102 protein-coding genes, 4 tRNA genes and 1 pseudogene (2 of these 107 cut by a window edge) are annotated in these 114,535 nt (G+C 67.4%); 43 read left to right on the top strand and 64 right to left on the bottom strand.

The window, feature by feature from the left end; genetic code table 11:
- Positions 1-528, bottom strand: the start of a protein-coding gene (locus O4H32_RS04925) for an ABC transporter substrate-binding protein (protein ID WP_269357249.1). It extends 642 nt beyond the left edge of the window; only the first 528 of its 1,170 coding nucleotides appear in the window; the start codon lies at positions 526-528; its stop codon lies off the left edge, out of view.
- Positions 529-760: 232 nt separating this feature from the next.
- Here O4H32_RS04925 and msrB point away from each other — a divergent pair, with 232 nt between their 5' ends.
- From msrB to O4H32_RS04945, 4 genes are read left to right on the top strand one after another with little or no spacing between them, the layout of a single operon-like run.
- On the top strand, positions 761-1,156 hold the full coding sequence (gene msrB, locus O4H32_RS04930) for a peptide-methionine (R)-S-oxide reductase MsrB (RefSeq protein WP_269357250.1): 396 nt from the start codon (positions 761-763) through the stop codon (positions 1,154-1,156).
- Positions 1,157-1,172: 16 nt separating this feature from the next.
- Positions 1,173-1,757, top strand: coding sequence for a septation protein A (locus O4H32_RS04935; protein WP_269357251.1), 585 nt, complete (start codon positions 1,173-1,175; stop codon positions 1,755-1,757).
- Positions 1,754-2,041: a BolA family protein gene (locus tag O4H32_RS04940; protein ID WP_269357252.1), complete on the top strand. Its 288-nt coding sequence runs from the start codon at positions 1,754-1,756 to the stop codon at positions 2,039-2,041. Before O4H32_RS04935 ends, O4H32_RS04940 begins: the two co-directional genes overlap by 4 nt.
- A complete protein-coding gene (locus tag O4H32_RS04945) occupies positions 2,038-2,829 on the top strand; it encodes a peptidylprolyl isomerase (protein WP_269357253.1) in 792 nt (263 codons plus the stop codon). Before O4H32_RS04940 ends, O4H32_RS04945 begins: the two co-directional genes overlap by 4 nt.
- Before the next feature lie 84 nt (positions 2,830-2,913).
- On the opposite strand, the gene ligA is transcribed toward O4H32_RS04945, so the two are convergent.
- From ligA to smc, 3 genes are read right to left on the bottom strand one after another with little or no spacing between them, the layout of a single operon-like run.
- Positions 2,914-5,115: an NAD-dependent DNA ligase LigA gene (ligA, locus tag O4H32_RS04950; protein WP_269357254.1), complete on the bottom strand. Its 2,202-nt coding sequence runs from the start codon at positions 5,113-5,115 to the stop codon at positions 2,914-2,916.
- Positions 5,112-6,101, bottom strand: a complete 990-nt coding sequence (locus O4H32_RS04955; protein WP_269357255.1) for a cell division protein ZipA C-terminal FtsZ-binding domain-containing protein — start codon at positions 6,099-6,101, stop codon at positions 5,112-5,114. Before O4H32_RS04955 ends, ligA begins: the two co-directional genes overlap by 4 nt.
- A 34-nt stretch (positions 6,102-6,135) precedes the next feature.
- The gene (gene smc, locus O4H32_RS04960; protein WP_269357256.1) at positions 6,136-9,669 is read right to left on the bottom strand and encodes a chromosome segregation protein SMC; all 3,534 of its coding nucleotides are present in this window, start codon (positions 9,667-9,669) and stop codon (positions 6,136-6,138) included.
- Positions 9,670-9,849: 180 nt separating this feature from the next.
- Here smc and lplT point away from each other — a divergent pair, with 180 nt between their 5' ends.
- The gene (gene lplT, locus O4H32_RS04965; protein ID WP_269357257.1) at positions 9,850-11,154 is read left to right on the top strand and encodes a lysophospholipid transporter LplT; all 1,305 of its coding nucleotides are present in this window, start codon (positions 9,850-9,852) and stop codon (positions 11,152-11,154) included.
- Here the strand turns inward: lplT and O4H32_RS04970 are convergent.
- Positions 11,151-11,981, bottom strand: a complete 831-nt coding sequence (locus O4H32_RS04970) for a uracil-DNA glycosylase (protein ID WP_269357258.1) — start codon at positions 11,979-11,981, stop codon at positions 11,151-11,153. The two genes, lplT and O4H32_RS04970, sit on opposite strands and share 4 nt — an antisense overlap.
- Complete coding sequence (tsaB, locus tag O4H32_RS04975; RefSeq protein WP_269357259.1) at positions 11,978-13,246, bottom strand: tRNA (adenosine(37)-N6)-threonylcarbamoyltransferase complex dimerization subunit type 1 TsaB; 1,269 nt, start codon at positions 13,244-13,246, stop codon at positions 11,978-11,980. The genes O4H32_RS04970 and tsaB overlap by 4 nt, the downstream gene beginning before the upstream one ends.
- Positions 13,247-13,373: 127 nt before the next feature.
- Between tsaB and ompR the strand changes: the two genes are divergently transcribed.
- From ompR to O4H32_RS04990, 3 genes are all read left to right on the top strand, one after another.
- Positions 13,374-14,108 (top strand): osmolarity response regulator transcription factor OmpR, encoded by a 735-nt coding sequence (ompR, locus tag O4H32_RS04980; RefSeq protein WP_269357260.1) that lies wholly within the window; start codon positions 13,374-13,376, stop codon positions 14,106-14,108.
- A 37-nt stretch (positions 14,109-14,145) separates the two neighbouring features.
- On the top strand, positions 14,146-15,525 hold the full coding sequence (locus O4H32_RS04985; RefSeq protein ID WP_269357262.1) for an ATP-binding protein: 1,380 nt from the start codon (positions 14,146-14,148) through the stop codon (positions 15,523-15,525).
- A 101-nt stretch (positions 15,526-15,626) separates the two neighbouring features.
- On the top strand, positions 15,627-16,175 hold the full coding sequence (locus tag O4H32_RS04990; RefSeq protein WP_269357263.1) for a peroxiredoxin: 549 nt from the start codon (positions 15,627-15,629) through the stop codon (positions 16,173-16,175).
- A gap of 21 nt (positions 16,176-16,196) precedes the next feature.
- Here the strand turns inward: O4H32_RS04990 and ispF are convergent, their stop codons facing one another.
- Both ispF and O4H32_RS05000 read right to left on the bottom strand, forming a co-directional pair.
- Entirely contained in the window at positions 16,197-16,688 is a 492-nt protein-coding gene (gene ispF / locus O4H32_RS04995; protein ID WP_269357265.1) for a 2-C-methyl-D-erythritol 2,4-cyclodiphosphate synthase, read from the bottom strand.
- 27 nt (positions 16,689-16,715) lie between these two features.
- Positions 16,716-17,444: an IspD/TarI family cytidylyltransferase gene (locus tag O4H32_RS05000; RefSeq protein WP_269357267.1), complete on the bottom strand. Its 729-nt coding sequence runs from the start codon at positions 17,442-17,444 to the stop codon at positions 16,716-16,718.
- Positions 17,445-17,599: 155 nt separating this feature from the next.
- Between O4H32_RS05000 and eda the strand changes: the two genes are divergently transcribed.
- A complete protein-coding gene (gene eda, locus O4H32_RS05005; protein ID WP_269357269.1) occupies positions 17,600-18,226 on the top strand; it encodes a bifunctional 4-hydroxy-2-oxoglutarate aldolase/2-dehydro-3-deoxy-phosphogluconate aldolase in 627 nt (208 codons plus the stop codon).
- Positions 18,227-18,229: 3 nt separating this feature from the next.
- Here the strand turns inward: eda and O4H32_RS05010 are convergent, their stop codons facing one another.
- The 9 genes from O4H32_RS05010 to edd all read right to left on the bottom strand — a co-directional run bounded on the left by O4H32_RS05010 (position 18,230) and on the right by edd (position 27,040).
- A complete protein-coding gene (locus O4H32_RS05010) occupies positions 18,230-19,195 on the bottom strand; it encodes a 2-hydroxyacid dehydrogenase (RefSeq protein WP_269357271.1) in 966 nt (321 codons plus the stop codon).
- A gap of 86 nt (positions 19,196-19,281) precedes the next feature.
- On the bottom strand, positions 19,282-20,232 hold the full coding sequence (locus O4H32_RS05015) for a sugar kinase (protein WP_269357273.1): 951 nt from the start codon (positions 20,230-20,232) through the stop codon (positions 19,282-19,284).
- Positions 20,219-21,016 (bottom strand): sugar phosphate isomerase/epimerase family protein, encoded by a 798-nt coding sequence (locus O4H32_RS05020; protein WP_269357275.1) that lies wholly within the window; start codon positions 21,014-21,016, stop codon positions 20,219-20,221. The genes O4H32_RS05015 and O4H32_RS05020 overlap by 14 nt, the downstream gene beginning before the upstream one ends.
- Before the next feature lie 10 nt (positions 21,017-21,026).
- Positions 21,027-21,797 (bottom strand): amino acid ABC transporter ATP-binding protein, encoded by a 771-nt coding sequence (locus O4H32_RS05025; RefSeq protein ID WP_269357277.1) that lies wholly within the window; start codon positions 21,795-21,797, stop codon positions 21,027-21,029.
- Positions 21,798-21,817: 20 nt separating this feature from the next.
- Positions 21,818-22,627, bottom strand: a complete 810-nt coding sequence (locus O4H32_RS05030; protein WP_407932615.1) for a transporter substrate-binding domain-containing protein — start codon at positions 22,625-22,627, stop codon at positions 21,818-21,820.
- A gap of 58 nt (positions 22,628-22,685) precedes the next feature.
- Positions 22,686-23,342 (bottom strand): amino acid ABC transporter permease, encoded by a 657-nt coding sequence (locus tag O4H32_RS05035; protein WP_269357279.1) that lies wholly within the window; start codon positions 23,340-23,342, stop codon positions 22,686-22,688.
- On the bottom strand, positions 23,339-24,013 hold the full coding sequence (locus O4H32_RS05040; protein WP_269357281.1) for an amino acid ABC transporter permease: 675 nt from the start codon (positions 24,011-24,013) through the stop codon (positions 23,339-23,341). The genes O4H32_RS05035 and O4H32_RS05040 overlap by 4 nt, the downstream gene beginning before the upstream one ends.
- A 109-nt stretch (positions 24,014-24,122) precedes the next feature.
- On the bottom strand, positions 24,123-25,148 hold the full coding sequence (locus O4H32_RS05045; protein ID WP_269357283.1) for a LacI family DNA-binding transcriptional regulator: 1,026 nt from the start codon (positions 25,146-25,148) through the stop codon (positions 24,123-24,125).
- A 59-nt stretch (positions 25,149-25,207) separates the two neighbouring features.
- Positions 25,208-27,040, bottom strand: coding sequence for a phosphogluconate dehydratase (edd, locus tag O4H32_RS05050; RefSeq protein ID WP_269357285.1), 1,833 nt, complete (start codon positions 27,038-27,040; stop codon positions 25,208-25,210).
- A gap of 274 nt (positions 27,041-27,314) precedes the next feature.
- On the opposite strand from edd, the gene O4H32_RS05055 reads away from it, so the two are divergent.
- The 4 genes from O4H32_RS05055 (at position 27,315) to O4H32_RS05070 (ending at position 34,905) form a co-directional block, all read left to right on the top strand.
- Positions 27,315-28,160 (top strand): SIS domain-containing protein, encoded by an 846-nt coding sequence (locus O4H32_RS05055; RefSeq protein WP_269357287.1) that lies wholly within the window; start codon positions 27,315-27,317, stop codon positions 28,158-28,160.
- A 14-nt stretch (positions 28,161-28,174) separates the two neighbouring features.
- A complete protein-coding gene (mfd, locus tag O4H32_RS05060; RefSeq protein ID WP_269357288.1) occupies positions 28,175-31,693 on the top strand; it encodes a transcription-repair coupling factor in 3,519 nt (1,172 codons plus the stop codon).
- 244 nt (positions 31,694-31,937) lie between these two features.
- Entirely contained in the window at positions 31,938-34,202 is a 2,265-nt protein-coding gene (locus O4H32_RS05065) for a TonB-dependent receptor (RefSeq protein ID WP_269357290.1), read from the top strand.
- A 22-nt stretch (positions 34,203-34,224) separates the two neighbouring features.
- Entirely contained in the window at positions 34,225-34,905 is a 681-nt protein-coding gene (locus tag O4H32_RS05070; protein ID WP_269357292.1) for a Fe2+-dependent dioxygenase, read from the top strand.
- 45 nt (positions 34,906-34,950) lie between these two features.
- On the opposite strand, the gene serB is transcribed toward O4H32_RS05070, so the two are convergent.
- Positions 34,951-35,802: a phosphoserine phosphatase SerB gene (gene serB, locus O4H32_RS05075; RefSeq protein ID WP_269357294.1), complete on the bottom strand. Its 852-nt coding sequence runs from the start codon at positions 35,800-35,802 to the stop codon at positions 34,951-34,953.
- Between the two features lie 111 nt (positions 35,803-35,913).
- Here serB and O4H32_RS05080 point away from each other — a divergent pair, with 111 nt between their 5' ends.
- On the top strand, positions 35,914-36,993 hold the full coding sequence (locus O4H32_RS05080) for an alpha-hydroxy acid oxidase (RefSeq protein WP_269357296.1): 1,080 nt from the start codon (positions 35,914-35,916) through the stop codon (positions 36,991-36,993).
- A 13-nt stretch (positions 36,994-37,006) separates the two neighbouring features.
- On the opposite strand, the gene O4H32_RS05085 is transcribed toward O4H32_RS05080, so the two are convergent.
- The 17 genes from O4H32_RS05085 to O4H32_RS05165 all read right to left on the bottom strand — a co-directional run bounded on the left by O4H32_RS05085 (position 37,007) and on the right by O4H32_RS05165 (position 54,124).
- Positions 37,007-37,531: a DUF2818 family protein gene (locus tag O4H32_RS05085; protein WP_269357298.1), complete on the bottom strand. Its 525-nt coding sequence runs from the start codon at positions 37,529-37,531 to the stop codon at positions 37,007-37,009.
- Positions 37,532-37,547: 16 nt separating this feature from the next.
- A complete protein-coding gene (gene nuoN / locus O4H32_RS05090) occupies positions 37,548-39,032 on the bottom strand; it encodes an NADH-quinone oxidoreductase subunit NuoN (protein ID WP_269357300.1) in 1,485 nt (494 codons plus the stop codon).
- A gap of 12 nt (positions 39,033-39,044) precedes the next feature.
- Positions 39,045-40,547 (bottom strand): NADH-quinone oxidoreductase subunit M, encoded by a 1,503-nt coding sequence (locus O4H32_RS05095; RefSeq protein WP_269357559.1) that lies wholly within the window; start codon positions 40,545-40,547, stop codon positions 39,045-39,047.
- Positions 40,544-42,622 (bottom strand): NADH-quinone oxidoreductase subunit L, encoded by a 2,079-nt coding sequence (gene nuoL / locus O4H32_RS05100; RefSeq protein WP_269357302.1) that lies wholly within the window; start codon positions 42,620-42,622, stop codon positions 40,544-40,546. The genes O4H32_RS05095 and nuoL overlap by 4 nt, the downstream gene beginning before the upstream one ends.
- Before the next feature lie 7 nt (positions 42,623-42,629).
- A complete protein-coding gene (gene nuoK, locus O4H32_RS05105) occupies positions 42,630-42,938 on the bottom strand; it encodes an NADH-quinone oxidoreductase subunit NuoK (protein ID WP_269357303.1) in 309 nt (102 codons plus the stop codon).
- Positions 42,935-43,561: an NADH-quinone oxidoreductase subunit J gene (locus O4H32_RS05110; protein WP_269357305.1), complete on the bottom strand. Its 627-nt coding sequence runs from the start codon at positions 43,559-43,561 to the stop codon at positions 42,935-42,937. Before O4H32_RS05110 ends, nuoK begins: the two co-directional genes overlap by 4 nt.
- A gap of 16 nt (positions 43,562-43,577) precedes the next feature.
- Positions 43,578-44,066: an NADH-quinone oxidoreductase subunit NuoI gene (nuoI, locus tag O4H32_RS05115; RefSeq protein ID WP_269357307.1), complete on the bottom strand. Its 489-nt coding sequence runs from the start codon at positions 44,064-44,066 to the stop codon at positions 43,578-43,580.
- Between the two features lie 10 nt (positions 44,067-44,076).
- On the bottom strand, positions 44,077-45,150 hold the full coding sequence (gene nuoH / locus O4H32_RS05120) for an NADH-quinone oxidoreductase subunit NuoH (protein WP_269357309.1): 1,074 nt from the start codon (positions 45,148-45,150) through the stop codon (positions 44,077-44,079).
- Positions 45,150-47,480, bottom strand: coding sequence for an NADH-quinone oxidoreductase subunit NuoG (gene nuoG, locus O4H32_RS05125; RefSeq protein WP_269357311.1), 2,331 nt, complete (start codon positions 47,478-47,480; stop codon positions 45,150-45,152). Before nuoG ends, nuoH begins: the two co-directional genes overlap by 1 nt.
- 14 nt (positions 47,481-47,494) lie before the next feature.
- Positions 47,495-48,784 carry an NADH-quinone oxidoreductase subunit NuoF gene (gene nuoF / locus O4H32_RS05130; protein ID WP_407932620.1) on the bottom strand — a complete coding sequence of 430 codons (1,290 nt, stop codon included), beginning with the start codon at positions 48,782-48,784 and terminating at the stop codon, positions 47,495-47,497.
- 74 nt (positions 48,785-48,858) lie between these two features.
- Entirely contained in the window at positions 48,859-49,344 is a 486-nt protein-coding gene (gene nuoE / locus O4H32_RS05135) for an NADH-quinone oxidoreductase subunit NuoE (protein WP_269357315.1), read from the bottom strand.
- A gap of 28 nt (positions 49,345-49,372) precedes the next feature.
- Positions 49,373-50,626 (bottom strand): NADH-quinone oxidoreductase subunit D, encoded by a 1,254-nt coding sequence (locus O4H32_RS05140; protein WP_269357317.1) that lies wholly within the window; start codon positions 50,624-50,626, stop codon positions 49,373-49,375.
- A gap of 1 nt (position 50,627) precedes the next feature.
- On the bottom strand, positions 50,628-51,239 hold the full coding sequence (locus O4H32_RS05145) for an NADH-quinone oxidoreductase subunit C (RefSeq protein WP_269357319.1): 612 nt from the start codon (positions 51,237-51,239) through the stop codon (positions 50,628-50,630).
- Positions 51,240-51,267: 28 nt separating this feature from the next.
- The gene (locus tag O4H32_RS05150; RefSeq protein ID WP_043680684.1) at positions 51,268-51,744 is read right to left on the bottom strand and encodes a NuoB/complex I 20 kDa subunit family protein; all 477 of its coding nucleotides are present in this window, start codon (positions 51,742-51,744) and stop codon (positions 51,268-51,270) included.
- 14 nt (positions 51,745-51,758) lie between these two features.
- Positions 51,759-52,118, bottom strand: a complete 360-nt coding sequence (locus tag O4H32_RS05155) for an NADH-quinone oxidoreductase subunit A (protein WP_269357322.1) — start codon at positions 52,116-52,118, stop codon at positions 51,759-51,761.
- 244 nt (positions 52,119-52,362) lie between these two features.
- Positions 52,363-52,677, bottom strand: a complete 315-nt coding sequence (locus tag O4H32_RS05160) for a DUF4148 domain-containing protein (protein WP_269357324.1) — start codon at positions 52,675-52,677, stop codon at positions 52,363-52,365.
- A gap of 307 nt (positions 52,678-52,984) precedes the next feature.
- Complete coding sequence (locus O4H32_RS05165) at positions 52,985-54,124, bottom strand: porin (protein WP_269357326.1); 1,140 nt, start codon at positions 54,122-54,124, stop codon at positions 52,985-52,987.
- 303 nt (positions 54,125-54,427) lie between these two features.
- Between O4H32_RS05165 and O4H32_RS05170 the strand changes: the two genes are divergently transcribed.
- Together O4H32_RS05170 and O4H32_RS05175 are read left to right on the top strand one after the other, a co-directional pair.
- Complete coding sequence (locus O4H32_RS05170) at positions 54,428-55,588, top strand: alpha-hydroxy acid oxidase (protein WP_269357328.1); 1,161 nt, start codon at positions 54,428-54,430, stop codon at positions 55,586-55,588.
- Positions 55,582-56,811, top strand: coding sequence for a nucleoside recognition domain-containing protein (locus O4H32_RS05175; protein WP_269357329.1), 1,230 nt, complete (start codon positions 55,582-55,584; stop codon positions 56,809-56,811). The genes O4H32_RS05170 and O4H32_RS05175 overlap by 7 nt, the downstream gene beginning before the upstream one ends.
- Before the next feature lie 13 nt (positions 56,812-56,824).
- On the opposite strand, the gene O4H32_RS05180 is transcribed toward O4H32_RS05175, so the two are convergent.
- Complete coding sequence (locus O4H32_RS05180) at positions 56,825-57,739, bottom strand: ATP adenylyltransferase family protein (RefSeq protein ID WP_269357331.1); 915 nt, start codon at positions 57,737-57,739, stop codon at positions 56,825-56,827.
- A gap of 134 nt (positions 57,740-57,873) precedes the next feature.
- On the opposite strand from O4H32_RS05180, the gene O4H32_RS05185 reads away from it, so the two are divergent.
- The gene (locus O4H32_RS05185) at positions 57,874-58,404 is read left to right on the top strand and encodes a hypothetical protein (RefSeq protein WP_269357332.1); all 531 of its coding nucleotides are present in this window, start codon (positions 57,874-57,876) and stop codon (positions 58,402-58,404) included.
- 90 nt (positions 58,405-58,494) lie between these two features.
- The gene (locus O4H32_RS05190) at positions 58,495-59,445 is read left to right on the top strand and encodes a hypothetical protein (RefSeq protein WP_269357334.1); all 951 of its coding nucleotides are present in this window, start codon (positions 58,495-58,497) and stop codon (positions 59,443-59,445) included.
- A 79-nt stretch (positions 59,446-59,524) separates the two neighbouring features.
- Here O4H32_RS05190 and O4H32_RS05195 read toward each other — a convergent pair.
- From O4H32_RS05195 to cysS, 6 genes are all read right to left on the bottom strand, one after another.
- Positions 59,525-59,617 (bottom strand) — tRNA-Ser (locus O4H32_RS05195).
- A 70-nt stretch (positions 59,618-59,687) separates the two neighbouring features.
- On the bottom strand, positions 59,688-60,956 hold the full coding sequence (locus O4H32_RS05200) for an aspartate kinase (RefSeq protein WP_269357561.1): 1,269 nt from the start codon (positions 60,954-60,956) through the stop codon (positions 59,688-59,690).
- A gap of 95 nt (positions 60,957-61,051) precedes the next feature.
- Entirely contained in the window at positions 61,052-62,116 is a 1,065-nt protein-coding gene (gene tilS, locus O4H32_RS05205) for a tRNA lysidine(34) synthetase TilS (RefSeq protein WP_269357336.1), read from the bottom strand.
- Positions 62,091-63,053, bottom strand: a complete 963-nt coding sequence (locus O4H32_RS05210; protein ID WP_269357338.1) for an acetyl-CoA carboxylase carboxyltransferase subunit alpha — start codon at positions 63,051-63,053, stop codon at positions 62,091-62,093. Before O4H32_RS05210 ends, tilS begins: the two co-directional genes overlap by 26 nt.
- A gap of 37 nt (positions 63,054-63,090) precedes the next feature.
- The gene (locus O4H32_RS05215) at positions 63,091-63,744 is read right to left on the bottom strand and encodes a DNA-3-methyladenine glycosylase family protein (protein ID WP_407932616.1); all 654 of its coding nucleotides are present in this window, start codon (positions 63,742-63,744) and stop codon (positions 63,091-63,093) included.
- Between the two features lie 2 nt (positions 63,745-63,746).
- Positions 63,747-65,189: a cysteine--tRNA ligase gene (cysS, locus tag O4H32_RS05220; protein WP_269357340.1), complete on the bottom strand. Its 1,443-nt coding sequence runs from the start codon at positions 65,187-65,189 to the stop codon at positions 63,747-63,749.
- 131 nt (positions 65,190-65,320) lie between these two features.
- Here cysS and O4H32_RS05225 point away from each other — a divergent pair, with 131 nt between their 5' ends.
- The 3 genes from O4H32_RS05225 to O4H32_RS05235 all read left to right on the top strand — a co-directional run bounded on the left by O4H32_RS05225 (position 65,321) and on the right by O4H32_RS05235 (position 67,446).
- Positions 65,321-66,010 carry a tetratricopeptide repeat protein gene (locus O4H32_RS05225; protein ID WP_269357342.1) on the top strand — a complete coding sequence of 230 codons (690 nt, stop codon included), beginning with the start codon at positions 65,321-65,323 and terminating at the stop codon, positions 66,008-66,010.
- 154 nt (positions 66,011-66,164) lie between these two features.
- Positions 66,165-66,674, top strand: coding sequence for a peptidylprolyl isomerase (locus O4H32_RS05230; RefSeq protein WP_269357565.1), 510 nt, complete (start codon positions 66,165-66,167; stop codon positions 66,672-66,674).
- Positions 66,667-67,446, top strand: a complete 780-nt coding sequence (locus tag O4H32_RS05235; RefSeq protein WP_269357344.1) for a UDP-2,3-diacylglucosamine diphosphatase — start codon at positions 66,667-66,669, stop codon at positions 67,444-67,446. The genes O4H32_RS05230 and O4H32_RS05235 overlap by 8 nt, the downstream gene beginning before the upstream one ends.
- A gap of 53 nt (positions 67,447-67,499) precedes the next feature.
- Here the strand turns inward: O4H32_RS05235 and O4H32_RS05240 are convergent, their stop codons facing one another.
- Both O4H32_RS05240 and O4H32_RS05245 read right to left on the bottom strand, forming a co-directional pair.
- Entirely contained in the window at positions 67,500-69,074 is a 1,575-nt protein-coding gene (locus tag O4H32_RS05240) for a TerC family protein (RefSeq protein WP_269357567.1), read from the bottom strand.
- Positions 69,075-69,086: 12 nt separating this feature from the next.
- Positions 69,087-69,869 carry an inositol monophosphatase family protein gene (locus tag O4H32_RS05245; RefSeq protein WP_269357346.1) on the bottom strand — a complete coding sequence of 261 codons (783 nt, stop codon included), beginning with the start codon at positions 69,867-69,869 and terminating at the stop codon, positions 69,087-69,089.
- Between the two features lie 39 nt (positions 69,870-69,908).
- On the opposite strand from O4H32_RS05245, the gene O4H32_RS05250 reads away from it, so the two are divergent.
- Both O4H32_RS05250 and cysE read left to right on the top strand, forming a co-directional pair.
- On the top strand, positions 69,909-70,793 hold the full coding sequence (locus O4H32_RS05250; protein ID WP_269357348.1) for an RNA methyltransferase: 885 nt from the start codon (positions 69,909-69,911) through the stop codon (positions 70,791-70,793).
- A complete protein-coding gene (gene cysE / locus O4H32_RS05255; protein ID WP_269357350.1) occupies positions 70,786-71,730 on the top strand; it encodes a serine O-acetyltransferase in 945 nt (314 codons plus the stop codon). The genes O4H32_RS05250 and cysE overlap by 8 nt, the downstream gene beginning before the upstream one ends.
- 35 nt (positions 71,731-71,765) lie before the next feature.
- Here the strand turns inward: cysE and O4H32_RS05260 are convergent, their stop codons facing one another.
- The gene (locus tag O4H32_RS05260; protein WP_269357352.1) at positions 71,766-72,614 is read right to left on the bottom strand and encodes a mechanosensitive ion channel family protein; all 849 of its coding nucleotides are present in this window, start codon (positions 72,612-72,614) and stop codon (positions 71,766-71,768) included.
- A gap of 721 nt (positions 72,615-73,335) precedes the next feature.
- Here O4H32_RS05260 and O4H32_RS15050 point away from each other — a divergent pair.
- Together O4H32_RS15050 and O4H32_RS05265 are read left to right on the top strand one after the other, a co-directional pair.
- Positions 73,336-73,467 (top strand): annotated as a pseudogene (locus tag O4H32_RS15050) (HAMP domain-containing protein); the annotation flags it as partial.
- Positions 73,468-73,515: 48 nt separating this feature from the next.
- Positions 73,516-74,292, top strand: coding sequence for a methyl-accepting chemotaxis protein (locus tag O4H32_RS05265; protein ID WP_475572014.1), 777 nt, complete (start codon positions 73,516-73,518; stop codon positions 74,290-74,292).
- A 161-nt stretch (positions 74,293-74,453) separates the two neighbouring features.
- Here O4H32_RS05265 and gnd read toward each other — a convergent pair whose 3' ends face one another.
- Complete coding sequence (gnd, locus tag O4H32_RS05270; protein ID WP_269357356.1) at positions 74,454-75,485, bottom strand: phosphogluconate dehydrogenase (NAD(+)-dependent, decarboxylating); 1,032 nt, start codon at positions 75,483-75,485, stop codon at positions 74,454-74,456.
- A gap of 142 nt (positions 75,486-75,627) precedes the next feature.
- The gene (locus tag O4H32_RS05275) at positions 75,628-77,658 is read right to left on the bottom strand and encodes an OPT family oligopeptide transporter (protein ID WP_269357358.1); all 2,031 of its coding nucleotides are present in this window, start codon (positions 77,656-77,658) and stop codon (positions 75,628-75,630) included.
- A gap of 110 nt (positions 77,659-77,768) precedes the next feature.
- On the opposite strand from O4H32_RS05275, the gene mutS reads away from it, so the two are divergent.
- From mutS to cysG, 5 genes are all read left to right on the top strand, one after another.
- Entirely contained in the window at positions 77,769-80,366 is a 2,598-nt protein-coding gene (mutS, locus tag O4H32_RS05280; RefSeq protein ID WP_269357360.1) for a DNA mismatch repair protein MutS, read from the top strand.
- A 76-nt stretch (positions 80,367-80,442) separates the two neighbouring features.
- Complete coding sequence (locus O4H32_RS05285; protein ID WP_269357362.1) at positions 80,443-81,639, top strand: cupin domain-containing protein; 1,197 nt, start codon at positions 80,443-80,445, stop codon at positions 81,637-81,639.
- A 146-nt stretch (positions 81,640-81,785) separates the two neighbouring features.
- Positions 81,786-83,591: an assimilatory sulfite reductase (NADPH) flavoprotein subunit gene (locus tag O4H32_RS05290; RefSeq protein WP_269357364.1), complete on the top strand. Its 1,806-nt coding sequence runs from the start codon at positions 81,786-81,788 to the stop codon at positions 83,589-83,591.
- Positions 83,592-83,651: 60 nt separating this feature from the next.
- Positions 83,652-85,370 carry an assimilatory sulfite reductase (NADPH) hemoprotein subunit gene (gene cysI / locus O4H32_RS05295; RefSeq protein WP_269357366.1) on the top strand — a complete coding sequence of 573 codons (1,719 nt, stop codon included), beginning with the start codon at positions 83,652-83,654 and terminating at the stop codon, positions 85,368-85,370.
- Positions 85,367-86,794, top strand: coding sequence for a siroheme synthase CysG (cysG, locus tag O4H32_RS05300; protein ID WP_269357368.1), 1,428 nt, complete (start codon positions 85,367-85,369; stop codon positions 86,792-86,794). Before cysI ends, cysG begins: the two co-directional genes overlap by 4 nt.
- 74 nt (positions 86,795-86,868) lie before the next feature.
- Here the strand turns inward: cysG and bamC are convergent, their stop codons facing one another.
- The 4 genes from bamC to O4H32_RS05320 form a co-directional block, all read right to left on the bottom strand.
- Positions 86,869-87,993 (bottom strand): outer membrane protein assembly factor BamC, encoded by a 1,125-nt coding sequence (bamC, locus tag O4H32_RS05305; protein ID WP_269357568.1) that lies wholly within the window; start codon positions 87,991-87,993, stop codon positions 86,869-86,871.
- A gap of 2 nt (positions 87,994-87,995) precedes the next feature.
- Positions 87,996-88,898 carry a 4-hydroxy-tetrahydrodipicolinate synthase gene (gene dapA, locus O4H32_RS05310; protein WP_269357369.1) on the bottom strand — a complete coding sequence of 301 codons (903 nt, stop codon included), beginning with the start codon at positions 88,896-88,898 and terminating at the stop codon, positions 87,996-87,998.
- An 82-nt stretch (positions 88,899-88,980) separates the two neighbouring features.
- Entirely contained in the window at positions 88,981-89,634 is a 654-nt protein-coding gene (locus tag O4H32_RS05315; protein ID WP_269357371.1) for a site-2 protease family protein, read from the bottom strand.
- Between the two features lie 67 nt (positions 89,635-89,701).
- Positions 89,702-90,328 (bottom strand): L-threonylcarbamoyladenylate synthase, encoded by a 627-nt coding sequence (locus tag O4H32_RS05320; protein WP_269357373.1) that lies wholly within the window; start codon positions 90,326-90,328, stop codon positions 89,702-89,704.
- Positions 90,329-90,443: 115 nt separating this feature from the next.
- Here O4H32_RS05320 and O4H32_RS05325 point away from each other — a divergent pair.
- The 5 genes from O4H32_RS05325 (at position 90,444) to O4H32_RS05345 (ending at position 94,044) form a co-directional block, all read left to right on the top strand.
- Positions 90,444-90,519 (top strand) — tRNA-His (locus tag O4H32_RS05325).
- Between the two features lie 92 nt (positions 90,520-90,611).
- On the top strand, positions 90,612-91,040 hold the full coding sequence (locus O4H32_RS05330) for a multidrug/biocide efflux PACE transporter (RefSeq protein ID WP_269357375.1): 429 nt from the start codon (positions 90,612-90,614) through the stop codon (positions 91,038-91,040).
- Positions 91,041-91,079: 39 nt separating this feature from the next.
- The gene (locus O4H32_RS05335; protein WP_269357376.1) at positions 91,080-91,313 is read left to right on the top strand and encodes a hypothetical protein; all 234 of its coding nucleotides are present in this window, start codon (positions 91,080-91,082) and stop codon (positions 91,311-91,313) included.
- Positions 91,310-92,764: a cardiolipin synthase gene (gene cls / locus O4H32_RS05340; protein WP_269357377.1), complete on the top strand. Its 1,455-nt coding sequence runs from the start codon at positions 91,310-91,312 to the stop codon at positions 92,762-92,764. Before O4H32_RS05335 ends, cls begins: the two co-directional genes overlap by 4 nt.
- A 77-nt stretch (positions 92,765-92,841) precedes the next feature.
- Positions 92,842-94,044: a trans-sulfuration enzyme family protein gene (locus tag O4H32_RS05345; protein ID WP_269357379.1), complete on the top strand. Its 1,203-nt coding sequence runs from the start codon at positions 92,842-92,844 to the stop codon at positions 94,042-94,044.
- Here O4H32_RS05345 and O4H32_RS05350 read toward each other — a convergent pair.
- From O4H32_RS05350 to O4H32_RS05360, 3 genes are all read right to left on the bottom strand, one after another.
- The gene (locus O4H32_RS05350) at positions 94,041-94,520 is read right to left on the bottom strand and encodes a carboxymuconolactone decarboxylase family protein (protein ID WP_269357380.1); all 480 of its coding nucleotides are present in this window, start codon (positions 94,518-94,520) and stop codon (positions 94,041-94,043) included. The genes O4H32_RS05345 and O4H32_RS05350 overlap by 4 nt on opposite strands.
- Before the next feature lie 144 nt (positions 94,521-94,664).
- A complete protein-coding gene (locus O4H32_RS05355) occupies positions 94,665-96,383 on the bottom strand; it encodes a cation acetate symporter (RefSeq protein ID WP_269357381.1) in 1,719 nt (572 codons plus the stop codon).
- On the bottom strand, positions 96,380-96,688 hold the full coding sequence (locus tag O4H32_RS05360) for a DUF485 domain-containing protein (protein WP_269357383.1): 309 nt from the start codon (positions 96,686-96,688) through the stop codon (positions 96,380-96,382). The genes O4H32_RS05355 and O4H32_RS05360 overlap by 4 nt, the downstream gene beginning before the upstream one ends.
- A gap of 194 nt (positions 96,689-96,882) precedes the next feature.
- Here O4H32_RS05360 and O4H32_RS05365 point away from each other — a divergent pair.
- The 6 genes from O4H32_RS05365 to O4H32_RS05390 all read left to right on the top strand — a co-directional run bounded on the left by O4H32_RS05365 (position 96,883) and on the right by O4H32_RS05390 (position 101,664).
- Positions 96,883-96,959 (top strand) — tRNA-Arg (locus tag O4H32_RS05365).
- Positions 96,960-97,026: 67 nt separating this feature from the next.
- Positions 97,027-97,797, top strand: a complete 771-nt coding sequence (tam, locus tag O4H32_RS05370) for a trans-aconitate 2-methyltransferase (protein ID WP_269357384.1) — start codon at positions 97,027-97,029, stop codon at positions 97,795-97,797.
- 122 nt (positions 97,798-97,919) lie between these two features.
- A complete protein-coding gene (locus O4H32_RS05375) occupies positions 97,920-99,191 on the top strand; it encodes a phospholipase A (protein WP_269357386.1) in 1,272 nt (423 codons plus the stop codon).
- Between the two features lie 12 nt (positions 99,192-99,203).
- Entirely contained in the window at positions 99,204-101,096 is a 1,893-nt protein-coding gene (locus tag O4H32_RS05380) for an LTA synthase family protein (RefSeq protein WP_269357388.1), read from the top strand.
- Positions 101,097-101,155: 59 nt separating this feature from the next.
- A tRNA-Pro gene (locus O4H32_RS05385) sits at positions 101,156-101,232 on the top strand.
- 21 nt (positions 101,233-101,253) lie between these two features.
- On the top strand, positions 101,254-101,664 hold the full coding sequence (locus O4H32_RS05390) for a DoxX family protein (RefSeq protein ID WP_269357390.1): 411 nt from the start codon (positions 101,254-101,256) through the stop codon (positions 101,662-101,664).
- 16 nt (positions 101,665-101,680) lie between these two features.
- Here the strand turns inward: O4H32_RS05390 and O4H32_RS05395 are convergent, their stop codons facing one another.
- From O4H32_RS05395 to O4H32_RS05405, 3 genes are read right to left on the bottom strand one after another with little or no spacing between them, the layout of a single operon-like run.
- The gene (locus O4H32_RS05395; RefSeq protein ID WP_269357392.1) at positions 101,681-103,045 is read right to left on the bottom strand and encodes an ATP-binding protein; all 1,365 of its coding nucleotides are present in this window, start codon (positions 103,043-103,045) and stop codon (positions 101,681-101,683) included.
- Positions 103,042-103,707: a response regulator transcription factor gene (locus tag O4H32_RS05400; RefSeq protein ID WP_269357394.1), complete on the bottom strand. Its 666-nt coding sequence runs from the start codon at positions 103,705-103,707 to the stop codon at positions 103,042-103,044. The genes O4H32_RS05395 and O4H32_RS05400 overlap by 4 nt, the downstream gene beginning before the upstream one ends.
- Positions 103,704-104,060: a PepSY domain-containing protein gene (locus tag O4H32_RS05405; protein ID WP_269357396.1), complete on the bottom strand. Its 357-nt coding sequence runs from the start codon at positions 104,058-104,060 to the stop codon at positions 103,704-103,706. The genes O4H32_RS05400 and O4H32_RS05405 overlap by 4 nt, the downstream gene beginning before the upstream one ends.
- Before the next feature lie 159 nt (positions 104,061-104,219).
- Here O4H32_RS05405 and O4H32_RS05410 point away from each other — a divergent pair, with 159 nt between their 5' ends.
- The gene (locus tag O4H32_RS05410) at positions 104,220-105,842 is read left to right on the top strand and encodes an acyl-CoA synthetase (protein WP_269357398.1); all 1,623 of its coding nucleotides are present in this window, start codon (positions 104,220-104,222) and stop codon (positions 105,840-105,842) included.
- Between the two features lie 29 nt (positions 105,843-105,871).
- On the opposite strand, the gene pstB is transcribed toward O4H32_RS05410, so the two are convergent.
- From pstB to ppk1, 5 genes are all read right to left on the bottom strand, one after another.
- Positions 105,872-106,660, bottom strand: a complete 789-nt coding sequence (gene pstB / locus O4H32_RS05415) for a phosphate ABC transporter ATP-binding protein PstB (RefSeq protein ID WP_269357400.1) — start codon at positions 106,658-106,660, stop codon at positions 105,872-105,874.
- A gap of 13 nt (positions 106,661-106,673) precedes the next feature.
- The gene (pstA, locus tag O4H32_RS05420) at positions 106,674-107,534 is read right to left on the bottom strand and encodes a phosphate ABC transporter permease PstA (RefSeq protein WP_269357402.1); all 861 of its coding nucleotides are present in this window, start codon (positions 107,532-107,534) and stop codon (positions 106,674-106,676) included.
- Positions 107,534-108,475: a phosphate ABC transporter permease subunit PstC gene (pstC, locus tag O4H32_RS05425; RefSeq protein WP_269357404.1), complete on the bottom strand. Its 942-nt coding sequence runs from the start codon at positions 108,473-108,475 to the stop codon at positions 107,534-107,536. The genes pstA and pstC overlap by 1 nt, the downstream gene beginning before the upstream one ends.
- A 129-nt stretch (positions 108,476-108,604) precedes the next feature.
- Complete coding sequence (gene pstS / locus O4H32_RS05430) at positions 108,605-109,651, bottom strand: phosphate ABC transporter substrate-binding protein PstS (protein ID WP_269357406.1); 1,047 nt, start codon at positions 109,649-109,651, stop codon at positions 108,605-108,607.
- Between the two features lie 275 nt (positions 109,652-109,926).
- Positions 109,927-111,996, bottom strand: a complete 2,070-nt coding sequence (gene ppk1 / locus O4H32_RS05435; RefSeq protein ID WP_269357408.1) for a polyphosphate kinase 1 — start codon at positions 111,994-111,996, stop codon at positions 109,927-109,929.
- Positions 111,997-112,076: 80 nt separating this feature from the next.
- Here ppk1 and O4H32_RS05440 point away from each other — a divergent pair, with 80 nt between their 5' ends.
- Positions 112,077-113,561: a Ppx/GppA phosphatase family protein gene (locus tag O4H32_RS05440; protein ID WP_269357409.1), complete on the top strand. Its 1,485-nt coding sequence runs from the start codon at positions 112,077-112,079 to the stop codon at positions 113,559-113,561.
- 42 nt (positions 113,562-113,603) lie between these two features.
- On the opposite strand, the gene O4H32_RS05445 is transcribed toward O4H32_RS05440, so the two are convergent.
- The gene (locus O4H32_RS05445) at positions 113,604-114,389 is read right to left on the bottom strand and encodes a GNAT family N-acetyltransferase (RefSeq protein WP_269357410.1); all 786 of its coding nucleotides are present in this window, start codon (positions 114,387-114,389) and stop codon (positions 113,604-113,606) included.
- Between the two features lie 72 nt (positions 114,390-114,461).
- Positions 114,462-114,535, bottom strand: the 3' end of a protein-coding gene (gene glmM / locus O4H32_RS05450) for a phosphoglucosamine mutase (protein ID WP_269357412.1). 1,267 nt of this gene lie beyond the right edge of the window; only the last 74 of its 1,341 coding nucleotides appear in the window; the start codon falls outside the window, past its right edge — the gene reads right to left on this strand; the stop codon is at positions 114,462-114,464.

The raw sequence follows: 114,535 nt of genomic DNA on the forward strand, positions 1-114,535 counted from the left end.
AAGCCAGCCGTCGCCGTAGGCGTCGCTGAAGCCGATGAAACCCAGCGTCTTGACGTGCTGCTTGACCATCGCGTCCGCCAGGGCGGCGGCCATCAGCGCGTCATTCTGCGGCGTCTTGTAGACCCACTTGCGGGGACCGTCCACCGGCTCGACGAGCTTGGCGTTGGCGGCCACGCTGATCATGGGCGTGCCGGTTTCGGCGGCCACGTCCGACATGGCCAGCGAAGCCGGCGTCACGGAAGTGCCCAGCACCACGTCGACATGGTCGTCGGCCGTGAGCTTGCGGATGTTCTTCACCGCCTGAGTGGTGTCGGTGGCGTCATCCAGCACGATGTACTGCACGGTCTGACCACCGATCTCTTTCGGCAGCAGGGCCACGGTGTCGCGCTCGGGGATGCCCAGCGAAGCGGCCGGCCCGGTGGACGACACCGTCACGCCGACCTTGATCTGTGCCGTGGCGGCCAGGGGCAATGCGGCCAGCAGCGCGGCCGCACCCAGGGTGAGCCGCAGGGAAACCGGAAATGTCATGTTTGTCTCCGAATGTTTTTTGACGGACCGTGCAATTCATGGCCGAGAACCCGGCGGGTCGAGGCATAAACACGTGAACGGGCGTCATATTATCGCAGGCTGGCGCAATTTGCTGTCGCGCAATGGCGAATCGCCTCGCAGGCGCGCCGATCTCACCCCGGATATCCCTCCGCCGCCGGTGTCAAAGTCGATTAAGATGGAGGATTGAAGTGAAATTCTGGACAGGTTCCTCGTGGACAAGATCGAGCGCACGGACGCCGAATGGCGCGCGCAGCTTTCCCCCGACGAATTCGCGGTCACGCGGCTGAAGCACACCGAACGCCCCTTCACGGGACGCTACTGGGACACCACCCGGGCCGGCACCTACCTCTGCGTCTGCTGCGGCACTCCGCTGTTCGCCTCGGATACGAAATTCGACGCGGGCTGCGGCTGGCCCAGCTATTTCGAGCCCGTCGCCCCCGACCGCGTGCGCGAACTGCGCGACACCAGCCACGGCATGATCCGCACTGAAATCCTGTGCGCCGTCTGCGATGCCCACCTGGGCCATGTATTCCCCGACGGCCCGCCCCCCACCGGGCTGCGCTACTGCATCAACTCCCTGTCCCTGAAATTCGTCCCGGCCGAATGACCGCCCCCATGCCCGCATGAAAAAATTCCTGTTCGACCTCTTCCCGCTGATCCTGTTCTTCCTGGCCTTCCGCTTCGCCGACATCTATGTCGCCACCGGAACGGCCATGGCGGCGGTCGTGCTGCAGATCCTGTGGCTGCGGCTGACCGGCCGCCCGATCGAACCCATGCACTGGATCAACCTGACGGTGATCGTCGTGTTCGGCGGCGCGACCCTGCTGTTCCACGACGATACCTTCATCAAGTGGAAGCCCACGGTCCTGTACTGGCTGTTCGCCGCCATCCTGACGGGCGCACGCCTGTTCACCGGCCGCAACCTGATGCGACGCCTGATGGGCGACAAGATCGACCTGCCCGACCGCGCCTGGAACCGGCTGAACGACAGCTGGGCCGGCTTCTTCGTCGCCTCGGGCGCCCTGAACCTGTACGTGGCTTTTTCCGGCCGCTTCACCGAGGCGCAGTGGGTGAATTTCAAGGTCTTCGGCCTGATGATCCTGCTGCTGCTGTTCGTGGTGGCGCAATCCCTGTGGCTGGGCCGGCACATCCAGGCCGAGCCCGCCGCGCACCGCACCGAAGGCCCCGACGGCGAGCCGCGCGCATGAGTGCCGACGACACCGACCTGCGGGCCGTGCTGGCCGGGCGCCTGGCCGCCCTCGAACCCGCGCGGCTGGACCTCATCGACGAATCCCATCTGCATGCCGGCCATGTCGGCGCGCAGGGTGGCGCGAGGCACTTTCGCGTCCGTATCGTGTCCAACCGGTTCCAGGGGCTCGGCACCCTCGCCCGCCATCGTCTTGTGTATGATTGCGTGCGTGATCTGATGCCCCATCCGATTCACGCCCTGGCCATCGAGGCCGGCACCCCTCCCATCGAAGGATTTTCATGAAACGTATCGCCGCTTTCGCCCTGGCCTGCTCCCTGACGCTGCCGGTCTGGGCCAAGGACATCGCCACCGTCAACGGCCAGGGCATCTCCCAGGCCAAATTCGACCAGTTCGTCGGCATGCTGGTCAGCCAGGGCGCCCAGGACACGCCGCAACTGCGCGACCAGGTCAAGCAGGAAATGATCAACCGCCTGGTGGCGGTCCAGGCCGCCGAGAAGGCCGGCCTGCAGAAGGATCCCGCCGTCCAGCAGGAAACCGAGCTGGCCACGCAAAGCATCCTGGTGCGCGCCCTGATGGCCAAGTACCTGAAGGACCACCCCGTCAGCGAAGCCGACCTGCAAAAGGAATACGACACCCTCAAGGCCCAACAGGCCTCGCGCCAGGAATACAAGCTGCGTCACATCCTGGTCAAGGACGAGGCCAAGGCCAAGGACCTGATCAAGGCGATCAAGGCGAAGAAGACCACGTTCGAGGCGGCCGCGAAGAAAGACTCGATCGACACCGGCAGCGGCAAGAACGGCGGCGAGCTGGGCTGGGGTCCGACCAGCAACTACGTGCCCGAATTCGCCCAGGCCGTGGAAAGCATGAAAAAGGGCGATCTCAGCGCCCAGCCCGTGCAGACGCAATTCGGCTGGCACGTGATCCAGGTCGAGGACGTGCGCCCGATCGCCTTCCCGTCCTTCGACGAAGCCAAGCCCCAGCTCGAGGAAATGATGCGTCAGCAGGCCCTGGCCACCTACCAGAAGGGCTTGATGAAGGACGCCAAGATCGTGGACAAGGCGGAAAAGTAAAAGCCTCCCACGCAGCGCAGCCAAGGGCTGCGTGCTTCGGCAACGGCCTTCCTTCGGGGAGGCCGTTGCTTATTGGGCCGACGGTCAGGCGCCGAGCAGCGCCTTCAGCCCGGCCTCGTCGATCACGGCCACGCCCAGTTCGGCGGCCTTGGCGAGCTTGCTGCCGGCCTCATCGCCGGCCACCACCCAGGCGGTCTTGCGGGACACCGAGCCGCTGACCTTGCCACCGGCCGCGAGGATCAGGCGCGTGGCCTCGTCGCGGCTCAGGCTCGGCAGGGTGCCTGTCAGCACCAGGGTCTTGCCCGCCAGGGGTTTCTCGCCGGCCGGCGCCTCGTCGGCCCGGGGTTCGACCCCGACGGCCCGCAGCGCGTCGATGACCTCGCGGTTGTGCGCCTCGGCGAAAAAACGCCGGATCGAGGCCGCCACCACCGGGCCGACATCCGGCACCTGCAGCAGGGCGTCTTCGGAGGCATGCATGATGGCATCGATGGAGCCGAAATGCCGCGCCACGTCGCGCGCCGTGGTCTCGCCCACGTGGCGGATGCCCAGGGCATACAGCAGGCGTGACAAGGGCGGGTGACGGCGCTGGTTGATGGCCTCGACCAGATTGCGTGCCGACTTCGCCCCCATGCGCGGATAGGTGGACAGTTCCAGTTCCCCCCCGCCGGACGGGTCCGCCAGGGCGTACAGATCCGCCAGGGTGCGGACCTTGCCGTTGTCCACCAGTTGCTCGATCAGCTTGTCGCCCAGGCCATCGATATCCAGGGCCTTGCGGCTGGCGGCATGCCACAAGGTCTGCTTGCGCTGCGCGGGACAGAACAGTCCGCCGGTACACCGCGTGACCGCCTCGCCCTCCGGGCGCTCGACCGCCGAACCGCATTCCGGACACACCGGGCACGCGGCCAGCAAGTCGAAAACCGGCGCGCCGGCCGGACGCAATGCCAGCACCGGCCCGACGACCTCGGGAATGACATCGCCCGCGCGCCGCACCACCACGGTGTCGCCGATGCGCACGTCCTTGCGGTGGATCTCGTCCTCGTTGTGGAGCGTGGCGTTGGTGACGGTCACCCCGCCGACGAAGACCGGCTGCAGCCGCGCCACCGGCGTCAGCGCCCCGGTGCGCCCCACCTGGACATCGATGCCGAGCAGCCGGGTGGTTTCCTCCTGGGCGGGGAATTTGTGCGCAATGGCGAAGCGCGGCGCGCGCGCGACGAAGCCCAGGACGTCCTGGGCGCGCAGGTCGTCGACCTTGTAGACCACCCCGTCGATCTCGTAGGGAAGGTTCGCGCGGGACGCCCCCACGGTCTCATAGAAACGCAGCAGGGCCGAAGCCCCATGGCACAGCATCCGTCCGGGGCTGACGGCGAAACCGAAACCCGCCAGCCATTCCAGCATGCCGGAATGGGTCGCGCGCGGCCGCAGTTCGGCGCCTGCGGCGTCCAGGATCTGGCCCCAGCCGTAGGCATAGAAACGCAGCGGCCGCGTCGCCGTCACGCGCGGGTCCAATTGACGCAGGCTGCCGGCCGCCGCGTTGCGAGGATTGACGAAGGGTTTGTCGCCCCGGGCGGTCTGGGCCTCGTTCAGCCGCGCAAAATCCGCCCGCGTCATCAGCACCTCGCCTCGCACCTCCAGCACGGCGGGGGCATCGCCCCGCAGCCGCAGGGGCACCGAGCGCAGCGTGCGGATGTTGGCGGTGATGTCCTCTCCCTGGGCGCCATCGCCCCGGGTCGCCGCCTGGACCAGGCGGCCCTTTTCGTAACGCAGGCTGACCGCCAGGCCATCGAACTTGTATTCCGCGGCATAGGCCACGCCGGGGTTCGGCGGCCCGCGATGCGGCGCGGCCTCATCGGCGGCCGCAAGCGGTCCGGATCCGTCAGGCGCGGCCCCGTCCGCTGGGACCGCCCCACGGCCGGCCTCGCCAAGCAGACCGGCATCGATCAAGATGGCCGCGACCCGCTCGTCGAAGGCGACGACATCCTCCGCTTCGAAGGCATTGCTCAGCGACAGCATGCGTACGGCATGACGCACGGTGGCGAAATGATCCAGCGGCGTCGCGCCGACCCGCTGGGTGGGGGAATCGGGCGTCACCCAGTCGGGGTGATCGTGTTCGATGGCCTGGAGTTCGGCCATCAGGCGGTCGTACTCCGCATCCGAGACGGACGGCGCGTCTTCGACGTAATAGCGGCGGTTGTGGGCCTCGATGTCGGCGCGCAGGCTCTCCAGGCGCCGACGGTCGGCCGTCTCGCGGTCCTGCCCGGCGGCGCCCGCTTCGGGGCGCGAGGTCATGAGAACACCCGCGCCGAGCGGTCCGTGCCGGCCAGGAAGCCCGCCTGGTCGAGCTGGTCGTACAGGGCGCTGATCTGCCGGTCGATGGCGGGCGCGGAATCGTCCTGAAAGGTGCGGCCCTGGTCATCCAGCACATGGGCCTCCAGGCGCACGGCCAGATCGCGGCCCACGGTCACCATGCGGCTGAAGGCCTGATCGTCGGGCAAACTGTTGGGCACGTCCAGGACCAGATCGACACGATGAGTGGATTCGCCCTCCTGGGTCTCGACCTGCAGGGCGAAGCGCGGCAGGCCGTTTTCCGCCATCCAGGCCCATTGCCCGCGCGACTGGACGAAGCCCGACTCGGCGGCCGCCTGGATGATCGCCGCCACGGGACGCGGCTGGGCCAATTGAAGAATCAGTCCGACCTGGGCGTCCATGGCGGCGCAGCGCGCGTCGAGATCCGCCGCCTGGCGCAGCACCTCGTCCTGGTCCGGCGCCTCGATCAGGCCCTCGAAACGCTCGGCCAGATTCTGGGCCAGGGTCCAGAGATTGGACCATTCGATGGCCGTCAGCGGGCCGCTGCGGTTGGCCAGGACCACCGCCAATTGCAGCGACACATAGGATTCGCCCGGCAGCGCCTCGGCCCGATGACCGCCGCCTTCGCGTTCCGCGAACACGCGCACGGGCTTTTTGCCGACGCGGCCGATGGCCCGCAGGGCGTCGGCCAGGGATTCGCCCGCCACGGGATGGGCCAGGGCGATGTCGATGACCGCCTCGCAGGCGGGGTCCGGCTCAGGACTCTCGTCGGCCGCGGGCCGGCCGGCTTGCCACATGATCGGTTCGCGCCGGGGCGCCATGTCGCGCATCAGCACGTCGTGCCCCGCCTCCGGCAACGACTGGCGCATGCTGCGCCGCGCCCGCCAGTCCTGCCATGCGTTGTACAGCAGGACGACGACGATCAGCGCCACCCCGATCGAAATCAGCAAGATCTGCAAGTCGCTCATAGAGTCCTCTCATCCGGGCCTGTTCATACAGGCCCTAAGCCGCCTCGGCCGCCCATTGCAGGGCCGAGTCCATGTCCACGGCCACGATCCGCGACACGCCCTGTTCCTGCATGGTCACGCCGACCAGTTGCCGGGCCATCTGCATGGCGATTTTATTGTGTGAAATGAACAGAAACTGCGTCTGGTCGCTCATGCCGCGCACCAGGTTCGCATACCGTTCGGTATTGGCATCGTCCAGCGGCGCATCGACCTCGTCGAGCAGGCAGAACGGCGCCGGATTGAGTTTGAACAGGGCAAACACCAGGGCCGTCGCGGTCAGGGCTTTTTCACCGCCCGACAGCAGGTGGATGGTGCTGTTGCGCTTGCCCGGCGGCTGGGCCATGACTTGCACCCCGGCGTCCAGGATTTCCTCGCCGGTCATGGTCAGGCGGGCTTCGCCGCCGCCGAAAAGGCGTGGAAACAGCTCGCCGAAATGGCCGTTGACGGTCTCGAAAGTCTGCGACAGCAGTTCCCGGGTCTCGCGATCGATGCGGCGGATCGCGTTTTCCAGGGTTTCGATGGCCGCCAGCAGGTCGGCATGCTGGGCGTCCAGAAAGCCTTTGCGATCACGCGCCGCCGTCAGCTCGTCGAGCGCCGCCAGATTCACGGCGCCCAGCGATTCGATGTTCCGGGTGATGCGCTGGACCTCGGACTGCAGCCATTCCAGGCGCCGCCACTGGGGCGGCTGCTCTTCCAGGTGGCGGCGCAAGGCGTCGCGGTCCACCTGGCGGGCGTCGAGTTGCTCGGCGAACTGCTCGACCGACAGGCGCGAAGCCTGTTCCTTCAGTTGCAATTCGGTGATGCGCGCCCGCAGTGGGTCCAGGCCGCGCTCCAGCGTCAGCCGTTCTTCGTCCGCCTCGCGCAGGACGGCGGCCGCCCGATCCTGCTCCAGCCGCGCCTCGCGCAGGGACTCTTCGCACGCGGCACGGGCCTCGAGCGCGTCTTGCAGGCCGGCCTGCGCCATGGATTCGTCCAGTTCGAAAAGCTCGCCCTGCAGGGATTCGAGTTCGGCGCCCGCACGACGGGCCTGGTCTTCGGCCAGTTGCAGGGTACGGCGCGATTCGTCCAGCCGGTGGCGCAGGGTGCGCACGGCGTATTCGGCCTCCTGGGCGGCTCGCTCCTGGTCGCGACCCAACTGACGTGACCGCTCGGCCTGACGGGACAGGTCTTCCGCCTGCAGGTCGAGTTCCGCCAGACGTTCCTGCTGTTCGGCCAGGACTTGGTCCAGGGACTCGAAGCGGGCCTCGGATTCGGCCCGCCGCGCGTCCAGGTCCGCCTGCTGCTCGGCGAGTTCCTTCAGGTCGCGGTCCAGGCGGCGGGACTGCTCGTCGGACTGAGCCGCCTGCTGGCTGAGTTGCTGGTGGCGGATCTGGGCATCATGCTGCGCCCGCATGCGTTCGGCGATCTGCTGGCGCGCGGGCTGCAGCGCCTGGGCCAGGTTGCGGCACGCGGCATCGGCCTGGGCGTGGGCGTCCAGGGCCTGGTCGGCGATCAACTGCGCGGCGCGGATTTCCAGGGCCAGGTTGTCGATCTGCTGGCGGCGCGCCAGTTGCCCGGCCTGCTCCGAATCGGCCGCGTAGAAGCGCACGCCGCAGGCGTCGACCCGATGGCCGTCGCGCAGTACCCAGACGCCGCCGGGCGGCAGTTCACCGCGCCGGGCAATGGCGGCGCCCAGATCGTCGGCCACATGCACGCCGCGCAGCCACACAGCCAGCAGAGACTGCACGGCGGCATCGCGCGCATGGACGAAATCCAGCAGACGCGGCGCGTCCGTCCCCGAAGCCGGGAACGGGCCGGCATCGGCGGGCGTCTGGTAGAAAGCCAGGCGCGCGGGCGGCGGGTCCTGGGCGAAGGCGCGCACATGATCCAGCGTGCGCAGGCCCAGGGCGTTCATGCGTTCGTGCAGCACGGCTTCCAGGGCGGTTTCCCAGCCCGCCTCCACCCGCAGTTGCTGCCACAGGCGCGTCAGGCCGCCCAGTTCCTGGCGCTGCAGCCATGGTTCCAGCGCGTCTTCGGACTGGATCTTTTCCTGCAGCGCGATCAATGCCTGCCGGCGCGCATCGAGTTTTTCGAGATCCAGCCGCGCGGCCTGACTGGCCTGCAACGCGTCGGTCCTGGCGGTTTCCAGGTCCGGCATGCGGGATTCGAGCTCAAGCAGACGCGCCTGGGCTTCTTCGAGACGTTCCTGGGCGACGGCGCATTCCCCCGCCCAGCGCTGCAGTTCGGCCGGATCCGGCGCCCCCAGGGCGGCGCGTTCGTCTTCGAGCCGCGCACGGCGGTCTTCCAGGGCGCGCCACTGGCCATCGGCGTCCCGCTGGGACTGCGCCGCCAGCGCCAGATCCTGTTCGGTGCGCGCCAGCGTGCGACGCCATTCGTCGCGCCGGGCCGCCAGGTCGCGCAGCCGGGCATCAAGTTCGGGCAGACCGTCCTGGGCGCTCTGCGCCTGTTCGGCCAGTTGTTCCGCGCGGGCGGAGGCTTCCTCGATCTGGGCCTGGATGTCCTCGATCGATGCCTGGCTGTGGGCACGCTGGTCGCCCCATTCCTGTTGCTGGGCCTGCAATTGCGCGCGCCGGACCTGGAGGCGGTTGCGCGAATCGACCACGTGGCGGATCTCGGCCTCCAGGCGGCTGACCTGGGCACCGGCCTCAAACAGACTGCCCTGTGCCCGGTGAGCCCGCTCGCTGGCCTCGAAATGTGCGGCGCGGCGGGTTTCCAGGTCGGACTCCAGGGCGCGCAGCCCGGCCACGGCCGATTCAAGTTCGGCCTGGGCCCGCTCAGTCTCCACCGCCAGGGACTGGCGGCTTTCGCGCGCGGCCTGCTCCCGCAGCAGCCAGAGGGCGTGCTGCTTGAGTTCGCCCTCGGCCTGCAACGCCCGATAATCGGCCGCCACGCGGGCCTGGGATTCCAGTTTTTCGAGCTGGCTGGCGAGTTCGCGCAGGATGTCCTCCAGGCGGGTCAGGTTCTCGCGCGTGTCGCCCAGGCGGTTTTCGGTCTCGCGGCGGCGTTCCTTGTAGCGCGACACCCCGGCGGCTTCCTCGAGATAGACGCGCAGTTCCTCGGGGCGGGCCTCGATCAACCGGTTGATCATGCCCTGGCCGATGATGGCGTAGCCGCGCGCGCCCAGCCCCGTCCCGAGAAAGATGTCATGGATGTCGCGGCGGCGCACCGGCTGGTTGTTGATGAAATAGCTGCTGGCGCCGTCGCGGGTCAGCACCCGGCGGACGGCGATTTCCGCGAAGGCGGACCATTGCCCCGCCGCCCGGCCCTGGCTGTTGTCGAACACCAGCTCGACCGAGGCGCGCGCGGCCGGCTTGCGTTGGCCCGAGCCGTTGAAGATCACGTCCTGCATCGAGGCCCCGCGCAATTCGGAGGCCTTGGTCTCGCCCAGCACCCAACGCACGGCGTCGATGATGTTGGATTTGCCACAGCCGTTGGGGCCCACCACGCCGACCAGCTCGCTGGGCGTGGGAATCACGGTCGGATCCACGAAGGACTTGAATCCGGCTAATTTGATCTGCGTGAGGCGCACGGTGCTGGGGCGAACGAAAAATCGAGGCGCGTGAGTGACAGCGTATGATAACGCACCGGGTCCGGGAGACCGGCCTCCCCGACGGGGCCGCCCCGGCGGCAACCCGCTATACTGCAACTCTTTTTTACGGGCGCGCCTCCCGGCGGTCGCTCCCTTCGTCAACCACCTCGGGGTCCGCGATTGAACAAGGGCTTTTACATGGTCATGGCCGCCCAGGCGCTATCGTCCGTCGCGGACAATGCCCTGCTCATCGCCGCCATCGGGCTGATCGCCGACCTCAGCGGCCCGGACTGGATGGCCCCCATGATGAAGTGGTGGTTCGCGCTGGCCTACGTGATCCTGGCGGCCTTCGTCGGCGCCTTCGCCGACGCCTTCCCCAAGGGCCGGGTCATGTTCGCCACCAACGCGCTCAAGACCTGCGGCTGCCTGCTGATGTTCAGCTACGGCGCGTTCGGACTGACCCACGGGCACCAGCTGGTCCTGATCTTCGTGGCCTACACCATCGTCGGCATCGGCGCCGCCGCCTATTCGCCGGCCAAATACGGCATCGTCACCGAAATGCTGCCGCCCGAACAACTGGTCAAGGGCAATAGCTGGATCGAGGGCCTGACCGTGCTGTCGGTCATCATCGGCACCGTGCTGGGCGGGCTGCTCATCAGCCCGACGGTCTCGGCCTGGCTGATGTCATTCGGCTGGGTGGACCGCCTGGTCGACAACGCCGCTCAAAGCGCCATCCTGATGATCGGCCTGGTGTACATTGCCGCCGCCCTGTGCAATCTGCTGATTCCCGACACCCACGCCTTCTACCCCCGCCAGCAGACGCATCCGGCGGCGCTGATCCGCAATTTCACCCGCTACGTCCGCATCCTATGGTCCGACAAGCTCGGCCAGATTTCGCTGGCGGTCACCACGCTGTTCTGGGGCGCGGGCGCGACCCTGCAGTTCATCGTCATCGAATGGGGCGCCCAGCACCTGGGCTACCGCCTCGACCAGGCATCCGTGCTGATGGGGGTGGCCGCCTTCGGCACCGTGATCGGGGCGGTCTGCGCGGGCCGGGTGCCGCTGCGCCGCGCGCTGGCTGTCCTGCCGGTGGGCGTGGTCATGGGCCTGGTGGTCCTGCTGATGCCGGCGGTCTACACGACCTGGGCGGTGTACTGCCTGCTGCTGCTGATCGGCGGTCTGTCGGGCTTCTTCGTGGTCCCCATGAACGCCCTGCTGCAGCATCGCGGCCATGTCCTGCTGTCGGCCGGCCATTCGATCGCCGTGCAGAACTTCAATGAACAATTGAACATCCTGCTGATGCTGGCAATGTACAGCCTGATGCTGTGGCTGGGCCTGTCCATCAATCTGATCATCGCCCTGTTCGGCATCCTGGTGGCCTGCCTGATGCTGGTCTTCATCCACTGGAACCGTCTCAACCACCGCGCAAACCCGGAACTGAGCCGGATGATCGGGCAAACCGGTCACGGTACGGCTCTGCGCTAAGGGATCTCCCGACCCGTCCGCGCGGCCGCCGCCAGGCCCGCCAGATCGCGCCAGGCCTCCGCCTTCCAGGCGGAGCGCACCAGCAGCGACGAGGGCTGGTGCGTGACCCAGACCGGAATCGGCTCGCCCTGCTCGGGCACGTGCCGGTGCGGACCGCCGCGCAGTTCATCCAGATCCCCGTCCACCCCGATCACCGCCTGCGCGGCCACCCGGCCCAGCGCCAGGATCCAGTGCGGCCGCAGCAGGGCGATCTGCCGGCGCAGCCAGGGCGCACAGGCAGCGACCTCCTGGGCGGAAGGCTCACGCCCACCCACGGCGCGACATTTGACAACGTAGGTCAGATAGGTCGATTCGCCCTGCGGCAGGCGCGCGGCCGCCAGCATGGCCGCCAGCAGGCGGCCCGAATCGCCCTGGAACGGCCGCCCCGCGGCATCGTCCTCGAGGCCGGGCTGCTCGCCGACAACCAGGTAATGCGGCCGGACGGCCTGGCCCGTCCCGGGCACCGCCCGGACACGCTGGGCATGCCGCGCGCACCGGACGCAGGCCGCCACCGCCGCATCCAGCGCGGACAGGTCCGGGCAATCCGTCGGCGCATCGATACCGGGTGCCGGTGTGTGCGGCGCACCGAGCGCGTCCGGCGCGCGGACGCGCTTCAGGCCGGTGGCCACGGCAGGGATTTCCGCCACTGGAGACCGTTCCGGTCCCGTCGCGGGATCCGGCTTCGAGGCCGGTATGGACACCGGTCGCGCCGCCAGCCAATGGGTGTCGAGCCCGATCTCGGCCAGCCAGGCCATCTGGCCGGGACGCAATAGCGCGCGCGGCCTCACGAGCCCCCCCGGGATCCGGTGTTTTCTGGATCGACGTCCGCCGCCAGGTTCAGCGTCATGATCCAGGCATCCTCGCGGCCCTGGACCGCCGGATAATAATCCCGCCGCATCCCGACCTGGGCGAAACCGTGGCGCCGATAGAAAGCAATGGCGCCCTCGTTGCCGTGACGGACTTCCAGGGTGAGGGCCGGCAGGCCGGCCTGCCGGCAATGCTCAACGCAACGGCGCAGCAGCCGCTCGCCCACCCCCTGCCGCTGGGCGTCCGGACGCACCCCGATGACCAGCAGGTGCGCCATGTCCGGCGCGTCCATCACCAGGGCGAAACCGAGCATCGCCCCCATCCGGCGCACCACCCAGCCGCGATAGCCGGCGGCCAGGCCGTCGGCGAAATTTTTCCGGGTCCAGGGGAAGGACTGCACCCGGCCCTCGATGGCGGCGACCTCGTCGAGGTCGGCGGGCATCATGTCGTGCAGGGTCAGGGTCGCCGCGCCGACCAGCGGGTTGCCCCCCTGCCCGCCGGCGCGTTCGACCGTGGTGTAGGCGACCTTGTCGCGCACGTACGCGGGCGACGCCAGGGCGGCATCCAGTCCCCGGCCCTCCCGCCAGGCCCGTTCGGCCAGCCGGGCAATGGTGCCGGCCTGGGCATGCGCGCCTTCCGGCGTCCGGAGTCCGGAACGCGCACCCAAAGCCACGAGCTCATGGTCCAGGCCGGGAAAGACATCGAGCGCGTCGCCATGCGCCATCCAGCCGCCCCCCGCCCGCATGCCCCACCCGGCCGACTCGCGGGTGGCCCAGTCCGCCACGTCGGCGCGGGCCAGCAGGGCCGGCGCCTGCAGCGTGATCCAGTCCGCGCCGCCCGCCCGATAGACTGCAGCGTAGACCTCGTTCATGCGCGCGTCCTGGAGGACCACATGGACCCCGGCCGGATCCTCGCCCGCCCCCTGCAGCGCCACCGCGCACAGGGAATCCACCGGCAGCACAGGCACATCCAGCGCCACGGCCAGGCCCTGGGCGACACCGCAGGCCACACGCAGCCCCGTGAATCCGCCCGGCCCCTGGCCGAAAGCGATCGCCGACAAGCCGCTGCGGCCCAGACCGGCCTGGTCCAGCAGTTCCCGCGCCATGGGCAGAATGCGTTCGGCATGCGCGCCCCTGCCCTCGTGCCGGGCCGTGCACAGCCGCTCCCGGCCAGCCGTCCGCGACAACAGCGCGACGCTGCACAAAGTGCTTGATGTTTCAAACGCGAGAATGTGAAAATCGTCCATGGCCCGGACATTTTAAAGGAGTGGCCCGGGGGCGCCGCTTATTTCCAAAACAAAGACCAAACGCTTATTGTGTAATTTGTTGTGATAAGCGCTGGAACCCCTTTCCCGACCCTGTTACATTTTCCGCATGAACACGCAAACCCAGACCCTCATCCGCAAGATCCTCATCGTCGACGATGATCCCAGGCTGCGCGATCTGCTGCGCCGTTACCTGTCCGAGCAGGGCTTCAACGTCTACGTCGCCGAGGACGCCAAGGAAATGGCCAAGCTCTGGCAACGGGAGCATTTCGATCTCCTGGTGCTGGACCTGATGCTGCCCGGAGAAGACGGCCTGTCCATCTGCCGCCGGCTGCGTGGAAGCCACGACAACACGCCCATCATCATGCTGACCGCCAAGGCCGAGGAAATCGACCGAATCGTCGGCCTGGAAATGGGCGCCGACGACTATCTCACCAAACCCTTCAACCCGCGCGAACTGCTGGCCCGGGTCAACGCCATCCTGCGCCGCCGCGGCACCGAGGAACATCCCGGCGCGCCCAGCCAGGAAAACGAATCCGTCGAATTCGGCCCGTATGTGCTGAACCTGTCCACCCGCACCCTGACGCGCAACGGCGAAGCCGTGCCCATCACCACCGGCGAGTTTTCCGTGCTCAAGGTCTTCGCGCGCCACCCCAAGGTTCCGCTGTCGCGCGACAAACTCATGGAGCTGGCCCGGGGCCGCGAATACGAAGCCTTCGATCGCAGCCTGGACGTCCAGATCTCACGGTTGCGCAAACTGATCGAACCCAACCCCTCCAAGCCGGTCTTCATCCAGACGGTCTGGGGCCTGGGCTACGTCTTCGTGCCCGACGGCGGCCAGTAACCCGGTTCCGGCCCGCGGGCCGCGCGCGCACTGTCCCATGACTTTCCTGAAGCGGCTCCGGCACGGCATCAGGCCCCGGCTGCGGCTGGGGCTGTTCAGCCGTTCCTTCCTGCTGATCGCCTGCTTGATGCTGGTCAGCCTGGGGGCATGGCTGCAGATCGTCTTCAACATCGAGGAAGGTCCTCGCGCCGCCCAGCTGGCTCAGCGGATCGCCACCACGGTCCGCATCACCCGCTCGGCCCTGGTGTACGCGCCGCCGCCCGTGCGTCCCTCGCTGCTGCTGGACCTGGCCACCCAGGAAAGCCTGCGCGTCCAGCCCCGCGAACACTCCGACGTGCTCGAACCCCTGCCCCACACCGACTATTGGACCAATGTGTCCGGCGAGATCCGCAACCGCCTGGGCAGCCAGACGGCCATCATGTGGTCCGTCAATCAGGTCCCGGGCATCTGGATCAGCTTCAACATCAACGAGCATCTGTATTGGCTGGTCTTCGACCGCGACCAGTTGCGCTTGACCACCGGTCGCGAATGGCTGGGCTGGGTGGCGGCGTCCCTGATGCTGGCGCTGCTGGGGGCGGCCATCAGCGTGCGCTTCATCAACCAGCCCCTGGCCCAGTTGGCCAAGGTCGCCCAGCAACTGGCGCGCGGCGAAACGCCCACGCCCCTGCCCGAAAAGGGGCCGGTCGAAATCCGCGACATGAACATCGCCTTCAACCGCATGGCGCGCGACTTGCGGCAGAACGAGGCCGACCGGGAGATCATGCTGGCCGGGATTTCCCACGACCTGCGCACGCCCCTGGCACGCATCCGCCTGGAAATCGAGATGAGCCACATGACCGACGAGGCGCGACAGGCCATCGACGACGATCTGGCCCAGATCAACCACAGCATCGGCCAGTTGATGGAATACGCCCGGCCGGCCGGACAGGTGCCCGAGGCCGGCATCGACGTGTCCCGCGTACTGCTTGAGCTGTTCGAGCGCGAACGCAGCCATACCGAATCCCTGGGCGGCGAACTGGATGCCTCCATCCAGCCCGGTCTGCAGGCGCGAATCAGCGCCAACGACCTCAAGCGCATCGTCAGCAACCTGATCGAGAACGCCCGTCGCTACGGCCGCAGCGCCAGCGATGGACGCGCCCGCATCCGCCTGATCGCCTATCAGAGCGGCAATCAACTGACCATCGAGGTCCGCGATCAGGGCGCCGGCATCCCCCAGACGGACATTCAGCGGCTGCTGCGGCCCTTCGCGCGCGGGGAGTCCGCCCGCACCGGCGTCAGCGGCGCCGGCCTGGGCCTGTCCATCGTCGAACGCCTGCTGGGCCAGGTGGGCGGGAAATTCACCCTGGCGCCCAACGCGCCCAGGGGCTTGCTGGCGCGCATCGAGATCCCCAAGGCCAAGGCGCAGGGCAAGGCCTGACGCCGCGCGCCCGCGCCGGCCCGGCCGGAACGCGACGGAACGGTCCATGGCGTAGAATGAGGCGACGGCCCCGATGGCCGTCCATCATCTCAGGAGCCCCGATGAAAACCATAGGCGACAAGCTCGAGGCCTTCCGCGTCACCGGCGTCAAGCCCGGATTCAACCAGCACGAGGAAAACGGCGTCTCGGCCTTCGAGGACATCACGGAATCGTCCTTTCCCGGCAAATGGAAGGTGATCTACTTCTACCCCAAGGACTTCACCCAGGTCTGCCCCACAGAGATCGTCGGCTTCAACGCCCTGGCCGACGAATTCGAGGAACGCGGCGCCGTCCTCATGGGCGGCTCGACCGACAACGAATATGTCAAGCTCGCCTGGCGGCGCGCCAGCCCCGAACTGGGCAAGCTCAATCACTATCAGTTCAGCGACACGGCGGGCGCGCTGGTCGATCCGCTGGGCATCCGCGACAAATCCGAAGGCGTCGCCTTTCGCGCAACCTTCATCGTCGATCCGGACAACATCATCCAGCACGTATCGGTCAACAATTTCAACGTGGGCCGCAGCCCCGAGGAAACCCTGCGCGTCCTGGACGCACTGCTGACCGAAGACCTGTGCGCCTGCAACCGGCCGATCGGGGGCGGCACCCTGTAGGCGCCGCCGGACTTCCCGCCCCTAGGCTCGCGCCAGCAGCGCCACGGCGCTGGCGGCGATGCCCTCGCCCCGGCCCAGGTAGCCCAGGCCCTCGTTGGTCTTGGCCTTGACGTTGATCACCGCCTGATCGACCCCCAGGTCTCCGGCGATGCAGGCGGACATGGCGGACGCGTGCGGCGCGATCTTCGGCGCCTGGGCGTGCACCGTGGCGTCCACGTTGACCACGATCCAGCCCGCTTCGCGGGCCAGGCGCGCGGCCTCGCGCAGGAACAGACGGCTGTCGGCCCCGGCCCAGCGCGGATCGCGATCGGAGAAATGGCGGCCGATGTCCCCCAGGCCAGCCGCCCCCAGCACGGCGTCGGTCACCGCGTGCAACAGCACGTCGGCGTCCGAATGGCCGACCAGTCCCCGCTCGTAGGGAATGCGCACACCGCCGATGACGAGCGGCCGGCCCTCGGCCAGGACGTGGAGGTCATGGCCCTGGCCGATGCGGAAAGGAAAGGGAGTCGTCATGATGGAATCGTTCCAGTGGAATGCCGTTCAGCCGCCCGGCGGCGTGCGACGCCCCGCCAGCCGGTCCTCGAACCAGTCGAAATCTTCCGGCCAGGTCAGCTTGTCGTTGGCCCGGGCGCCACGCACCAGCAGCGGGGCCCGGCCGGGGTCGCAGGCCAGCTCCACCGCCGAGGCCTCGTCGGTCACCCGGGGATCGCCGGCGCACGCGTCCAGCGCCGCCCGCAGTTCTCCGGCGCGAAACATCTGCGGCGTCTGCGCCAGCCACAGGCCTTCGCGCTGCAGGGTCCGCGCCACCCGGACGCCATCGTCCCGCGCGTCCCCGGCCTGTTTGACCGTGTCGGCCACCGGCAAGGCCAGCAAACCGCTCCGGTCACGCGACCGGCAGGTATCGATCAGGCGTCCCAGCGCATCGGCGGGCAGGCCCGGCCGGGCTGCGTCATGCACCAGCGTCCAGGTCGCGTCCGCCAGGTCCGCATCCATCAGGGCGGCGCGCACGGTCTCGGCCCGCGTGGGTCCGCCGCAGGGACGCCAGACCGTGCGCGGCAGACCGGCGAGGGCCCCGGCCACCCAGGCATCGCCGGGCGCCACCGCCACCCGGACCTGGGTGATGCGCGGGTCGGCCAGCAGGGCGCGCACCGTATGGCGCAGCATGGGTTCGCCGCCCAGGTCGCGGTACTGCTTCGGCCGGCCGTCGCGGCTGCCGGCGCGCGCGCCGACACCGGCCGCCGGCACCAGAGCGATGAGGGGTTCATTCATGAGGGGCGATTTTAGCGCACGGCCAGCCGCCGGCCGCGGGATGCAGCGGCCCCTGGAAGTAGCTGAAAGATCAAAATGAACAGAACGTCGATTCAATTACGGTTCACATGTAGAATGACTACATCCCTCTTTCCGACGCCCGATCCCCGACATCCATGAACGCCCTCGAACTGATCGAACTCAGCCCCGTCATGCCGGTCATCGTGGTCCGCGACCCCGGCACGGCCGTGGATCTGGCCCGCGCGCTGGTCGCGGGCGGCATCCGCACGCTGGAAATCACGCTGCGCTCGGCGGCCGCGCTGGACGCGATCGCCGCCATCCAGGCCCAGGTGCCCGACGCCGTGGTCGGCGTGGGCACGGTGCGCACCCCCCAGCAACTGGATGCCGCCCTGCGCGCGGGCGCCCGCTTCGGGATCAGCCCGGGCCTGACCGAGAATCTGGCCCGGGCGGCACGCGATTCGGGCATCCCTTTCCTGCCGGGCGTCTCCACGGCCTCCGAGGCCATGCGCGCCGCAGAACTGGGTTTCCTGGTGCAAAAACTGTTCCCGGCCGAGGCCGTGGGGGGCGAGGCGTTGTTGAAGGCTTGGCACGGTCCGCTGCCCGATCTGATCTTCTGCCCCACGGGGGGCATCCACGCGGGCAACGCCGCCCGGTATCTGGCCCTGCCGAATGTCGGCTGCGTCGGCGGTTCCTGGCTGACGCCCGCCGCCGCCCTCGAAGCCCGCCAGTGGGAAACCGTCACGGCGCTGGCCCGCGAGGCCTGCGCGCTCGCGGCGGACTAGAATCTACAGAGGGTAGGCTGCGGGCGGGGTCTCCCCTCGCAGCGCACTCAACAGGTTGTCGACCGCCAGGGCCGCCATGGCCGTGCGCGTCTCGTGCGTGGCCGAGCCGATGTGCGGCAGCGCCAGGATGCGCGGATGGCCGCGCAACGGCGAATCCAGCGGCAGCGGCTCGACGTCGAACACATCCAGTCCGGCGCCGCGCAGGCGACCGCCCTCCAGAGCGTCCAGCAGGGCGTGTTCCTGGATGATGGGACCGCGCGCGCCGTTGATCAGGATCGCGCCGGGCTTCATGCGGGCGAACGCCTGCGGCCCGATCAGACCGCGCGTGTCTTCAGTCAGCGGCAAGACCAGTACCACGAAATCGGCCGTCTCCAGCAGCGCTTCCAGCCCGACGGCCCGCGCCTTGCCGGGCGGCAGGCCGCTGTCGGCCGGGCGCCGCGCATGGTAGATCACCGGCATGTCGAAACCCAGGGCGGCCCGGCGGGCCAGCGCCCGGCCGATGCGGCCATAACCGACGATGCCCAGGGTCTTGCCATGCACGTCCCAGCCGTATTCCCCGGGACCGACGTTGCGCGTCCAGCGGCCCTCCCGGACCAGATCCGCCATCTCGCACAGCCGGCGGCTGGTGGCCAGCACCATGCCGAACAACAGGTCCGCCACCGACTCCGTGAGCACGTCCGGTGTATGGCACAGCACGATGCCGCGCTCGCGCAGCGCATCCAGCGGATAGGCGTCCACGCCGACCGAGATGCTGGACACCACCCGCAGGGCCGGCGCCCGATCCAGCAGGGCCGCGTCCAGACGGAAACTGGAGCCGATCATGCCCTGGGCCCTGCCCAGCGCCTGGAAGAACGCCTCGCGCTGATCCTCGCGCCGGGGATCGGCCCGGATGACGGTGTGCTCCGCCAGGATCCGCGCCAGTTGCGGCTCGGGCAGGTCACGGTAGACGAGGACGGTTTGTCGCGACATGAAAAAGACCCCAGTCAAAAACGGGCCGGTCGCCGCGCAGCCCGGCGGGCGGCAGGATACGGCGGACCGGCGGCGAACGGTCGGGCCTACAGCCCGGCCAGCCGCAACACGGCCAATGTAGGCAGGCCTTCGGTATCGCCCGGCACCTGCACGGCACGGGCGCCGATCCAGGCGCCGCGCGCCACGGCGCGCTCCAGCGGCAGGCCCTCGAGCAGGCCGCTGATCACCCCCACGGCAAAGCCATCGCCCGCGCCCACGGTATCCACGACCCGCTCCACGGGCGCGGCCGGCACACGGCCGCTGCGCGTGCCGTCATCGTAATACGCGCCGTCCGGGCCGAGCTTGACGACCACCAGCCGCGCCCCCCGATCGAGATAAAAGCGCGCGATCGCCTCGGGTTGGTGTTCGCCGGTCAACAGACGGCCCTCTTCCAGACCCGGCAGCACCCAGTCCGCCAGGCTCGCCAGTTCGTTGATGCCGGCACGCATCGCCTCGGTGGAGACCCATAGGGAAGGACGCAGGTTCGTATCGAACGAGACGGTCCGGCCGGCCTCGCGCATCAGGCGCATGGTGTGCCGCGACACCTCGAAGCTGTCGGCCGACACCGCCGCGAACACACCGGTCGCGTGCAGATGGCGGGCGGACAGCAGCCAATCCCGGTCCACATCGGCCAGGCACATGCGGCTGGCGGCCGAACCCGCGCGGTGGTATTCGACCAGGGGATCGCCCCCATCCATGACCCGGTCCTTGAACAGCATGCCGGTGCGCTCGCCCGGCGCCAGGATCACGCGCGAGCAATCCACGCCTTCGCCGCGCAGGCTGTCGAGCAGATAGCGGCCCATGGAATCCTGCCCCAGGCGGCTGCCCCAGCCGACCCGCAGGCCCAGGCGGGCCAGCCCGATGGCCACATTGGTCTCGGCGCCCGCCGTGCGCTTGTGAAAAATCTCCACCTGCTCCAGCGGACCGGGCTGGCCGGCCACCAGCATCACCATCGCCTCGCCCAGCGTGACGACGTCGAGCGGTTCACTCGTTGTCATGAGAAACAGACTCCATTCGGCGCAGCGCATCCAGCGCCTGGCCGGTGATCCGGGCGAGGTCCGCGCCGGTCAGGGGATATTCGATCGCCCGGGGTGCGGCGGCGGGCAGCGCCCGCAGCACCGCGCGCCAGGGCGCGGCGGACGATTCCAGCGGCACGGCCACCCATCGGTCGGGGCGCCGCAGCACCCCCTTGCAATGCACGTAGCGGACCCGGGACGCGAACGCATCGGCCGCCCGCAACGGGCATTCGCCCACCCAGTGCCAGTTGCCCATGTCGAAGGTCATGCCCAGCGACACCCCGGCCTCGTCCGCCATGCGGAAAAAGGCCGCCAGGGCCGGGACGGTGCCCGCCGATTCCGTCTGATCGTTTTCCACCAGCAGTTCGACCGGGTGGCCGGCCAGCAGAGTCCGCAAGGCCGCCAGCTCCGACGGCGCGCGCGACGCGAAGCCGCCGATCGACATTTTCAGCCAACCGGCGCCCAGCCGGTCGGCGCGTTCCAGGCCTTCGCGAACCGCCGCTTCGTCGAAACGGCCGGCCGCATCCCACATCCCCGTCGGGCTGGAATAGACACGGACCAGGCCCGCCTCGGCGGCCTGCGCCGCCAGCGCGTCGAGCTCGCCCGCCGCGTCCCTGCCCAGCAGCTCGCCGCGCACCTCGACGCCATCGGCGCCCGCCGCACGGGCCAGGCGCGCGAACCAGGACTGGCCGTGGCGCCGGACCTCGTCCGCCCCGAACGCCGTCAGGGAAACCAGCGCGCCGCGCGCCGGGATCTTTGCATGCATGACCGGATCCTCAGTGGTTCAGGATCTGGCCGAGGAAGCCGCGCGTCTTTTCATGGGACGGGGCCTCGAAGAACCGGTCCGGCGGCGCCTGCTCGATGATCCGGCCGTCGGCCATGAAGATCACCCGGTCTGCCACGCTGCGCGCGAAACCCATTTCATGGGTCACGCACAGCATCGTCATGCCGTCGCGGGCCAGACCGATCATGGTGTCCAGGACCTCCTTGACCATTTCCGGGTCCAGGGCGGAAGTGGGCTCGTCGAACAGCATGACCTTGGGCGTCATGCACAGGGCGCGGGCGATGGCCACGCGCTGCTGCTGCCCCCCGGACAGCTGGCTGGGGTATTTGTGCGCCTGTTCGGCGATCCGCACGCGGGACAGGTATTCCATCGCGAGGGCCTCGGCCTGGTCGGCCTTCAGCCCGCGAGAACGCATCGGCGCCAGCATGCAGTTGCGCAGCACCGTCATGTGCGGAAACAGGTTGAACTGCTGGAACACCATGCCGACTTCCTGCCGCACGGCGTCGATCCCGCGCCCATCGGCGCCCAGGGCGATGCCGTCCACCACGATGCGCCCGTCCCGGATCGACTCCAGGCCGTTGATGCAGCGGATCAAGGTGGACTTGCCCGAGCCCGAAGGCCCGCAGATCACGATGCGCTCGCCCGCCGCCACCGTCAGATCGATGTCGGTCAGGGCATGGAACTGCCCATACCATTTGTTGAGCTTCTCGATCTGGATGATCAGCGCGCCGGAGGGCGCAGGGCGGGTCGGTGTCTCGGTCATGGCGGCGGGGCGGGAGTCGATCAGGATTGCTTCAGTTCCGGCAGCGGCGTGCCCAGCCATTTCTGGTAGAGCTTGCTGAATTCGCCGTTCTTGATGTTGCGGTCGATCAGCCCGTTGATGGTCTTGAGCGTTTCAGGCTGGCCCTGGCGCATGGCCACCGCCATTTCCTGCTGCAGCAGCACGAACTTGTTGTCGAAACGGTCCGGCGCCCGCTTGGCGATGCCGGCGGCCACCGTGGTGGAGCAGCCGATCGCGTCGACCTGGCCGGACAGCAACGCCTGCATGGCCGAGGCGTCGTCGTCGAAGCGGCGGATGTCGGCGTCCTTCGGAGCGATCTTGCTGACCGCGATGTCCTGGGTGCTGGCGCGCGCCACACCGATCTTCTTGCCCGACAGGCCTTCCGGGCCGGAGATCTTCAGATCCTTGCCGCCGAACACCACGATCTGCGCGGCCGAATACGGATGCGAAAACTGCACCTGCTTGGCGCGCTCCGGCGTGATGGCCAGGGAGGCGACCAGCACGTCGACCTTGTCGGTCAGCAGATAGGGAATGCGGTTGGGGCCCGTCACGGGCACGATCTTCACCTTCACGCCCAGGTCCTTGGCCAGGAGTTTGGCCACGTCGGCATCGTAGCCGTCGGGCTGGTTCTCGGTGTTCATGATGCCGTAGGGCGGGAAATCGACCAGCATGCCGACCGTGAGCTCGCCCTTCTGTTTGACCTGGTCGATGGTTTCGGCCGAAGCCGCGGGAGCCATCCCCACGGCGAGCGTGGCGCAGGCGGTCAGCAGGGCGCCGCCCAGCATGCCGCGCAAAGTATGGTTCTTGAACATAGTACGTCTCCGTGAAATGATAGGCCTGAGGCCTGTTGGTACTGAAATTCAGGATTCGTCAGGCGCGCGCCTGGGCGAGCGAAAGGCGCTTCTCCATCCGCCCCGCCAGCAGCGACAGGGGCCAGCACAACAGAAAATACAGGGCCGCCACGATGGAGAACACCACCATGGGCTCGAACGTGGCGTTGTTCACGATCTGGCCCGCGCGGGTCAGTTCGGTGAAGCCAATGATGGCTGCCAGCGACGTGCCCTTGATGACCTGGACCAGGTAGCCGACCGTGGGCGGCACGGCGATCTTCAGCGCCTGCGGCAGGATCACGTCGCGCAGACGGTCGCGATAGTTCAGCCCCAGGGCCGCGGCGGCCTCCCACTGGCCGCGCGGCACGGCCTCGATGCAGCCGCGCCAGATCTCGCCCAGGAAAGACCCCGCGTTCAGTGTCAGCGCGACGGCGGCGGCGGTCCACGGATCGACCTCGAAACCAATCACCGGGGCGCCGAAGAACACCAGGAACAACTGCAGCAGCAGCGGCGTACCCTGGAATATCTTGATGAACCCCGTGGCCAGCAGCCGGGCGGCGCGATGCGTGCCGGTGCGCGCCAGGGCCACCGCCAGCCCGACCAGGCCGCCGCCGATGAAGGCGATGATCGACAGCAGCACGGTCCACTGGGCGGCCTGCAGGATGTACCAGAAATCGGAGGATCCGAAGGTTCTCATGAGCGGCCGTCCGGATAGTGGAGGTACCGGTCGTGGATCCGGCGGAAGACGTAGGAAAAGCACAGCGTCAGCGCCAGATAGATCAGCGTGATGACGATGTAGATCTCGAAGCTGCGGAACGTTTCCGACTGCAGGGTGGCGGCCACCGAAGTCAGATCGTCGGCCGAGATCACCGAGACCACGCTGGAAGCCAGCATGAGCAGGATGAACTGACTGGTGAGCGCCGGATAGATGGCGCGCAGCGCGGGTTTCAGCACAACGAAGCGGAAGATCTCGACCCGGGTCAGATTCAATGCCAGGCCGGCTTCAATCTGGCCCCTGGGGATGGCCTCGATCCCGGCACGGACGATTTCCGTGGCATAGGCGCCCAGATTGACCGTCATGGCCACCAGCGCCGCCGTATAGGGCGACCAGCGCACCCCGACGGCCGGCAGGGCGAAGAAGAAAAAGAACAGCTGGACCAGGAACGGCGTGTTGCGGATGAGTTCGATGTAGACCTGGATCAGGGCCCGCAGCGGCGCCGGCCCGGACGTTTTGCCCCAGGCGCACAGTACTGCCACCGCCAGACCGAACAGCATCGCCAGGCCGGAGAGCTGGATCGTCATCCAGGTGCCGTGCAACAGCAGCGGCCAGGCCTGGAACACGGGACCGAACTGAAAGGTGTAATTCATGGGATTGCCAGGAAATCCGCTTCGATGAAACCGGTTTCATTATACTGAAACACAGCACGGGCGAAAATCGGTGCTAACCCTGGCGCCGCGGCCCCGGACCCGGCCGCCCCTACGGCCCCGGACGCGTCGAGCCCCGCGCCATCAGCGTTCCGGGCAGCCGGATCGCGCGGGCGGGGACGGCCAGCCCGCCGATGCGCTCGATCAGGCAGCGCGCCGCCAGGCTGCCCAGGGCATCCGTCGGTTGCGCCACCGCACTGATGCCCGGCCCGACATACGGCGCCCAGGGCGTGTCGTCAATGCCGATCAGACCGATGTCCGGGCCCAGGCGCCAGCCCAGCTTCGCCACGTCGGCCACGATACGCATGGTCACGACCGCATTGCCCGCGATCACCGCGGGCGGCCGGGCGGCGCCCGCCCGCAGTTCCCGCAAGGCACGCGCCAGACCGTCGGGATCATCGGCGCGCGCTTCGATCCACCGGCCCGAGGCCGGCTGCGCCAGGGCCGCGAGCCGGGCCTCGTAGGCGCGAATCCGTTCGATGCGGGAACTGACCGCCCCCAGCGGCTCGGTGACGAACAAGAAGTCCCGATAGCCGGCCGCCATCAGATGATCCAGGCAGGCGTCGACGGCCTGGACGTTGTCCAGCGACACGAAATCGACTTCCAGCCCCTGGTGCAGGCGGTCGACCAGCACCACCGGCCTGCCCCGCAGGGCCGGCGTCAGCACCGAGCCCTGCTCCAGGCCCATGGTGTTCAGGATGAAGCCCTCGACCTGGTAGGTCGACAGCACCTGCAGCCCCACGCTCTCGCGCTCGCGCTCGTTGCCCAGGTTGAACAGCATCATGAGATAGCCCGCCTGGCGGCAGGCCTGTTCCGCGCCGCTGAGGACGGCGACGGAATAGGGATTGGTGATGTCGGCCACCACCAGGCCGATCAGCCGCGAGCGGCCGCGCTTGAGCGCCCGGGCCATCGGACTGGGCGTGTAGGCCAGCGCCTCGATGGCGGCCTCGACGCGCTGGGCGATTTCCGGCGACAGCAGGGTATCGCGGTGATTGAGGAACCGCGACACCGTGGCCTTGGAAACTCCGGCGTGACGGGCCACGTCGGCGATCGTGCTGCGCGGCGGATGATTGCTCATGGTGGGGAGAGGTCCGGGCAAGGAATTCGGCGCCCCATTGTATCCACCCGACAAACCGTTCAGCGTCCCGCCCACTGCGGCCATTGGAAGAAGCTCGCACCTTGCTCGGCCCCGTCCGCGTGGGCGCGCGCCACGCCGAACAGGTCCCGGCCGATCCCCTGCGCGGACGCCTCGGGGTCGAAACCGGCCGGTTCGCGGGTCTGCCAGCCGACGTCCCCCAGCACGTCCAGCGTGCCGGCGACGGCGTCCAGCCGCACGCGGTCTCCATCGCGCAGCCGCGCCAGCGGCCCGCCCGCGCAGGCCTCGGGCGTGACATGGATCGCGGCGGGCACCTTGCCCGAAGCGCCCGACATCCGTCCGTCGGTGACCAGGGCCACCCGGTGGCCTCGGCCCTGCAGCACGGACAGCGCGGGCGTCAGCTGGTGCAGTTCGGGCATGCCGTTGGCGCGCGGTCCCTGAAAGCGCAGCACCGCCACCATGTCGTGCTCCAGTTCTCCGCGCCCGAAGGCATCGAGCAGCGCCTCCTGGGTCTCGAAGATGCGTGCGGGAGCCTCGACCACACGGTGTCCGGGCGCGACGGCGGACACTTTGATCACCGCGCGCCCCAGGTTGCCGCGCAGCAGTTTCAACCCGCCGTCCGGGCTGAAGGGCGCGTCCGCCCCGCGCAACACGGACGGATCCGCCGATGCGGCGGGCCCGTCTTCCCAGACCAGGGCGCCGTCGCGCAGCGCCGGGCGGCGCGTGTAGGCCTCCAGCCCCCTGCCCATGACGGTGGTCACCTCGTCATGCAGCAGCCCGGCCTCGCGCAGGCCGCGGATCAGGAACGCCATGCCGCCCGCCGCCTGGAACTGGTTCACGTCGGCTCCGCCGTTCGGATAGACGCGCGCCAGCAGCGGCACCACGGCAGACAGTGCGGAGAAATCGTCCCAGTCGATGGCGATCCCCGCCGCGCGGGCGATGGCCACCAGATGCATCGTGTGATTCGTCGAACCGCCGGTGGCCAGCAGGCCGACGATGCCATTGACCAGGGCGCGCTCGTCGACGACTTCGGCCACCGGCGTGAAACGCCCGCCCCCGGCGGCCAGCCCCAGCGCATGGCGGGCGGCTTCGCGCGTCAGGGCCTCGCGCAGGGCGCTGCCCGGCGGCACGAAGGACGCGCCCGGCAGATGCAGGCCCATGATCTCCATCAGCATCTGGTTGGAGTTGGCCGTGCCGTAGAAGGTGCAGGTACCGGGCGCGTGATAGGCGCCCATTTCCGAGGTCAGCAGGGCGTCACGGCCCACTTCGCCCTGGGCGTGCCGCTGCCGCACGCGCGCCTTCTCCTCGTTGGAAATCCCCGAAGGCATCGGCCCGGCCGGCACGAAGACCACCGGCAGATGGCCGAAGCCGAGGGCGCCGATCAGCATTCCCGGGACGATCTTGTCGCATACTCCGAGACAGAGCGCCGCGTCGAACATCTGGTGGCTGAGCGCGATCGCCGTGGACATGGCGATCACATCGCGGGAAAACAGGCTCAGCTCCATGCCAGCCTGCCCCTGGGTGATGCCGTCGCACATGGCGGGCACCCCGCCCGCGAACTGGGCGCTGCCGCCGGCGGCGAACGCGGCCTGCTTGATCCAGGCCGGATAGCGTCCCAGCGGCTGATGAGCCGAAAGCATGTCGTTGTAGGCCGACACGATCGCCAGATTGGGCCGACCGGTGCCGGCCAGGCGCGCCTTTCCGGCGTCCGATTCGGCCGCCAGGGCATGGGCCAGATTGGCGCAGGCCAGCCCGGCGCGCTGCGTCTTTTCCCCATAGGCCGCGCGGCTGCGCGCCAGGTAGCGTTCGCGCGTGGCGCGGCTGCGGGCGATGATGCGCCCGGTCACGGACTGGACGATGGGATGAAGGGTCACGGCGGCCTCCGGATGATGAAACATACGAGGCCTCAGTATAGGACTGTTTTTTAGTTAAACTACATTTTTATATCTATTTTCGGATATTTTTATATTTTATGTAGTAAAGCTACTTATCTGAACTGTGGCCTCTCCCACCTCCCGGCCTGCAGGCCGGTCGGATTCGCCTCTCCCCACCTCCCGGCCTGCAGGCCGGTCGGATTCGATCGGCATGGAAGGGTCCGCAGGGACCCTTCCATGTCCGATCTCATCCCGCCTTTATACTGATGCCCTCATGAACACATCCATCCTGCCCGAGCTGCGCGCCCGCCTGCCTGGCCTGAGCCGCGCCGCCGCGCGCGTCGCGCGCCTGGCCATCGCCCATCCGGGCGACGTCGCGCGCATGACCATCGGCGAGATCGCCCGGGCGGCCGAGGTCAGCGAACCCACGGTCATCCGCTTCTGCCGCGCGCTGGGCCTCGCGGGCTGGCCCGACCTCAAGGTGCGGCTGGCCGCCAGCCTGATGTCCGGGGTGCCCTACGTGCACTCCGCGCTGCGGCCCGACGAAAGCGTGGCCGGACTCACCGGAAAAGTCTTCGACAACGCCGTCTCGGCGTTGGTGCGCGTGCGCGACGCACTCGACCCCGCCGCCGTCGAATCGGCCATCGGCCTGCTGGCGCGGGCCCGGCGCATCGAGTTCTACGGCGTGGGCAATTCCGGCATCGTCGCCGCCGACGCGCAGCACAAGTTCTTCCGCTTCGACCTGGCGGTCGCCGCCTATTCCGACAGCCACGTCCAGGCCATGGCGGCCGCGCTGCTGGGCCCCGCCGACGCGCTGGTGGCCATCTCCCATTCCGGCCGTTCGCGCGAACTGCTCGAAGCCGTCGGCCTGGCACGGGCCAACGGTTGCCCGGTCATCGCCATCACCGCCTCCGGCACCCCCCTGGCCGAACTGGCGGCGCCGCATCTGCGCGCCGACATCCAGGAAGACACCGCGCTTTACAGCCCCATGATCTCGCGGCTGGCGCACCTGGCGATCATCGACGTGCTGGCCCTGGGCGTAGCCCTGCGGCGCGGCGACCAGGCCAGCCGGGTACTGGAAAAAACCAAGAAAAGCCTGATCGGCAAACGCCGGCCGTAACGTCCGAACACCGCATGGATTCCACGAACACTTTCTTGCCCCTGCCCTCGATCGGCTCCTCACTGGCCGCCTTGCGGCCCGGCCAGCGCTACGCCCAGCCCCGCCCACCGGGTTCAGGCGACGCCCTGCTGCTCGCCGCCCTGGCCCGCGAGGCCCGGCATCCCCTGGCCGCGTTCTGCGCCGACCCGCTGGCCGCCCGGCGTCTGGCCGACGAAATCGCCCTGTTCGATCCGGACCTTCGCGTCCGATTCCTGCCCGATTGGGAAACCCTGCCCTACGACAGCTTTTCCCCACACCAGGACCTGATCTCCGAACGCCTGCGCACCCTGCACGCGCTGGGCCAGGGCGCCGTGGACATCCTCGTGGTGCCGGTCACCACCGCGCTGGTCCGTCTGGCCCCGCCGTCCTTCCTGGCGGCCTACACCTTCCACTTCCGCCAGGGCGACGCCCTGGACGAAGAGCGCCTGCGCACCCAGCTGACCCTGGCCAACTACAGCCACGTCACCCAGGTCGGCGCGCCCGGCGAGTTCTGCATCCGCGGCGGCCTGATCGACCTGTTTCCCATGGGCTCGGCCCTGCCCTATCGCCTCGACTTGTTCGACCGCGAGATCGAATCCATCCGCAGCTTCGACAGCGACACCCAGCGCAGCCTGTATCCGGTGCGCGAGATCGAACTGTTGCCGGGCCGGGAATTCCCCATGGACGAAGCCGCGCGCAACCGCTTCCGCGCGCGCTTCCGCGAGGTCTTCGAAGGCGACCCGTCGCGCGCCCTGCCCTACAAGGACATCGGCAATGGCATCGCTTTCGCCGGCATCGAATACTACCTGCCCTTGTTCTTCGAGCAGACCGCCACGCTGTTCGATTACCTGCCCGACGACACCATCGCCGTCACGCTGGGCGACGCGCCGGCGGCCATCGCGCGGTTCTCCCAGGACGCCCGCAACCGTTGGCAGTTCCTGAAGTCCGACCCGGAACGGCCGGTGCTGCCGCCCGACGCCCTGTTCCTGGACGACGAGGCTTTCCACGCCCGTCTGCGCGGCCTGGCCCGCCTGGCGCTGACCGACGAAGGCGCGCACCCGGACTTCGCGGCCTGTCCGCCCGCCGCCGTCAACCGCCGCGCCGACGACCCCCTGGCCGACCTGCGCCGCCACCTGGACACGACGCCGCTGCACACGGCCTTGTGCGTGGATTCGGCGGGGCGGCGCGAAACCATCGCCGAACTGCTGGCCGACTACCACCTGAAGCCGGACGCCATCTTCGATACGTGGCAAGACTGGCTGCACAGCGTAGCGCTCTTGCCCTCGCCGGACCGCCCCACGGCGGACGGCAAGCCCGGGGGCCATCATTTCGCCCTGGTCGTCGCTCCGCTGTCCGGCGGCTTCCAGGCGCCGCCCGCCGGCCTGGCGGTGCTGACGGAAAACGACCTCTACCCCGCCCAGGCCGGCCGCCCCCCCCGCGCGCGCCGCCGCCACGAACAGAGCAGCAACATCGACGCCATGGTGCGCGACCTGGCCGAACTGCACGTGGGCGACCCGGTGGTTCACGTGCAACACGGCATCGGCCGCTACCACGGACTGGTCAGCATGGACCTGGGCGAAGGCCCTATCGAACTGCTGCATCTGGAATACGCCCGCGACGCCACCCTGTACGTGCCGGTCTCCCAATTGCACCTGATCGCCCGCTACAGCGGCGCCGACCCGGACCAGGCGCCGTTGCATCCGCTGGGATCGGGCCAGTGGGAAAAGGCCCGCCGCAAGGCTGCCCGCCAGGCCCGCGACACGGCCGCCGAACTGCTCGCGCTGTACGCCCGGCGCGCCGCGCGCGAAGGGCTGCACTTCAAGTTCCCCGCGCGCGACTACCAGGCCTTCGCCGAAGGCTTCGGCTTCGAGGAAACCCCGGACCAGGCCGCCGCCATCGAAGCGGTCATCAAAGACATGACGTCAGGCCGGCCCATGGACCGCCTGGTCTGCGGCGACGTGGGCTTCGGCAAGACCGAAGTCGCCCTGCGCGCCGCCTTCCTGGCCGTCATGAACGGCCGCCAGGTCGCGCTGCTGTGCCCCACCACCCTGCTGGCCGAACAGCACGCCCAGAACTTCGCCACGCGTTTCGCGGACTGGCCGGTGCGCATCGCCGAACTGTCGCGCTTCCGCACCGGCAAGGAAACCGCCAAGGCCATCGACGGCCTGGCCGAGGGCGTCGTGGACATCGTCATCGGCACGCACAAGCTGCTGTCCAAGGACGTCCGCTACAAACAACTGGGCCTGGTCATCATCGACGAGGAACACCGCTTCGGCGTGCGTCAGAAAGAAGCCCTGAAGGCCCTGCGCGCCGAAGTCGACGTCCTGACGCTCACCGCCACACCGATTCCCCGCACCCTGGGCATGTCCCTGGAAGGCATCCGCGATTTTTCCGTGATCGCCACCGCGCCACAGAAGCGCCTGGCGATCAAGACTTTCGTGCGCCGCGAGGACGGCAGCACCATCCGTGAAGCCATCCTGCGCGAACTCAAGCGCGGCGGCCAGGTCTATTTTCTGCACAACGAGGTCGAGACCATCCACAACCGCCGCGCGCGGCTGGAGGAGCTCGTGCCCGAGGCCCGCATCGCCGTCGCCCATGGCCAGATGGCGGAACGCGAACTGGAAGAGGTCATGAAGGGCTTCTACCAGCAGCGCTTCAACGTGCTGCTGTGCACCACCATCATCGAGACCGGCATCGATGTGCCTTCGGCCAACACCATCCTCATCCACCGCGCCGACAAGCTCGGCCTGGCCCAGTTGCACCAATTGCGGGGCCGGGTCGGCCGCTCCCACCATCAGGCCTACGCCTACCTGCTGACTCCTGGCGAGGACGCCATCACGTCCAACGCCAAGAAGCGCCTGGAGGCCATCCAGTCGATGGAGGAACTGGGTGCGGGCTTCTTCCTGGCCATGCACGACCTGGAAATCCGCGGCAGCGGCGAAGTCCTGGGCGAATCGCAGTCCGGCAACATCCAGGAAATCGGCTACAGCCTGTACAACGACATGCTGGCCGCCGCCGTGCGCGCCCTGAAGTCCGGCGAGGAGCCCGACCTGGAATCGCCCTTCGGCAGCCAGTGCGAGGTCAACCTGCACGCCCCGGCGCTGCTGCCCTCGGACTACTGCGCCGACGTGCAGGCCCGCCTGGGGCTGTACAAGCGTCTGGCGCATGCCGCCGACGCCGATGCGCTCACCCTGCTGCAGGAAGAACTGATCGACCGCTACGGCAAACTGCCCGAGGCCGCCCAGACCCTGCTGTCGCTGCACCGCCTGCGGCTGCTGGCCGAACCGCTCGGGGTGACCAAGATCGAGGCCGGCGAGACCCAGGCCTCGATCCAGTTCGCCGCCCAGCCCAATGTGGATCCGATCCGCATCATCGAACTGGTGCAGCAGGACCGTCAGGTCCGCCTGAACGGTCCCGACCGCCTGAAGATCGCCTTCGGCGGTGCCGTGGACGTGCCCGGCCGCGTGCAGAAGCTGCGCGGTTTGCTGCAAAGGCTGGAGGGCGTGGCGGCGTAATGGCGGCGGCACGACGATCCGGACTGCGCGGGCCGGACCAGAATCTGGACCTGTAGCCCCTCCCTGCATCTCACCTGGGGCTGTTCATCCACTGCGGGCGCGCAGCCCTCGAACTTTCTGCCGTGCAGGGCGAGCACGGCAGGATTTCCATCCACTCTTCATGATTCCTTCACATTTCCATCTGTTTGAAATAGAATGCGACTCGTTCTTATTTAGATTCTTATAAAATTTAATGGAGAAACTCTTGCCATCGCACCCTTCCGCCTCCCGGACCCTGTTAGGCTCGTCCCTCGCCCTGGCGCTCGCCGCGCCGGGGTCCTTCCTGCCGACAGGCGCTCAGGCCCAGACCGCGGGCAAGCCCGCCACCCTGAGCCCCGTGACGGTTCAAGGCGACCAGGGCGACGACTACAAGACCGACGAAGCTTCGCAGGCCAAGTTCACGGCGCCGCTGCTGGACACACCGAAATCCGTCCAGGTCATTCCCCAGGCCATCATCCGGGACACCAACGCCACTTCGCTGGAAGACGTGCTGCGCAACTCGCCGGGCATCACTTTCGGCGCCGGCGAAGGCGGCCAGCCCCTGGCCGACCGCCCCTTCATCCGCGGCGCCTCCTCGGCCAGCAACATCTACGTGGACGGAATCCGCGACGCGGGCGGCCAGACGCGTGAAGTCTTCGACCTGGAAAGCGTGGAAATCATCCGCGGCGCGGATTCCGCCCTGGGTGGGCGCGGCACGGGCGGCGGCAGCATCAATCTGACGAGCAAGCACGCCCACCTGGGCGACGCCGCCAGCGCCAGCCTGGGCATCGGCACCGACAAGTATTTCCGCGCCACCGCCGACGGCAACTGGCAGTTCAGCGACACCTCGGCGTTCCGCCTGAACGTGCTGGGCGCCTCGGGCGACATGCCCGGCCGCAGCGCCGTAGACTACAAGAACTGGGGCGTGGCGCCGACGATCTCGTTCGGCCTGGGCACGCCGACGCGCGTATCGCTCAGTTATTACCACTATCAGACGGACGGCATGCCGGACTACGGAGTGCCAGTCATCCGCCAGACAGGCACCCGCAACTTCCCCTACATGACCGGCAACGGCATCCTGGACGTGGATCGCGATACCTTCTACGGCGTCTATGACCGGGACTATCGCAAGACGCAGGCGGACATCGGCACCCTCGAGATCGAACACGACATCACGGACCGCCTGACGCTGCGCAACGCCACGCGCTACGGCGAAACGCTGAACGATTATGTCCTGACCAATCCGGGCGACGGGCAGGTGAAATACGATGCGGGCACCGGCCAGTACTGGCTGCTGCGCGGCCTGAAATCACGCTGGCAGAAAAGCACCACGCTGGCCAATGTGACGGAATTGACCGGCAAGTTCGAGACAGGCAGCCTGAAGCACCGCTTCAACGCCGGGATCGAACTGTCCCGGGAAACCACCAAGAACGCCAGCTACAACGTCACCACGACCAACGGCTCCACCTGCCCGGCCGTGTTCGCCGGCAAGATGGATTGCACGCCGCTCTTCAACCCCAATCCCGACGATCCCTGGTCCGGCGACATCACGCGCGGCCCCCTGAGCCTGGATGCCAAATCCACTACCCAGGCCGCCTACTTCTTCGACAGCATCGAACTGAACGAGCAGTTCTCGGTCAATGCCGGCCTGCGCTTCGACCGTTACCGGATTTCGGGCAAATCGGTCCCGCGCGGCGCCACCGCGCCGGTGCATGACGACGGCGCCTGGAACATGTTCAACTACCAGTTGGGCCTGGTCTACAAGCCGGCACGCAATGGCAGCATCTACGTCAGCTATGCGACCGCATCCACGCCGCCCTCGATGTCGGGCGGCGACCAGGACAGCCTGGGCGTGACCGGCGCAAACAGCCTGGGCGATCTCAAGCCCGAAAAAAGCCGCACCGTCGAACTGGGCACGAAGTGGAATTTCCTGAACGACCGTCTGGGCCTGACCGCCGCGATCTTCGAGAATGAGCGGCGCGACGCCCAGATCGAGGTGGATCCGGGCGTCTACGCCCAGGCCGGCAAGACCCGCGTACGCGGCCTGGAACTGGGCATCAATGGCAGGATCACCCCGCAATGGGCGGTCTACGGCGGTTACACCTATCTGAACAGCAAACTGGTGGAAGGCGCCTACAGCAACGTCAACGTGGGCGATCCCTTGACCAACACACCCAAGCACAGTTTCAGCCTGTGGTCCACCTACAAGGTCCTGCCGCCGCTGACCGTGGGCGCGGGCGCCTACTACGTCGGGAAGACCTTCGGCGGCTCCGGCCAGGGCACGGCCGGCGGCGGCGCTTCCGGCACCTACATGCCCGCCTACTGGCGCTTCGACGCCATGGCGTCCTACCAGGTCCATAAAAACCTCAGCCTGCAGTTGAACGCCCTGAACCTGACCGACAAGGTGTATTACGCCCGCAACAACGGCAATCACCACGCCGACTTCGGTCCCGGCCGCCAGTTCATCCTGACCGCCAACCTGAAATATTGATCCGCCGGGGCGCGCTTCCGACATGCTCATTACTCTTCCCGCCCTGCTGGCGCCCGACGCGGTCAGGCAATCCCGCGCCGATCTCGAGACCGCCCGATGGATGGACGGCGGGCAGACCGCCGGCCACGTGGCCGCGCACGTCAAGGCCAACCGCCAGCTGGCGTCGGACGACGCGGCGGGCGCGCGGATCGGCGCCCTGATCCTCGACGCCCTGGGCCGCGATCCCCTGTTCATGTCCGCCGCCCTGCCCGCGCGCATCCTGCCGCCGCGCTTCAACCGCTACGAAGGCGGCGAACGCTACGGCTTTCACATCGACAACGCGATCTTCCAGGTGCCCGGCGAACCGGCGCGCATCCGCACCGACGTGTCCACTACGGTGTTCTTGAGCGACCCGGACGAATACGAAGGCGGCGAACTGATCATCCAGGACACCTACGGCGAACAGCGCGTCAAACTGCCCGCCGGCCACGCCGTGGTCTACCCCGGCACCAGCCTGCACCGCGTCGCGCCCGTCACCCGGGGCGTGCGCTACGGCTCGTTTTTCTGGACCCAGAGCCTGGTGCGCGACGACGGCCGCCGCGCCCTGCTGCTGGAGCAGGACATCGCCATCCAGCGCCTGATCCAGGCCGGCGCGGATCCCGAAACCGTCGCCCGGCTCACCGGCGTGTACCACAACCTGCTGCGCATGTGGTCGGAACTGTAGGACTGGAGATCCGGCGCCATGCGATTCGACTCCGTTGCAACCCGCCTAATGCCGCAGACGGAACCAGTTCAGCACCGCGTCCAACGGACTGTGGTCCAGGGCGAAACGCGCCTGGGCGCGGACCACGGGCTTGGCCCGATAGGCCACCGAATAGAAGGCCTGCGCCATCATCGGCAGGTCGTTGGACCCGTCCCCCAGCACGATGATCTGCTCCGGCGTCGCGCCCGTGGATTCGGCCAGCGCATGCACATGGCGCGCCTTGGCCGCGCCGTCGACGATCTCGCCCAGCACCCGGCCCGTCAGCACGCCATCCACGACTTCCAGGGTGTTGGCATGGGCCTCGTCCAGCGCCAGTCCCCGGCGCAGGCGCTCGGTGAAGAAGGTGAAGCCCCCGGACACCAGGACCGTCTTCAGACCATGGGCGCGGGCGACCTCGATCAGACGCTCGGCCCCGGGGTTCAGACGCAGGCGCTCGGTGAAGACCTGCTCCAGCGCCGTTTCCGGCACGCCGCGCAGCAGGGCCACGCGGCGGCGCAGGCTTTCGGAAAAATCCTGGATCTCGCCACGCATGGCGGCTTCGGTGATCGCGGCGACTTCGGCCTTGCGGCCCACCGCGTCGGCGATCTCGTCGATGCACTCGATGTTGACCAGGGTGGAATCCATGTCCATGGCCAGCACCCGGCAATCCCCCAGGCGATGCACCGTGTCCAGCCAGGCCGCGTCCATGCGCGCCGCCGCGGCCTGCGCCAGGGCGTCGCCCCGACAGTCGGGATCCACGTCCAGCAGACGCACGGCCGTCGGCCCCAGTTCCTGGACCCCGCCCGCGCAGGCCACGGCCGCCAGCCGTTCGATGTCCGCCGCCATCAGGCGCGGAGCCTGCAGGATGATGTGTGCCATATGGAAAGTCCTCGGGGTTGCGCGCGGCCATTTTACCGTCTGCAGGCTGCCCGTCCCCGGCGACTCTGTGGCATTCTGCAGGCCTGACTCGACGACTCCGGTGCCCCGCCCATGAACGCTCCCCTCTGCGCCCAGGACTATGCCGAACGGGCCCGCGCGCGCCTGGACCCGGCGGTCTGGGCGTGGCTGGAATCCGGCGGCGCGGACGAACGCACGGCCCGCGCCAATCTCGACGCATGGCCGGCCCTGCGGCTGCGCGGCCGCGTGCTGCGACCGCTGGCCGGCGCCCATACGCGCATCGACCTGCACGGCCAGCGCCTGGCGCATCCGATCCTGATCGCGCCCACCGCCTGGCACGGCCTGGTTCACCAGGACGGCGAGACCGCCACCGCCCTGGCCGCCGCCGCGACCGGCACACCCTACGTCCTGAGCGCGCAATCGGGCACGGCCATCGAGACCCTGGCCGCCCTGCCCGAACCGCCCCCGTTGTGGTTCCAGCTCTATGCCCAGGTCCGTCGCGAAGACACCCTGGCCTTGGCGACCCGCGCCCTGCGGGCCGGCGCCCTCGCCCTGGTCCTGACCGTGGACGCGCCCGTGAACGGCGTGCGCAACGCCGAACAGCGCAGCGGTTTCCGCCTGCCGGACACGATCCGCTCCGTCCACCTGGACGGCCTGTCGCCGCCCGCCGCCCGGCCGGCGCCGCCGGGTGGCGGGCCCCTGTTCGACAGCGGCCTGCTGGACGCGGCGCCCACCTGGGACGACGTCGCCTGGCTGCGCGACCGGCTGCCCGCCGGCACCCCCCTGTGGCTCAAGGGCATCCTGGATCCGGAGGACGCATGCCTCGCCCTGGCGCATGGCATCGACGGTCTGATCGTCTCCAACCACGGCGGCCGCTGCCTGGACACCCTGCCGTCCACCTGCGACGCCCTGCCCGCCGTTGTCCGGGCCGTGGCGGGCCGCGTCCCCATTCTGGCGGACGGCGGCATCCGGCGCGGCACGGACATCCTCAAGGCGCTGGCGCTGGGCGCCCGGGGCGTCCTGATCGGGCGGCCCGTACTGCACGCGCTGGCGGCGGGCGGCGCGCCCGCCCTGGCGCACCTGATCCAGGTGTTGCGCGGGGAACTGGAAGTGGCGATGGCCCTGACAGGCCGCCGCACGCCGGCCGACGTGGACGCGGGCGTGCTCTATTGATGTCGCGCCGGGATCAGCGCGGACGGCGGCGCATCATGTAGCGCCAGACGAAACCGGGATAGCCCAGCACCAGGAACAGGGCCAGGGTCACGGCATAGAATTCCCACCGCTGGGGGAAGGCATTGCCCAGGTTCAGCTCCAGGGCGAAGCCCAGGGTGCCGACCAGCACATAGCCCACCAGGACTTCGAGCAGACGGTCGAAGAAGGACTTCCTGTTGCCCGCCTCGCCGCCCAGCCGGCCCGGCAGCGCCAGCAGCAGTCCGGCGACCAGCAGGCTCGCCAGCAGCTTCAGCAGGAACAGCGCCGTCGTCGCGCCGCCGCCGGCAAACGCCCCGCCCACCAGCGTCAACGTTCCCCAGGACCACAGGGCCAGGCCGGCCAGGAACACAAGCCCCAGGCCCCAGCGCACCAGGCCGGGCAGCGCGCCGCCCTTCGGGCCCCAGGGCCAGGGTGCCAGCCGCCGTTCCAGCAGGAACGGCAGGTTGGCCATGACCAGGGCACAGAGTATGACGATCCAGACCGCCGCCGTCAGGGACATGAGGTGCCCGCCCCGATCAGAAGGTGAGCGACTGTCGGATGACGTCCACACACAGGGACATCAGGCCGCCCGGCAGAATCCCCAGGCCGATCACCAGCAGGCCGTTGAGCGACATCACGCCGCGTGTGGCCAGCGTGCCGGCGCCCAGCGTGACGGCGTCCTCCGGTTCGTCGAAGTAGGCCGTCTTCACCACGCGCAGGTAGTAGAAGGCACCGATCAGCGAGCACATCACCGCGAACACGGCCAGCCAGATGTGGCCGGCGCCGACCACGGCCTGCAGCACAACCAGCTTGGCGTAGAAGCCCGACAGCGGCGGAATGCCCGCCAGCGAGAACATGGACAGCAGCAGCACGCCGGCCAGCAGCGGGTTGCGACGGTTCAGGCCCTTCAGGTCGGTGATTTCCTCGCATTCGAAGCCCTGGCGCGAGAGCAGCAGGATCAGGCCGAAGGTGGACAGCGTGGTCAGCACGTAGATGACCACGTAGAACAGCGAGGAACCGTAAGCCGCCGCGCTGGCGCCGGCCTGGCCTTCGTACACGCCCGACATCAGGCCCAGGAACACGAAGCCCATCTGGCCGATGGTCGAGTAGGCCAGCATGCGCTTGAAGTTGGTCTGGGCGATGGCGACGATGTTGCCCACGGCCAGCGACAACACGGCCAGGATCAGCAGCATGGGCTGCCAGTCCACCGCGATGCCATGCAGGGCTTCGATCAGCAGGCGCAGCGTGATGACGAAGGCGGCGAACTTGGGGGCCGAACCCACCAGCAGCGTGACCGTGGTCGGCGCGCCCTGGTAGACGTCGGGCGTCCACATATGGAAAGGCGCGGCCGTCATCTTGAAGGCCAGGCCCGAGACGATGAACACCACACCGAACACCAGCGGCATGCGGTCGGCGCCGCCGTCGCGGATCACCTGGGCGATCTCCACCAGGCCCAACTGGCCGGTGGCGCCGTAGATCATCGACATGCCGTAGAGCAAGATGCCCGAGGCCAGGCAGCCCAGCACGTAATATTTCATCGCGGCCTCGGTGGAGGCCAGGTGATCGCGGCGCAGCGCCACCAGGCCGTACAGGGCGAAGGACATCAGCTCCACACCCAGGTACACCGTCAGCATGCTGCCGGCCGAGATCATCACGAACACGCCCAGCAGGGTCAGCAGCGCCAGGGAATACATTTCGCCGCCGCGCGCCACCATGTCGCGCTTTTCGGCGTAGGCACGGCCGTAGATGAGCGTCACGCCGACGGCGATGGCCGACAGGATCTTCAGGAAATGGCCCAGCGGATCGGCCACGTACAGGCCGCTGAAGGTACGGCCCTGCGTGGCCTCGCCCCACTGCCCCCAGGACACCAGGATGGTCACCAGCAGCGTGCCCATGGTCAGCATGAAAGTCATGCGCCGCGTGGGCTCGTTGCCGAAGGCGTCGATCAGCAGCACCGCCCCGGTCAGCACCAGCAGAACGATCTCGGGAGTCGCCAGCGCGAAGTCGAAAAGATTTTGCATAGTGGTTCAGGCCTACAGTTTCGAGATGGACACGTGCTGCAACAAGGCTTGCACCGAGGGATGCATCAAGTCCGTGAAGGGCTTCGGATAGATGCCCATGAACAGCGTCAGGATGGCCAGCAGGCCCAGGATCAGGAACTCGCGGCTGCACAGGTCGGACATGCCGTCCACCTGTTCGTTGGCCACCGGGCCGAAGGCCACGCGCTTGACCATCCACAGCGAATAGCCCGCGCCCCAGATCAGCGCCGAGGCGGCCAGCAGGCCGATCCAGAAGTCGTACTGCACCGCGCCCAGAATCACCGTGAATTCGCCGATGAAGCCGCTGGTGCCCGGCAGGCCCGCGTTGGCCATGGAAAACAGCACGAAGAACGTGACGAAGCGCGGCATGCGGTGCACCACCCCGCCGTAGGCGTCGATGCGGCGCGTGTGCAGCCGGTCGTACATGACGCCGATGCACATGAACATGGCGCCCGACACGAAGCCGTGCGAGATCATCTGGACGATGGCGCCTTCCAGGCCGGTGACGTTGAACAGGAAGAAGCCCAGGGTCACGAAGCCCATGTGCGCCACGGACGAATACGCCACGAGCTTCTTCATGTCGTCCTGGACGATGGCGACCAGGCCGATGTAGATCACCGCGATCAGCGACAGCGCGATCATCAGCCCGGCCAGGCTGTGCGACGCGTCCGGCGCGATCGGCAGCGAGAAGCGCAGGAAGCCGTAGGCGCCGAGTTTCAGCATGATGGCCGCCAGCACGATGGAACCGCCCGTGGGGGCCTCGACGTGGGCGTCGGGCAGCCAGGTGTGCACCGGCCACATCGGCACCTTGACCGCGAAGGCCGCCAGCAGCGCCACGAAGATGAAGACCTGTTCGGTGTAACTGAGGGGCAGTTTGTGCCAGGTGGCGATGTCGAAGGAACCGCCCGAGGCGTGCCACAGGTAGATGAACGCGATCAGGGTCAGCAGCGAACCCATCAGCGTGTAGAGGAAGAACTTGAAGGCCGCGTACACGCGGTTCGGACCGCCCCAGGCGCCGATGATGATGTACATCGGGATCAGGGTGGCCTCGAAGAACACGTAGAACAGCATGCCGTCCAGCGCGCAGAACACCCCGATCATCAGGCCCGACAGGATCAGGAACGCGGCCATGTACTGGGCCACGCGCGACTTGATGATTTCCCAGCCGGCCAGCACCACGATGATGGTGATGAAGGCCGTCAGCAGCACGAACCACACCGAGATGCCGTCGATCCCCAGGTGGTAGTTGAGATTGAAGGCCTCGATCCACGGCGTCTTCTCGACGAACTGCATGTCGGCCGTGTCCGGGTTGAAGCCGGTGTACAGGGGAATGGTCACCAGCAGCCCGGCGATGGAGCCGACCAGCGACAGCACCCGCGCCGGTCCCGGATTGTCGTCCCGGCCGATCAGCAGCACCAGCAGCCCGAAGAAGATCGGGACGAAGATCGAGAGGGTCAGCCAGGGGAGTGTAGAGGACGCCATTTCGCTAGCCATCAGTGAACCATCAAGACGAAGAAAGTGAGAAACACCATGATGCCGATGATCATGGCGAAGGCGTAGTGATAGATGTAGCCGGACTGCAGCAGGCGGGCCGTGGCGGCCGCGGCCCCCACCAGGCGCGCGCTGCCGTTGATGATCAGGCCGTCGATGAGGCCGCGGTCGCCGCCCTGCCACAGGCCGCGCCCGAGGGCGCGCGCGAAGCGGGCGATGACGTTTTCATTGAACCAGTCGAAGTAGTACTTGTTGTCCAGCAGGCGGTAGACCGGCGCCAGGCCGCGGGCGAACGCCGCGGGCACCGACGGATTCACCAGCCAGCAGTACCAGGCGACCACGAAACCGGCCAGCAGCAGCAGGAACGGCACCGAGGTGAAACCGTGCAGCGCGAAAGCCACCCAGCCGTGCCACTCGTGGGCCAGCTCGGCCATGGCCGGATGATGGGAAGCGACCGTGATGGCCTTGCCGAAATAGCCGTCGAACAGCAACGGGTCGATGAACCAGACCCCGGCCACCACCGACATCACCGCCAGCAGCACCAGCGGCAGCGTCACCACCCAGGGCGATTCCTTGGGCAGGCCGCCGCCGTGGTGGGCGTCGTGGCCGTGATCGCCGTGCGCGTGGCCGTCGTGGCCATGCGCGTCGTGGCCGTGGGCCGCCAGGGTGCGGCCTTCGTCATGATGGACGTGGGCCGGGCCGTGCACGGTGTCGAAGCGCTCCTTGCCGTGGAAGACCAGGAAGTACAGGCGGAATGAATACAGCGAGGTCACGAACACGCCGCACAGCGTCGCGTAATAGGCGAAGCTCGCACCCCAGACGTTGGCCGCGCCGGCGGCCTCGATGATGTGTTCCTTGGAATAGAAACCCGAGAAGAACGGCGTGCCCACCAGGGCCAGCGTGCCGATCAGCATGGTGATCCAGGTGATCGGCATGTATTTGCGCAGGCCGCCCATGTGACGCATGTCCTGGTCGTGGTGCATGCCCAGGATCACCGAGCCCGCGCCCAGGAACAGCAGCGCCTTGAAGAAGGCGTGCGTCATCAGGTGGAAGATCGCCACCGGGTAGGCCGAGGCGCCCAGCGCCACCGTCATGTAGCCCAGCTGCGACAGCGTGGAATAAGCCACCACGCGCTTGATGTCGTTCTGCACCACCCCGAGGATGCCCAGGAACAGTGCGCCGAAGGCGCCGATCACGATGATGACCGACAGCGCCGTGGGCGACATTTCGAACACGGGCGAAAAGCGGGCGACCATGAAGATCCCGGCCGTCACCATGGTGGCGGCGTGGATCAGGGCGGAAATCGGCGTCGGGCCTTCCATGGAGTCGGGCAGCCAGACGTGCAGCGGCGCCTGGGCGGACTTGCCCATCGCGCCGACGAACAGCGCCAGGCTGGCCACGGTCAGCAGGTGCCATTCGGTGCCCGGGAACAGCAGGCCGGACAGCCGGCCGACCTGGGCGAAGACTTCCGCGTAGTTCAGGGTGCCGGTGTAGGCGTACAGCAGGCCGATGCCCAGCACGAAGCCGAAGTCGCCCACGCGGTTCACCATGAAGGCCTTCAGGTTGGCGAACACCGCCGACGGACGGCCGTAGTAGAAGCCGATCAGCAGGTAGGACACCAGGCCCACGGCTTCCCAGCCGAAGAACAGCTGCAGCATATTGTTCGACATCACCAGCATCAGCATGGAGAAGGTGAACAACGAGATGTACGAGAAGAAGCGCTGGTAGCCCGGATCGTCGGACATGTAGCCGATGGTGTAGATGTGCACCATCAGCGACACCGAGGTCACCACCACCATCATCAACGCCGTCAGCGGATCGATCAGGAAACCGATCTCGAACTTGACCGAGCCGATCATGGACCAGGTGTAGACCGTGCCCTCGAAGGTCTGGCCATCGAGCACCTGCTGCAGCACCAGCAGCGAACCGGCGAAAGAGACCGCCACCCCCAGGATGGTCAGTACGTGCGAGCCCCGGCGGCCCAGCCACGACCCGAGAAAGCCCGTGCCGAAGAGGCCGGCGACCACGGCGGTGGCCAGCGGCGCCAGGGCGATCAGGAGATACAGATTCTGTGCGGACATGGCTGGACTACCCCTTCAGCTGGTCGAGCTTGTCGACGTTGATGGTGCTGAGATTACGGAACAGCAGCACCAGGATGGCCAGGCCGATGGCCGCCTCGGCCGCGGCCACGGTCAGCACGAAAAACACGAAGATCTGCCCGGCCGGATCGCCGGAGCCAATCGAGAAGGCGACGAAATTCATGTTGGCCGCGAGCAGGATCAGTTCGATCGACATCAGCAGCACGATCAGGTTGCGGCGGTTCAGGAAGAAGCCGAACACGCCCATGGCGAACAGGATCGCCCCGACGATCAGGTAGTGGCTCAGGCCTATGGTCATTTTTGGGCTCCTTCGGATTGCGCGTCGGGCGTCTCGACCTGCGCGGGCATGCTCACCAGGCGCACCCGGTCGGCGGCGCGCACGCGCACCTGCTTGCCGGGATCGGTGCGCTTGTAGTCGGAGCGCTTGCGCATGGTCAGGGCGATGGCGCAGATCATCCCCACCAGCAGCACCACCCCGCCGATCTCGACGGCGTAGGCGTACTGGGTGTACATCGCCGTGCCCAGGGCCAGGGTATTGTCGAAATCGTCGGCCGGGACCGGCAGCGCGGGGGCGTCGCCCCAGGAACGCAGCACCACGAAGGCCATCTCCAGCACCATGACCCCGCCGATGGTCAGGCCCAGCGGCAGGTAGACCTTCAGGCCCTGCTTCAGGCCCTCGGTGCGCATGTCGAGCATCATGACGACGAACAGGAACAGCACCATCACGGCGCCGACGTAGACGATCACCAGCACCAGGGACAGGAATTCGGCCTGGATCAGCATCCACATCATGGAGGCGGTGAAGAAGGTCAGGATCAGGTGCAGCACGCCGGTCACGGGGCTGGTGGCCGTGATGACGCGGAACGCCGCCACGACCAGCACGATGGCCAGCAGGTAGAACAGAACGGTATCGAAACTCATGGTCGGGTTCCCGGCATCAACGGTAGGGCGCGTCGGCGGCGCGGCGGGCCGCGATCTCCGACTCGTAGCGGTCGCCCACGGCCAGCAGCATGTCCTTGGTGTAGTACAGGTCGCCGCGCTTTTCACCGTGGTATTCGTGCAGGTGGGTCTCCACGATGGCGTCCGTGGGACAGGCCTCTTCGCAGAAGCCGCAGAAGATGCACTTGGCCAGGTCGATGTCGTAGCGCGTGGTGCGGCGCGTGCCGTCCTCGCGCTGGTGCGATTCGATCGTGATGGCCAGGGCCGGGCAGACGGCTTCGCACAGCTTGCAGGCGATGCAGCGTTCCTCGCCGTTGGCGTAGCGGCGCTGCGCGTGCAGGCCGCGGAACCGCGGCGAAGCCGGCGTCTTTTCCATCGGATAGCGCAGCGTGATCTTGCGCTTGAAGAAGTATTTGCCCGTCAGGCGCATGCCTTCGAGCATTTCCTTCAGCATCAGGCTGCCGAAGAAATCCTTGATCGCTTCCATCTCGTACCCCTTACTGCCAGATGTTCCAGGGCGTCTGCATCCAGATCGCCACCACCACCAGCCAGATCCCCGTCAGGGGAATGAAGACCTTCCAGCCCAAGCGCATGATCTGGTCGTAGCGGTAGCGCGGAAACGTCGCGCGGAACCAGATGAACATGGACACCACCACGAAAGTCTTGATCCCCAGCCACAGCCAGCCCGGCACCCAGGTGAAAGGCGCGAAGTCCAGCGGCGCGGCCCAGCCGCCCAGGAACATGATCGAAGCCATCGCCGACAGCAGGATCATGTTGGCGTATTCGCCCAGGAAGAACAGCGCGAAGCCCATGCCGGAATATTCCACCATGTGGCCGGCCACGATTTCCGATTCACCTTCGACCACGTCGAAGGGGTGGCGATTGGTTTCCGCCACCGAGGACACGACGTAGATCACGAACAGCGGCAGCAGCGGCAGCCAGTTCCAGGACAGGAAGTTCAGGCCCATGCCGGCGAAATGGCCGACGTTCTGGCCCTCGACGATGCCCGACAGGTTCAGCGTGCCCGACACCAGCAGCACCGTCACCATGACGAAGCCGATGCCCAGTTCGTAGGACACCATCTGCGCCGAGGCGCGCAGCGCGCCCAGAAGCGCGTATTTCGAGTTCGACGCCCAGCCGGCCATGATGACGCCGTAGACCTCGACCGAGGTGATGGCCAGGATGAACAGCAGGCCCGCGTTGACGTCGGCCAGGACGACCTCCGGCTGGAACGGGATCACCGCCCAGGCCGCCAGCGCCGGCATCAGCGTGACCACCGGGGCCAGCACGTACAGCACGCGGTTGGCCTTGGACGGAACGATCAGTTCCTTGGTCAGCAGCTTGAACACGTCGGCGAAGGGCTGCAGCAGGCCGCGGTAGCCCACCCGGGTGGGGCCCAGGCGCACGTGCATGGCGCCGATCATCTTGCGTTCCCAGTACGTCAGGTACGCCACGCACAGGATGATGGGCACGGCGATGACGACGATCTTCAGCAGCGTCCAGACCACCAGCCAGGGGGTCTCGCCGATGAGGCCCGTGCCGAAGGCGTTGAGGGTGTTCAACCAGTCCATTAGCGACGCTCCACCTGGATTGCGCCCGAGCCCATGCCCAAGGCGGCGGTCTGTTCAAAGGCCCCGGCGATGCGCACGGTCCCGTCGGCCACCGTATCGTCCAGGGCGGCCTCCAGTTCGACCGAGCCGTGGGCCGTGGACACACGCACCGGGTCGCCGGCCGACAGGCCCTGCGCCTGCAGCGTGGCGGCGTTCATCGCCGCGCGCGGCGGCGCGGAATTGATGTGCTCCTGCAGCGGCTGCGAACGTCGCACCAGGGCGTCAGTGCGGTAGATGGGCAGCTCGGCCACACGCTCCAGACCGGCGGCCGCAGCCGTCGCGGCCGGCGCCAGGCGGATTTCGTTGGACAGGCGGCCGTCCAGCCCCCCCGCCATGACCGTGTCGCGCACCGATTCGGACGTCTCGTCGTCGAAACCCTGCAGGTCCATCAGGTTGCCCAACACGCGCAAGACCTTCCAGGCCGGACGGGTGTCGCCCACCGGAGCGGCCACGCCCTTGAAACTCTGCACACGGCCCTCGGCATTGACGAAGGTGCCGGACGTTTCGGTGAACGGCGCGATCGGCAGCATCACGTCGGCCCAGTCCTCGGCCGCCGAGCGGAAGGCCGTGAAGGCCACCGCCATGGCCGAACCCTGCAGCGCGCGCACAGCGCGTTCGCCCAGCTCGCTGTCCAGGCGCGGTTCGGCGTGCAGCACCAGATAGGCCTTGAGCGGTTCGCCGCCCAGCATGCGCCGGGCATCCAGGCCGCCTTCGGCGGGCACGGCGCCCGCCAGGTAGCCGCCCACGGTATTGCCGCCGGGCGTCAGGAAACCGAAGCGTCCGCCCGCCAGTCGGGCGATGGCCTGGGCGTTGGCCGCCAGTTGCGCGGCCTGGTCGTCGGCCAGGGCCAGATTGCCCATCAGCACCGCCACCTGTTCGCCGGAAGCGAGGCTGGCGGCGATGGCGCGCGCGGATTCGCCCGGCTGGACGCCGGACAGACCCTCGGGCGCAGGCTGGGATTTCAGTGCGGCCAGGGCGACGGCGATCTCGGCCAGGGCCGACACCAGGGCCGAGGGCTTGACCGTCAGACGGCCGGCGACCGGCACCAGGGGATCGGCGGCGACGCTGTCCACCAGGGAAAGCTGCATGCCGCGCTTGGCCGCCTGGCGCAGACGTTGCGCCATCAGAGGATGGTCCTTGCGCAGGAAGGATCCCACCACCAGCGCGCGATCCAGCGTGTTCAGATCGGCGATCGGCATGCCCAGCCAGGGCGCGCCGGAGCGCACCGCGTCGAAGGCCGCACCGTCCCCGCGCAGGCGGAAGTCCACGTTGTCCGAACCCAGGGCGCGCGTCAGGCGCGCCAGCAAGGCGAGTTCTTCCAGCGTGGCGGTCTCGGTGGCGAGCGCGCCGATCTGGGCGCCGCCGCCATCCTCGCGCACCTGCTTCAGGCCGGTGACCACGGACTGCAAGGCGTCGGACCAGGAAGCCTCGTGCCATTGGCCGTCGCAGCCGCGCACCATCGGGTGCTGCAGGCGGTCATCGGAATACAGCCCGGCGTAGGAAAAGCGGTCGCGGTCGCTGATCCAGCATTCGTTGACCGGTTCGTTTTCGAACGGCACCACGCGCAGCACGCGGTCCAGCTTGGTCTGCACCACCAGGTTGGCGCCCACGCTGTCGTGCGGACTGACCGAACGGCGGCGGGCCAGTTCCCAGGTGCGGGCATTCATGCTGAAGGGCTTGGACAACAGTGCGCCGACCGGGCAGACGTCGATCATGTTGCCCGAGAGTTCGGATTCCACGGCCTCGCCCACGAACGTGGTGATTTCGGAGAATTCGCCCCGGTTCAGCATGCCGATTTCCATGTAGCCGCTGATTTCCTGGCCCACGCGCACGCAGCGGGTGCAGTGGATGCAGCGCTGCATCTGTTCGGCGGAGATCAGCGGGCCCATGGGCTTGTGGAAGACCACGCGCTTGGGTTCCTTGTACCGCGAGGCCGATTCGCCGTAGCCCACGGCCAGGTCCTGCAGCTGGCATTCGCCACCCTGGTCGCAGACCGGGCAGTCGAGCGGGTGGTTGATCAGCAGGAATTCCATGACCGCGCGCTGGGCGTCGACGGCCTTGGGCGAGCGGGTGTGCACCACCATGCCGTTGGTGACCGGCGTGGCACAGGCCGGCAGGGCCTTGGGGGCCTTTTCGACTTCGACCAGGCACATGCGGCAGTTGGCCGCGATGCTGAGCTTTTTGTGATAGCAGAAATGGGGGATGTACAGGCCCGCCGCGTGGGCGGCCTGGATGACCATGCTGCCTTCTGCGGCTTCGACCTTAAGCCCGTCGATGGTGAGTTCTACCATGGCGTGTCCTGACCCTACAGATACTTGGCAACCACGCAGTCCTTATGGTCCACGTGGTGCACGAATTCGTCGCGGAAATGCTTGATGAAGCTGCGCACGGGCATGGCGGCCGCGTCGGCCAGGGCGCAGATCGTGCGTCCCATCATGTTGTGCGCCACGGAATCCAGGGTCTCGATGTCCTCCATCGTGCCCTGGCCGTGTTCCATGCGGTTCATCATGCGGTACAGCCAGCCGGTGCCCTCGCGGCAGGGCGTGCACTGGCCGCAGGATTCCTCGAAGTAGAAATACGACAGGCGCATGAGCGATTTCACCATGCAGCGGGTCTCGTCCATGACGATGACCGCGCCCGAACCCAGCATGGAGCCGGCCTTGGCGATGGAGTCATAGTCCATGTTGGTCTGCATCATGATGTCGGCCGGCAGCACGGGGGCGGAAGAACCCCCGGGGATCACGGCCTTGAGCTTGCGGCCGCCCTTGACCCCGCCCGCCAGCTCCAGCAGCGTGGCGAACGGCGTGCCCAACGGGATTTCATAGTTGCCGGGTCGCTCGACGTCGCCGGAGATCGAGAAGATCTTGGTGCCACCCGCCTTTTCGATGCCCAGTTCGGCGTAGGCCTGGGCGCCCATGCGGATCACCCAGGGCACGGCCGCGAAGGTTTCCGTGTTGTTGATCGTGGTGGGCTTGCCGTACAGGCCGAAGCTGGCCGGGAACGGAGGCTTGAAGCGCGGCTGGCCTTTCTTGCCTTCCAGGGATTCCAGCAGCGCGGTTTCTTCGCCGCAGATGTAGGCGCCGAAACCGTGGTGCGAGTGCAACTGGAAGTTGAAGCCCGAGCCCAGGATGTTGTCCCCCAGGAAGCCGGCTTCGCGGGCTTCTTCCAGGGCCTGTTCAAAGCGCTGGTGGATCTGGAAGATTTCGCCGTGGATGTAGTTGTACCCCACCGAGGCGCCCATCGCGAAGCCGCCGATGATCATGCCTTCGATCACGGCGTGCGGGTTGTAGCGCAGGATGTCGCGGTCCTTGAAGGTGCCGGGTTCGCCCTCGTCCGAATTGCAGACGACGTATTTCTGGCCGGGGATGTTGCGCGGCATGAAGGACCACTTCAGGCCCGTCGGGAAGCCCGCGCCGCCGCGGCCGCGCAGGTTCGACGCCTTCAGTTCGGCGATCACGTCGTCGGCCGTCATGCCCGACAGGACTTTTTTCAGGGCCTCGTAGCCGCCGCGCGCCATGTAGTCGCGGATGCCCCAGTTGTGCCCGTCCAGATCGGCCAGGATCTGCGGCTGGATGTGGCGACCATGGAAGATCATGCTGCGGGCGGGATCGCCGCCCAGATCGGGCGCGAACGCGTCCGTGGAGAATTTCTGCAGTACGTCCAGAGCGCTCATGCGGATTCCTTCAGTTCACCGATCAGGGCGTCGATTTTTTCCGGTTGCATGCGGCAGCACATGTGCTTGCCGTTGGCCAGCATCACGGGCGCATCGCCGCAAGCGCCCATGCATTCGCCTTCGATCAGGGTGAACAGGCCGTCCGGCGTGGTCTCGTGGAAGTCGATGCCCAGGGTGCGCTTGAGATGCTCGGCCGCCTGCGTGCCGCCCTGGAGCGCACAGGGCAGATTGGTGCAGATGGTCAGCGTGTAGCGGCCCACCGGCTTGGTGTTGTACATGTTGTAGAAAGTCGCGACTTCCTGGACCGCGACCGGCGGCATGCCCAGGTAGGCGGCCACGTCGCGGATCACGTCCGGCGACACCCAGCCCTGTTCGCCCTGGGCGATCGTCAGCGCCGCCATCACGGCGGACTGCTTCTGGTCCGCCGGGTACTTGGCGATTTCCCGGTCGATATCCCGGTAGGCTTGTTCGGAAAGCAGCATAATCAGATTCCCTGTGATGTCCGCGCGGCTAGCGATCGATCTCGCCGAACACGATGTCCTGGGTCCCGATGATGGTGACCACGTCGGCGATCATGTGGCCCTTGGACATTTCTTCCAGTGAGTGCAGGTGGGCAAAGCCCGGCGCGCGGATCTTCAGGCGGTAGGGTTTGTTGGCCCCGTCGGACACCAGATAGATGCCGAACTCGCCCTTGGGGTGCTCGACCGCGGCGTAGGCTTCGCCTTCCGGAACGTGCATGCCCTCGGTGAAGAGCTTGAAGTGGTGGATCAGGTCTTCCATGCCGGTCTTCATGCGTTCGCGCGTGGGCGGGGCGACCTTGTGGTTGCCGGTGATGACCGGGCCGGGATTGTTGCGCAGCCATTCCACGCACTGCCGGATGATGCGGTTGGATTCGCGCATTTCCGCGATGCGGCACAGATAGCGGTCGTAGCAGTCGCCGTTCTTGCCCACGGGAATGTCGAAATCCAGGCGGTCGTAGACTTCGTAGGGCTGGTGCTTGCGCAGGTCCCATTCGATGCCGGAACCACGCAGCATGGGTCCGGTGAAACCCAGCGCCAGCGCGCGTTCGGGCGACACCACGCCGACGTCCACCAGGCGCTGTTTCCAGATGCGGTTGTCGGTCAGCAGGACCTCGTATTCGTCCACACAGGCCGGGAAGCGGTTGGTGAAGTCCTCGATGAAATCCAGCAGGGAGCCGGAACGCGATTCGTTCATCGCGCGCAGTTCCTTGTCGGAACGGTATTTGGAGCCCTTGTACTGCGGCATGGTGTCGGGCAGGTCGCGGTACACCCCGCCCGGACGGTAGTAGGCCGCGTGCATGCGCGCGCCCGAGACCGCCTCGTAGCAGTCCATCAGGTCCTCGCGTTCGCGGAAGGCGTACAGGAACACCGCCATGGCGCCCACGTCCAGCGCGTGCGAACCGAGCGACATCAGGTGGTTCAGGATGCGCGTGATCTCGTCGAACATGACGCGGATGTACTGCGCGCGCAACGGGATTTCGATACCCAGCAGCTTTTCCACGGCCATGCAGTAGGCATGCTCGTTGCACATCATGGACACATAGTCCAGACGGTCCATGTAGGGCAGCGTCTGCAGGAAGGTACGGGTTTCGGCCAGTTTTTCAGTGGCGCGGTGCAGCAGGCCGATGTGCGGGTCGGCGCGCTGGACGACTTCGCCGTCCAGTTCGAGCACCAGGCGCAACACCCCGTGCGCGGCCGGGTGCTGCGGGCCGAAGTTCAGGTTGTAGTTCTGGATTTCTGCCATGTCAGTACCGTTCAATGCCGTAGTGGTCTTCGCGCACGACGCGCGGCGTGATCTCGCGCGGTTCGATCGTGACGGGCTGGTAGACGACGCGCTTCTGTTCGGGGTCGTAGCGCATTTCCACGTGCCCGGAAATCGGGAAATCCTTGCGGAACGGGTGGCCGATGAAGCCGTAGTCCGTCAGGATGCGGCGCAGGTCGGGGTGGCCTTCGAAGACGACGCCGTACAGATCGAAGGCTTCGCGTTCGTACCAGTTGACCGAGGGCCAGATGTCCACCAGCGAGGCGATCACCGGGAAGGCGTCGTCCGGCGCGTAGGCCCGCACCCGCAGGCGCCAGTTGTGCGTCACCGACAGCAGGTGGATTACCACGGCGAATCGCTGGGGATGCGCGCCGCCGGCGTCGAAAGTGGGCGCCTTCCAGGCGGAATAATCGACCCCGCAGAGGTCGACGCAGGTCTCGAAGCGCAGGCTGGCGTGGTCGCGCAGCACGCGACAGGTATCCACCCAGGCGTCGGCGGGCACCCGCAGCGTGAGTTCGCCCCGGTCCTCGGTCAATTCGGCCGAGGCCCCCAGGACCGCGCGCAGATTGGTGTCTAAAGTCTGTAGCCGTGTCATAGCGTGTGTGTCAGCGGTTGGACGGCGCCTAGCGGGCGATGGTGTTGGTCAGGCGGATCTTGTTCTGCATCTGGAGCAGGCCGTAGACCAGGGCTTCCGCCGTGGGCGGACAGCCCGGCACGTAGACGTCCACCGGCACGATGCGGTCGCAGCCGCGCACCACGGAATAGGAATAGTGGTAATAGCCGCCGCCGTTGGCACAGGAGCCCATGGACACCACCCAGCGGGGTTCGGGCATCTGATCGTAGACCTTGCGCAGGGCCGGGGCCATCTTGTTGCACAGCGTGCCGGCCACGATCATCAGGTCGGACTGGCGCGGGCTGGGACGGAAGATGATGCCGAACTGGTCCAGGTCGTAGCGCGCCGCGCCGGCGTGCATCATCTCGACCGCGCAACAGGCCAGGCCGAACGTCATGGGCCACAGCGAGCCCGTCTTTGCCCAGTTCAGGAACTTGTCCGCGCTGGTGGTGATGAAGCCTTTGTCCATGACACCTTCGATAGCCATGATGAACCCCCCCTTTATTCCCAGTCCAGCGCGCCGCGCCGCCATTCGTAGATGAAGCCGACCGTCAGCACGCCCAGGAAGATGGCGACCGCCCAGAAGCCCGTCATGCCCACCACGCCATTGGCCATGGCCCAGGGGAACAGGAAGGCGATTTCCAGGTCGAACATGATGAACAGGATGGCCACGAGGTAATAGCGCACGTCGAACTTCATGCGCGAGTCGCCGAAGGTCTCGAAGCCGCATTCGTAGGCCGACAGCTTTTCGGCGTCCGGCACGTTCCTGCCCAGCAGACGGCCCGCGCCCAGCAGGGCCGCACCGATCAGCGTGGCGACGATGATGAAAAGCAGCACGGGAAAGTACTGTGCCAGATTCATGTGTGGCCCCTGTTCCAAAAGATCAAACCACGGGATTGTAGCATTTCGACAAGCCCGATCGCCGGGAAAACCCGGGGTGGAAACATATTCGAGATCAAGAATTCAGAAGATCACAGAAGACCTTTCAGACACCTGAAACCACGAGGGAGCCGAAGCGTCCCGCACCCGCCGCGCGCCAAACAAAAGCGCCTGCCGCGCGAGATGCGCGGCAGGCGCTTTCCACCGGACTGGATCAGAGCGGCGGCTACAGGACGCCGGGGTATTGGGCACCATCCCCGACGGTCAGCAGGCCAGCGCTCCTGGCTTGCTTGAGTTCGTTCAGGACCTGCGCGCGGGACAAGGCCCGGCCTTCGGCCTGCGATGCGGGATAGTCGCTTTGTTCGCCCGCGACGACCAGGCCCTGGGATTGGGCCACACGCAGCGCCTGGACGACCTCCGCGCGGGATTGCGTGCTGGGCGTGACGATTTCAGGATAGTTGGCCTGGTCGGCCCGGGCGATGCCGGCGGAGGCGAGCCCCAGGAACAACAAGGCGATGGAGGCGGCGGTCGTGACTTTCATGATGGTTTCCTTCAGTTCAGGTATGTGACGAAGCAGGATGTCACCGGCTTTCGGCCGGGAGGGCCATGCCCTGCTCTGTTGGAAACAGTGTGCGCTTTTGCTTTGCTGAGATAAACCAGGCCACAGTGAATTCATTTTTCCATTTTTGGAGATAATCAGCTGTCACAACCGGCACGCGACCGACTGGCCTGGATAAAAAAAGCCACCCCGAGGGGTGGCTTTTTTATCGGAGGCCGAAGCCCCCGCCGTTCGTGACGGCCCGGCAAGCCGGGCCGCATCGTCAGCGTGGACAAGCCACGCGAGACGATTAGAACTTGTGGTTCACGCCGACGCCGGCTTCGGTACCCTTCAGGTCCTTGATGTAGCCGATGTTCTTGGCATAGGACGCGTAGGTGTACAGGCTGGTGCGCTTGGACAGCGGGTAGACGTAGTTCAGCTGGTAGGTGCTGATGCTGCCGGCGGAGTCGCCCAGCTTGTCGCTGTTGTCCAGGTTGGACGTGGAGTAGTTCCAGCCAGCATACAGGGTGCCGGCACCGATCGGGGCGCTCAGGCCGACGTGGTAGTTGTTGGACTTGAAGTCGTCGAACAGGGTGGCGGTGTTGATCGTGCCGGGGATGCCGGTGATCCCGTTGGCGGCGCCGTTCCAGCCCAGCTTGCCGTGACGGTCTTGACCGTAGGCCAGACCCAGCTTCACGACTTCGAAGTCGTAGGAGCCGTTGATCTGCCAGGAGGTCGCAGCGCTGCGCTCGACACCAGTGGCGTCGTTGGACGTCTGGCTTTGACGGTCGTAGCTGGCGCCGACGCCGATCGGGCCGTTGGCGTACAGGGCGCCGACGGACACGCGGGCACCGCGGTTGGCGAAGGACGAACCATTGGTGTTGCGACCCACGGTGGTGCCGCCGTCGTTGTCGGTACCGTACATCAAGATACCCTTGAAGCCGGACATGTCAGGCGTCACGTACTTGAAGGAGTTGTCGACGCGGGTGCCTTCGCCCAGACCGGTGGAGCCGAAGACCTTGTCGGCATCACCCAGGTTCACGCCATTGGGCACCAGGAAGGTGTCCACGCCGGCGGAGTACTGGCGGCCCATCGTGAAGGTACCCCAGTTGTCGCTGGACAGACCCACGAAGGCTTGGCGATGGAAAGCACGGGTGCTGGCAGCTTCGCCGTTACCCAGGTTGAAGCCTTGCTCCAGTTGGAAGATGGCGCGCAGGCCGTCACCCAGATCTTCGGAGCCCTTCAGGCCGAAACGGTTGCCGTTGAAGGTGCCGTCACGCAGACCCGAGGACTTGGCGGTGGCGTCAGCGCCATTGTGGTCGTACTTGTAGTTCTGGTAGCCGTAGCCGGTGTCCAGAATGCCGTACAGCGTCACGGACGTTTCCGCTTGAGCAACGCCGGCGGTAGCGAAACCAGCCAGCAGAGCGGCGGCGAGCAGAGTCTTTTTCATGTAAGAAATCTCCGTAGATTTGTGTGAATCAGAGCAGGCCAACAACAACCTGTGCCGCTGCTCTTCCAACTCCGCGATGGGAAGTTGTAGGTATTGCATCAAAAATCCGGGATGAATGCCATGTCGGACGGGGCAAAACGGCCAGTTTCCCGGGAAGTCGTTGCATGCCCGCAACATCGGCCCGGACGCCCTTGCCCATGACCGGGGATTACCCGGGCGCTGTATCCGGGCGTGGGGATTGGATTCAAACCGCGCAAGGCATCGTATCATCACGGCCATTGCCACTGCCTTCCGGAGTCCCGTTTGCCCGCACTGAACAAGATCACCTGCGTCGAGGACTTTCGCCGCGTCGCGCGGCGGCGCGTGCCGCGCATGTTCTACGACTACATGGACTCCGGGTCCTGGACGGAATCCACCTACCGCGCCAATGAAGCCGACCTGCAGGCGCTGAAGTTCCGCCAGCGCGTGGCGGTGGACATCGCCCGACGCAGCCTGCGGGCGCGCCTGCTGGGCGAGGACGTGGCGATGCCGCTGGCCCTGGCACCGACCGGGCTGACGGGCATGCAGCGCGCCGACGGCGAGATCCTGGCCGCCCGGGCGGCGGAACGCTTCGGTGTGCCGTTCACGTTGTCGACCATGAGCATCTGCTCGATCGAGGACGTGGCCGCCCGCACCAGCCGGCCATTCTGGTTCCAGCTGTATGTGATGCGCGACCGGGAGTTCATCGGCCGGCTGATCGACCGCGCCCGCGCGGCGCGCTGTTCGGCCCTGATGGTGACGCTGGACCTGCAGGTGATGGGGCAGCGGCACAAGGACATCAAGAACGGGCTTTCCACGCCGCCGCGCCCGACGCTGGCGAATCTGGCGAACCTGGCGCTCAAGCCGCAATGGTGCCTGGAGATGGCGCGCACGCCCCGGCGCGCGTTCGGCAACATCGTCGGGCACGCCAAAGGCGTGGCGGACATGCGTTCCCTGGCGTCCTGGACGGCGGAACAGTTCGACGCCACGTTGAACTGGGACGACCTGGCCTGGATCAAGGAACGCTGGGGCGGAAAATTGGTCGTCAAAGGGATCCTGGACACCCAGGACGCCCGACGCGCGGTGGACGCCGGGGCGGACGCGCTGGTGGTCTCGAACCACGGCGGGCGCCAGCTGGACGGCGCGCCGTCGTCGATCGCCGCCCTGCCCGCCATCGCGCAGGCCGTGGGCGACCGCATCGAAGTGCTGATGGACGGCGGCGTGCGCAGTGGCCAGGACACGCTGCGCGCCCTGGCGCTGGGCGCGCGCGGCGTGCTGATCGGCCGCGCTTTCCTGTACGCCCTGGCCGCCTACGGCGAAGCCGGGGTACTGCGCTGCCTGGAATTGATGGCCAACGAACTGGACGTGACCATGGCCTTCTGCGGCCGCACGCGCGTCCAGGACGTGGACCGGCGCGTGCTGGTGAATCCGGAAGCCGCATGCTGAACCTCCTCTGGCTCGGATTCTTCCTCGTCGCGGCGGCGGCCGCGCTGTTCCAATGGCTCGTGCAGGGCGATCCCGAAGTGTTCGCCCGCCTGATCGCCAGCCTGTTCGACATGGCGGACCTGTCGGTCAAGCTGATGCTGCTGCTGTTCGGCACGCTGACGCTGTGGATGGGCTTCCTGAAGATCGCCGAATCGGCGGGACTGGTGGCTGGCCTGGCCCGGCTGCTGGGTCCGCTGTTCCGGCGCCTAATGCCGGAAGTGCCGGCCGGACATCCGGCCCTGGGCCTGATCACGCTGAACTTCGCCGCCAACGCGCTGGGACTGGACAACGCCGCCACGCCCATCGGCCTGCGGGCCATGCACGCGCTGCAGACGCTGAATCCGGAACCCCGATCCGCCAGCAACGCGCAGATCCTGTTCCTGGTGCTCAATTCCTCGTCGCTGACGCTGCTGCCGGTGACGATCTTCATGTACCGGGCGCAGCAAGGCGCGACCGATCCGACGCTGGTGTTCCTGCCGATCCTGCTGGCGACCGCGGCCTCGACGCTGGCGGGACTGCTGTCGGTGGCCTTCATGCAGCGGCTGCGGCTGCACGATCCCGTGGTCCTGGCCTGGCTGGGCGGCGGCGCGTTGCTGCTGGGCGGTTTCATGGCGTTGCTGGCCTCCATGAGCGCCGCCGCCGTGGCCGCCCTGTCCTCGCTGATGGGCAACCTGGTCCTGTTCGGCATCCTGATCGCCTTTCTGGTCGCCGGCGCCTGGAAGCGGATTCCGGTCTACGAGCGCTTCATCGAGGGTGCCAGGGACGGCTTCGACGTCTGCAAGGGCCTGCTGCCCTATCTGGTGGCCATGCTGTGCGCGGTGGGGGTGCTGCGCGCCTCCGGAGCGCTGGACGTGCTGCTGGACGGCATCCGCTGGCTGGCGCACGCGGGCGGCCTGGACGCCCGTTTCGTCGACGCCCTGCCGACCGCCCTGGTCAAGCCGTTTTCCGGCAGCGCGGCGCGCGCCCTGATGATCGAGACCATGCAACACTCGGGGCCGGACAGCTTCGCCGCCCTGCTGGCCGCCACCGTCCAGGGCAGCACCGAGACGACTTTCTACGTGCTGGCCGTGTATTTCGGCGCGGTCGGCATCCAGCGCGCGCGCCACGCCTTGGGCTGCGCGCTGCTGGCGGACGTGGCGGGCGTGCTGGCCTCGATCGGCGTGTGCTACTGGTTCTTCGGCTGACGATGCCCCCGCCCTAACCCGGCACTCCGACGCTGGCCAGCGCCCGCAAGGGGCCGGCGGTGCGGATGGCGTCGATCTGGACCTGATCGCGCACATAGAGGGCACCGCCGAAGGACAGGGCATTCAGGGACACGCCCTGGAAGTGCTCCCGGCTGCGGGGCAGCACCAGCATCCAGCCGTCGCCCACCAGCATGTTGCAGGGCGGCAGCAAGCCGTCCGGTCCGGGCCGCAGTTCTAGTGCGGCGCAGGCCTGGCCAAATGCGATCATCATGGCCCGGGCGCTGGCCCCCGCATCGGCGCCCAGGCCGGCGTCCACGCGCACGAAACAATGGGCCAGGTCCAGCGCGGGATGGCGCACGATGGCCCCCTGCGCCTGGTTCACCGGCAAGCCGGCTCCCAGGACGCGCAGCGAGGCGTTGTCCGGCGCATCGGGGATCCACTGCACGTGCTTGTGCCGCTGACTGGCGCCCGCGGCGGCGCCCCCGTTGTAAAAACCCAAGCCGCCTTCCCGCGACAACAGGAAAGCCAAGGCCTGGAAGTCAACGTCCTCCAGCGGCGAGCGCTGCTCCGAGAACGCCCGCCGGGCCAGCACCAGGTGATGCCTGCAGACGGGGAACTTGTTGAGGATGGCCGCATGGTGTTCCCCCACCGGTCCGACGAGCAGGGCGGGATCGGGCGACAGAAAGGGGTTGAAGTCCGGATCGCGCGGCCCGCCCGGCAAGGTGACGGCCTGGCTGTCAACGGACGCATCCGGCGGGGCATTCCGCTTTGCCGCGTCTTTGGCGGCCAGGGCGGCCACCCGGCGAACGATGAACGGCAACCCCCGGTCTTCGATGACGACCTGTTCGGCCACGATGGGCTTCAGGTCGCCCGATGCGATGGCCAGGTCGCTGCGCGCGCGCACGCTGTCCATGAAGTTAGAATGCATATTCCTCCCCCGCATGGGCGGTCCGGGTTCCACCGGCCATACCGGCGAGCCCCGACGGCGAATTTTCCCGATTGTAGGGGCTCGCCGTCAAAGATGCCCGATCGGGGGATGAAAACCACCTATGGGGGCGTTTCATGTTTTCCTGCTCACACATGCGGATCTGGATCCGGAGAGCCCTGGCAGCGGGCGCGAGCCTCTGGCTGGGGGGCTGCGCCAATATCGCCGCCACCCCGCCCGGCACGCCGCTGTCCCAGGTGACCGCGCGATTCGGCGCGCCCACGCTGCAATGCGTCGATCGCCAGGGCCGCAACCGCGTCGTCTGGTCGCGCCAGCCCCTGGGGCAATACGCCTGGGGCGCCACGGTGGATGCGCAGGGCCGCGTCCAGGGCGTCGAACCCATTCTGACCGATGCGCATTTCCAGGCCCTGAAGCAAGGCGAATGGACGGCGGACCAGGTGCGCTGCGAATTCGGGCCGCCCGCCATCATCGACACGGCCGGCCTGCCCAATGTGCGCCAGATCGTCTGGAGCTACCGTTACAAGCAGGATCACGTCTGGAATTCGCTGATGTACGTGTTCATGGGCCCCGACGGCCGCCAGGTGACGAAATTCCACCCGGGGCCGGATCCGATGTACGACCGCGAAGACGTGTTCCCCAGAAACTAGGGCCGGACGCCAGGTCCGGGGCGTGCGTGGAACCCGTTCGATGCGATCCGCCACACATGAGCCGAACCACCCTCGGATCAGGAGTCAACATTGAGCACCCCACCCATTCAAGGCGGCACGACGCACCGCGTTCCCATGCAAGACGATTTTTCGCGCACGGACGCGCCTTCCGGGAAGGTACAGAACCAGTCCGGGGATGCGGACCTGGAAGATTTCGTCGACTTGTACGGGCCTGCTTCCCCCAAGGTGTCCTCAGGCCAGGAGGTTTCCCCCGACGAGTTCGAGCTGATCGAAACGGAAGACTCGTTCGACATGCTGATCAGCCAGGATGCGCGGGAAAGCACCCCCGCCGGGACGAAGACGACCTTCCTGCCAGACGACGCGCGGCTGAATGACGAGCTTGGCCTGCGCGCCGAGAGGGACCTGAACGCCAACCCCAAGGATTTCCTGCAGTTCGTGGCCAGGAACACGAACCCGCAGCGCACGTGGTTCAGCTTCAAGAACTTGCTGAACATCCTCACGGATCTCATCAGCCTGAAAAAACCCACGCTGGTGCTGAATCAGAACTGCGTCCACTGCGCCAGGGCGGTGGATCAGACCCTGGCCCAGTTCACGCCCCAGGGCCGCGGTCCGGACACGCCCCGGTTGCACCAGGTGGCCGAAGGGCGGCGCGGGGCATTCGAGGCGCTGATAAATCAGCACCCGGGCCTCGCCCTCGAGGACCAGGGCGCGTTCATTCGCGAACTGACCGAAGCGATCGGCGAAGGCTCGCGTGGCTGCATCAGCATGCCGGTCAAGGGCCGGCCGTTTTCGCATGCCATGAATGTGGTGAACATGACCGGCGGCAACGGACTCTATATCGTGTGCGGGCAGCAGAACCGGGTCTACGACCTGAACGATCCGGGCGACCTGGAGCACTTCTGGAGCCGTTATGAAATCCGGCAGAATCAGGCGGCGGTCATCGCCCGGACCGGACAAGCGCCCGAAACGGCGGCGCCCTCGTCCGGCCAGTCGGATGGACAGATGCTGAACCTGGCCTGAGCGGCCGGACGATCCCCACACCGGCCTCCGCCGCCAGAACGACAAAGGCCTTGACAATGTCAAGGCCTTTGGCTTTTGCTGGCGGAGACGGAGGGATTCGAACCCTCGATGCGGGTATAAGCCGCATGCTCCCTTAGCAGGGGAGTACCTTCAACCACTCGGCCACGTCTCCAGCAAGACCGGCATTCTAGCACAGGAACCGGAAGGCGCAGGCAAGCCCGGCGCCATGCCCGGCGCGACCGTCAGACCTCGGTCCGGACGGACTCCTGGTCCAGCTCGAAGGCCTTGTGCAGGGCGCGCACGGCCAATTCCATGTATTTGTCGTTGATGAGCACGGACGTCTTGATTTCCGAAGTGCTGATCATCTGGATGTTGATGCCTTCTTCGGCCAGGGTGCGGAACATGAGGCTGGCGACGCCGACGTGGCTGCGCATGCCGATGCCGACGATGGAGACCTTGGCGACCTTGTCGTCGGAGACGACGTCACCGGCGCCCACGGCCGGGCCGATCTGATTTTTCAGCAGGTCCAGGGTGCGCGCGAAGTCGTTGCGGTTGACCGTGAAGGAGAAGTCGGTCATGCCCTGCTGGGAGATGTTTTGCAGGATCATGTCCACGTCGATGTTGGCCGCGGCCACGGGGCCCAGGATCGAATAGGCCACGCCCGGGGTGTCGGGGACGTTGCGCAGGGTGACTTTGGCTTCGTCGCGGCTGAAGGCGATGCCGGAGACAACGGCGGTTTCCATTTTCTGGTCTTCCTCGAAAGTGATGAGCGTGCCCGAGTGCATTTCCTCTTCGACCGGGATCATGGGGTCGGTCAGCGAGGACAGGACCCGCAACGGCACCTGGTATTTGCCGGCGAATTCAACGGAGCGGATCTGCAGGACCTTGGAGCCGAGCGAGGCCATTTCCAGCATTTCCTCGAAGGAAATGACGTTCATGCGGCGCGCTTCGGGCACGACGCGCGGATCGGTGGTGTAGACGCCGTCCACATCGGTGAAGATGAGGCATTCGTCGGCGCCCATGGCGGCGGCGACCGCCACGGCCGAGGTGTCCGAACCGCCCCGCCCCAGCGTGGTGATGTGGCCATCGTCGTCGATGCCCTGGAAGCCGGTGATGATGACCACGCGGCCCGACTCGAGGTCGGCCCGGACCCGGGTGTCGTCGATGGAGCGGATGCGGGCCTTGGTGTAGGCGCTGTCGGTGCGCACAGGAACCTGCCAGCCGGCGTAGCTGCGGGCGGACACCCCCTGGCGCATCAGGGCGATGGCCAGCAGCGCGCTGCTGGCCTGTTCACCGGTCGCGGCCAGCATGTCGAGTTCGCGCGGATCGGGCTGGGGGGAGATTTCCTTGGCCAGGCCCAGCAGGCGGTTGGTCTCGCCGGACATGGCCGAGGGCACGACGACGACCTGGTGGCCGGCGGCATGCCATTTTGCGACCCGCCGCGCGACATTTTGAATGCGTTCGACGGAGCCCATCGAGGTGCCGCCGTATTTCTGGACGATTAGCATGATGTTGACAAGGAGTGAAGCCCGGGCATGCCGTTCGGCCGGCTCGCCCCATGTAATGCGTCGAGCAATGATGAACTTGCCCTACCGCACAAAACTGATCATTCTACCCGGGTTTTGGCGACGCAGAGAACGCGGCCGCGCCGCACCACGATCCAGACGTCCTCGTGAAGCAGCCGCAAATCGCGGTCATGGCCCAAGGCGTGGACCTCGCGCAGCGAACGCAGCCAGGCCCGCAAGCGGGCCTCGGTGGGCATGCGCAAGCCAAGGCCGAGCAGCCAATGGCGCAGGGCCGGCGCCTGCCGCGTCTGCGGCAGCGCGCGCCAGGCGGCAAGCGAAAACGATCGTCCGTCGGGCGCGGGGTCCAGCCCGGTCCAATCGGCGCGGGCGGTTTCTGCCACCCAGTCGGACAGGTCCCGCGCCTGGGCGGCATGCCGGGCCAGGGTCCGGCGCCAGGCCGGCCAGCGCGCGTCCAGCACCGGCGCCAGTCCTTCGCGCAGGGCGGCACGGGCGTAGCGGACGTCGGCATTGCTGGGATCGTCGACCGGCCGCCAGCCGCTCAAGGCCTCGAATCGCCGCGCGCAATCCAGGATTGCGGACCGGGGCTGGTCCAGCCAGGGCCGGATCCAGACCAGGCCGGCGCGTTCAGTGACGGGTCTCATGGCCGCCAGGCCCAGCGGCCCGGTCCCGCGCAGCAGGCGCAGCAGCACGGTCTCGGCCTGGTCGTCCTGGTGATGGGCCAGCAGCAGGTGCCCGGCCCCGGCATGGGCGGCCAATTCGGCCAGCGCGGCATAGCGGACATCCCGGGCGGCGGCTTCCATGCCCCGGCCATCGACGCCGACCGCCACCCGCCGGCTGTGGCATTCCGCCCCCAGCAGAGTGGCCAGTCGATGCGCATGGTCCCGCCAATCGTCGGCTTCGGCCTGCAGGCCGTGATGGATGTGGAAACAGTGCAGGCGCAGTCCGAGGCGCCGGGCCGCGCTGGCCGCGTGCAGGGCCAGCATGGCGGAATCGGCCCCGGCGCTGAGCGCCACGCCGATGATCGAGCCCGAGGGCCGCGCCGCCAGGGCGGCGTCGAGCGCCCGCAGCAGCGCTGGGTCGAGCGCCGATCCCCAGGGGTCGCCTCCCTGATGAACCTGCCTAGCGGGCTTCCTGGAAGCGCCCATAGGCCGAGACGCGCTCGAGGCGGCGACGCAGCAGCTCGTCCACGTCCAGGCTGGAAAGTTCGCGCAGGGCGTCGGCCAGGGCGCGCTGGAGCTGGCGGGCCATGGTGGCCGGATCGCGGTGGGCGCCGCCCACGGGTTCGTTGACCACGCGGTCGATCAGGCCCAGGTCCTTCAGGCGCGGCGCGGTGATGGCCAGGGCCTCGGCCGCGACGGAGGCCTTGTCGGCGCTGCGCCACAGGATGGAGGCGCAGCCCTCGGGCGAAATGACGGCGTAGGTGGCATATTGCAGCATCATGACCGTGTCGCCCACGGCGATCGCCAGCGCACCGCCCGAACCGCCCTCGCCGATGATGGTGACGATGATGGGCACTTTCAGGCCGGCCATGGCGTACAGGTTGTGGCCGATGGCTTCGGACTGGCCGCGTTCCTCGGCCCCCACGCCGGGATAGGCGCCCGGGGTGTCGACGAAGGTGAACACCGGCAGGCGGAATTTTTCGGCCAGTTTCATCAGGCGCAGGGCCTTGCGGTAGCCTTCCGGCAGCGGCATGCCGAAATTGCGCAGGGCGCGTTCCTTGGTGTCGCGGCCTTTCTGGTGGCCGATCACCATGCAGGGCGTGCCGTTGAAGCGCGCCAGTCCGCCCACGATGGACTGGTCGTCCGCGTACATGCGGTCGCCATGCAGTTCGTGGAAATCCGTGAACAGCGCCTGGACGTAGTCCATGGTGTAGGGCCGCTGGGGGTGGCGGGCCACCAGCGCGGTCTGCCAGGGCGTCAGTTTCGCGTAGATGCTCTTGGCCAGGGACTGGCTTTTCTGCTGCAGGCGGTTGACTTCCTCTGAAATGTCGACGGCGGAGTCGGTCTGCACATAGCGCAGTTCCTCGATCTTTTGGTCGAGTTCGGCCAGAGGCTGTTCGAATTCAAGAAATGTATTTCGCATGAGAGCAGGGGTCCTAGGACGGAATTTCGGGACTCGATCAGTACTCGACGGCGGCGGCATCCATGCTGCGCCACAGGTACCAGCTGGCGACCGTGCGCCACGGCGCCCAGGCCTGGGAGACTTCGCGGGCCTCGAAACGCGAGACCGGCTCGCCGCTGAAGTAGTGATGGGAGATGGCCTTGAGCAGCGCCGTGTCGTCCAGCGGCAGGACATCGGGGCGCCCGAGGAAGAAGATCAGGAACATTTCCGCCGTCCAGCGGCCCACGCCGCGGATATCGCACAGCAGGGCCATCACGGCCGCGTCGTCATGGGATTCCCACCAGGCGGGATCCAGCCGGTCGGGCCGGGCGAAGAATTCGGCCGCGTCGCGCAGATACTGGGCCTTGCGCAGGGACAGACCGAGTTCGCGCAGTTCGGCCTCGGTGAACCGGGCGATGCAGCCGGGCCCCATGTCGTTGCCGCAGGCCTGGACCAGCCGGGCCCAGAGCTTGCGCCCCAGGGCCAGGGAAATCTGCTGGCCGACGATGATGCGGATCAGGGTCTGGAACGGACTCTGGCGCGCCTGCATGGCCTCGTGGCCATACACCGGGATCAGCTTGCGCAGGATGCGGTCGCGCTGCATCAGGTGATCGCAGGCCTGCGTCCAATAGGCGGGCCGCAGCGCGGCGGGGCTGTGATGTTGCATGTCCATGGTCACACCCGCCGCCATTGGGTGGCGCCGCCGGCCGCGTCGGCCAGTTCCACGCCCTGGTCGCGCAATTGGGCGCGGATGGCGTCCGCGCGGGCGAAATCGCGCGCGGCCTTGGCGTGGGTGCGTTCGGCGATCAGGGCTTCGATGGCGTCGGACGACAGCGTGTCCGCGCGGACGCCGCCCGCCAGGAAGCGGGTGGGTGATTTCAGGTAGACGGCGGGGTCGGTCTGCAACAGCCCCAGGATGCCGCCCAGGGCGCGCATCAGGCCGCTGGCCCGGGCGCTGGATTCGCGGTTGGCCCGCCCCGCCAGATCGAACAGCACGGCCACGGCACCGGCCGTGTTGAAGTCATCATCCATGGCGGCGCGGAAGGCCTGGGCGGACGGGTCTTCCCAGTCGACGGCGACGTCGGCGGGCGGCACACTGGCCAGCGTCTGGTAGAGCCGGTCCAGGGCGTTCTGGGCGTCCAGCAGGTTGTCGGGCGCGTAGTTCTGAGCGCTGCGGTAGTGGCTGCGCACCAGGAAAAAACGCAGCATTTCGGCTTCGCGCGGATTGACGGCATAGTCGGCCCGGTCGTCGGCCGCATCCAGCGCGACCGTGTCCCGGATGCGCTGGAAATTGCCCAGGGATTTGGACATCTTTTCGGCGTCCACCATCATCGGACCGCAGTGCATCCAGGCCGTGGCCAGGGTGCCGCCGAAAGCGCCCTCGCTCTGGGCGATCTCGTTTTCGTGGTGAGGGAATTTCAGGTCCGGACCGCCACCGTGGATGTCCAGCGGCATGCCCAGCAGCGCATGGCTCATGGCCGAGCATTCGATGTGCCAGCCCGGGCGCCCCGGCCCGTAGGAAGAATCCCAGCGGGTGTCGGCGGGCTCGTCGGGCTTGGCGGATTTCCACAGCACGAAGTCCAGCGGATCCTGCTTGCCGGCCGATACGGCGACGCGTTCGCCCGCGCGCAGGTCGTCCAGCGACTTGCCCGACAGCTTGCCGTAGCCGGGGAATTTGCGCACCGCGAAATTGACGTCGCCGTCGGCGCCCTGGTAGGCCAGCCCCCTGGATTCGAGCGTGCGGATGATGTCGAGCATGCCGGCCACGTGTTCCGTGGCGCGCGGCTCGTCATCGGGGGCCTGGACCCCGAGAGCGCGCTCGTCGGCGCGCATGGCGTCGATGAAGAATCCGGTCAGCGCGCGGATGGTGACGCCGCGCTCGACGGCGCGGCGGATGATCTTGTCGTCGATGTCGGTGATGTTGCGCACGTAGCGCACCCGATAGCCCGAAGCCCTCAACCAGCGCTGCACGACATCGAAGCCGACCAGCATGCGCGCATGGCCCAGGTGGCAGAAATCGTAGACCGTCATGCCGCAGACGTACATGCGCACCACCCCCGGCTCCGCTGTGCGCAGCGGAATTTTCTGGCGTGTCAGGGTGTCGTGGATATGGAGCATGTCGGGCAGGATGAGACGGGCGAACCCGCCGCTCCGGACCATGCGGGCAGCGCGCGGGGATGTAAAATGGACTGACAAGTATACCGTCCCCCGCTCTGATTCCAGAACCCCACCCATAGGCGCCCCGAGACGTGACCCGCCCTTTTCTTCCTGTTTTGGCCCTGTGCGCCTGCCTGATGGCGGTTCCGGCTCTGGCGGCCTCCCCGGACGCCGACGCCAATGCGGGCATCCCGAACCTGAACTACAACCCCGAGACCGGTGCGTTCACCGAGGTGCCTCCGCCGGAACGCGGCTGGCAGGCCTTCGCCGACGTACTGAAAAAGGCCGAACCCTCGGTGGATACCGCCATCCCGCTGACGGCCGCCCAGCTTGCCGATCACATCTCGGCGCTGATCGACGCGGGCCGCGCCGAAGAAGCCCTGGACATCATCGCCAAGCGCCAGGCCACGCGCGACGAATCCGTCACCCCGGGCGCCGACGTCCAGTTGCGCTACTTGCAGGGGCGGGCCCTGGGAGCGCTGGGGCGGCACGACGAGGCCATGGCCGTCTGGCGCCAGATGACCACCGACTACCCCGAACTGCCCGAACCCTGGAACGCGCTGGCGATCGAATACGCCCGCCAGGGCCAGCTCCAGCTGGCCCGCGAAGCGCTGGACATGGCACTGGTATCCGACCCGTCTTTCGCGCCGGCGCTGGAAAACCTGGGCCATGTGCAGATGCGCCTGGCCCAGGAAGCCTTCGACCGCGCCCGGGCGGCCGGCACGGCCCCGGCGCCCTCCGGGCCGGCGCACGACAAGACCCCCGCCCCTCAGGCACAATAGCCCTTTTGCACTGAACGCCGCCATGCCCCACGCCTCGTTTCTTTCCCGCATCCTGCCCTGGGCGCGGGCCTGCAGTCTGGGCTGCGCCCTGGTCCTGGCAGGCGGAGCCGCCGCCGCGCAGACCGATTCCAACCCATCCACTCAAAGCACAGCCATGAGCACTCATCCACACGTCAGAATCCATACCAACAAGGGCGATCTGCTGATCGAACTGGACGCCGAGAAAGCCCCCAAGACCGTCGAAAATTTCCTGCGCTACGTCAAGGAAGGCTTCTACGACGGCACCATCTTCCACCGCGTCATCAACAACTTCATGATCCAGGGCGGCGGCTTCGAACCCGGCATGAAACAGAAACAGACCCACGCGCCGGTCGAAAACGAGGCCAACAACGGCCTGAAGAACGACCGCTACACGCTCGCCATGGCGCGCACCGCCGATCCGCATTCGGCCACGGCCCAGTTCTTCATCAACGTGTCCGACAACGATTTCCTGAACTTCACCGCCCCCACCTCCAACGGCTGGGGCTATGCCGTCTTCGGCCGCGTCATCGAGGGCACGGAAGTCGTCGACGAGATCAAGAAAGTGAAGACCGGCAGCAAGGGCTTCCACCAGGACGTGCCCGTCGAGGACGTCGTCATCGAAAGCGCCACGCTGGTTGAATAAACAGGCGCTGCGAGGCGCCATCTGGATCGCCTCGGACATCCACCTGGGCGAAGCCGTCCCGGAGACGGCACGCGCCTTCTACGCGTTCCTGGACCGGGCACGGCGCCACGCCGACGCCCTGGTCCTGTGCGGCGACCTTTTCGATGCCTGGATCGGCGACGATCACGCCCTGCGCACACCGCCCGCCTGGCTCGCCGCCGCACTGGATGAACTGCGCGCCACCGCCGACGCCATCCCCCTGTGGCTGGCGCGCGGCAACCGCGATTTCCTGATGGGCCGCACCCTCGCCGACGCGCTGGGCGCCCGGCTGCTGGATACGCCCGCCGTCCTGGACACCGACGCCGGCCCGATCCTGCTGGCCCATGGCGACGAATTCTGCACCGACGACCTCGCCTATCAGCGCTTCCGCCGCATCGTCCGCACACCCTGGATCCAGCGAGTGTTCCTGGCCCTGCCCCTGGGCCTGCGGCGCGCCATCGCGGCACGGGCACGCGCGCGCAGCCGGCAGGCACGCAAAACCAAATCCATGGCGATCATGGACGTGAACCCCGCCGCCATCGCCCGGGCGCTGCGCGGGGCCGGATGCGACATCCTGATCCACGGCCACACGCACCGGCCCGCCATCCACGCGCTGGATCTGGACGGCCGCGCGGCGCGGCGCTACGTGCTGCCCGATTGGGAATGCGACAGCGACGCGCCCCCCAGGGGCGGCTGGATCGAGATCGACGCGACCGGGATTCGGCTGGTCACGGATCAGGCCCCTGCGGACTGATCCGTGCCTGACGCATCGGGGCGCCTTGCAAGGCGCGACGGGGGCCGAAGCGCTCAGTCCTGAGGCTCGGCCTCGGGGTCGAACGGATCGAGGCTGTCGATCTGGACGGCGGCGATGCGGCGGCCTTCCAATGCGGCGACGGTGAAACGGAAACCGCCGTAGCCACTCGTCAGTTCGCAGTGATCGCCGACGTCGGGCAGGCGCCCGAAACGGCTCAGCAGATAGCCCGCGATGGTGGAGTATTCCTCGTGCTCGTCGACCAGCCCGTCGGTGTGCAGGACCTGTTCCAGGTGATGCAGGTCGGCGGCGCCGTCGACGCGCCAGCGGCCATTGCCCTGATCGATGATGTCGGGGGCCTCGTCCTCGTCGGGGAATTCGCCGGCGATGGCCTCGAAGATGTCGATCGGCGTCACCACGCCGACGATGGAACCGAACTCGTCGGCCACCAGGACCAGCAGCCCGTGCGAGCGCTTGAGCGTTTCCATGAGCCCCAGGATGGGGATGGTCTCGTGCACGATGATCGGCTCACGCAGCCGTGTCTCGCGGATGCCGCCATGTTCCAGAAGGTCCAGCAGCAGATCCTTGGCGCGGCCCACGCCCACGACCTCGTCCAGCGAACCGCGGCACACCGGAAAGAAACTGTGCGGCTCGCGGATCAACTGGGCGCGCAAGTCTTCGGCCGGCGCATCCAGGTTGATCCAGGAGACATCGGTGCGTGGCGTCATGACGGAATGCACGTTGCGATCGCTGAGCGTCAGCACACCGCTGACCATGTTGCGTTCCTCGTCGCCGAAGGCCTCGACCGGCGCGGGCGCGTCCTCGCCCGTCTCGGGCTCGGGACCGGCCATCGGCTTGTGGCCCAGCATCAGCAGCACGGCCTCGGCGGTGCGCTCGCGCAGCGGCCGGCGCATCTCGGCGCGGCGCACGTTGCGACGCGCCCATTGGTTCAGGCCCTCGATCAGCACCGAGAACACGATGGCGGCGTACAGATAGCCCTTGGGCACGTGGAAGCTGAACCCGTCGGCAACCAGCGAAAAGCCGATCGTCAGCAGGAAGCCCAGGCACAGGATGACCACCGTCTGGTGGGCATTGACGAAGGCGGTCAGCGGCTTGGACGCCACCAGCATGATGCCCATGGCGATCACCACCGCGGCCATCATGATCGCCAGATGGTCGACCATGCCCACGGCCGTGATCACCGAATCGACGGAGAACACCGCGTCCAGAATGACGATCTGGGTGACGATCACTCCGAAACCGGCGTGCAGTCGCGAACCCGAGGCGTGCTGGGTGCGGCCCTCGATGCGGTCGTGCAGTTCGAACGTGCCCTTGAACAGCAGGAAGAAGCCACCCACGATCAGGATCAGGTCGCGGCCCGAGAACGACAGGTCGCCCAGGTGCACCAGGGGCTCGGTGAGCTTCACCAGCCAGGACATCAGCGTCAGCAGGAACAGACGCATGATGAGCGCCAGGCTCAGGCCCAGCACACGGGCGCGGTCGCGCTGCTTGGGCGGCAGCTTGTCGACCAGGATGGCGATGAAGACCAGATTGTCGATGCCCAGGACGATTTCCAGGACGATCAGGGTGAACAAGCCCACCCAGGCTGCCGGATCCAGCAACCATTCCATCATCGTGTTCCTTCAGGCGAGCAGATGCGTCATCATCTGCGCGAATATCTTGGGCGGCGCAGCCAGCACGTTGCCCGATTCCATCCAGCCCTGCTCACCCTGGAAGTCGGCCATCAGGCCGCCGGCCTCGAGCACCAGCAGGCTGCCGGCGGCCATGTCCCAGGGCTTGAGCCCGACGCCGCAGAAACCGTCCAGCCGGCCGCTGGCCACCCAGGACAGGTCCAGGACCGTGGAGCCCGTGCGCCGCGCCGCCGCGCATTCGGCCAGCAGCGGGACGAAGGGCGAGCTCGCAGGCAACGCCGTGGACTGGGGGATGTGCGAGGCCAGCAAGGCGTCGTGGTAGCGCAAGCAGGAGGACACCCGCACCCGGCGGTCGTTCAGAAAGGCGCCGCTGCCCCGGCTGGCAGTGAACATTTCGTTGCGCGTGGGGTCATAGACCACCGCGTGCGCGGCCTGGCCCCGATGCATCAGCGCGATGGACACGGCATAGTGCGCGAAGCCGTGGATGAAGTTCGTGGTGCCGTCCAGCGGGTCGATCACCCACTGGAATTCCGCGTCCGCCTGGCCGCCGCCGGCCTGCAGGCGGCCGGATTCCTCGGCCAGGATGCCATGGTCGGGATAGGCTGTGCGTAAAATGTCGATGATGGATTCCTCTGCGGCCCGGTCGACTTCCGTGACGTAGTCCTTCGGCCCCTTGCGCGCCACGTTCAGGCGTTCGAGGTCGAGGCTGGCGCGGTTGATGATGGCGCCGGCACGGCGTGCCGCCTTGATGGCGGTGTTGAGCATCGGGTGCATAGATTTCCAAAGATCACGGGTGACAGATCCCTATTTTAAATGACTCCGCCAGTTTCCTCCGACACGCCTCCCGACGCCCCGGATATTTTCGACCGGGTGCGCTTCATCATGGTCAGCCCCAGCCACCCCGGCAACGTCGGTTCGGCGGCCAGGGCGATCAAGACCATGGGCTTTCACGACCTGCGCCTGGTGGCCCCCGCCGACCCGGACATCCTGCGCCAGCCCGACGCCCTCGCCCTGGCGAGCGGGGCCGGCGACATCCTGAAACGCGCCCGCACGCACGCCACGCTGGCCGAGGCGCTGGGGTCCGCAACCCTGGCCTTCGCACTGACGGCGCGGGCGCGGGCCATCGGCCCCCCGCCCTGCGACATCCGCGAGGCCGCCGTGCAATCGGCCGCCGAGCTGGCCGGTCCGGACGCGCGCATCGCCATCGTCCTGGGCACGGAACGCACCGGTCTGTCCAACGAAGACATCATCCTGTGTCAGCGGGTCTGCCACATTCCGGCCAATCCAGCGTACAGTTCGCTGAACGTGTCCCAGGCGCTGCAGCTGGCCGCCTGGGAAATGCGCTATGCCCTGCTGCCCCTGGCCGGCGCGGCACGTCTGCCCGACACCCATGCCCGGCACGACCCGGGATCGGATCCGGCCAGCGGCGAACGCGTCCAGGCCATGCTGGAGCATTTCGAGCGGGCCCTGTTGGCCGTGGGATTCCTGGACCCCCGGCATCCGAAAAAACTGGTGCCGCGCATGCGGCAGATGTGGATCCGGAACCGGCTGAGCGCCGACGAGGTGGATATGGTGCGGGGCCTGTGCACCGCGATGATCCGCAGCGCCGGCCACGCCTACGCCGAAAGGACGGGAGCCCGCCCCGGTCCCGACGCCGATGAACACGAGCACATCCCGAGCACCGACCGACATGTTTGACCAGCTTCGCGAAGACATCGCCTGCATCCACGACCGCGATCCCGCAGCCCGCAGCCGGCTCGAAATCCTGACCTGTTATCCCGGCCTGCACGCCATCCTGGTCCACCGGCTGGCGCACGGCCTGTGGCGGCGCGGCTGGTACTGGGCGGGCCGCTTCGTGTCCCATCTGGGACGCTTGTTCACCGGCATCGAAATCCATCCCGGCGCCCGCATCGGCCGGCGCGTATTCATCGACCACGGCTTCGGCGTCGTGATCGGCGAGACCGCCGAAATCGGCGACGACTGCACGATCTACCAGGGCGTCACCCTGGGCGGCACCCGACTGTACAAGGGCGAGAAGCGCCACCCGACTCTGGAAGAAGGCGTCGTCGTCGGGGCGGGCGCCCAGATTCTGGGGGGATTCACCGTGGGCGCCCATGCCCGGATCGGTTCGAACGCCGTGGTGATCAAGCCCGTGCCCGCCGGGGCGACCGCCGTGGGCAACCCGGCACGGGTGATCCTGCCTGAGGACCATGCGGCCTCCGACGCCGTCCAGGACACGTCCCCGGCTTCCACGACACCTGGGCACACGGACCATCCAAGGCCCGGCGACGACCGGACGCGGACCGCCTCGCGCCCCGCCGGATCGCTTTGCCAGGAGGAAATCCCGCCTTCTCAAGCGGAATGGGCCGCCCGACCGCTTCAGGAACTGCTGCAGCGGGGCCGGTCCGGGTCCGACACCCGGGAGGCCGGACCCCAGGAAGACTTCGCACCCTACGGGGTCGGGCGCGCCGACGACGATCCGCTGGTCAAGGTGCTGCATGAACTCATCAACCACACGGCCCAACAGGACGCGCGCATCCACCGTCTGTGTTCGGCCCTGGAAGACCTGGGGCAGCGTATCGAAAACGGCCAGAGGCCGCTGGATGCGGAGCGGCTGAACCGCATGGTGGAGTAAAGAGGCGGGCGTCGGCGGCCCGTCGACGAAAAAGGTCACGCATTGACCGTCTTGTCTTTTTGCGACGAGACCGGGATGGACTGGACCTCGCGCAAGGGGATGGGCGTGCGCAGGCCCGCCTGGCGCAGCGCCTGGGGCGCCCGACGCTGCAGGTCGAAATACACGTCCCAGTATTTTTCCGCCAGCGCCCATGCGCGGACGTTCACCATGATGGTGCTGTCCCGGTATTCCATGACCATGACCTGGGGCGCGGGATCGGCCAGAATGTCGTCATGGCGATCAATCAATGACCGCAGGGTCGCCAGCGCGGCTTCCAGGTCGTCGTCGTATCGCACCCCCAGCATGATGTCCAGGCGGCGGGTCTTGTTGCGGCTGTAGTTGGTGATCGGACTCCCCCAGACCAGGGTGTTGGGCAGCAGGATCTGGATGCCGTCGACCTGCACGAAACGGGTCATGAACAGACCGATTTCATCCACGGTGCCCGAGCCCTGGCTACCGATGGAGACGAACTCGCCCGCACGCACCGGCCGCAGTACCAGCAGCATGATGCCGGCGGCGAAATTCTGCAGCGTCCCCTGCAAGGCCAGGCCAATGGCCAGGGCGGAAGCGCCCAGCATGGCGACCAGGCTGGCGGTCTGCACGCCCAATCGCGCCAGCACGGCCAGCAGCACGACGATGCGCACGGCCCAGACGGTGACGCTGCGGATCATGGGGACGATGGTCGGATCGATCCGGGCGGAACGATCCGCGATGTGGCGCATCCAGCGACCCAACAGATTGGATACGGCCCAGCCGATCACCAGAATCGCCAGGGTCACGCCGAAATGGATCACGATGCCGCTCAGATCGGGCAGGCCGGACCAGAAAGCCTGAAGCTGTTCCATGGCTGAAATCTCCAAGAATGAAACAAGTAAAACGCTGATTTTACGTTGCCCCGGGAGCGCCCCGATCGGCCGCCCGGCCGATCGATGAGTCGGGCATGCGCCGTCACCGATTTATCCACGCCGATTGTGGACAAGCGCATGGAAAAGTCCCGGAATGATTTATTTATTCCTTTTAAATCATGTATTTATATCTCATGACAGAAAAATGACCGTTTCATGAACATTGAACCGCTGAGGATTTATCCACCCTGCCTGTGGACAAATCCATGGACAAACCCCGAGATTCTCAGGGTTTTCCCTATGCCTCAATCACTTAGGCCCGGCGGTCGGAAAATGCCCGGACCGGTCCGGTCTTCATGCCGCGTGATGAAGGGTATTGATGTGCGGAAATGTCCGCACTCCCAGGGACCGATATAGTGACCCGGCGCATTGCGCCCAGGCGTTCCGCCCGCACCCCGGCGACCGCCGAAGAAAACACATCAAGCGCGCAGGCCCTCGGGCTACGCGACGGAGGCGAGACATGAAGCATTTCCTTCTGACGCGCTCATTGCGCGTCCGGCTGGCGCTGTCCACCCTGGCGCTGCTGCTGCCCACCCTGCTGGCCGTCGGCGGCGCCCTGTGGCTCGCGGCGCCGGTGCCTGAGCCGCTGCGCAGTGGCCTGATCGGGCTGGGGCTGGCGTCCATCCTGCTGGCCTGGCTGATTTACCGCGCCTTGCTGCGCATGGTTCTGAACCCGCTTCTGGACAGCGGCCAGTTGCTGCGCCGGATCGCCGACGGCGACCTGACGGCCTCCATCGAGGTCTGGACCCGGGATGAAATCGGGCAACTGTTCCAGGGGCTGAAGGACACGCAGGAGAGTCTGCGCACCATGATCGCCCTGGTCCTGGAACGCACCGGCCGCATGGTCCAGGGCGCGCGCGCGATCGCCGCCGGCAACCAGGACCTGAACGCGCGCACGGAACAGCAGGCGGCGGCCCTGCAGCAGACTGCGGCCAGTATCGAGGAACTGGCGAGCACGACCCGGCAGAACGCCGGCAACGCCCGTCAGGCCAACCAGCTGGCCGGCCAGGCCTCGGGCGTGGCCTCGGACGGCGGGCGGACCGTGGACGAACTGATCGAGACCATGGAGGGCATCTCGGACAGTTCCCGGCGCATCGGCGAGATCGTCGGTGTCATCGACGGCATCGCCTTCCAGACCAACATCCTGGCCCTGAACGCGGCCGTGGAGGCCGCCCGCGCCGGCGAGGAAGGCCGCGGTTTCGCCGTCGTGGCCGCGGAAGTCCGGGCGCTGGCCCAGCGCAGCGCCGCCGCCGCGCGGGAAATCAAGGACTTGATCGAGCAATCAACCCTGCGCATCGAGGACGGCTCGGCCCGCATGCGGCAGGCGGGCCGGACCATGCTGGAAATCGTCACCTCGGTCCGGAAAGTGTCCGGCATCATGGAAGAAATCACCGCCGCCACCGTGGAGCAGTCCGCCGGCATCGAACAGATCCACCAGGCCATGGCGCAGATCGAAACCGCGACACAGCACAATACCCGGCTCGTGCGACAGTCCGCCGGCGCCACCGGCCTGCAGGAGCGCCTGGCCGACGAAGTGAAGGATTCCCTGGCTGTCTTCCGACTGGGGATGACAGTCTTATCCACGCAGATTGTGGACAAGTCCATGGACAAGCCTTGAAGGACTCAGCTTTAGTCTTTCATATCAAACAGATAGCATCTGGGGCAGAAAAATGACCGATGCATGACAAGTCCTATTGTCGCGAAATTATCCACCCCGTCTGTGGACAAATCCATGGACAAACCCTGGGCTTTCCCCGATTTCTTCGGTGGCGCAAAGGGTTACGCTGAACGGTTGATTTCCGCCCCCGGTTCCTCGTGCCCGCCGAAGCCCTTGCGCATGGCCGACAGCACCTTGTTGGCGAATTCGGCATTGCCGCGCGACTGGAAGCGTTCGAACAGTGCGGCGCTGAGCACCGGCACCGGCACACCCTCGTCGATGGCTGCGTGCAGCGTCCAGCGGCCCTCGCCGGAATCCGACACCCGGCCCGCGAAACCGTCCAGCCCCGGATCGGCCTGAAACGCTCGCGCCGTCAGATCCAGCAACCACGAGCCGATCACGCTGCCCCGGCGCCAGAGTTCGGCGATTTCCGGCAGGTCCATGTCGTATTGATAGTGCTGAGGGTCGCGCATCGGCGCCGTTTCCGCGTCGGTCGCGTGCGCGACTTTGCCCACGTTGGCATGGCGCAGCAGATTGAACCCTTCGGCGTAGGCCTGCATGATCCCGTACTCGATGCCGTTGTGCACCATCTTCACGAAGTGCCCCGCCCCCGCCGGGCCGCAGTGCAGATAGCCCTGTTCCGCCGTACCCGCCCCGTCGCCTCGTCCCGGCGTGCGGGGGGCGGCGGCCCGGCCCGGCGACAGCGCCGCGAACACCGGATCCAGTCTTTGGACCGCTGCGACATCGCCGCCGATCATCAGGCAATACCCGCGGGCCTGGCCATGCACGCCACCGCTGGTACCGACGTCCAGGTAATGGATGCCCCGAACCGCCAGCGCCTTTGCCCGACGGATATCATCGTGATAGCAGGAATTGCCGCCGTCGATGACGATGTCGCCGGCGTCGAGCAGCGGTTCCAGTTGGCTCAGTACGCCTTCCACCAGGCCTGCCGGCACCATCAGCCAGACAGCGCGGGGCTGCGGGAGCTGGTCGACCAGATCGGCCAGTGAAATTGCCCCGACAGCCCCGTCGGCGACCAGGCGCGCCACGGCGTCTTGTTGAGGATCGTAGGCGACACAGCCGATATTGTTGTCCATGAGCCGGCGCGCCATGCCGGCGCCCATGCGGCCCAAACCTACCATGCCGATTTGCATGTGAATCTCCGTGAGTTTCCGAGCTGCCCGCGCGGCAGCGTGCCTAGGCGAGATAGTACTGTCATCGCAAGAACAGGGAGCGCTCCAACCCATGGAGCGGATCCCCGCATAACCGCGCTCTCGCCCGAAACCCGCGCAGGGCTCAACCGCTCCGGGCCGCCCCCAGCACGCGCCGCACGAACACAATGCACATGAGCAAAAAGGCCAGCAGACCGATGCCGGTGGCGATCGGCGCGAATCCGGGGCCGGCCACGGCCAGCGGCGCATCGCCGCCGCCGGATGCCATGGAGCCCACGATCACGATGGCCAGCACGACGCCCACCAGGCTCTCGCCCACGATCAGCCCCGAGGCGAACAGCGTACCCGTGCGCTCGCTGGCCTGCTCGGCCGCCTGAACGCGCCCGGGCCCTTGCGCCACCGTCCGGGCGCGGATCCGGATCCGGACGAACCACGAGATCAGGGCGCCGACGAACAGCGCCGTGGCCACCGTAGGCGGCAGATAGACGCCCATGGCCACCGCCAGCGGCGGCACGCGGAACCGGGTGAAGCGGCCCAGCACCCAGTCGAAGACAATCAGCGCGGCCCCCACCAGCACACCGATGCGGATGTACGTCCAGTCGAGCGTATGGCTGAACAGGCCCTGCGCGATGGTGATCATGAGCGAGGCCTGCGGCGCGGCGAGGGCCTGGGTCGGGTCCATGCCCTCGCGCGGCAGGCTGCCGATGAAACCATAAGCCTCATAGAGCAGTTCCAGCACCGGCGGAATCGTCACTGCGCCGATCACGCAGCCGATGATCAGCGCCGTCTGTTGCCGCCACGGGGTCGCATGCACCAGCCAGCCCGTTTTCAGGTCCTGCAGATTGTCGTTGGAAATCGCCGCCACGGCCACGACGACCGAGGTGCAGAACAGCGCCAGCGCCGTCATGAAGCGTACGGATTCAGGGTTGCCCAACAAGTCCTGCGTCTGACCGATACCGATGAAAATCATGGACGAGGCCAGGATGGCGATCACGGCGATGCCGGAGATCGGGCTGGCCGACGAACCGACCAGGCCGGCCATGTAGCCGCAGGCGGCCGCCACCAGGAAACCAAAGACGAAGGCCAGCAAGACGCCGGTCACCACCAGGGTCCAGGCGGCCAGCGCGGGCAGGCCGGAGTCCGCCACGAAAGACTGGAACGTCGCGCCCAGCAGCAGGATCATGAACAGCGTCAGTTTCAGCAGCAAGCCCGGCGGCAGGTCGGCATCGGTGCGGTCCTGTCCCGATGCGCCCGAGCCGCGCTTCAGCACCGACAACGAAATCCGCATGCCTTCGATCATGGGCTTGATCAGCGTCAGCAGGGTCCAGACGGCCGCCACGGCGATCATGCCGGCGCCGATCAGGCGCACTTTGGAAACCCAGATGCCGGTGGCGAAACTGGACAGGTTGGCGCCGTCGGGCATGGGCGCCAGCGACGTCAGCCAGGGCACGGCGACGCCCCAGGAAAGCACCACGCCCAGCAGCATCGCCACGCCGCCGACGATGCCGACCAGATACCCCGCGCCGACCAGGGCGAAGGACAGGCCCAGGGGCAGCTGGAACACGGCACGCCCGGCGGTGAACCAGTAGCCCACGCTGTCACCGGCGATACGCAGGCCGCTCGTCATCAGGCTGAAACCGCCCGCCAGCACGCCGCCGGCCACGATGTCGCGCAATCCGCCGGCCTGCCGGGTTGCCGCGCCGTCGCCCGGGTTCTGGCCGACCTTGAGAATCTCGGCGGCGGCCACGCCTTCGGGATACGGCAGGTCGCTGTTGACGACCAGCGCGCGACGCAGCGGTACGGTGAACACCACGCCCAGGATCCCGCCGCAGGCGCAGATCATGGCGGTCTGCAGCAGGGGGAATCCTGTCCAGTACCCCATCATCAGCAGCGCCGGCAGCACGAAGATGACGGCGGACAAAGTGCCCGCCGCGGACGCCTGCGTCTGGACGATGTTGTTCTCCAGCACGTTGGAGTCGCGGAACATCCGCAAGACCGCCATGGAAATCACCGCCGCCGGAATCGAGGACGCGAAAGTCAGGCCCACCTTCAGGCCCAGATAGACATTGGAAGCGGTGAAGACCAGGGTGATCAAGGCCCCCAGAACGACACCCCGCAGGGTGAGCTCCTTGAGCGATGCGTGAGTCTCGGGCATGGTGACGGTCGATCCTTGCGTGGAAACGGAGATCCGGGCATTGTATCCACCTGCGGCGATCCCATTGAACGATAATACGGAGCTCCCCCTTCATTCCTGACGTTCCACCCATGCCCACCCCCGACCTCGCCGGCCACACCCCCATGATGCAGCAGTACCTCCAGCTCAAGGCCCAGGCCGGGTCGCATTTGCTGTTCTACCGCATGGGCGATTTCTACGAGATGTTCTACGACGACGCGGAACGCGGGGCGCGGCTGTTGAATCTCACACTGACCAAGCGCGGCACCTCCAACGGCGCGCCCATCCCGATGGCGGGCGTGCCGCACCATGCCATGGAAGGCTACCTGGCGCGGCTGGTGGCGCTGGGCGAATCCATCGCCATCTGCGAGCAGATCGGCGATCCGTCCGCCAGCAAGGGCCCGGTCGAACGCAGGATCGTGCGTGTGGTCACACCGGGCACGCTGACCGACGACGCGCTGCTCCCGGCCGACGACGACCGCCGGATCGCGGCCTGGGTCACGGGGCGAGGCCACGGGCGCGAGACCGTGGGTCTGGCCTGGATGAACCTGGCCAACGGCGACTTCAAGGCCTGCGAATCGACGCCGGAATTGCTGGACGCGGAACTGGGCCGCATCGCGCCCGCCGAGCTGGTCTGCGCGGAACAGGCGGACACGCTCGCGCTGGAATCCTCCGGACTGGACGCGGCGATCAGCCGGGTGCCGGACTGGCACTTCGAGGCCGACGGCGCGCGTGACACGCTGCTGCGCCATTTCGGCGTGAACGACATCGGCGCCTTCGGACTGGACCACCTGCCGCTGGCGATGCGGGCGGCGGGCGCGCTGCTGCGCTACGTCGGGACGACGCAAGCCCAGGCGCTCAGCCACGTGCACAGCCTGGCGGTGGATGCGGGCGGCGACTACGTGGTGCTGGATCCGGCCACGCGGCGCAACCTGGAAATCACCGACACGCTGAACGGCGGCGACGGTCCGACACTGTTCAGCACGCTGGACCACGCCCGCACGCCGATGGGCAGCCGCCAGTTGCGCCGCTGGCTGCAGGCGCCGCTGCGCGACAATCCGCAGGCCCAAGCCCGCCAGGACGTGATCACACAATTGCTGCGGGCGCCGGACGCCGATGGCGCGCTGCGCACCCTGCGCGACGCGCTGCGGCCGCTGCCCGACCTGGAGCGCATGGCAACCCGTCTGGCCCTGGGCACGATCCGGCCGCGTGAACTGGCCAGCCTGCGCGACGCGCTGGGCGGGCTGGACGCGCTGGCCGGGACCACTGCGGCGACTTTCGACGCCCGGGGGCTGCTGGCCGACTGCCTGCGCGACGTGCCCGTGGACCCGGCGCTGCACGCGTTGCTGAATCAGGGGATCGCCGCCGAACCCGCCCTGATGGTGCGCGATGGCGGAGTGATCGCGGCGGGCTACGATGCGGAACTGGACGAACTGCGCCAACTGGCGGGCGACAACGGCGCCTTCCTGCTGGAAGTGGAATCCCGCGAACGGGAACGCACCGGCATCGCCAACCTGCGGGTGGAATACAACCGCGTCCACGGCTTCTTCATCGAAGTCTCGCGCGGCCAGGCCGACAAGGTACCCGACGATTATCGCCGCCGCCAGACGCTGAAGAACGTGGAGCGCTACATCACGCCCGAACTGAAGGCCTGGGAAGACAAGGTCCTGTCTGCCCGGGACCGCGGCCTGGCGCGCGAAAAGCTGCTGTACGAGCGGATCCTGGCCCAGGCGGCGGAACACGCGGCGGCGTTGGCCCGCAGCGCCGCCGCCCTCGCGCGCATCGACGCGCTGGCCGGACTGGCCCACCACGCGCGCGCCCACGGCTGGGTGGCACCCGAACTGGCCGACGACATCTGCCTGGACATCGAGGCGGGACGCCACCCGGTGGTGGAGCACAGCATCGAATCCTTTACTCCGAACGACTGCCGCATGGACGAGGAACGCCGCATGCTGCTGATCACGGGCCCGAACATGGGCGGCAAGTCGACCTACATGCGACAGGTGGCGCTGATCGCGCTGCTGGCGCGCGCCGGCAGCTACGTGCCCGCCACGCGGGCGAAGATCGGTCCGGTGGACCGCATCTTCACCCGCATCGGCGCGGCCGACGACCTGGCGGGCGGGCGTTCGACCTTCATGATGGAGATGATGGAGGCGGGCGTGATCCTGGGGGCCGCCACGCCATGCAGCCTCGTGCTGATGGACGAGATCGGCCGGGGCACATCCACCTACGACGGCCTGGCGCTGGCCTGGGCCATCGCCCACCGGCTGCTGACGCACAATCGCGCCATGACGCTGTTCGCGACGCATTACTTCGAGATGACGCGACTGCCGGAAAAGACCCACGGCGTGGCCAACGTCCACCTGGCGGCGGCCGACGCGCCCGACGGCGTGGTCTTCCTGCACGAAGTCCGTCCCGGCCCCGCCAGCCAGAGCTACGGCCTGCATGTGGCCCAGCGCGCGGGCATCCCGCCGGTGGTGATCCGCCATGCGCGCAAGGAACTGGCCGAACTGGAAGCCCGCAACCGGGCGGACTCCCAGTTGGCGCTGTTCTTCCAGCAGACCGACGAGGAGTCCGGCGGCGACCCCGACGCGCCGCTGCGCGCCGCCCTGCAGGCGCTGGAACCCGACAGCCTCAGTCCGCGCGAGGCGCTGGAACTGATCTACCAGTTGCGCCGGGACTTTCTCTGATTCGAACGGCGGTCCGGTCCGCAAGCCGGGCCGCGGCGCGCCGGGCGCCCGGCCCCACACCACAGGACACTTCCCCATGCACACCTCGATCCCCGACATCGACCGGCCCACGCCCCTCCTGGGCGGCCTGACGCCCCAGGAGTTCATGCGCGACTACTGGCAGAAAAAACCCTTGCTGGTGCGCCAGGCGATCCCCGGTTTCCAGCCCCCGGTCACGATCCGCGACATGCAGACCCTGGCCCGCCGCGACGAAGTCGAATCCCGCCTCATCACCCATGGCGAACGCGGCTGGTCGCTGAAGCATGGACCGTTCCGCCGGCTGCCGCCGGCCACGCAGCCGAACTGGACGCTGCTGGTGCAGAGCGTGGACTTGCACGACGATGCTTCGGCCGCACTGATGCGACAATTCCGCTTCATTTCCGATGCCCGGCTGGATGACCTGATGGTCAGCATCGCCACCGACGGCGGCGGCGTCGGCCCCCACTTCGACAGCTACGATGTCTTCCTGCTGCAGGGGTACGGCCGGCGCCGCTGGCGCACCAGCCAGCAGACGGACCGCGCCCTGGTGCCGGGGCTGCCGCTGAAGATCCTGGCCGACTTCCGGCCGGACGCGGACGACATCCTGGAGCCGGGCGACATGCTGTACCTGCCCCCGCACGTCTGCCACGACGGCATCGCCATCGGCGACGGCTGCATGACGCTGTCCATCGGCTTTCGCGTCCCCAACGAAGCCACCCTGGCCCGGGGCCTGCTGGAAGCGGCCGCCGATCAGGTCTCGGCCCAGCACCTGGGCGACCCGGGCCTGTACGGGCACCCTTGCCTGCCCGGTCCGGACCTGGCCGCGCTGTACACCGACGCGGGCGAGCCCGCCACCCGCACCCCGGCGGCCCTGCCCGACTCGCTGGTGCGGGCAACGCTGGAAACCCTGTCCCGGGTACGCCTGGACCGCGCGGTGGCGGCCCGTTTCCTCGGCCAGTGGCTGACGTCCCTGCCCGACAGCGCCTTGTTCGATCCGGCCGACGAACCACTGACGCTGAGCGCCGGGGTGCCCGCGTCGGGCCGCCTGGCGCTGGACCGCTGCACGCGGCTGATGTATTGCGACCGGCAGGTCTTCATCAACGGCGAGGTCGCGTCCCTGGCGGCCGAACCCGGTCTGGAGGCGCTGGCCGACCAGCGCGCGCTGGACGCCGACGCGGTCCGCCGCCTGGCCCCGGAAACCCTCTCCCTGCTGGACGAATGGGCGCAAGAAGGCTGGCTGCGCTGGGAAGACTGAACCCGGTCCACGTCGCGCCTTGCAAGGCGCTCCGATTCGTCAGGCAATTTGCTTATATCCGCATAAAAACATAAGCATCGGTTCGTTCACGGCTTGAGGGAAGCGTCCCAGAATGGACGCTTCCTTCGTTTCCACAAGACCGTGCCATGCTCGCGCCGAACTACCTGCCCGAAGCCCATCATGCCCTGATCGCCGAACTGGCGGGCTCGCTGGAATCCCCCGGCCTGCATTGGCTCTCGGGCTATTTCGCCGGCGTCGCCCAGGCGCGCCAACCCGCGCGCGAAGCCGCGCCTCCGTTGACGGTGGCCGCGGCTCCCGCGCCCGACTCGGCCCGGCGCCTGACCATCCTGTATGGCAGCCAGACCGGCAACGCGAAGCGCATTGCATCCGCGCTGCACGAGCAAGTGCTCGCCCAGGGCCTGGAGGCCCGGCTGGTGCGGGCCGACCAATACAAGACCAAGGAACTGAAGGACGAGCAGCTGCTCTACGTGATCATGAGCACGCAAGGCGATGGCGACCCGCCGGACGACGCCATCGCCTGGGTCGAATTCCTGCTGGGCAAGCGCGCCCCCAAGCTGCCCCGGCTGAAATACGCCGTGCTGGGCCTGGGGGATTCCAGCTACCCTTCGTTCTGCGGCATCTCACAGAAGATCGACACCCGCCTGGCCGAACTGGGCGCACAGCGCCTGCAGGACGCCGGTGCGGCGGACCTGGACATCGAAACGGTCGCCGCGCCCTGGCAGACCCGGGCGCTGGAGCAGGCGCGCGACACCCTGAAGTCCGGCGCGTCGACCGCGCCCCAGGCCACCGTCACGCCGCTGCACCCCCAGGCCGAGAAATTCACCCGCGACCGCCCGTTCCAGGCCGAAGTCCTGCTCAACCAGCCCATCACGGGCCGCGACAGCGACAGGGACATCCGTCACCTGGAATTATCCCTGGCGGGCAGCAAGCTGCGCTACGAGCCCGGCGACGCGCTGGGCGTCTGGCCCCTGCAGGACGACACCCTGGTCGCCCGCGTCCTGGAAGCCAGCGGCCTGAACGCGGCCGACGCCGTCGAACACCAGGGCGTGCGCCGCCCCCTGGGGGAATGGCTGGGCCGCTACCGCGAATTGACGGTACTGACCCGTCCTTTTCTGACCGCCCTGGCGGAGCGCACGCAAAGCGGCGAACTGACGGCGCTGCTGGCGCCGGAAGCCCGCGAACGTCTGACCGCCTACCTGGGCACGCATCAGTTGATCGACGCGCTGCGTCAGTGGCCGGCGAACTGGACCGGACCGGAACTGGTGGCTGCCCTGCGACCGTTGACTCCGCGCCTGTATTCCATCGCCTCTTGCGCAGCGGTGGCCGAAGACGAAGTCCACCTGACCCTGGGCCATGTCGCCTTCGAACGGGAAGGCGAATCCCGCTGGGGCGTGACGTCGCACTACCTTTCCGAACGCGCCGAAGGCGACATGGTCCCGGTCTTCATCGAGGAAAACACGCGCTTCCGCCTGCCGGCCGACGCCACCCGCGACATCATCATGATCGGCGCCGGGACCGGGGTGGCGCCGTTCCGCGCCTTCGTCCAGGCCCGCGCCGACGCGCAGGCGCCGGGGCGCAACTGGCTGATCTTCGGCAACCCGCATTTCACCAGCGACTTCCTGTACCAGACCGAATGGCAGCAGGCGCTGAAGGACGGCCATCTGGACCGCATCGACCTGGCGTTCTCCCGCGACCAGGCGGACAAGATCTACGTCCAGCACAAGCTGCTGGCGCAGGGCGCGGACGTCTACGACTGGATCCAGGCGGGCGCCCACGTCTACGTCTGCGGGGATGCCGACCGCATGGCCCGCGACGTGCACGCCGCCCTGCTGGAGATCGCCCGCGACCACGGCGGCCTGGACACGGAAGGCGCCCGCCTGTGGCTCGACGACCTGGCCGCGCAGGGCCGCTACGCGCGGGACGTTTATTGACCGGCTTCGCATTCCGCCGGCGTCCCTCTCTTCAAACACCCCTTTCCTTTTGATCCCGACATGAGCGTTTCCCCCTTGTCCCCGCTGGAAGACATCAAGACCGGCAGCCGCTTCCTGCGCGGCACCATCGCCAAGGAACTGGAAAACCCGGTGACCGGCGCCATCCCCGAAGCCGACACCAAACTGCTGAAATTCCACGGCAGCTACATGCAGGACGACCGCGACATCCGCGACGAGCGGCGCAAGCAGAAACTGGAACCCGCCTACGCCTTCATGGTGCGCGCGCGCCTGCCGGGCGGCGTGATCAGCGCGGACCAATGGCTGGTGCTGGACGAACTGGCGCGGCGATACGCCACGCGCGGCCTGCGCATCACCACGCGCCAGACCTTCCAGTGGCACGGCATCCTGAAGCGCAACCTGCGCGCCTTCATGCAGGGCATCCACGACGCCCGCGCCACCACGATCGCCGCCTGCGGCGACGTGAACCGCCAGGTGATCAGTTCGGTCAACCCCCACCTGTCCAGCCAGCACGCGCTGACGCAACAATGGGTACAACGCCTGTCCGACCACTTCCTGCCGCGCACCAGCGCCTACGCCGAGATCTGGCTGGGCGGCGAACAGGTCGGCGAAGCGGTCGACGAGGAACCCATCTACGGCAACGATTCCGCTTACCTGCCGCGCAAGTTCAAAATCGGCATCGCCATCCCGCCGACCAACGATTGCGATGTCTTCGCCAATGACCTGGGGCTGGTCGCCATCATCGAGAACGGCGAACTGCGGGGCTTCAACGTCGCTGTGGGCGGCGGCATGGGCGCCACGGCGGGCGATCCGAGCACCTACCCACGCCTGGGGACGCTGATCGGTTTCACCCGGCCGGAAAACGTGATCGCCGTGGCCGAAGCCGTGGTCACCCTGCAACGCGACCACGGCGACCGCAAGGAACGGCGGCACGCGCGCCTGAAATACACGGTGGACCGCCTGGGCGTGGACTGGTTCCGCGAACAGGTCGGCCTGCGCTCAGGCGTCCCCCTGGAGCCTTTGCGTCCCTACCGCTTCGAGGGCAACGGCGACCGCTACGGCTGGTCGCGCGGCGAGGACGGCCGCTGGCACCTGGGGCTGTACATCGCCTCGGGCCGCTTGTGGGACCAGGACGGTCCGCGCCTGCAGACCGGCATGCGCGAAATCGCCAGGATCCTGAAGGGCGAGTTCCGCCTGACCTGCAACCAGAACCTGGTGATCGCCAACGTGGACGAAGCCGACCGCGCGGCCATCGACGCGCTGGTCGAGGCATACGGGCTGGACGGCTACAAGGCTCAGAGCGGCATCCGCCGTCATCACATCGCCTGTGTCGCGCTGCCCACCTGCGGCCTGGCCATGGCCGAAAGCGAACGCTACGCCCCCGTCCTGCTGCCCAAGCTCGAAGCCCTGCTGGACACGCACGGCTTGCGCGACGCGCCCATCCTGCTGCGCCTGTCGGGCTGCCCGAACGGCTGTTCCCGCCCCTACCTGGGCGAGATCGCCCTGGTGGGCCGCGCCCTGGGGCGCTACGACCTGCGCCTGGGCGCCGACTTCATCGGCGAACGCCTGAACGTGGTCTACCGTGAAAACATCACCGAAGCGGAAATCCTGTCCAGCCTGGACGCCCTGTTCGGCCAGTACGCCCGCGATCGCATCGCGGATGAAGGGTTCGGCGACTTCCTGGTGCGAGCCGGCGTGATCCAGGCGGACGCGCGCGGTCCGCACATTGCGGCGCCCGACCGCAAGGCGGGCGCCGCATGAACCACTTCCCGCTGTTCGCCGACCTGAAGGGTCGCATCGCCGTCGTCGTGGGCGCGGGCCTGGTGGCCGAACGCAAGATCGCGCTGCTGCGCGCGGCGGGCGCCCGGGTCATCGTCAGCGCGCGCGCGGCCCACCCGCAGGTGCTGGCGCGCGCCCAGGCGGGCGGGATCGAGCTGCGCCTGGGGGAATTCGACCCCGCCCTGCTGGACGAGGCCTGGCTGGTCGTCGCGGCCACCAATGACCGCGCACAGAACCAACGGGTCGCGGACGCCGCCGAGGCTCGCCGCCTGTTCTGCAATGTGGTGGACGATCCGGATCTGTCCAGCGTCCAGGTGCCGGCCATCGTGGACCGGTCCCCGATCACCCTCGCCATTTCCTCGGGCGGCGCCGCGCCCGTGATCGCCCGACGCCTGCGCGAACGCATCGAATCCTTGGTCGATCCCGCGCTGGGAGATCTGGCCGCGCTGGCCCGTCGCAAGCGGTCCCGGATCCGCCAGGCCCGGCCGCAGTTGCGCCCGCGCCGGGACTTCTACGACTGGCTGCTGGACGGTCCCGTCCTGGACGCCCTGCGGCGCAACCGCGCCGACGAGGCGGAAACCCTGCTGGACCAGGCCTTGACCATCGCCACCCCGCCGCCGGCGGGCAAGGTGCTGCTGGTCGGCGCGGGGCCCGGCGATCCCGGCCTGCTGACGCTGCGCGGGCTGCGCGCCCTGAACGAGGCCGACGTGATCCTGGTCGACCGCCTGGTCAGCCCCGCCGTGCTGTCGCTGGCGCGGCGCGATGCGCAGGTGATCGACGTCGGCAAGGCCCGCGGCGGCCCGCACGAATCGACCCAGGCCCGCATCCATGCCCTGATGGTATCGTACGCGCGACAGGGGTGCTGCGTGGTGCGCCTGAAAGGCGGCGACCCCATGGTCTTCGGGCGCGGCGGCGAGGAACTGCAACATCTGAAGCGACACGGCATCGCCTACGAAGTCGTGCCCGGCATCACCGCCGCCCTGGCCTGCGGCGCCTATGCCGGCATTCCGCTGACGCATCGCGACCACGCCCAGTCCCTGACTTTGGCTACCGCGCACTGTCGGACGGGCGCGGCCAAACCGCCGGATCTGGCCAGCGGCGATGGCCGGACCCGGGTGTACTACATGGGGGTGGAGCGCCTGCCGGCGCTCGGCGCCCGCCTGCTGGCCGAGGGCCATGCCGCCGACCTGCCCTGCGCCCTGGTGGAAAACGGCTCCCGGCCCGGACAGCGCACCCTGCACGCCACCCTGGGTTCGGTCGTGGAAGCCGCGCGCCGCCATGCCATCCAGTCCCCCGCCCTGGTCATCGTCGGCGAGGTCGCCGCCCTGGGCATGGACCTGGCATGGTTCGGCGAAACCCTGCGGCCGGCGTCGAGCGACACCCTGCGGCGATTGGCCGTGGCCTGAGCCCCGAAGAACCTGCACATAAAACGAAAGGCCAGGATCATGATCCTGGCCTTTCGCGCGACCGTGGCCGCAGTTTACTGGGTTTCCTTCAGGTTCTTGGCCAGCACCGACAGGATGCGGCGCGCCGTGGCGTCGGTCTTGGGCTGGCCGGCCTCGTCGCGCACGCTGACCTGGGTGCCACCGCCCTGCTGGGCCAGATGAATGCGCAGTTTTTGTGCTTCGGCGGCATTGCGGGTGCCGAACAGGCGGCCGAAGAACGTCTGCTGTTCGATCTTTTCACCCGTATCGGTGTCCAGGTAGCGGATGTAGTAATCACCCTGCTCGCGATTGCGGTCCTCGACCGTGAACCGGGCCGAATCGATGGCCACGCCCACGCGGCGCCAGGCCCGGTCGAAGGGTTCGCCCAGCGTCAGGGAATCCTGGTTCTGGGCGAGCTGGGCCGCGGAGGCCGCTCCGGCGCCGGATTCGGCGGCCTTGACCTTTTGGGCGGCCTGCTGCTGGTCGGTGCCCAGGTAGACCATCAGGCGCGCCAGCATGGCCGCGTTCAGGCCCGGGTCTTCCTTGCCGAAGACCCACTTGAACGCCGTGCCATCACCGGTGGGGGTTTCTTCCATGTGCTGGTGGCTGATGTAGATTTCGGTCTTGCCGTTCACACGCTCCATGCGCGTGGTGAAACGGTCCCGCTCGCCGCTGTCGAAGACCTGGTCCAGCACGCTGCCCAGGGCGCTGCGCAGCCAGCCTTCCGGGATCTTGGCGCGGTTTTCGGCCCAGTCGGTCTCGATCAGACCGGCCTGCGGATTCTGGGAATGGATGGTGAAACCCTGTTCGCCCCAGAATTCGATGACCTTCGGGTACAGGTTTTCGGCGGCCTCGCTGACGACCAGCCAGCGCAGCGTGCCATCGCGCATGACTTCGATGCCGGGGGCCCTGGGCAGCACACGGTCGGCCGGGTTCGCGCTCTGCGCGCCCTGGCTGGCCCGGTAGTCGCTCAGGCGCGCGACGCCTTCGGGCGCCACGTAGTGCGTGTTCTTGTTCGCCTGGGTCAGGTCGGGCGGAATCGACAGCGGATCGCCCGCCACGGTGCTTTTGTATTCGATGGATTCGGTCTGGCCGGTCAGCTGGCCGATGGTCGAGCAGGCGGACAGGGACAGCAGACCCGCCAGCACCAGGCTGGTCCGGGCGAGCGGCATGCGTTTCATCATCACAGAGAACCTGCTTCAATCAGGGCTTGGCGCACAACGGTGCGGAACGGATCGGACAAGGGGGTGAGCGGCAGGCGGTAGCCCAGTTGCGTCAGGCCCATTTCGGCCACGGCCCACTTGACGGGAATGGGGTTGGCCTCGAGGAACAGCACGCGATTCAGCGTCGCCAGCCGGTCGTTCAGGCGGCGGGTCTCGGGCACGTCGCCCCGCAGCGCGGCGGCGCACAGTTCGTGCATCAGACGCGGCGCGACGTTGGCGGTGACGGAAATGTTGCCCCGGCCGCCCAGCAGGATAAGCGCCGCGGCGGTGGGGTCATCGCCGCTGATGACGTGGAAGCCTTCCGGCGCCGCCGCGATCAACTGGGCGCCCCGGGCGATGTTGCCGGTGGCGTCCTTGACGCCGATGATGCCGGGCACCTGGGCCAGGCGCAGGATGGTCTCGTTGGACAGGTCCGCCACCGTGCGGCCCGGCACGTTGTACAGGATGCTGGGCAGGTCGCCGGATTCGGCGATGGCGCGGAAGTGCTGATAGAGGCCTTCCTGGGTGGGTTTGTTGTAGTAGGGCACGACCGTCAGGCCGGCGGCCGCGCCGGCGGCATAGGCGTGGCGCTGCAATTCGATGGCCTCGGCCGTGGAATTGCCGCCGGTGCCCGCGATCACGGGGATGCGTCCGTCGGCATGGCGCACGGCCAGCTCGATCAGTTCGGCCTGCTCCTGGACGGTGACCGTGGGGGATTCGCCCGACGTGCCGACCACCACCAGCGCGTCGGTGCCCTGTTCGACGTGCCAGTCGATCAGTTTCCGGAAGGCTTCCAGGTCCAGTTGCCCGTCGGGATGCATGGGCGTGACCAGGGCAACCATGCTGCCCTGAAAGACTGGGGTCGATGAATCCGAACCGGCCATGATGAGGAATGCCTCCGCAAGACGTCCGGGAACGTCCCCGGGCGAAACAAAAAGCCAAGTTTACCGGATTCGGACCACCGATCTACAAAAATCCACTGACGACCCACTGACCCAGTTTCAGGAGCGGCAGCATCAGCGGCCAGAGCCAGCCGAGCATCATCAGCACGATCAGGATCACCAGCCCGTAGGGCTCGATGCGGCCATAGCGCCAGGCCAGGCGCGGAGGCAGCAGGCTGAAGACGATCCGCCCTCCGTCCAGCGGCGGCAGCGGCAGCAGGTTCAGCGCCATCAGGATCAGGTTGACCTGGACCCCCGCGTTGGCCATGAGCGCCCAGAAATCCCGCGGGCCGCCGATCAGGCCCATCGACAGCATGACCCGCAGGAACAGCACCCAGCCGATGGCCATGAGCAGATTGGAGGCCGGCCCCGCCAGCGCCACCCACAGCATGTCGCGCTTGGGCCGGCGCAGAAGGCCCCAGTTGACCGGTACGGGCTTGGCCCAGCCGAACAGCAGCCCGCCGCCCATCAGTTTGGTGGCGAACAGCAGCGCCAACGGCACGATGATGGTGCCCATGAGGTCGATGTGCCGCAGGGGGTTCAGGCTGATGCGGCCGGCCTGCTCGGCCGTGGGGTCGCCGAAATGACGCGCCACGTAGCCATGCGCGGCTTCGTGCAGGGTGATGGCGAACAGGACCGGCAGGGCGTAGACCGCGATGGTCTGGATCAGATTGTCCACGGAATCTCGGGCGAACGACGCGCCGGCCGGCGGCCGGCGAACTCCGTAAGCATAACCGCTCGGGCGGTCAGGACAGGCCCAGCGAGGCCGGATCGCCGCGGCCCACCCGCACGACCTGGGGGGTTTCCGACGTCAGATCGATGACGGTGGTGGGCTCGAAGGGGCAGGATCCGCCGTCGACAATGGCCGCCAGGTCGTGCTGGTAGCGGCCGACGATTTCCTGGGCGTCGTTCAGCGGCAGGGTCTCGCCCTGGGGAATCAGGGTGGTCGAAAGCAGCGGCGAGCCGGCGGCGTCGATCAGAGCGAGCGCCACCCGATGATCGGGCACGCGGATGCCGATGGTCTTGCGCGAGGGGTGCGAGACCCGCCGGGGCACTTCCTTGGTGGCTTCCAGAATGAAGGTCCAGGGGCCGGGCGTGGCCAGCTTCAGCAGCCGGTACTGGGGATTGTCGACCTTGGCGAAATGGCTGATTTCGGCCAGATCGCGGCACAGCAAGGTCAGGTGATGGCGTTCGTCCAGGCCGCGCAGCCGGCGCAGGCGGGCGGCGGCGTCCTTGTCGTCCAGCCGCGCCACGACGGCGTAACTGGAGTCGGTCGGGACGGCCACCAGCCCCCCCTGGGCCAGCAGGTCGCCGGCCTGCTGGAGCAGCCTGGATTGCGGGTTTTCGGGATGGACGACGAAAATCTGTGCCATGAGGGGGCTCCTTATCCGTAGCCGATAACATGACCTAAAACGCATTGGCGATCAAGGGCCGGAACAACATCTGCAAAAGGATTCAAGACATGCTAGAATTCCAGTTCTTTGAGTGGTGACCGTAGCTCAGTTGGTAGAGTCCCGGATTGTGATTCCGGTTGTCGTGGGTTCGAGCCCCATCGGTCACCCCAAGCCCTCTTCCCCGGTTTCCCGGGCGGCGGGGACGGCCCCGTCCGATCGCATCCACGCGGTGACGACACCGCCGCAGCGAACCGCTTTCCCCATGCGCATCCACGACCGCCCGTTATCCGAACGCGTCTTCCACGCGCTGGCGTTCGAAATTCTCGCCATCGGCATTTCCGCCCCCCTGGCCGCCTGGATCACCGGACACGGCATTTTCGACATGGGCGTGCTCACCGCCGTCATCGCCACGATCGCCGTGGCCTGGAACATGCTCTACAACTGGCTGTTCGACCGCCTGCAGGCGCGTGTCGGCTTCGACCGCACCCTTGGCGTCCGGATGGCCCACGCTTTCGGTTTCGAGGGCGGCCTGATCCTGATCGCCATCCCTTTCGTTGCCTGGTGGCTGGACATCTCGGTCTGGCGTGCCTTGCTGCTGGACATCGGTTTCGTGCTGTTCTACCTGCCCTACGGCTTTCTTTTCAACCTGGGGTATGACAAGATTCGGCAGAACCTGATCACAGCCGACTGACCGCCCGGCATCCCGCCGGGCCACGCCCCGGAACGCCGCATGAACACGCCCTCCGACCCGAGTCCGGCCCTCCTGGCCCCCGACTGGTCCCTGGCCCCCGAAGGCTGGGACTGGTCCGCCCAGGACGCGGACGGACGCTGGTACTGGTACCGCACCGAACCCGTGCCCGGCATCGGCGGCGGCGTCTGGCGTTCGAATTCCCGCAACCAGCAATATGCCGCCGAGGGACGCCCCAACCCGGACTGGTTCGACACCCTGCGCCACCGGCCATGAGCGTCCTGACCGACTTCCTGCGCGAATACTGGCCGCACCTGACGGCCTTGCTGTCGCTGTCCTTCAGCCTGATCGTCGCGGCCCAGGCGGCCATGCAGAAAAACGACGTGCGCGCGGCCATCGCCTGGGTCGGCGTCATCCTGATGTCACCCTTCGTGGGCGCTTTCCTGTATCTGGTCGCGGGCATCAACCGCATCCGCCACGACCAGATGTCCACCCAGCGCAGCCGCCTGGTCAAGGATTACGTCAACAGCGCGCATCCGGCCTTCGGCGACGTCGGTCCGGTGTCCGCCCCGCAATTCGCCTCGCTGCGGGTCCTGTGCGACCAGGTCAGCCGCTTCCCGCTGCAGGGCGGCAACCACGTCACCCTGCTCGACAGCGGCGACCAGACCTATCCGGCCATGCTGCGGGCCATCGACGAGGCCCATCACTGCATCGCCCTGCAAAGCTACATCTTCGACCACGACCGCATCGGCCTGCGCTTCGCCGAATCCCTGCGGCGCGCCCAGGAACGCGGCGTCGAGATCCGGGTGCTGATCGACGCCGTCGGCGCGCGCTATTCCCACCCGCCCATCCTGCGACTGCTGGAACGCAACGGCATCCGCGCCGACCGCTTCATGACCAATCCGCTGGGCCTGCGCTCGGCCTATGCCAACCTGCGCAGCCACCGCAAGATCCTGTTCGTGGACGGCCACCTGGGCTTCATGGGCGGCATGAACATCCGCGAGAGCTTCATGGCGTCCCTGGCGGGACGCCGGGCGGACAGCGATACGCATTTCCGCATCGAGGGGCCGCTGGCGACCCAGTTGTTCGCCGTCTTCGCCAACGACTGGGAATTCGCCACCGGTGAACGCCTGCGTATCGAGGACTGGGTGCGCGTCTCCCCGCTCCCCCCGGCGCCCCGTGTGCCGGCGCGCTGCATCCGCAGCGGTCCCGACCGCTTCATGGCGGCCACACACCGCGTGCTGCTGGGCGCCCTGGCCGTGGCGCAGCGGCACGTACGCATCCAGTCGCCCTACTTCCTGCCCGACCAGGTGCTGATCGGCGCGCTGAACACGGCGGCGCGGCGGGGCATCCAGGTGGACATCGTGATTCCGGGCCGCAACAACCTGCGCCTGGTGAACTACGCCATGACCGCCCAGCTCGCCCAGGTCCTGGAGGGCGGCTGCCGCGTCTGGCGCTGCCACAAGAACTTCGACCATTCCAAACTGCTCACCATCGACGATGCATGGTCCTACGTCGGCTCATCCAACCTGGATCCCCGCAGCCTGCGACTGAACTTCGAACTGGACATGGAAGTCTACGACCGCGCCCTGGCCGAACAGCTTTCACAGCGCATCGACGCGGACATCGAACAGTCCGAGCGCGTGACCCTGGAATCGCTGAACGCCATGCCCTACCTGAAGCGGCTGCGCAACCGGATCATCTGGCTGGCCAGCCCGTATCTCTGACCCCAGGGCCCCGGCGCCGGAGCGACCCGGGCGTATGATGGGCGCCTGTCTCTCATTTGCGCAGGAGCCCGCTTTCCATGAACCCCTCCCGGTCCGATGCCCTCGACGCGCCCGTCTGGCGCGAACAGACCCTGGTGCTGCACGGCGACGCTGTCTGCGGCCATGGGGCGGACGTGGTCCCGCCGATCCATTACAGCGCCACCTTCCGCGCCGAGACCGCCGAGCAGTTCTCGGAAATGGCCACCACCGTGCGCCCCGCAGCCTTCTACACGCGCCACGGCAATCCGGTGAACAAGCGCGTCGAGGCCATCCTCGCCGGCCTCGAAGGCACGGAAAGCGCCCTGCTGACGGGTTCGGGCATGGGCGCCATCTGCACCACCATCCTGGCGCTGCTGCAGGCCGGCGATCATGTCGTGGCGCAGCAGCGCCACTACATGAGCACGTCGAAACTGTTCTCCGAAGTCCTGACGCGCTACGGGGTTCAGGTCAGCTTCTTCGACCAGACGGACCTGGACAGCCTGCGCGCCGCGCTGCGCCCGGAGACGAAGCTGATCATGGTGGAAACGCCGGTGAACCCCAGCCTGTCCATCACGGACCTGGCGGCGGTGGCGGACATCGCCCGGCCGCGCGGCATCCTGACCGTGGCCGACAACACCTTTGCCTCGCCACTGAATCAACGCCCCCACGACCTGGGCATCGACATTGTGGTGCACAGCGCCACCAAATACCTGGGCGGCCACCACGATCTGATGGCGGGCGCCATCTGCTGCAGCGACGCGCTGGCCGAGACCATCTGGAAAATGCACGTCACCCTGGGCGCGGTCCTGTCGCCGATGGACGCCTGGCTACTGCTGCGCGGTCTGCGCACGCTGTCGTTGCGCATGGAGCGCATCAACGCCAACGCCCTGGCGCTGGCGCGCTGGCTGGAAAGCCGCCCGGAAGTCGAACGGGTCTTCTACCCCGGCCTGGAAAGCCATCCCCAGCACGCGCTGGCGGCCCGCCAGATGCGCGGTTTCGGCGCCGTGGTGGCCTATTCGATCAAGGGCGGATACGCCGCCACCCAGCGTTTCGTGTCCGCCTTGCGGCTGGCGACCCAGGCGGTCAGCCTGGGGGGGGTCGAGACCCTGGCGGTCCATACGGCGTCCATGTGGGCCAGTTCCATGACGGAGGACGACATGAAGATCGCCGGCATCGAGCCGAACTTCGTCCGCATGTCGGTCGGCGTGGAGCACGTGGACGACCTGAAGGCCGATCTGGCCCAGGCGCTGGAAAAGGCCTAGTTCAATCCGGCCTTGTCCAGGCCGAACTGCGCGTCCGCCGAGCCGGGCACGGACTGGAACCCCACACCCAGGCGGTTCCAGCCATTGATGGCCACGATCAGAAAGGACAGGTCGGCCAGTTCCTTTTCCGACAACTGGCCGCGTACGCGCTGGAACAGCGCCTCGGGCACGCCCTCGGGCGGCAGCCGCGTCAACGTTTCGGTCCATTCCAGGATGGCCTTTTCCTTGGCCGTGAACAGCGGGGATTCGCGCCACACCGCGACATGATGCAGGCGCAGCTCGCGCTCGCCCGCCAGCTTGGCTTCCTTGACGTGCATGTCGACGCAAAAAGCGCAACCATTGAGCTGCGAGGCCCGCAGCGTGACCAGATGGCCGATTTCCGCCAGAAAGGGATTGGCATGGAGCAACTGGCTGAATTCGCTGTATTTCCGGGCGGCTTCGGGTGAGGCTTGGTAGTAGTTCAGGCGTTGGGTCATGAGAGTTCGACTCCGTAAAAGATGCGAAGGGCACCCGGCATTGTGCGCCGACCGGGTCCGGATCGGCCACACGCGCCGCCCGCACCGGAAAAATAAACACCCCGACGGCCCGTGACGGCCGTCGGGGTGCGAGAGTCCCCGGGATCAGTGCGCGCTGGCGGCGGCGGCGCCGATCCCGGTTTCGCTGCGCACGGTCTGCGCCTCGAAACCGGCCCGGTCGATCCGGGCGCGTTCGCTGCGGTCGGTGACCGAGAACAGCCAGATCGACACGAAACCGATCGTCATGGAGAACAGCGCCGGAGACGCATAGGGGAACCAGGCCGAGCCGGGCGGATTGCCCAGCGTGGCCTCCCAGACGGACGGCGAGACCACCGTCAGCGCCACGGCGCTGATCAGCCCGGCGAAGCCGCCGATCATCGCGCCGCGCGTGGTGCAGCCTTTCCACAGCACCGACATGAACAGCACCGGGAAGTTCGCCGACGCCGCCACGGCGAAGGCCAGCGACACCATGAACGCGATGTTCTGCTTTTCAAAAGCGATGCCCAGCGCCACGGCGACGATCCCGAGAATCACCGTGGTGATCTTGGCGACCTTCATTTCCTGCTCGCGGGTGGCATGGCCGTGCTTGACCAGAGTCGCATAAATGTCGTGCGACACGGCGGACGTGCCCGACAGCGTCAGGCCGGCCACCACCGCCAGAATCGTGGCGAAGGCCACGGCCGACATGAAGCCAAGGAACACGTTGCCGCCCACGGCGTCGGCCAGATGCACCGCCGCCATGTTGCCGCCGCCGATCAAGGCGCCGGCCGCGTCCAGGAATTGCGGATTGGTGGACACCAGCACGATGGCGCCGAAGCCGATGATGAAAGTCAGGATGTAGAAATAGCCGATCCAGGAGGTGGCCCAGAACACGGACTTGCGGGCCTCGCGCGCGTCGGGCACGGTAAAGAAACGCATCAGGATGTGCGGCAGGCCGGCCGTCCCGAACATCAGGGCCATGCCGAAGGAGATCGCGCTGACCGGATCCTTGATGAAGTTGCCCGGCCCCATGATGGACTGTCCCGCAGCGCCTGCCTGGGCGGCGTCCTTGCCGGCGTTCAGGGCGGCCAGCGTCTTGACCTCCACCGCGGCGGCGAACAGGCGTTCGGGCGAGAAGCCGTAATGCGCCAGCACCATCAAAGCCATGAACGTCGCGCCCCCCAGCAACAGGGCCGCCTTGATGATCTGCACCCAGGTGGTGGCCGTCATGCCGCCGAACAGCACGTAGACCATCATCAGCACACCGACCACGACCACGGCGATCCAGTATTCGAGGCCGAACAACAGCTTGATGAGCTGGCCGGCGCCGACCATCTGGGCGATCAGGTAGAACGCCACCACCACCAGAGTGCCCGAAGCCGCGAAGGCGCGGATCGGCCCCTGCCTGAAGCGGTAGGCCGCCACGTCGGCGAAAGTGAATTTGCCCAGGTTGCGCAGACGCTCGGCCATCAGGAAGGTCAGGATGGGCCAGCCCACCAGGAAACCGATGGAATAGATCAGGCCATCGTAGCCGTTGATCATCACGGCGGCGGAAATGCCCAGGAACGAAGCGGCGGACATGTAATCCCCGGCGATCGCCAGCCCGTTCTGGAAGCCGGTGATGCCGCCGCCGGCGGTGTAGAAATCGGCGGTGGAACGTGTCCGGGCCGCAGCCCATTTCGTGATCCACAGGGTCAGGAGCACGAACAGGCTGAACATCGCAATGGCGGTCCAGTTGGTGGGCTGCCGCTGCAGCTCGCCCAGATCGCCGCCCGCAGCCTGCGCGGTCGAGGCCAGGGCCACCAGGGCCGGCGCGCCGAGCGCCCATCGAGTCGTGCGGTTCATTGCCCGGCCTCCTGGACGATCTCGCGGGTCAGGCGGTCGAATTCGCTGTTGGCGCGTCGCACGTACAGACCGGTGATGAGCACGCTGAACACGATCACGCCAAAGCCGGCCGGGATGCCCCAGGTCATGACGCCCTCGCCCAGTTTCAACGCAAACAGTTCCTTGTCGAAGGCGATCACGCCGATGAAGCTGTAATACACCAGCAGCATGATCGCGGCCAGGGTCCAGCCGTAGCGCAGCCGCGTGCGTCGCAACTGCTGGTATCTCGGGTTCGACACGATGGCTTGTGTCCGCTTGTCTCCCATGTCTGTCTCCTGATGGGTCTATGGTGCGGTGCAAGATAGAAACTCGACCTTACGAGGGCCTTACAGCCCACGCATTCCGTTGAGCCATCAGGGAAAACACCGAGCCCTGGAATGCACGTTAGAATCCAGGATTCGCAGACGTCCGAAGGGATCGCGCCAGCCGCGATTCGGCCCGGACCCCAGGCGAAACCCGACCGCCCTTAGCTCAGCTGGATAGAGCAACGGCCTTCTAAGCCGTAGGTCACTGGTTCGAATCCAGTAGGGCGGGCCATGGCTTCGTCGCGGGACATGACGGCGGCCTCCGGCGGCGCGCTGCGGATTCCACAGGAGGACGGCACATGGCCTGGTCGGCGACCCAATACACGCTCTTCGAAACCGAACGCACCCGTCCGGTCAGGGATCTGCTGGCGGGGGTCCCGACACCCAGCCCCGCCCGGCTGGCCGACCTGGGCTGCGGCCCGGGCAATTCAACGGAAGTTTTGCTGGCGCGCTATCCCGGCGCCCACGCCATCGCGCTGGACAGCTCCGCGGACATGCTGGCCACCGCGCGGAAAAGACTGCCGGACGTGGACTTCCAACAAGCCGACATCGCCGCCTGGGCGCCCGACGAGCCCTTCGATGTCATCCTGGCCAACGCCTCGCTGCAATGGATCCCGGACCATGCGGCCCTGTTTCCCAGGCTGGCCGGCTTTCTCGCACCCGGCGGCAGCCTGGCCGTCCAGATGCCGGACAATCAGGACGACCCCGTCAAGACCCTGATGCGCAAGACGGCCGCCGACCCCCGCTGGTCGGACCGCATCGGCGACGAACGCAGCACCCGCTTTCCCCGACACCCCGTTCCCTGGTATTACGATCTGCTCAGGCCGCATTGCGGGCGGGTGGACATCTGGCGCACGCGCTACTGGCACGTGCTGCCCGACGGGGTGGACGGCATCGTGGCCTGGTTCAAGGGCAGCGCCCTGCGCCCTTTCCTGGCGCCGCTGAACGAGGCCGAACAGTCGTTGTTTCTGGCGCAATACCGGGACGAACTGGCACAAGTCTATCCGACGCAGGTCGACGGATCGGTGCTGCTGCCCATGCCCCGGCTGTTCATCGTCGCCACGAGATAAGGCCGGCAACCCGCGCAAACCGGGCGCCCATCGCCCGACCGGGTCCGGACACACCAGGAAACGTGCGCCACGGCTGCAAATGCTAAAGTGCCGGGCACGACTCCGCCTTGAATTTCAACATCATGCCTTGCCTCCGACATACAGGCCTGCGCCACGCCTCCATGCTCGCCATCGGCTGCCTCTGCCTGGCGGCCGGCGCCGCCCACGCGGGCCTGTCGTACCGCCTGACCAGTCCGCAGGCCGGCCCCGGCAATCCGGTCGAACTGGAGGGGCTGCTGACGAACGACACCGGCGCGGCACTCTCCAGCCCGGTTGCTCGGGAAATGACCGGCCATTGGGTGGATGCCCAGGGGCGGACGACGCCTGCGCATTTCCAGTTGCGGACGTCGCCGGACGCCATCGATCTGCCCGCCAACACCTTCACCCGCATGGCCTGGAGCGGCCGGGTGCCGGCCGGCGCGCACGGCCTGCTGACCCTGCGCCTGGATGGCGTGGCCGATACATTGCTGGCGCTGCGGGTGGGCCCGGACGATCGGCCGGGCATGCTGGCCTCGACGGACGCGGACGCCGCCGGGCCGGCCTCCATCGTACCGGCCGGCACGCCCCTCGCGGCCGCCCCGGCGACGGCGGCGCCCACCACGACCGCCGCGCCCGCCAGCAACGGCCTGTCCCCCTTCGACACGTTCCGCAACGCGATCTCCTCCTACGATCCGATCTATTTCGCGGTGGGCAACCGCGATGGCGCCAACGCCCGTTTCCAGGTCAGCTTCAAATACCGCCTGTTCAGCCCCGACGATCCCGCCCGGCCGGGCTTCATGGACAACTGGTATTTCGGCTATACGCAGACCGCCCTGTGGGATCTGCATTCCGACTCCATCCCCTTCGTGGACACGACGTACAATCCCAGCCTGTTCTGGGCGCGCGACGCAATCTGGTCCACCGGCGACAAACGCTGGTCCCTGGGATTGAACGCGGGCTTCGAGCACAAGTCCAATGGCAAGGACAACGAAGACTCCCGATCCCTGAACGATCTCTACGTCCAGCCGCAAATCGACTACCGCTTCGACGGCGGCAGCACGCTCAGCTTCCGGCCGCGCTTCAAATACTACGTCTGGACCGACCATGACATGGATTATCCGGGCTCCCTGGGCTACGTGGACTGGAAACTGCGCTGGGCGCAGGACGACGGCCTGATCCTGTCGGGCCTGTACCGCCAGGGCACCGGCGGGCGCAACGCCACCCAGCTGGAAGCCGCCTGGCCCCTGAAGCGCACTTTCCTGCACATGAACGGCCACTTGTATGTGCAGTATTTCCGGGGCTATGGTGAAACGCTGCTGGGCTACGACCGGAAAGACGACCCGCAACTGCGCATCGGCATCGCGCTGGTGCCCTGAGGAACCCATTCCATGCTTACCCAGATCGGGGTTTTCGCCCTGGCCTCCCTGGCGCTGCTGACCCTCAGCCGCCTGCTGCTGACCGTGTGGCTTTGGCCCCGGGTGCGGGCGGCCGGCGGTCCCTGGCCGATCTTCCGCTGGGGCCTGCGCATCGACCTGAACCAGATCGCCATGTGGGCGGGGATTCCGCTGCTGCTGGCGCCCTGGCTGGGCGACCGGCCCGTCGCCATTTTCCTGACCGGACTGTGGCTGCAGGCCGTCTGGCTGCTGTTCGTGCTGCTGGAGGTCTCCACGCCCCAGTTCATCCGGGAGTACGACAGCCGCCCCAACCGCCTGTACATCGACTACCTGAAATATCCCAAGGAAGTCTTCGGCATGCTGTGGAAGGGCTACAAACCGGTCCTGCTGGGCGCCGCCCTGGGCCTGGGCCTGGCCGCCTGGCTGGGCCACACGCTGTTCGCCGGTGCACGGCCCGACGCACTGCCCGCCTGGCCCTGGCGGATCCTGCTCACGCTGGTCTTCGCCGCCGCCATCGCACTGGCCATCCGGGGCACGCTGGGCCACCGTCCGATCAATCCGGCCTCGGTGGCCTGGTGCGGCGACAGCCTGCTCAACACCCTGCCCCTGACGTCCCTGTACAGCGTGCTGTTCGCCTTGTATGCGATCAAGAACGAACGCTCGGCCGCCGACGTCTATGGCGACCTGCAAGACACCGAATTGCACGCGATCATCCAGGAACAGGCGGGCATCCCGCCCGGCCCGGCCGAGATCCCCACGCTGCACCGCCAGCCCGCCAGCCAGCGGCCCGCGCGGCCCCGCAACCTGGTGCTAATCGTCGAGGAAAGCCTGGGCGCCCAATACGTCGGCAACCTGGGCGGTGCGGGCCTGACCCCCTGCCTGGACGCCCTTGCGTCCGAAGGCTGGAACTTCACCCGCGCCTACGCCACCGGCACCCGCTCGGTGCGCGGCCTGGAGGCCGTCACGGCGGGCTTCCCCCCCACCCTGTCGGACGCCGCCCTGCGCCTGGGCGACGCCCAGAGCCGCTTCTTCACCCTGGCCCAGTTGCTGAAGCAACACGGCTACCGCTCGCGCTTCATCTATGGCGGAGAAGCCCATTTCGACAACATGAAAAGCTTCTTCCTGGGCAATGGCTTCGACGAACTGCACGACCGGCCGACCTTCGACACGCCGGCCTTCGTCGGCACCTGGGGCGCCAGCGACGAAGACATGTTCGACAAACTGCACGCGCTGCTGTCGCAAGGCGGCGACCAACCCACCCTGCACCTGGCCTTTTCCGTCAGCAACCACACGCCCTGGGAATATCCGGCCGGCCGGATCCCGGTCGAAGGCGACCCCGCCACGGTTGAAAACACCGTGCGCTACGCGGACTGGGCCATCGGCCGCTTTTTCGAGCAAGCCCGCGCCAGCGCTTATTGGGACGACACGGTCTTCCTGATCGTGGCCGACCATGACGCCCGCGTCGGCGGCGCCCAGCGCATTCCGCTGCGGCATTTCCACATCCCGGCCCTGATCCTGGGCGCGGGCGTCGAAGCGCGACGCGACGAGCGCATCGTCAGCCAGATCGACCTGCCGCCGACCCTGCTGTCTCTGATCGGCATCGACGACGCCCACCCCATGATCGGCCACGACCTGACGCGCGCGGACGCGGGCGGACGGGCCATGATGCAATACGAGACGCTCTACGGCTACCTGCGAGACGAAACCCTGGCGATACTGGAGCCCCAACAGCCCGCGCGTTTCTACCGCTACGCCGCACCCGATGGCTACACGCCGCTGGATCCGGACCCGGTGCTCGGCCGCATCGCCCTCGCCCACGCGCTATGGCCGACCTGGGCCTACCGCAACCGCGCGCACACGCTGCCGGCGCTCCGGCTGCCCGGCTGATGCCGTCCCGGCCAGGCCCTGTTCGACCCCGGCCCCCATGGTAGAATTTGCGGTCCAGTCGGGGCGTAGCGCAGCCTGGTAGCGCATCTGCTTTGGGAGCAGAGGGTCGCATGTTCGAATCATGTCGCCCCGACCAACCACGATCGAGGAAACCGCCATGTCTTCTTCCACGTACGACGATCTGGGCAAGCTGGTCCTGCGCCTGGGCCTGGGCATCCTGCTGCTGCTCCATGGTCTGTCCAAGCTGGATGGCGGCGTGGGCTGGATCGTGGACATGCTGGGCCAGCGCGGCCTGCCCGGCTTCGTGGCCTATGGCGTCTACATCGGCGAAGTGATCGCCCCGGTCCTGATCATCCTGGGCCTGTTCACCCGACTCGGCGGCCTGCTCTCCGTGATCAACATGCTGTTCGCCATCGGCCTGGTCCATATGCACCAGTTGTTCGACCTGGGCAAGAGCGGCGGCTGGGCGCTGGAACTGCAGGGCATGTTCCTGATCGCCAGCCTCGCCGTCACCCTGTTCGGCGCAGGCGCGTACAGCCTGGGCGGACGCAACGGCCGCTGGAACTGACCCAGGCTGAAAAAACCTAGGCGGCCGGCAGGGTGATCACCACCCGCGCCCCGCCCAGATCGCCCGCTTCGATCCGTGCCCAGCCGCCATACAGATCGGCCAGATCCCGCACGATCCCCAGCCCCAGCCCCGAACCGGGCGTGCGCTCGTCCGCCCGCCTGCCCCGCTCGAAGACCATCTCGGCCCGCTCCGGACTCAGGCCGGGGCCATCGTCCTCGACCCGGATCGTCAATTCGCCGTCCTGGCGGCGGGCGGTGACGCGCACCTGCCGGCGCGCCCATTTCCCCGCATTGTCCAGGACGTTGCCCAGCATCTCCTGAAAGTCCTGCGCCTCGCCGCGAAACGCCAGATCCCCGGGCACGCCTTCCAGGTCGTAGCGCAGCCCGCGCTCGGCGTGGACCCGGTCCATGACACGCACCAGCCCCTGCAGCAAAGGCAGGATCGGGCTGCGCAGACCGGTCACGCGCACCGCCGCCGCGGCCCGGGCGCGGGCCAGGTGATAATCCACCTGACGGCGTGCGGCCTCGACCTGTTCGGCCACCAGCCGCGGCAAGGCCGGGTCCTCCGCCTGGGCCGCATTGGCCATGACCGCCAAGGGCGTCTTCAAGGCGTGCGCCAGATTGCCGGCCTGCATGCGCGCCCGCTCCAGGCTCTCCGCATTGCGGCCCAGCACCAGGTTGAAATCCTCGACCAGGGGCCGGACTTCCATGGGGAATTCTCCCTCGATCCGGTCAGACCGCCCCTCGCGCAACGCGGCCAGCCGCTCCCGCAACCGCACCAGGGGCCTCAACCCGAAGCCGACCAGCATCCAGGCGGCCGCCGCCATGCCCAGCGCCAGGATGCCCAGCGCCATCGCCAGCATGCGGTCGAAGCGGCTCACCGGCTCGACCCACAAGGCCTCATCGGCCGCCACCGCCAGGATCAGCGTATCGACCGGCCCTTCGGCGGGATGGACCTCCCGCAGCCGCATGCGCAGCGGCTTTCCATCCGGTCCGGGCGCCTGCAGGGCCACGTCGCGTCCGGGTTCGAGATCACCGGCCACGTCCGGCAGATGCGCATCCCACAAGGACCGCGAGCGCAGCAACTGGGCGAAGCGCGTGCCTTCGGCCGGCACGGAAATCTGCCAGTACAGGCCGGAGAACGGATGGCTGAAACGCGGATCGGGCGGCAAGGTGGACAAGGACACCCTGCCCTGCTCATCGACCTGCAGCGAGGCGGTCAACTGATTCAGATGGATGCCCAGCTCGGACTGCAACTGCGCCTGGATGTGCTGGCGGAACATGCGCTGGATGACCCAGCCGGCCAGCGCCACGCTCAGCAGCGTCCAGGCCAGCGTGACGGCCAGCAGACGCAGGCGCAACGAGCGATGCCGCGCCTTCATTGGGGGATGGCCGACAGGCGATATCCCAGGCCGCGCACCGTCTGGATCAGGCCCGGCGGGATCTTGCGCCGCAGACGGGCGACGAAGACCTCGATGGTGTTCGAATCGCGATCGAAATCCTGGGCATAGATGTGCTCCACCAATTGGCCTCGGGACACGACCTCGTCCTGATGCATCAGCAGATAGGCCAGCACCCGGTATTCATGGCTGGTCAGGTCCAGCGGCGCGTCGTCCAGCAGGACGCGGGACTGGCGCGTGTCCAGCAGCAGCGGCCCGCAGCGGATGTCGGCCGTGGCGTGCCCGCCGACGCGGCGCAGCAACGCACGCACGCGGGCCTCGAGTTCTTCCTGGTGGAAAGGCTTGGTCAGGTAGTCGTCGGCGCCGGCGTCGATGCCCGCCACCTTGTCGTGCCAGTTGTCACGCGCCGTCAGGATCAGCACCGGCATCGTCCGCCCCGCTTCGCGCCAGGTCCTCAGCGCCGTCAGGCCGTCGCGGCCAGGCAGCCCCAGGTCCAGCACCACCAGATCGTAGGGCTCGTTCAGTCCTTGATGTTCGGCATCCAGGCCGTCGGCCGCCACATCGACCACATAGCCGGACTTTTCCAGCGCCACCTTCAATTGCGCGGCCAGCAGCGGCTCGTCCTCGGCGACCAGCAATCTCATGGATGTTTCCCTTCGCGGCGCATCGATCGCGTGCCCACCCACAGCGTTTCACCGGTGCGGGCATCGATTTTCAGCTTGGTCATGCGGCCCTGATCCTGCAATAGCTTCAGCTCGTAGATCCAGCGGTCGCGGCACGCGCGGCAGTCGTCATCGTCGCCTTCCCGCTCGAAGTCGACCTTCAGGATCTGGCCCGGATAGTCGCGCGCCACTTGCGCCAGGATATCCTGCAGCGGACGGACTTCACCCATGGCCTGCAGCCGTTCGGCCATGTCCCGGTCGTGATTGTGCGCGCCGGCGACCGTAGCCCACAAGGCCAGGGCCAGGGCGAACGCCGGCATCCCTCGGCGAAGCATCGCGGACTCCTTTCGTGCAATGACTGGATCTTACGATATCAGGAAGCGCATGAACCCGGAATGAACGGGGCCGCCCGCGCTGGCGAACGCCAGTCCCCCGCAGTACCATGTCCTCCACCTGCCCCGTCCGTACCGCGGGGCACACGCAAAGGAGACATCATGCTGCACCCGCAAGGCGATTACCTGCGGACCCGGGACGCATTCACCTGGGCCGTGCCGGAGCGCTACAACATCGGCCAGGACGTCTGCGACCGCTGGGCCGACGGCAGCGGCCGCACGGCCCTGATCGTGGATCGCGGGGACGCCCCGGCGCGACACTATACCTTCGATCAGCTCAAGCACTGGTCCGACCGGCTGGCACTGGTTCTGCGCGCCAGGGGCGTGTCCCGGGGGGACCGGGTGGGCATCCTGCTGCCGCAATCGCTGGAAACGGCGCTGGCCCATCTGGCAGCCTACAAGCTCGGCGCCATCGCGGTCCCCCTGTTCACGCTGTTCGGCACTGAAGCCCTGCAATACCGCCTGTCCGATTCGGGCGCCCGCGCGCTGGTCACCCACACCGAGGGCCTGGGCAAGATCGCCGCGATCCGCCAGAACCTGCCGGACCTGGGCTGCGTCCTGGACATCGACGCTGAAGCCGGCGAGACTTCATTCTGGAGCGCAATCGAAGGGCAGGACGGACTGGGCTTCGCGCCCGAGGACACTGCGGCGGACGACCCGGCGATCATCATCTATACCTCGGGCACCACCGGCAAGCCCAAGGGCGCGCTGCACGCCCACCGGGTCCTGCTCGGCCACCTGCCGGGTGTGGAGATGTCCCACAACTTCTTTCCCGACCGCGCCACCCTGATGTGGACCCCGGCGGACTGGGCCTGGATCGGCGGGCTGCTGGACGTCCTGATGCCATCCTGGCACCACGGCGTGGCCGTGCTGGCCTGCCGCTTCACGAAGTTCGACGCCGCCGTCGCCTGGCAATTGATGTCCAGGCATCAGGTCAGCCACACGTTCCTGCCGCCCACGGCCCTGAAGATGCTGCGCACACTGCCCGACCCCTCGCGTCATGGCCGCCTGGGCCTGGTCTCGGTGGCCAGCGGCGGCGAATCCCTGGGACCGCAACTGATCGACTGGGGCCGCAGGACGCTGGGCGTGACCATCAACGAGTTCTACGGCCAGACCGAATGCAACATGATCGTGTCCTCCTGCGCCGCCCTCTTCGAACCCCGCATCGGCGCCATGGGCCGGCCGGTGCCGGGCCACGAGGTCCGCATCATCGACGACACCGGCCGGATTCAGCCGCCCGGGGTCGAAGGCCACATCGCCGTGCATCGGCCCGATCCGGTGATGTTCCTGCAATACTGGCGCAACCCGGAGGCCACTGCCCGCGCCTTCATCGGCGACTGGCTGGTGACGGGCGATCGGGGCCTGTGCGACGAAGACGGCTATCTCTGGTTCAAGGGCCGGGGCGACGACGTCATCACCAGCGCCGGCTATCGCATCGGCCCGGGCCCCATCGAGGACTGTCTGCTCGGCCACCCGGCCGTGCGCCTGGCGGCCGTGATCGGGGTGCCCGACCCCGAACGCACTGAAATCGTCAAGGCCTGTATCGTGCTGAACGAAGGCTACACGGGCGACGCCGCGCTGGTGGCGGAACTGCAGGACCATGTCCGCCGCAAGGCCGCCGCGCACGAATACCCCCGGCTGATCGAATTCATGGACAACCTGCCCATGACGACCACGGGCAAGGTCCAGCGCGGGCAGCTACGGGCGATGCACGAAGTGAAATAGCGGCCGCCCCGGTTGATTCCGTGCCGGAATCAACCGAATCGGCCCGTGATGTAGTCCTCGGTTTCCTTGCGGGCGGGCTTGATGAAGACCTGGTCGGTGGGGCCGAATTCCATCAACTCGCCCAGATACATGTAGGCGGTGTAGTCGGAACAGCGCGCCGCCTGTTGCATGTTGTGGGTCACGATGACCACGGTGTAGTCGGACTTCAGCTCCGCGATCAGTTCTTCGATCTTGGCCGTGGAGATCGGATCCAGGGCGGAGCACGGTTCGTCCAGCAGCAGAACCTCCGGTTTGATCGCCACGCCGCGCGCGATGCACAGGCGCTGCTGCTGGCCGCCGGACAGGCCGTTGCCGCTCTGCCCGAGCTTGTCCTTGACCTCGTTCCACAGGGCGGCCTTGGTCAGGGCCCATTCCACGCGCTCGTCCATCTCGCCCTTGCTCAGGCGCTCGAACAGCCGCACCCCGAAGGCGATATTGTCGTAGATGCTCATGGGAAACGGCGTGGGCTTCTGGAAGACCATGCCGACCTTGGCGCGGATGAGGGAAATGTCCAGACGGGAATTGAGCAGATTTTCGCCGTCCAGTTCGATGACGCCTTCGGCGCGCTGGCCCGGATAAAGCTCGAACATGCGGTTGAAGGTGCGCAGCAGCGTGGATTTCCCGCAGCCCGAAGGGCCGATGAAGGCCGTGACCTTGTTTTCCGCGATATCCATGTCGATGTCGCGCAGGGCGTGGAAGCTGCCGTAATAGAAATTCAGATTGCGCACGGCCAGTTTCGTGCGTTCTCGGGCGGCGGACGTGGACGGATTCAGGGTCATGGTCGGAATCGGATTATTTGCGGAACAGGCTGCGCGCGGCGATGTTGATCCCCAGCACCAGCAGGGTGATCAGCGCGGCGCCCGCCCAGGCCAGCCGGTTCCAGTCCTCGAAAGGACTGGCGGCATACTGGAAGATCACCACCGGCAGGTTGGCGATGGGGGCGTTCATGTTCAAGGACATGAACTGGTTGTTCAGGGCGGTGAAGAGCAGCGGCGCGGTTTCCCCGGCGATGCGGGCCACGGCGAGCAGGACGCCGGTGATGATGCCCGAGCGCGCGGCCCGATAGCAGATGAAGACGACGACGCGCCACTGTGGACAGCCGAGGGCGGCGGCAGCCTCGCGCAGGCTGTTGGGCACCAGGCCCAGCATGTTGTCCGTGGCGCGGACCACGACCGGAATGACCAGGATGGCCAGCGCGAACGCCCCCGCCCAGCCGGAATAATGACCGACCTGCGCCACGTAGATGGCGTAGATGAACAGGCCGATGATGATGGACGGCGCCGACAGCAGCACGTCGTTCAGGAAGCGCGTGGCCGGCGCCAGCCAGCCCCGGCGGCCGTATTCGGCCAGATAGGTGCCCGCCAGCACGCCGATGGGCGTGCCGATCAGCGTGCCCACAGCCGACATCAGCACGCTGCCGATGATGGCGTTCAACAGGCCGCCATCGGACCCGGGCGGCGGCGTGCTTTCCAGGAACAGGGTCAGGGACAGGGCGGAGCCGCCCTTGAGCAGCAACGTGAGGATGATCCAGGAGAGCCAGAACAGCCCCGAGCCCAGCGTCAACCCCGAAAGCCCCAGCATCACGCGGTTGAACAGGCGCCGGCGCCGGTAGACCGGATTGCTCTGGGCGATGGAGGAGTCTGGAATGGCCATCAGTGTTTCGTGCCTTCTTGACGCGACAGTTTCAGCAGCATGAACTTGGACAGGGCCAGCACCACGGTGGTGATCAGGAACAGGATCAGGCCCAGTTCCAGCAACGCCGATTTCTGCAGGCCTCCGGCCTCGTTGAACTCGTTGGCCAGGGCGGAGGCGATGGAGTTGGAGGGGGAAAAAATCGAGGAAGGCAGGTTGAAGGCATTGCCGATCACGAACGTGACCGCCATGGTTTCGCCCAGCGCGCGGCCCAGGCCCAGCATGATCCCGCCGATGACGCCGTGCTTGGTGTAAGGCAGCATGATCTTCCAGACGACTTCCCAGGTGGTGCTGCCCAGGCCGTAGGCCGACTCCTTGAGCATGGAGGGAACCTGTTCGAACACGTCGCGCATCACCGCCGCGATGAAGGGAATGATCATGATGGACAGGATCAGGCCGGCCGTGAACAGGCCGATGCCCATCGGCGGCCCGCCGAACAGGTGCTCCAGCACCGGGATGCCCTCGAAGAAATCCACCAGATGCGGCTGAACGTATGCCTGGAACAGGGGCACGAACACGAACAGGCCCCACATGCCGTAGATGATGGACGGGATCGCGGCCAGCATCTCGATCGCCACGCCCAGCGGGCGGCGCAGCCAGACAGGGGCGAGTTCGGTCAGGAACATGGCGATGCCGAAGGACACCGGCACCGCGATCAGCAGCGCGATGAAGGCGCTGATCACCGTGCCCAGCATCGGCACCAGCGCGCCGTAACTGTGCCGCACGGGATCCCAGTCGTTGGTCCAGAGGAACGGCAGGCCGTATTCGGCCAGGGAATCCCGGCTGCCGTACACCAGGGATGCAAGGATCCCGGCCAGCAGAATGAAGACGAGAAACGCAAACAGGCGCGTCAGGTGCCGGAAACCGGCATCCACCAGAAGGCTGCGCTGCGTATTGGCCATGAGGGACTCATCCGTGGCGACAGGATCCCAGGTGCGCCGGGGATCCGAATCGGAATTCTAAAACCGCCATTTTCCCATAAACGGGGCGGCGCACCATCGCGCCGCCCCGACTGGTACTGAATGCGAGACTTACTTCCAGACCGCGGAACCGTCCTCGCCGCGCACCTGCTCGGCCCAGACGCCGCGGATCTTGGCGGTCACATCCTCGGGCAGCGGCACGTAGTCCAGTGCTTTGGCCATATCGCCGCCTTCGCGCCAGGCCCAGTCGAAGAAGGCCAGCACCTCATGGGCGCGCTTGGGATCGGCCTGCTTGCCGTGCACCAGGATGAAGGTCGCCGCCGTGACCGGCCACGAATCCGCACCCGGCTCGTTGTTCAGGACCAGCCCCATGCCCGGAGCCGAATTCCAGTCGGCATGCGACGCGGCCGCGGCGAACGCCTTTTGCGAGGGTTGCACGAACTGACCTTCGCGGTTCTGCAGCTGCGCCCAGGCCAGGCCGTTCTGGTGCGCGTAGGCGTATTCCACGTAGCCGATGGAATTGGCCAACTGGCGCACGTAGGCGGCCACGCCTTCGTTGCCCTTGCCGCCCTGACCGGTCGGCCACTTCACCGCCTTGCCCTGGCCGACTTGTTCCTTCCAGGCGGGAGACACCTGGGACAGGTAGTTGGTCCAGCCGAAGGTCGTGCCCGAACCATCCGAACGGTGGACCACCACGATGCCCTTGGCGGGCAGCTTCAGATCCTTGTTCAGGCCGGCGATCGCCGGGTCGTCCCATTTCTTGATCTTGCCCAGGAAGATGTCCGCCAGCACCGGGCCGGTCAGCTTGAGCTGGCCTTCCTTGATGCCTTCGATGTTGATGACCGGCACGGTGCCGCCGATGACGGCGGGGAACTGGACCAGGCCGTTCTTTTCCAGATCCGCCGGCTTCATCGGGTCATCCGAGGCACCGAAATCGACCGTCTTGGCGATGATCTGCTGTTGACCGCCACCCGAACCGATGGACTGGTAATTGATGCGGTTTCCGGTGACTTCCTGGTATTTGGCGGCCCACTTGGCGTAGATCGGATAGGGGAAGGAAGCGCCCGCGCCCGTCAGATCGGCGGCGTGCGCCGCGACGCCCGCGGCGGCCATCATCGTCAGGCCGGCGGCGCATTGCGTCAGAATTCGCTTGAACATGTCTTAAACCCTTTGTGGTTCGTGAGGATCGGCGACCCTGGAAATTTCCCGGACCGTCAAGATGACATGGTAGAGAGTCTAAGTGACAGTTTAATGACACCTCCCTCGTCATGACACCCCCACCTCGCGGCCTGCAGGCCGCTCCAGGGTCATTCCTCCCCCACCTCGCGGCCTGCAGGCCGCTCCAGGGGCATTCCTCCCCCACCTCGCGGCCTGCAGGCCGCTCGGATTCGATCGGCATGGAAGGGTCCGCAGGGACCCTTCCATGTCCGATCTCATCCCAATCTCGCCATGAGGTGTTGGTGGAGGCTGAATGCGGCGCGGCGGTTGCGCACGCGCAGGTAGCGGCCATCGGGCTGGGCCGCCCAGGCGAGCTGGTTGTCCCGCCAGGCGAAGGTGAACGCCTCGTCGATGACCCGGCGCCTCAGGGTCTTGTCGAGCACCGGGAAGGCGAGTTCGACCCGTCGCAGGAAATTGCGGTCCATCCAGTCGGCGGAGGACAGATACAGAGGCTCGGCGCCGTCCTGGTAGAAATAGAACACCCGTGAATGCTCCAGGAAGCGGCCGATGATGGAACGCACCCGGATGTGGTCGGACAGCCCCGGCACGCCGGCCTGCAGCGCGCAGGCCCCGCGCACGATCAGGTCGATGCGCACCCCCGCCTGGCTGGCCTCGTACAGGGCGCGGATCACCTCGGGCTCCAGCAGGGAATTCATCTTGGCGCGGATCCGCGCGCGCTTGCCCGCACGGGCGAATTCGGTTTCGGAGCGGATCAGGTTCAGCACCGTCTCGTGCAGGGTGAAGGGCGATTGCAGCAGCAGCTTCAGTTCCCGGCGCGCGCCCAGGCCGGTCAGCAGGGAGAACACCTGGTCCATGTCCTCGCACATCTGCTGGTTGGCCGTGAGCAGGCCGAAATCGGTGTACAGGCGCGCCGTGCGCGGATGATAGTTGCCCGTGCCCAGGTGGCCATAGCGGCGGATGCGGCCGTCCTCGCGGCGCAGCACCAGCGCCATCTTGGCGTGGGTCTTGTGCCCCACCACGCCGTAGCTGACGTGGGCGCCGACCTCTTCCAGGCGCGCGGCCCAGTTGATGTTGGTCTGCTCGTCGAAGCGCGCCATCAGTTCGACCACCACCGTGACTTCCTTGCCCGCCCGCGCCGCCGAGAGCAGCAAGCCCATCAGTTCGGAGTCCTCGCCGGTGCGGTAGATGGTCTGCTTGATGGCCACGACCTGGGGATCCAGCGCCGCGCTGCGCAGGAACATCAGCACCGGCTGGAAGGACTGGTAGGGGTGATGCAGCAGATGGTCGCGTGCCGCGATGGCGGCGAACAGTTCATCGGGCCGCTCCAGGCCGCCGTCGAACGGCGCCGGCATGCGCGGCCGGAAAGGGGGGTATTCCAGATCGGGGCGGTTGACCCGGTTGCACAATTGCATCAGGCGGGTCAGATTGACCGGCCCGTTGACGCGGTAGGTATCGGCCGCGCCCAGGCTGAATTCACGCTGCAGGAACAGTTCCAGGTCGGGCGGCATGGCATGCGCGATCTCCAGGCGCACCGAGGCCCCGAAGTTGCGCTGCGAGAGTTCGCCCTGGAGGGCCTGGCGCAGGTTGGTGATTTCTTCCTCGTCCACGAACAGATCGCTGTTGCGCGTCACCCGCCACTGATAGCAGCCCTGGACATTCATGCCCGGGAACAGCTCGCCGACGAAAGCGTTGATCAAGGTGGTGAGCAGCATGAAGCCATCGGGGATGCCGGCGATCTCGGCGGGAACCTTGATCATGCGCGGCAGCGCGCGCGGCGCCTGGACGATGGCGATGTGGCCCTCGCGGCCGAAGGCGTCCTCGCCGCTGAGCGCGATGATGAAGTTCAGGCTCTTGTTGTAGACGCGCGGAAAGGGATGTGCCGGGTCCAGACCGATCGGGGTCAGCAGCGGTATCACGTCGCGGCGGAAGATGCCATGGGCCCATTCCCGCTGCAGGTCGTTCCAGCCCGTCGAATAGATCAGTCCGACCCCGTGTTCCATCAGCCGGGGCATGACTTCGCCGGTCAGCAGGCGGTTCTGGCGGTCCACCAGCGCGTGCGCGGCCCGCTGCACCCGGTCAAAGGCCTCGTCGGGCGTCATGCCGTCCACACCCCGCAATTCCGGCGTCTGGCGCTGTTGTTCCTTGAGGCTGGCCATGCGAATCTCGAAGAACTCGTCCAGGTTCGAGCCGACGATGCACAGGTAGCGCAATCGTTCCAGCGCGGGCACATCCGCGCGCTCGGCCATGGAGAGCACCCGCTCGTTGAATTTCAGCACCGACAATTCACGGTTCAGGAGAACCGGCATTTCTTCGACGGCCCGCATGCGCGCCTCACAATCCTGTCATCAATCGGCCACTATAATCGCATAGTGTGACATCTTCTGGTAAGGACAGGTCCCCAGCCATGGACAACCGGCTCGCCTCGATCGACCTGGGCTCGAATACCTTCCGTCTGTCGATCGGGCGCATCGTGCACCATGGCGGCACGGCCCAGATCTACGCCGAGGACAAGCTGCGCGAGCTGGTCGCCCTGGCCAACGGCCTGGACGAGCACAAGCGCATCGACGCCGCCACCGTGGAACAGGCCCTGGCGGCGCTGCGCCGCTTCGGCGAGCGGCTGCGCGGCTTCCCGCCCGCCAACGTCCGCGCAGTGGCCACCAACACCTTCCGGGTGGCCCGCAATGCGGCCGAGATCCTGCCGGCGGCGGAACGCGCCCTGGGCTTTCCCATCGAAATCATCTCCGGCCAGGAAGAAGCCCGCCTGATCTACCTGGGCGTGATCCAGGACCTGCCTCCGTCCGATCACCGCCGCCTGGTGATCGACATCGGCGGCGGCTCCACCGAATTCATCATCGGCCAGCGTGCCAGGCCCCTGGAACTGGCCTCCCTGGAACTCGGCTGCACCACCTGGACGCGGCAGTTCTTCCCCCAGGGACGCATCACCGAGGCCCGGATGCGCCAGGCCGTGCTGGCGGCGCGCGGCGCCATCGAATCCATCGCCAGCCGCTACCGCGGCACGGGCTGGCAGGAGGCCTACGGCTCGTCGGGCACCGCCAAAGGCCTGCTCGCCATCCTGACCGAAAACGGCCTCAGCCCCCGCGACATCACGCTGGACGGCATGGAACGGCTGCGCGCGGCCCTCGTGGACGCCGGCCAGGTCCGCCTGCAAGACTGGGCCGGGCTGAAAGCCGAACGTGTGCCGGTGCTGCCCGGAGGGCTGGCGATCATGATTGCCGCCTTCCAGGAACTGGGCATCGACCGCATGCGTGCGGGCGACGGCGCGCTGCGCATCGGCGTGCTGCACGATCTGCTGGGCCGCGACCTGCACCAGGACCAACGCGACGAGACCGTGCGTCAGATGCTCGGCCGTTACCAGCTGGATGGCGCACAGGCCGGCCATGTCCGCAACCTGGCGCTGCGGCTCTTCGACCAGCTCGGCCTGGCCGCCGGCCCCGAAACGACCGAACTGCGCCGGGCCCTGGGCTGGACCGCCGATCTGCACGAAGTCGGCCTGGCCATCGCCCGCAGCGACTACCACAAGCACAGCGCCTATATCCTGCAGCACGCCGACATGCCGGGCTTTTCGCATGACGATCAGCGGCTGCTGGCATTCCTCGCCCTGGGCCACCAAGGGCGCCTGGCCAAGGTCCGCGACTATGCGCCCGACCGCGCACGCTGGCTGGCCTTGTGCTGTCTGCGGCTGGCGGTGCTGGTGTTGCGGCGCCGGGAGCCATTGGCATCCATCCCCTTTCATATTCAGGCTCAGGGACGGACCATCCACGTCATGGTCGATGAAGGCTGGCTGGATGCCCATCCTCTCAGCCGGTTCCTGCTCAAAAGCGAAGTCGATGTCTGGCGCAAGGCCGGGTTTACGCTGGCTGTCTCCTGACGGGGGCGCAATCAGGTCAGCCGCAACAGCCGCCAGCCGGGCTCAGCGCATGCCGAAATGACGCCGATATCTGGCATCCAGCCACTCGAGGTCGAGCAGAATCGGAAAATCGGCGGTGTGGAAATCCGGGTCCCAGGCCGGCGCGCCGCAGATCGTCGCGCCCAGTGCCAGATAGCCCTTGATCAAGGGAGGCACCCGCGCCGGCAGCGCGCTATCCAGGCGATCCACCGGATAGGGATGCAGCGGCCGGATACGCGGCATGTCGGGATTGCGCGCCATCAGCGCACCCGCCCGGCGCCAGACCTCCGAGGCCGTGGCGCCGCCATCGCGCAGACTGACGCTGGCGCAACCCAGCATATAGCGGTAGCCTCCCTGCTGCATGACCTGAGCCAATCCCGACCACAGCAGCATGATGGCGGTGCCATGGCGGAACTCCGCGTCGATGCAGGAACGGCCGACTTCGACCAGTTGGGGCCGCAACGCCGCCAGCGGTTCCAGGTCGAATTCGGACTCGGAATAATAGCCGCCCGCTTGGCGCGCGGCCTCGGGGGTGAGCAGCCGGTAGGTGCCCACCACCCGGCCCGAACCCGTGTCGCGCACCATGAAATGTACGCACCAGGGATCGAAACGGTCGACGTCCCGGTCGCCCACGGCGTCCGGGAACACCGCCCCCATATCCTCCGTGAACACCCGGAACCGCAGGCGTTGCAGCGCCTCCAGATCGGCCTGGGCGTGGGCGACCGTCAGCGTCAGTCCGCCGGCTTCGGCCCCGGGCCAGTCTATGCGCTTCATCGATCCCGCGTACAGGGCTGAAGATTGAGTGAGCATGGCGGATTCCCGAAAGTCACGATGACGGGGATATTCTGCCGATACTCTGTGTGAATCATGTGACAGTGGCGCTCAGGCCAGATTGACCGCCACGAGCCGACGCACACCGTCCTCGGCCAGGGCCTCGTCATCGGCCTCGACCATGA

This window comes from Castellaniella denitrificans, assembly GCF_027214045.1.
Lineage (GTDB): Bacteria > Pseudomonadota > Gammaproteobacteria > Burkholderiales > Burkholderiaceae_B > Castellaniella > Castellaniella denitrificans_A.

Coding starts and splice junctions, on each gene's coding strand:
- O4H32_RS04935 (WP_269357251.1), top strand. CDS start 1,173: ATGAAAAAATTCCTGTTCGACCTCTTCCCGCTGATCCTGTTCTTCCTG.
- O4H32_RS04940 (WP_269357252.1), top strand. CDS start 1,754: ATGAGTGCCGACGACACCGACCTGCGGGCCGTGCTGGCCGGGCGCCTG.
- O4H32_RS04945 (WP_269357253.1), top strand. CDS start 2,038: ATGAAACGTATCGCCGCTTTCGCCCTGGCCTGCTCCCTGACGCTGCCG.
- ligA (WP_269357254.1), bottom strand. CDS start 5,115: ATGACCTCGCGCCCCGAAGCGGGCGCCGCCGGGCAGGACCGCGAGACG.
- O4H32_RS04955 (WP_269357255.1), bottom strand. CDS start 6,101: ATGAGCGACTTGCAGATCTTGCTGATTTCGATCGGGGTGGCGCTGATC.
- tsaB (WP_269357259.1), bottom strand. CDS start 13,246: ATGGACGATTTTCACATTCTCGCGTTTGAAACATCAAGCACTTTGTGC.
- ompR (WP_269357260.1), top strand. CDS start 13,374: ATGAACACGCAAACCCAGACCCTCATCCGCAAGATCCTCATCGTCGAC.
- O4H32_RS04985 (WP_269357262.1), top strand. CDS start 14,146: ATGACTTTCCTGAAGCGGCTCCGGCACGGCATCAGGCCCCGGCTGCGG.
- O4H32_RS04990 (WP_269357263.1), top strand. CDS start 15,627: ATGAAAACCATAGGCGACAAGCTCGAGGCCTTCCGCGTCACCGGCGTC.
- ispF (WP_269357265.1), bottom strand. CDS start 16,688: ATGACGACTCCCTTTCCTTTCCGCATCGGCCAGGGCCATGACCTCCAC.
- O4H32_RS05000 (WP_269357267.1), bottom strand. CDS start 17,444: ATGAATGAACCCCTCATCGCTCTGGTGCCGGCGGCCGGTGTCGGCGCG.
- eda (WP_269357269.1), top strand. CDS start 17,600: ATGAACGCCCTCGAACTGATCGAACTCAGCCCCGTCATGCCGGTCATC.
- O4H32_RS05010 (WP_269357271.1), bottom strand. CDS start 19,195: ATGTCGCGACAAACCGTCCTCGTCTACCGTGACCTGCCCGAGCCGCAA.
- O4H32_RS05015 (WP_269357273.1), bottom strand. CDS start 20,232: ATGACAACGAGTGAACCGCTCGACGTCGTCACGCTGGGCGAGGCGATG.
- O4H32_RS05020 (WP_269357275.1), bottom strand. CDS start 21,016: ATGCATGCAAAGATCCCGGCGCGCGGCGCGCTGGTTTCCCTGACGGCG.
- O4H32_RS05025 (WP_269357277.1), bottom strand. CDS start 21,797: ATGACCGAGACACCGACCCGCCCTGCGCCCTCCGGCGCGCTGATCATC.
- O4H32_RS05030 (WP_407932615.1), bottom strand. CDS start 22,627: ATGTTCAAGAACCATACTTTGCGCGGCATGCTGGGCGGCGCCCTGCTG.
- O4H32_RS05035 (WP_269357279.1), bottom strand. CDS start 23,342: ATGAGAACCTTCGGATCCTCCGATTTCTGGTACATCCTGCAGGCCGCC.
- O4H32_RS05040 (WP_269357281.1), bottom strand. CDS start 24,013: ATGAATTACACCTTTCAGTTCGGTCCCGTGTTCCAGGCCTGGCCGCTG.
- O4H32_RS05045 (WP_269357283.1), bottom strand. CDS start 25,148: ATGAGCAATCATCCGCCGCGCAGCACGATCGCCGACGTGGCCCGTCAC.
- O4H32_RS05055 (WP_269357287.1), top strand. CDS start 27,315: ATGAACACATCCATCCTGCCCGAGCTGCGCGCCCGCCTGCCTGGCCTG.
- mfd (WP_269357288.1), top strand. CDS start 28,175: ATGGATTCCACGAACACTTTCTTGCCCCTGCCCTCGATCGGCTCCTCA.
- O4H32_RS05070 (WP_269357292.1), top strand. CDS start 34,225: ATGCTCATTACTCTTCCCGCCCTGCTGGCGCCCGACGCGGTCAGGCAA.
- serB (WP_269357294.1), bottom strand. CDS start 35,802: ATGGCACACATCATCCTGCAGGCTCCGCGCCTGATGGCGGCGGACATC.
- O4H32_RS05080 (WP_269357296.1), top strand. CDS start 35,914: ATGAACGCTCCCCTCTGCGCCCAGGACTATGCCGAACGGGCCCGCGCG.
- O4H32_RS05085 (WP_269357298.1), bottom strand. CDS start 37,531: ATGTCCCTGACGGCGGCGGTCTGGATCGTCATACTCTGTGCCCTGGTC.
- nuoN (WP_269357300.1), bottom strand. CDS start 39,032: ATGCAAAATCTTTTCGACTTCGCGCTGGCGACTCCCGAGATCGTTCTG.
- nuoL (WP_269357302.1), bottom strand. CDS start 42,622: ATGTCCGCACAGAATCTGTATCTCCTGATCGCCCTGGCGCCGCTGGCC.
- nuoK (WP_269357303.1), bottom strand. CDS start 42,938: ATGACCATAGGCCTGAGCCACTACCTGATCGTCGGGGCGATCCTGTTC.
- O4H32_RS05110 (WP_269357305.1), bottom strand. CDS start 43,561: ATGAGTTTCGATACCGTTCTGTTCTACCTGCTGGCCATCGTGCTGGTC.
- nuoI (WP_269357307.1), bottom strand. CDS start 44,066: ATGGAAGCGATCAAGGATTTCTTCGGCAGCCTGATGCTGAAGGAAATG.
- nuoH (WP_269357309.1), bottom strand. CDS start 45,150: ATGGACTGGTTGAACACCCTCAACGCCTTCGGCACGGGCCTCATCGGC.
- nuoG (WP_269357311.1), bottom strand. CDS start 47,480: ATGGTAGAACTCACCATCGACGGGCTTAAGGTCGAAGCCGCAGAAGGC.
- nuoF (WP_407932620.1), bottom strand. CDS start 48,784: ATGATCTTCCATGGTCGCCACATCCAGCCGCAGATCCTGGCCGATCTG.
- nuoE (WP_269357315.1), bottom strand. CDS start 49,344: ATGCTGCTTTCCGAACAAGCCTACCGGGATATCGACCGGGAAATCGCC.
- O4H32_RS05140 (WP_269357317.1), bottom strand. CDS start 50,626: ATGGCAGAAATCCAGAACTACAACCTGAACTTCGGCCCGCAGCACCCG.
- O4H32_RS05145 (WP_269357319.1), bottom strand. CDS start 51,239: ATGACACGGCTACAGACTTTAGACACCAATCTGCGCGCGGTCCTGGGG.
- O4H32_RS05150 (WP_043680684.1), bottom strand. CDS start 51,744: ATGGCTATCGAAGGTGTCATGGACAAAGGCTTCATCACCACCAGCGCG.
- O4H32_RS05155 (WP_269357322.1), bottom strand. CDS start 52,118: ATGAATCTGGCACAGTACTTTCCCGTGCTGCTTTTCATCATCGTCGCC.
- O4H32_RS05160 (WP_269357324.1), bottom strand. CDS start 52,677: ATGAAAGTCACGACCGCCGCCTCCATCGCCTTGTTGTTCCTGGGGCTC.
- O4H32_RS05165 (WP_269357326.1), bottom strand. CDS start 54,124: ATGAAAAAGACTCTGCTCGCCGCCGCTCTGCTGGCTGGTTTCGCTACC.
- O4H32_RS05175 (WP_269357329.1), top strand. CDS start 55,582: ATGCTGAACCTCCTCTGGCTCGGATTCTTCCTCGTCGCGGCGGCGGCC.
- O4H32_RS05180 (WP_269357331.1), bottom strand. CDS start 57,739: ATGCATTCTAACTTCATGGACAGCGTGCGCGCGCGCAGCGACCTGGCC.
- O4H32_RS05185 (WP_269357332.1), top strand. CDS start 57,874: ATGTTTTCCTGCTCACACATGCGGATCTGGATCCGGAGAGCCCTGGCA.
- tilS (WP_269357336.1), bottom strand. CDS start 62,116: ATGGGCGCTTCCAGGAAGCCCGCTAGGCAGGTTCATCAGGGAGGCGAC.
- O4H32_RS05210 (WP_269357338.1), bottom strand. CDS start 63,053: ATGCGAAATACATTTCTTGAATTCGAACAGCCTCTGGCCGAACTCGAC.
- O4H32_RS05215 (WP_407932616.1), bottom strand. CDS start 63,744: ATGGACATGCAACATCACAGCCCCGCCGCGCTGCGGCCCGCCTATTGG.
- cysS (WP_269357340.1), bottom strand. CDS start 65,189: ATGCTCCATATCCACGACACCCTGACACGCCAGAAAATTCCGCTGCGC.
- O4H32_RS05230 (WP_269357565.1), top strand. CDS start 66,165: ATGAGCACTCATCCACACGTCAGAATCCATACCAACAAGGGCGATCTG.
- O4H32_RS05240 (WP_269357567.1), bottom strand. CDS start 69,074: ATGGAATGGTTGCTGGATCCGGCAGCCTGGGTGGGCTTGTTCACCCTG.
- O4H32_RS05245 (WP_269357346.1), bottom strand. CDS start 69,869: ATGCACCCGATGCTCAACACCGCCATCAAGGCGGCACGCCGTGCCGGC.
- O4H32_RS05250 (WP_269357348.1), top strand. CDS start 69,909: ATGACTCCGCCAGTTTCCTCCGACACGCCTCCCGACGCCCCGGATATT.
- cysE (WP_269357350.1), top strand. CDS start 70,786: ATGTTTGACCAGCTTCGCGAAGACATCGCCTGCATCCACGACCGCGAT.
- O4H32_RS05260 (WP_269357352.1), bottom strand. CDS start 72,614: ATGGAACAGCTTCAGGCTTTCTGGTCCGGCCTGCCCGATCTGAGCGGC.
- O4H32_RS05265 (WP_475572014.1), top strand. CDS start 73,516: ATGGTCCAGGGCGCGCGCGCGATCGCCGCCGGCAACCAGGACCTGAAC.
- gnd (WP_269357356.1), bottom strand. CDS start 75,485: ATGCAAATCGGCATGGTAGGTTTGGGCCGCATGGGCGCCGGCATGGCG.
- O4H32_RS05275 (WP_269357358.1), bottom strand. CDS start 77,658: ATGCCCGAGACTCACGCATCGCTCAAGGAGCTCACCCTGCGGGGTGTC.
- mutS (WP_269357360.1), top strand. CDS start 77,769: ATGCCCACCCCCGACCTCGCCGGCCACACCCCCATGATGCAGCAGTAC.
- O4H32_RS05285 (WP_269357362.1), top strand. CDS start 80,443: ATGCACACCTCGATCCCCGACATCGACCGGCCCACGCCCCTCCTGGGC.
- O4H32_RS05290 (WP_269357364.1), top strand. CDS start 81,786: ATGCTCGCGCCGAACTACCTGCCCGAAGCCCATCATGCCCTGATCGCC.
- cysI (WP_269357366.1), top strand. CDS start 83,652: ATGAGCGTTTCCCCCTTGTCCCCGCTGGAAGACATCAAGACCGGCAGC.
- cysG (WP_269357368.1), top strand. CDS start 85,367: ATGAACCACTTCCCGCTGTTCGCCGACCTGAAGGGTCGCATCGCCGTC.
- bamC (WP_269357568.1), bottom strand. CDS start 87,993: ATGAAACGCATGCCGCTCGCCCGGACCAGCCTGGTGCTGGCGGGTCTG.
- dapA (WP_269357369.1), bottom strand. CDS start 88,898: ATGGCCGGTTCGGATTCATCGACCCCAGTCTTTCAGGGCAGCATGGTT.
- O4H32_RS05320 (WP_269357373.1), bottom strand. CDS start 90,328: ATGGCACAGATTTTCGTCGTCCATCCCGAAAACCCGCAATCCAGGCTG.
- O4H32_RS05330 (WP_269357375.1), top strand. CDS start 90,612: ATGCGCATCCACGACCGCCCGTTATCCGAACGCGTCTTCCACGCGCTG.
- O4H32_RS05335 (WP_269357376.1), top strand. CDS start 91,080: ATGAACACGCCCTCCGACCCGAGTCCGGCCCTCCTGGCCCCCGACTGG.
- cls (WP_269357377.1), top strand. CDS start 91,310: ATGAGCGTCCTGACCGACTTCCTGCGCGAATACTGGCCGCACCTGACG.
- O4H32_RS05345 (WP_269357379.1), top strand. CDS start 92,842: ATGAACCCCTCCCGGTCCGATGCCCTCGACGCGCCCGTCTGGCGCGAA.
- O4H32_RS05350 (WP_269357380.1), bottom strand. CDS start 94,520: ATGACCCAACGCCTGAACTACTACCAAGCCTCACCCGAAGCCGCCCGG.
- O4H32_RS05355 (WP_269357381.1), bottom strand. CDS start 96,383: ATGAACCGCACGACTCGATGGGCGCTCGGCGCGCCGGCCCTGGTGGCC.
- O4H32_RS05360 (WP_269357383.1), bottom strand. CDS start 96,688: ATGGGAGACAAGCGGACACAAGCCATCGTGTCGAACCCGAGATACCAG.
- tam (WP_269357384.1), top strand. CDS start 97,027: ATGGCCTGGTCGGCGACCCAATACACGCTCTTCGAAACCGAACGCACC.
- O4H32_RS05375 (WP_269357386.1), top strand. CDS start 97,920: ATGCCTTGCCTCCGACATACAGGCCTGCGCCACGCCTCCATGCTCGCC.
- O4H32_RS05380 (WP_269357388.1), top strand. CDS start 99,204: ATGCTTACCCAGATCGGGGTTTTCGCCCTGGCCTCCCTGGCGCTGCTG.
- O4H32_RS05390 (WP_269357390.1), top strand. CDS start 101,254: ATGTCTTCTTCCACGTACGACGATCTGGGCAAGCTGGTCCTGCGCCTG.
- O4H32_RS05395 (WP_269357392.1), bottom strand. CDS start 103,045: ATGAAGGCGCGGCATCGCTCGTTGCGCCTGCGTCTGCTGGCCGTCACG.
- O4H32_RS05400 (WP_269357394.1), bottom strand. CDS start 103,707: ATGAGATTGCTGGTCGCCGAGGACGAGCCGCTGCTGGCCGCGCAATTG.
- O4H32_RS05405 (WP_269357396.1), bottom strand. CDS start 104,060: ATGCTTCGCCGAGGGATGCCGGCGTTCGCCCTGGCCCTGGCCTTGTGG.
- O4H32_RS05410 (WP_269357398.1), top strand. CDS start 104,220: ATGCTGCACCCGCAAGGCGATTACCTGCGGACCCGGGACGCATTCACC.
- pstB (WP_269357400.1), bottom strand. CDS start 106,660: ATGACCCTGAATCCGTCCACGTCCGCCGCCCGAGAACGCACGAAACTG.
- pstA (WP_269357402.1), bottom strand. CDS start 107,534: ATGGCCATTCCAGACTCCTCCATCGCCCAGAGCAATCCGGTCTACCGG.
- pstC (WP_269357404.1), bottom strand. CDS start 108,475: ATGGCCAATACGCAGCGCAGCCTTCTGGTGGATGCCGGTTTCCGGCAC.
- pstS (WP_269357406.1), bottom strand. CDS start 109,651: ATGTTCAAGCGAATTCTGACGCAATGCGCCGCCGGCCTGACGATGATG.
- ppk1 (WP_269357408.1), bottom strand. CDS start 111,996: ATGCGGGCCGTCGAAGAAATGCCGGTTCTCCTGAACCGTGAATTGTCG.
- O4H32_RS05440 (WP_269357409.1), top strand. CDS start 112,077: ATGGACAACCGGCTCGCCTCGATCGACCTGGGCTCGAATACCTTCCGT.
- O4H32_RS05445 (WP_269357410.1), bottom strand. CDS start 114,389: ATGCTCACTCAATCTTCAGCCCTGTACGCGGGATCGATGAAGCGCATA.